General features: G+C 61.9%; 105 protein-coding genes, 1 tRNA gene and 1 pseudogene (1 of these 107 only partly in view). 64 read left to right on the top strand and 43 right to left on the bottom strand.

What is annotated here, in order from left to right; genetic code table 11:
• From HMPREF2678_RS08875 to HMPREF2678_RS08830, 10 genes are all read left to right on the top strand, one after another.
• On the top strand, positions 1-1,406 hold the 3' portion of the coding sequence (locus HMPREF2678_RS08875; RefSeq protein WP_070552016.1) for an acetyl/propionyl/methylcrotonyl-CoA carboxylase subunit alpha. The gene continues 703 nt to the left of window position 1, outside the view; the window shows 1,406 of its 2,109 coding nt (coding positions 704-2,109); its start codon lies beyond the left edge, outside the window; its stop codon occupies positions 1,404-1,406.
• Between the two features lie 62 nt (positions 1,407-1,468).
• Positions 1,469-2,638, top strand: a complete 1,170-nt coding sequence (locus tag HMPREF2678_RS08870) for an acyl-CoA dehydrogenase family protein (RefSeq protein ID WP_070552013.1) — start codon at positions 1,469-1,471, stop codon at positions 2,636-2,638.
• An 82-nt stretch (positions 2,639-2,720) separates the two neighbouring features.
• Positions 2,721-3,218 (top strand): MaoC family dehydratase, encoded by a 498-nt coding sequence (locus tag HMPREF2678_RS08865; protein ID WP_034967489.1) that lies wholly within the window; start codon positions 2,721-2,723, stop codon positions 3,216-3,218.
• Entirely contained in the window at positions 3,211-4,092 is an 882-nt protein-coding gene (locus HMPREF2678_RS08860; RefSeq protein ID WP_070552012.1) for an HpcH/HpaI aldolase/citrate lyase family protein, read from the top strand. The genes HMPREF2678_RS08865 and HMPREF2678_RS08860 overlap by 8 nt, the downstream gene beginning before the upstream one ends.
• Positions 4,093-4,192: 100 nt before the next feature.
• Positions 4,193-5,887 (top strand): AMP-binding protein, encoded by a 1,695-nt coding sequence (locus HMPREF2678_RS08855; protein ID WP_035008475.1) that lies wholly within the window; start codon positions 4,193-4,195, stop codon positions 5,885-5,887.
• Between the two features lie 58 nt (positions 5,888-5,945).
• Positions 5,946-6,722, top strand: coding sequence for a CoA transferase subunit A (locus HMPREF2678_RS08850; RefSeq protein ID WP_035008477.1), 777 nt, complete (start codon positions 5,946-5,948; stop codon positions 6,720-6,722).
• Positions 6,719-7,360, top strand: a complete 642-nt coding sequence (locus HMPREF2678_RS08845) for a CoA transferase subunit B (RefSeq protein WP_034967475.1) — start codon at positions 6,719-6,721, stop codon at positions 7,358-7,360. The genes HMPREF2678_RS08850 and HMPREF2678_RS08845 overlap by 4 nt, the downstream gene beginning before the upstream one ends.
• Positions 7,361-7,468: 108 nt before the next feature.
• Positions 7,469-8,662: an acetyl-CoA C-acetyltransferase gene (locus HMPREF2678_RS08840; RefSeq protein ID WP_034967471.1), complete on the top strand. Its 1,194-nt coding sequence runs from the start codon at positions 7,469-7,471 to the stop codon at positions 8,660-8,662.
• Positions 8,653-9,075, top strand: a complete 423-nt coding sequence (locus HMPREF2678_RS08835; protein ID WP_070552010.1) for a DUF2752 domain-containing protein — start codon at positions 8,653-8,655, stop codon at positions 9,073-9,075. The genes HMPREF2678_RS08840 and HMPREF2678_RS08835 overlap by 10 nt, the downstream gene beginning before the upstream one ends.
• A 103-nt stretch (positions 9,076-9,178) precedes the next feature.
• Positions 9,179-9,667: a CD225/dispanin family protein gene (locus HMPREF2678_RS08830; protein ID WP_034994284.1), complete on the top strand. Its 489-nt coding sequence runs from the start codon at positions 9,179-9,181 to the stop codon at positions 9,665-9,667.
• A gap of 11 nt (positions 9,668-9,678) precedes the next feature.
• Here HMPREF2678_RS08830 and HMPREF2678_RS08825 read toward each other — a convergent pair whose 3' ends face one another.
• From HMPREF2678_RS08825 to rpmB, 6 genes are all read right to left on the bottom strand, one after another.
• Positions 9,679-10,620, bottom strand: coding sequence for an AEC family transporter (locus HMPREF2678_RS08825; RefSeq protein WP_035001157.1), 942 nt, complete (start codon positions 10,618-10,620; stop codon positions 9,679-9,681).
• A 45-nt stretch (positions 10,621-10,665) separates the two neighbouring features.
• On the bottom strand, positions 10,666-11,442 hold the full coding sequence (locus HMPREF2678_RS08820) for an RDD family protein (RefSeq protein WP_051891420.1): 777 nt from the start codon (positions 11,440-11,442) through the stop codon (positions 10,666-10,668).
• 265 nt (positions 11,443-11,707) lie between these two features.
• Positions 11,708-11,956, bottom strand: coding sequence for a 30S ribosomal protein S18 (gene rpsR / locus HMPREF2678_RS08815; protein WP_005293672.1), 249 nt, complete (start codon positions 11,954-11,956; stop codon positions 11,708-11,710).
• Positions 11,957-11,971: 15 nt separating this feature from the next.
• Positions 11,972-12,277 carry a 30S ribosomal protein S14 gene (rpsN, locus tag HMPREF2678_RS08810; protein WP_034967453.1) on the bottom strand — a complete coding sequence of 102 codons (306 nt, stop codon included), beginning with the start codon at positions 12,275-12,277 and terminating at the stop codon, positions 11,972-11,974.
• 3 nt (positions 12,278-12,280) lie between these two features.
• A complete protein-coding gene (gene rpmG, locus HMPREF2678_RS08805) occupies positions 12,281-12,445 on the bottom strand; it encodes a 50S ribosomal protein L33 (protein ID WP_005279910.1) in 165 nt (54 codons plus the stop codon).
• Positions 12,446-12,447: 2 nt separating this feature from the next.
• Positions 12,448-12,684, bottom strand: a complete 237-nt coding sequence (gene rpmB, locus HMPREF2678_RS08800) for a 50S ribosomal protein L28 (RefSeq protein ID WP_034967450.1) — start codon at positions 12,682-12,684, stop codon at positions 12,448-12,450.
• Between the two features lie 449 nt (positions 12,685-13,133).
• Here rpmB and HMPREF2678_RS08795 point away from each other — a divergent pair, with 449 nt between their 5' ends.
• The 7 genes from HMPREF2678_RS08795 to HMPREF2678_RS10105 all read left to right on the top strand — a co-directional run bounded on the left by HMPREF2678_RS08795 (position 13,134) and on the right by HMPREF2678_RS10105 (position 18,538).
• Positions 13,134-13,397, top strand: coding sequence for a type B 50S ribosomal protein L31 (locus tag HMPREF2678_RS08795; protein ID WP_005293662.1), 264 nt, complete (start codon positions 13,134-13,136; stop codon positions 13,395-13,397).
• A gap of 67 nt (positions 13,398-13,464) precedes the next feature.
• On the top strand, positions 13,465-13,632 hold the full coding sequence (gene rpmF / locus HMPREF2678_RS08790) for a 50S ribosomal protein L32 (protein WP_011273951.1): 168 nt from the start codon (positions 13,465-13,467) through the stop codon (positions 13,630-13,632).
• Between the two features lie 141 nt (positions 13,633-13,773).
• On the top strand, positions 13,774-14,469 hold the full coding sequence (locus HMPREF2678_RS08785) for a response regulator transcription factor (RefSeq protein WP_034972554.1): 696 nt from the start codon (positions 13,774-13,776) through the stop codon (positions 14,467-14,469).
• A 110-nt stretch (positions 14,470-14,579) separates the two neighbouring features.
• Positions 14,580-16,025 (top strand): sensor histidine kinase, encoded by a 1,446-nt coding sequence (locus tag HMPREF2678_RS08780; protein ID WP_237744375.1) that lies wholly within the window; start codon positions 14,580-14,582, stop codon positions 16,023-16,025.
• 112 nt (positions 16,026-16,137) lie between these two features.
• Complete coding sequence (locus HMPREF2678_RS08775) at positions 16,138-17,619, top strand: S1C family serine protease (RefSeq protein ID WP_080716138.1); 1,482 nt, start codon at positions 16,138-16,140, stop codon at positions 17,617-17,619.
• Positions 17,620-17,754: 135 nt separating this feature from the next.
• On the top strand, positions 17,755-18,342 hold the full coding sequence (locus tag HMPREF2678_RS08770; protein WP_051879643.1) for a MogA/MoaB family molybdenum cofactor biosynthesis protein: 588 nt from the start codon (positions 17,755-17,757) through the stop codon (positions 18,340-18,342).
• A 1-nt stretch (position 18,343) separates the two neighbouring features.
• Positions 18,344-18,538, top strand: a complete 195-nt coding sequence (locus HMPREF2678_RS10105; protein WP_034972293.1) for a hypothetical protein — start codon at positions 18,344-18,346, stop codon at positions 18,536-18,538.
• Between the two features lie 8 nt (positions 18,539-18,546).
• Here the strand turns inward: HMPREF2678_RS10105 and mscL are convergent, their stop codons facing one another.
• Positions 18,547-18,978 carry a large conductance mechanosensitive channel protein MscL gene (gene mscL / locus HMPREF2678_RS08765; protein WP_034967429.1) on the bottom strand — a complete coding sequence of 144 codons (432 nt, stop codon included), beginning with the start codon at positions 18,976-18,978 and terminating at the stop codon, positions 18,547-18,549.
• Between the two features lie 51 nt (positions 18,979-19,029).
• Positions 19,030-19,635 carry a 5-formyltetrahydrofolate cyclo-ligase gene (locus tag HMPREF2678_RS08760; RefSeq protein ID WP_070552007.1) on the bottom strand — a complete coding sequence of 202 codons (606 nt, stop codon included), beginning with the start codon at positions 19,633-19,635 and terminating at the stop codon, positions 19,030-19,032.
• 108 nt (positions 19,636-19,743) lie between these two features.
• Between HMPREF2678_RS08760 and HMPREF2678_RS08755 the strand changes: the two genes are divergently transcribed.
• From HMPREF2678_RS08755 to HMPREF2678_RS08730, 6 genes are all read left to right on the top strand, one after another.
• Positions 19,744-20,661: a UTP--glucose-1-phosphate uridylyltransferase gene (locus HMPREF2678_RS08755; protein WP_070552215.1), complete on the top strand. Its 918-nt coding sequence runs from the start codon at positions 19,744-19,746 to the stop codon at positions 20,659-20,661.
• A 30-nt stretch (positions 20,662-20,691) separates the two neighbouring features.
• Positions 20,692-22,005: a molybdotransferase-like divisome protein Glp gene (glp, locus tag HMPREF2678_RS08750; RefSeq protein WP_034979444.1), complete on the top strand. Its 1,314-nt coding sequence runs from the start codon at positions 20,692-20,694 to the stop codon at positions 22,003-22,005.
• A 7-nt stretch (positions 22,006-22,012) separates the two neighbouring features.
• Positions 22,013-22,735: a GNAT family N-acetyltransferase gene (locus tag HMPREF2678_RS08745; RefSeq protein WP_083303455.1), complete on the top strand. Its 723-nt coding sequence runs from the start codon at positions 22,013-22,015 to the stop codon at positions 22,733-22,735.
• Between the two features lie 98 nt (positions 22,736-22,833).
• Positions 22,834-24,225 (top strand): divisome protein SepX/GlpR, encoded by a 1,392-nt coding sequence (gene glpR, locus HMPREF2678_RS08740; protein WP_070552003.1) that lies wholly within the window; start codon positions 22,834-22,836, stop codon positions 24,223-24,225.
• A 15-nt stretch (positions 24,226-24,240) separates the two neighbouring features.
• A complete protein-coding gene (locus tag HMPREF2678_RS08735) occupies positions 24,241-24,663 on the top strand; it encodes a DoxX family protein (RefSeq protein WP_080716134.1) in 423 nt (140 codons plus the stop codon).
• A 31-nt stretch (positions 24,664-24,694) separates the two neighbouring features.
• Positions 24,695-25,483 (top strand): zf-HC2 domain-containing protein, encoded by a 789-nt coding sequence (locus HMPREF2678_RS08730; protein ID WP_034967413.1) that lies wholly within the window; start codon positions 24,695-24,697, stop codon positions 25,481-25,483.
• A 31-nt stretch (positions 25,484-25,514) separates the two neighbouring features.
• Here HMPREF2678_RS08730 and HMPREF2678_RS08725 read toward each other — a convergent pair whose 3' ends face one another.
• A complete protein-coding gene (locus HMPREF2678_RS08725) occupies positions 25,515-27,098 on the bottom strand; it encodes a dolichyl-phosphate-mannose--protein mannosyltransferase (RefSeq protein WP_080721224.1) in 1,584 nt (527 codons plus the stop codon).
• Between the two features lie 72 nt (positions 27,099-27,170).
• Between HMPREF2678_RS08725 and rsmI the strand changes: the two genes are divergently transcribed.
• The 3 genes from rsmI (at position 27,171) to metG (ending at position 31,797) form a co-directional block, all read left to right on the top strand.
• Positions 27,171-28,094: a 16S rRNA (cytidine(1402)-2'-O)-methyltransferase gene (rsmI, locus tag HMPREF2678_RS08720; protein WP_070552213.1), complete on the top strand. Its 924-nt coding sequence runs from the start codon at positions 27,171-27,173 to the stop codon at positions 28,092-28,094.
• A gap of 48 nt (positions 28,095-28,142) precedes the next feature.
• Positions 28,143-29,879 carry a BCCT family transporter gene (locus tag HMPREF2678_RS08715; protein ID WP_083303454.1) on the top strand — a complete coding sequence of 579 codons (1,737 nt, stop codon included), beginning with the start codon at positions 28,143-28,145 and terminating at the stop codon, positions 29,877-29,879.
• A 79-nt stretch (positions 29,880-29,958) separates the two neighbouring features.
• Entirely contained in the window at positions 29,959-31,797 is a 1,839-nt protein-coding gene (gene metG / locus HMPREF2678_RS08710) for a methionine--tRNA ligase (protein WP_034967409.1), read from the top strand.
• 6 nt (positions 31,798-31,803) lie between these two features.
• Here metG and HMPREF2678_RS08705 read toward each other — a convergent pair whose 3' ends face one another.
• Complete coding sequence (locus HMPREF2678_RS08705) at positions 31,804-32,484, bottom strand: HAD family hydrolase (RefSeq protein ID WP_034967404.1); 681 nt, start codon at positions 32,482-32,484, stop codon at positions 31,804-31,806.
• 129 nt (positions 32,485-32,613) lie between these two features.
• Here HMPREF2678_RS08705 and HMPREF2678_RS08700 point away from each other — a divergent pair, with 129 nt between their 5' ends.
• The 9 genes from HMPREF2678_RS08700 to HMPREF2678_RS08660 all read left to right on the top strand — a co-directional run bounded on the left by HMPREF2678_RS08700 (position 32,614) and on the right by HMPREF2678_RS08660 (position 43,957).
• A complete protein-coding gene (locus HMPREF2678_RS08700; protein ID WP_034975542.1) occupies positions 32,614-33,888 on the top strand; it encodes an MFS transporter in 1,275 nt (424 codons plus the stop codon).
• Positions 33,889-33,908: 20 nt separating this feature from the next.
• Positions 33,909-34,808: a TatD family hydrolase gene (locus tag HMPREF2678_RS08695; protein WP_070552001.1), complete on the top strand. Its 900-nt coding sequence runs from the start codon at positions 33,909-33,911 to the stop codon at positions 34,806-34,808.
• Positions 34,809-35,077: 269 nt separating this feature from the next.
• Positions 35,078-36,256 carry a resuscitation-promoting factor gene (locus HMPREF2678_RS08690; RefSeq protein WP_034967398.1) on the top strand — a complete coding sequence of 393 codons (1,179 nt, stop codon included), beginning with the start codon at positions 35,078-35,080 and terminating at the stop codon, positions 36,254-36,256.
• Between the two features lie 90 nt (positions 36,257-36,346).
• The gene (gene rsmA / locus HMPREF2678_RS08685) at positions 36,347-37,279 is read left to right on the top strand and encodes a 16S rRNA (adenine(1518)-N(6)/adenine(1519)-N(6))-dimethyltransferase RsmA (protein ID WP_035001140.1); all 933 of its coding nucleotides are present in this window, start codon (positions 36,347-36,349) and stop codon (positions 37,277-37,279) included.
• Complete coding sequence (locus tag HMPREF2678_RS08680; protein WP_051891417.1) at positions 37,276-38,316, top strand: 4-(cytidine 5'-diphospho)-2-C-methyl-D-erythritol kinase; 1,041 nt, start codon at positions 37,276-37,278, stop codon at positions 38,314-38,316. The genes rsmA and HMPREF2678_RS08680 overlap by 4 nt, the downstream gene beginning before the upstream one ends.
• Entirely contained in the window at positions 38,309-40,132 is a 1,824-nt protein-coding gene (locus HMPREF2678_RS08675; protein ID WP_070551999.1) for an ABC-F family ATP-binding cassette domain-containing protein, read from the top strand. Before HMPREF2678_RS08680 ends, HMPREF2678_RS08675 begins: the two co-directional genes overlap by 8 nt.
• The gene (locus tag HMPREF2678_RS08670) at positions 40,119-41,984 is read left to right on the top strand and encodes an alpha/beta hydrolase (protein ID WP_070551997.1); all 1,866 of its coding nucleotides are present in this window, start codon (positions 40,119-40,121) and stop codon (positions 41,982-41,984) included. Before HMPREF2678_RS08675 ends, HMPREF2678_RS08670 begins: the two co-directional genes overlap by 14 nt.
• A 95-nt stretch (positions 41,985-42,079) precedes the next feature.
• Positions 42,080-42,409, top strand: a complete 330-nt coding sequence (locus tag HMPREF2678_RS08665) for a putative quinol monooxygenase (protein WP_034979426.1) — start codon at positions 42,080-42,082, stop codon at positions 42,407-42,409.
• A 42-nt stretch (positions 42,410-42,451) separates the two neighbouring features.
• Positions 42,452-43,957 carry an L-serine ammonia-lyase gene (locus tag HMPREF2678_RS08660; protein WP_070551995.1) on the top strand — a complete coding sequence of 502 codons (1,506 nt, stop codon included), beginning with the start codon at positions 42,452-42,454 and terminating at the stop codon, positions 43,955-43,957.
• Here HMPREF2678_RS08660 and HMPREF2678_RS08655 read toward each other — a convergent pair.
• Positions 43,954-45,195 (bottom strand): glycosyltransferase 87 family protein, encoded by a 1,242-nt coding sequence (locus tag HMPREF2678_RS08655; RefSeq protein ID WP_246817926.1) that lies wholly within the window; start codon positions 45,193-45,195, stop codon positions 43,954-43,956. The genes HMPREF2678_RS08660 and HMPREF2678_RS08655 overlap by 4 nt on opposite strands.
• A gap of 139 nt (positions 45,196-45,334) precedes the next feature.
• Here HMPREF2678_RS08655 and ppk2 point away from each other — a divergent pair, with 139 nt between their 5' ends.
• Together ppk2 and HMPREF2678_RS08645 are read left to right on the top strand one after the other, a co-directional pair.
• Positions 45,335-46,342, top strand: coding sequence for a polyphosphate kinase 2 (gene ppk2, locus HMPREF2678_RS08650; RefSeq protein ID WP_034975430.1), 1,008 nt, complete (start codon positions 45,335-45,337; stop codon positions 46,340-46,342).
• 66 nt (positions 46,343-46,408) lie between these two features.
• Positions 46,409-47,497: a 3-hydroxyisobutyryl-CoA hydrolase gene (locus tag HMPREF2678_RS08645; protein WP_083303453.1), complete on the top strand. Its 1,089-nt coding sequence runs from the start codon at positions 46,409-46,411 to the stop codon at positions 47,495-47,497.
• On the opposite strand, the gene HMPREF2678_RS08640 is transcribed toward HMPREF2678_RS08645, so the two are convergent.
• From HMPREF2678_RS08640 to HMPREF2678_RS08590, 11 genes are all read right to left on the bottom strand, one after another.
• Positions 47,494-48,228: a nicotinamide mononucleotide transporter family protein gene (locus tag HMPREF2678_RS08640; RefSeq protein ID WP_034967365.1), complete on the bottom strand. Its 735-nt coding sequence runs from the start codon at positions 48,226-48,228 to the stop codon at positions 47,494-47,496. The two genes, HMPREF2678_RS08645 and HMPREF2678_RS08640, sit on opposite strands and share 4 nt — an antisense overlap.
• An 80-nt stretch (positions 48,229-48,308) precedes the next feature.
• Positions 48,309-48,974 carry a TetR/AcrR family transcriptional regulator gene (locus HMPREF2678_RS08635; protein ID WP_070551991.1) on the bottom strand — a complete coding sequence of 222 codons (666 nt, stop codon included), beginning with the start codon at positions 48,972-48,974 and terminating at the stop codon, positions 48,309-48,311.
• Between the two features lie 32 nt (positions 48,975-49,006).
• On the bottom strand, positions 49,007-49,639 hold the full coding sequence (locus HMPREF2678_RS08630) for a TetR/AcrR family transcriptional regulator (RefSeq protein ID WP_246817925.1): 633 nt from the start codon (positions 49,637-49,639) through the stop codon (positions 49,007-49,009).
• Positions 49,640-49,658: 19 nt separating this feature from the next.
• Complete coding sequence (locus tag HMPREF2678_RS08625) at positions 49,659-52,079, bottom strand: MMPL family transporter (protein ID WP_070551987.1); 2,421 nt, start codon at positions 52,077-52,079, stop codon at positions 49,659-49,661.
• A gap of 119 nt (positions 52,080-52,198) precedes the next feature.
• Positions 52,199-53,845, bottom strand: a complete 1,647-nt coding sequence (locus HMPREF2678_RS08620) for a peptide chain release factor 3 (RefSeq protein WP_034972273.1) — start codon at positions 53,843-53,845, stop codon at positions 52,199-52,201.
• 26 nt (positions 53,846-53,871) lie between these two features.
• Entirely contained in the window at positions 53,872-54,555 is a 684-nt protein-coding gene (gene pth / locus HMPREF2678_RS08615; RefSeq protein WP_034972272.1) for an aminoacyl-tRNA hydrolase, read from the bottom strand.
• A 65-nt stretch (positions 54,556-54,620) separates the two neighbouring features.
• On the bottom strand, positions 54,621-55,247 hold the full coding sequence (gene pth, locus HMPREF2678_RS08610) for an aminoacyl-tRNA hydrolase (protein WP_034967346.1): 627 nt from the start codon (positions 55,245-55,247) through the stop codon (positions 54,621-54,623).
• 100 nt (positions 55,248-55,347) lie between these two features.
• The gene (locus tag HMPREF2678_RS08605; protein ID WP_034972270.1) at positions 55,348-55,992 is read right to left on the bottom strand and encodes a 50S ribosomal protein L25/general stress protein Ctc; all 645 of its coding nucleotides are present in this window, start codon (positions 55,990-55,992) and stop codon (positions 55,348-55,350) included.
• Between the two features lie 278 nt (positions 55,993-56,270).
• Positions 56,271-57,242 (bottom strand): ribose-phosphate diphosphokinase, encoded by a 972-nt coding sequence (locus HMPREF2678_RS08600; protein ID WP_034967339.1) that lies wholly within the window; start codon positions 57,240-57,242, stop codon positions 56,271-56,273.
• A gap of 110 nt (positions 57,243-57,352) precedes the next feature.
• A complete protein-coding gene (gene glmU / locus HMPREF2678_RS08595; protein ID WP_034979399.1) occupies positions 57,353-58,870 on the bottom strand; it encodes a bifunctional UDP-N-acetylglucosamine diphosphorylase/glucosamine-1-phosphate N-acetyltransferase GlmU in 1,518 nt (505 codons plus the stop codon).
• Positions 58,871-58,957: 87 nt separating this feature from the next.
• Positions 58,958-60,340, bottom strand: a complete 1,383-nt coding sequence (locus tag HMPREF2678_RS08590; RefSeq protein ID WP_070551985.1) for an MFS transporter — start codon at positions 60,338-60,340, stop codon at positions 58,958-58,960.
• Positions 60,341-60,531: 191 nt separating this feature from the next.
• Between HMPREF2678_RS08590 and mfd the strand changes: the two genes are divergently transcribed.
• On the top strand, positions 60,532-64,251 hold the full coding sequence (gene mfd, locus HMPREF2678_RS08580; RefSeq protein WP_070551982.1) for a transcription-repair coupling factor: 3,720 nt from the start codon (positions 60,532-60,534) through the stop codon (positions 64,249-64,251).
• Between the two features lie 25 nt (positions 64,252-64,276).
• On the top strand, positions 64,277-65,569 hold the full coding sequence (locus HMPREF2678_RS08575; protein ID WP_034967324.1) for a MazG nucleotide pyrophosphohydrolase domain-containing protein: 1,293 nt from the start codon (positions 64,277-64,279) through the stop codon (positions 65,567-65,569).
• On the opposite strand, the gene HMPREF2678_RS08570 is transcribed toward HMPREF2678_RS08575, so the two are convergent.
• Genes HMPREF2678_RS08570 through HMPREF2678_RS08560 form a run of 3 tightly spaced genes read right to left on the bottom strand, consistent with a single transcriptional unit; the run spans position 65,566 to position 68,195 of the window.
• The gene (locus HMPREF2678_RS08570) at positions 65,566-66,423 is read right to left on the bottom strand and encodes a metal ABC transporter permease (RefSeq protein WP_034967321.1); all 858 of its coding nucleotides are present in this window, start codon (positions 66,421-66,423) and stop codon (positions 65,566-65,568) included. The genes HMPREF2678_RS08575 and HMPREF2678_RS08570 overlap by 4 nt on opposite strands.
• Positions 66,423-67,274, bottom strand: coding sequence for a metal ABC transporter ATP-binding protein (locus HMPREF2678_RS08565; protein WP_070551980.1), 852 nt, complete (start codon positions 67,272-67,274; stop codon positions 66,423-66,425). The genes HMPREF2678_RS08570 and HMPREF2678_RS08565 overlap by 1 nt, the downstream gene beginning before the upstream one ends.
• Positions 67,275-68,195 (bottom strand): metal ABC transporter solute-binding protein, Zn/Mn family, encoded by a 921-nt coding sequence (locus HMPREF2678_RS08560; RefSeq protein ID WP_070551978.1) that lies wholly within the window; start codon positions 68,193-68,195, stop codon positions 67,275-67,277. It abuts the gene before it with no gap.
• Between the two features lie 117 nt (positions 68,196-68,312).
• Between HMPREF2678_RS08560 and HMPREF2678_RS08555 the strand changes: the two genes are divergently transcribed.
• From HMPREF2678_RS08555 to HMPREF2678_RS08520, 8 genes are all read left to right on the top strand, one after another.
• On the top strand, positions 68,313-68,993 hold the full coding sequence (locus HMPREF2678_RS08555) for a metal-dependent transcriptional regulator (RefSeq protein ID WP_034967317.1): 681 nt from the start codon (positions 68,313-68,315) through the stop codon (positions 68,991-68,993).
• Between the two features lie 60 nt (positions 68,994-69,053).
• Entirely contained in the window at positions 69,054-69,929 is an 876-nt protein-coding gene (locus HMPREF2678_RS08550; RefSeq protein WP_070551976.1) for a lytic transglycosylase domain-containing protein, read from the top strand.
• 181 nt (positions 69,930-70,110) lie between these two features.
• Positions 70,111-71,388 (top strand): phosphopyruvate hydratase, encoded by a 1,278-nt coding sequence (gene eno, locus HMPREF2678_RS08545; protein WP_034967311.1) that lies wholly within the window; start codon positions 70,111-70,113, stop codon positions 71,386-71,388.
• Positions 71,389-71,485: 97 nt separating this feature from the next.
• A complete protein-coding gene (locus HMPREF2678_RS08540; protein WP_070551974.1) occupies positions 71,486-72,217 on the top strand; it encodes an FtsB family cell division protein in 732 nt (243 codons plus the stop codon).
• A 65-nt stretch (positions 72,218-72,282) separates the two neighbouring features.
• A complete protein-coding gene (locus tag HMPREF2678_RS08535; protein WP_035001114.1) occupies positions 72,283-72,849 on the top strand; it encodes a DUF501 domain-containing protein in 567 nt (188 codons plus the stop codon).
• A gap of 62 nt (positions 72,850-72,911) precedes the next feature.
• Positions 72,912-73,895 (top strand): Ppx/GppA phosphatase family protein, encoded by a 984-nt coding sequence (locus HMPREF2678_RS08530; protein WP_070551972.1) that lies wholly within the window; start codon positions 72,912-72,914, stop codon positions 73,893-73,895.
• Positions 73,886-73,959, top strand: a tRNA-Leu gene (locus HMPREF2678_RS08525). The genes HMPREF2678_RS08530 and HMPREF2678_RS08525 overlap by 10 nt, the downstream gene beginning before the upstream one ends.
• Before the next feature lie 162 nt (positions 73,960-74,121).
• Positions 74,122-75,285, top strand: a complete 1,164-nt coding sequence (locus HMPREF2678_RS08520) for an acyl-CoA dehydrogenase family protein (RefSeq protein ID WP_034975483.1) — start codon at positions 74,122-74,124, stop codon at positions 75,283-75,285.
• 112 nt (positions 75,286-75,397) lie between these two features.
• Here HMPREF2678_RS08520 and HMPREF2678_RS08515 read toward each other — a convergent pair whose 3' ends face one another.
• Positions 75,398-77,497: an acyltransferase family protein gene (locus HMPREF2678_RS08515; RefSeq protein WP_034975500.1), complete on the bottom strand. Its 2,100-nt coding sequence runs from the start codon at positions 77,495-77,497 to the stop codon at positions 75,398-75,400.
• Positions 77,498-77,651: 154 nt separating this feature from the next.
• Here HMPREF2678_RS08515 and HMPREF2678_RS10660 point away from each other — a divergent pair, with 154 nt between their 5' ends.
• The 3 genes from HMPREF2678_RS10660 to HMPREF2678_RS08505 all read left to right on the top strand — a co-directional run bounded on the left by HMPREF2678_RS10660 (position 77,652) and on the right by HMPREF2678_RS08505 (position 80,393).
• The gene (locus HMPREF2678_RS10660) at positions 77,652-77,981 is read left to right on the top strand and encodes a deoxyribodipyrimidine photo-lyase (RefSeq protein ID WP_083303452.1); all 330 of its coding nucleotides are present in this window, start codon (positions 77,652-77,654) and stop codon (positions 77,979-77,981) included.
• Positions 77,890-79,575, top strand: a complete 1,686-nt coding sequence (locus tag HMPREF2678_RS08510) for a bifunctional ADP-dependent NAD(P)H-hydrate dehydratase/NAD(P)H-hydrate epimerase (protein WP_371325844.1) — start codon at positions 77,890-77,892, stop codon at positions 79,573-79,575. Before HMPREF2678_RS10660 ends, HMPREF2678_RS08510 begins: the two co-directional genes overlap by 92 nt.
• A 119-nt stretch (positions 79,576-79,694) precedes the next feature.
• A complete protein-coding gene (locus HMPREF2678_RS08505; RefSeq protein ID WP_070551968.1) occupies positions 79,695-80,393 on the top strand; it encodes an SDR family oxidoreductase in 699 nt (232 codons plus the stop codon).
• On the opposite strand, the gene HMPREF2678_RS08500 is transcribed toward HMPREF2678_RS08505, so the two are convergent.
• Complete coding sequence (locus HMPREF2678_RS08500) at positions 80,390-81,991, bottom strand: succinic semialdehyde dehydrogenase (RefSeq protein WP_034994231.1); 1,602 nt, start codon at positions 81,989-81,991, stop codon at positions 80,390-80,392. The genes HMPREF2678_RS08505 and HMPREF2678_RS08500 overlap by 4 nt on opposite strands.
• A 218-nt stretch (positions 81,992-82,209) precedes the next feature.
• On the opposite strand from HMPREF2678_RS08500, the gene HMPREF2678_RS08495 reads away from it, so the two are divergent.
• Positions 82,210-83,115 carry a Bax inhibitor-1/YccA family protein gene (locus HMPREF2678_RS08495; protein WP_043014692.1) on the top strand — a complete coding sequence of 302 codons (906 nt, stop codon included), beginning with the start codon at positions 82,210-82,212 and terminating at the stop codon, positions 83,113-83,115.
• A gap of 776 nt (positions 83,116-83,891) precedes the next feature.
• On the opposite strand, the gene greA is transcribed toward HMPREF2678_RS08495, so the two are convergent.
• Positions 83,892-84,413 carry a transcription elongation factor GreA gene (greA, locus tag HMPREF2678_RS08490; RefSeq protein ID WP_034967277.1) on the bottom strand — a complete coding sequence of 174 codons (522 nt, stop codon included), beginning with the start codon at positions 84,411-84,413 and terminating at the stop codon, positions 83,892-83,894.
• A 130-nt stretch (positions 84,414-84,543) separates the two neighbouring features.
• On the bottom strand, positions 84,544-84,981 hold the full coding sequence (locus HMPREF2678_RS08485; protein ID WP_034967274.1) for a DUF4307 domain-containing protein: 438 nt from the start codon (positions 84,979-84,981) through the stop codon (positions 84,544-84,546).
• Between the two features lie 110 nt (positions 84,982-85,091).
• On the opposite strand from HMPREF2678_RS08485, the gene mca reads away from it, so the two are divergent.
• From mca to HMPREF2678_RS08470, 3 genes are all read left to right on the top strand, one after another.
• A complete protein-coding gene (mca, locus tag HMPREF2678_RS08480) occupies positions 85,092-86,021 on the top strand; it encodes a mycothiol conjugate amidase Mca (RefSeq protein ID WP_083303451.1) in 930 nt (309 codons plus the stop codon).
• 63 nt (positions 86,022-86,084) lie between these two features.
• On the top strand, positions 86,085-86,531 hold the full coding sequence (locus HMPREF2678_RS08475; RefSeq protein ID WP_051894035.1) for a hypothetical protein: 447 nt from the start codon (positions 86,085-86,087) through the stop codon (positions 86,529-86,531).
• A gap of 10 nt (positions 86,532-86,541) precedes the next feature.
• The gene (locus tag HMPREF2678_RS08470) at positions 86,542-87,312 is read left to right on the top strand and encodes an isoprenyl transferase (protein ID WP_034967266.1); all 771 of its coding nucleotides are present in this window, start codon (positions 86,542-86,544) and stop codon (positions 87,310-87,312) included.
• A gap of 45 nt (positions 87,313-87,357) precedes the next feature.
• Here HMPREF2678_RS08470 and coaA read toward each other — a convergent pair whose 3' ends face one another.
• Positions 87,358-88,275: a type I pantothenate kinase gene (gene coaA, locus HMPREF2678_RS08465; protein WP_034967261.1), complete on the bottom strand. Its 918-nt coding sequence runs from the start codon at positions 88,273-88,275 to the stop codon at positions 87,358-87,360.
• Positions 88,276-88,447: 172 nt separating this feature from the next.
• Here coaA and glyA point away from each other — a divergent pair, with 172 nt between their 5' ends.
• The 3 genes from glyA to HMPREF2678_RS08450 all read left to right on the top strand — a co-directional run bounded on the left by glyA (position 88,448) and on the right by HMPREF2678_RS08450 (position 91,388).
• Positions 88,448-89,758, top strand: coding sequence for a serine hydroxymethyltransferase (glyA, locus tag HMPREF2678_RS08460; RefSeq protein WP_034967575.1), 1,311 nt, complete (start codon positions 88,448-88,450; stop codon positions 89,756-89,758).
• Between the two features lie 92 nt (positions 89,759-89,850).
• Entirely contained in the window at positions 89,851-90,474 is a 624-nt protein-coding gene (locus HMPREF2678_RS08455) for an isochorismatase family protein (protein WP_034967257.1), read from the top strand.
• Positions 90,475-90,587: 113 nt separating this feature from the next.
• The gene (locus HMPREF2678_RS08450) at positions 90,588-91,388 is read left to right on the top strand and encodes an enoyl-CoA hydratase/isomerase family protein (protein WP_051891432.1); all 801 of its coding nucleotides are present in this window, start codon (positions 90,588-90,590) and stop codon (positions 91,386-91,388) included.
• A gap of 19 nt (positions 91,389-91,407) precedes the next feature.
• On the opposite strand, the gene HMPREF2678_RS08445 is transcribed toward HMPREF2678_RS08450, so the two are convergent.
• Both HMPREF2678_RS08445 and HMPREF2678_RS08440 read right to left on the bottom strand, forming a co-directional pair.
• Positions 91,408-92,583, bottom strand: coding sequence for an acyl-CoA dehydrogenase family protein (locus tag HMPREF2678_RS08445; RefSeq protein WP_034967254.1), 1,176 nt, complete (start codon positions 92,581-92,583; stop codon positions 91,408-91,410).
• Between the two features lie 713 nt (positions 92,584-93,296).
• Positions 93,297-93,665 carry a DUF5997 family protein gene (locus HMPREF2678_RS08440; protein ID WP_034967250.1) on the bottom strand — a complete coding sequence of 123 codons (369 nt, stop codon included), beginning with the start codon at positions 93,663-93,665 and terminating at the stop codon, positions 93,297-93,299.
• Positions 93,666-93,702: 37 nt separating this feature from the next.
• On the opposite strand from HMPREF2678_RS08440, the gene HMPREF2678_RS08435 reads away from it, so the two are divergent.
• The 4 genes from HMPREF2678_RS08435 (at position 93,703) to HMPREF2678_RS08420 (ending at position 97,691) form a co-directional block, all read left to right on the top strand.
• Positions 93,703-94,467, top strand: coding sequence for a substrate-binding domain-containing protein (locus HMPREF2678_RS08435; protein WP_141747088.1), 765 nt, complete (start codon positions 93,703-93,705; stop codon positions 94,465-94,467).
• Between the two features lie 122 nt (positions 94,468-94,589).
• A complete protein-coding gene (locus tag HMPREF2678_RS08430) occupies positions 94,590-95,255 on the top strand; it encodes a hypothetical protein (protein ID WP_034975524.1) in 666 nt (221 codons plus the stop codon).
• Between the two features lie 280 nt (positions 95,256-95,535).
• A complete protein-coding gene (locus HMPREF2678_RS08425) occupies positions 95,536-96,927 on the top strand; it encodes a PhoH family protein (protein ID WP_034994221.1) in 1,392 nt (463 codons plus the stop codon).
• Between the two features lie 83 nt (positions 96,928-97,010).
• Positions 97,011-97,691, top strand: a complete 681-nt coding sequence (locus tag HMPREF2678_RS08420; protein WP_051879631.1) for a GNAT family N-acetyltransferase — start codon at positions 97,011-97,013, stop codon at positions 97,689-97,691.
• A gap of 40 nt (positions 97,692-97,731) precedes the next feature.
• Here the strand turns inward: HMPREF2678_RS08420 and HMPREF2678_RS08415 are convergent, their stop codons facing one another.
• The 4 genes from HMPREF2678_RS08415 to glpX all read right to left on the bottom strand — a co-directional run bounded on the left by HMPREF2678_RS08415 (position 97,732) and on the right by glpX (position 103,555).
• Positions 97,732-99,321 carry an MDR family MFS transporter gene (locus tag HMPREF2678_RS08415; protein WP_034994219.1) on the bottom strand — a complete coding sequence of 530 codons (1,590 nt, stop codon included), beginning with the start codon at positions 99,319-99,321 and terminating at the stop codon, positions 97,732-97,734.
• Positions 99,318-100,130 carry a TetR/AcrR family transcriptional regulator gene (locus tag HMPREF2678_RS08410; protein WP_246817939.1) on the bottom strand — a complete coding sequence of 271 codons (813 nt, stop codon included), beginning with the start codon at positions 100,128-100,130 and terminating at the stop codon, positions 99,318-99,320. The genes HMPREF2678_RS08415 and HMPREF2678_RS08410 overlap by 4 nt, the downstream gene beginning before the upstream one ends.
• 813 nt (positions 100,131-100,943) lie before the next feature.
• Positions 100,944-102,347: a class II fumarate hydratase gene (locus tag HMPREF2678_RS08405; protein WP_034994218.1), complete on the bottom strand. Its 1,404-nt coding sequence runs from the start codon at positions 102,345-102,347 to the stop codon at positions 100,944-100,946.
• A gap of 173 nt (positions 102,348-102,520) precedes the next feature.
• The gene (gene glpX / locus HMPREF2678_RS08400) at positions 102,521-103,555 is read right to left on the bottom strand and encodes a class II fructose-bisphosphatase (RefSeq protein ID WP_034970944.1); all 1,035 of its coding nucleotides are present in this window, start codon (positions 103,553-103,555) and stop codon (positions 102,521-102,523) included.
• A gap of 158 nt (positions 103,556-103,713) precedes the next feature.
• On the opposite strand from glpX, the gene HMPREF2678_RS08395 reads away from it, so the two are divergent.
• On the top strand, positions 103,714-104,325 hold the full coding sequence (locus HMPREF2678_RS08395; RefSeq protein ID WP_034970943.1) for a DUF4245 domain-containing protein: 612 nt from the start codon (positions 103,714-103,716) through the stop codon (positions 104,323-104,325).
• A 24-nt stretch (positions 104,326-104,349) separates the two neighbouring features.
• Here the strand turns inward: HMPREF2678_RS08395 and HMPREF2678_RS08390 are convergent, their stop codons facing one another.
• Together HMPREF2678_RS08390 and xseA are read right to left on the bottom strand one after the other, a co-directional pair.
• Positions 104,350-104,625 carry an exodeoxyribonuclease VII small subunit gene (locus tag HMPREF2678_RS08390; protein ID WP_034970942.1) on the bottom strand — a complete coding sequence of 92 codons (276 nt, stop codon included), beginning with the start codon at positions 104,623-104,625 and terminating at the stop codon, positions 104,350-104,352.
• 4 nt (positions 104,626-104,629) lie between these two features.
• Positions 104,630-105,937: an exodeoxyribonuclease VII large subunit gene (gene xseA / locus HMPREF2678_RS08385; protein ID WP_034994215.1), complete on the bottom strand. Its 1,308-nt coding sequence runs from the start codon at positions 105,935-105,937 to the stop codon at positions 104,630-104,632.
• Between the two features lie 64 nt (positions 105,938-106,001).
• Here xseA and HMPREF2678_RS08380 point away from each other — a divergent pair, with 64 nt between their 5' ends.
• Complete coding sequence (locus HMPREF2678_RS08380) at positions 106,002-107,039, top strand: 4-hydroxy-3-methylbut-2-enyl diphosphate reductase (protein ID WP_080716128.1); 1,038 nt, start codon at positions 106,002-106,004, stop codon at positions 107,037-107,039.
• A gap of 80 nt (positions 107,040-107,119) precedes the next feature.
• On the opposite strand, the gene HMPREF2678_RS08375 is transcribed toward HMPREF2678_RS08380, so the two are convergent.
• The 4 genes from HMPREF2678_RS08375 to HMPREF2678_RS08360 form a co-directional block, all read right to left on the bottom strand.
• Positions 107,120-108,034 (bottom strand): DUF6542 domain-containing protein, encoded by a 915-nt coding sequence (locus HMPREF2678_RS08375; RefSeq protein WP_083303450.1) that lies wholly within the window; start codon positions 108,032-108,034, stop codon positions 107,120-107,122.
• A gap of 27 nt (positions 108,035-108,061) precedes the next feature.
• Positions 108,062-109,882 carry an AI-2E family transporter gene (locus tag HMPREF2678_RS08370; protein ID WP_246817923.1) on the bottom strand — a complete coding sequence of 607 codons (1,821 nt, stop codon included), beginning with the start codon at positions 109,880-109,882 and terminating at the stop codon, positions 108,062-108,064.
• Between the two features lie 61 nt (positions 109,883-109,943).
• Positions 109,944-110,123, bottom strand: a complete 180-nt coding sequence (gene metS, locus HMPREF2678_RS08365) for a methionine/alanine import NSS transporter subunit MetS (RefSeq protein ID WP_034970938.1) — start codon at positions 110,121-110,123, stop codon at positions 109,944-109,946.
• Positions 110,120-111,745: a sodium-dependent transporter gene (locus HMPREF2678_RS08360; protein ID WP_070551964.1), complete on the bottom strand. Its 1,626-nt coding sequence runs from the start codon at positions 111,743-111,745 to the stop codon at positions 110,120-110,122. The genes metS and HMPREF2678_RS08360 overlap by 4 nt, the downstream gene beginning before the upstream one ends.
• A 336-nt stretch (positions 111,746-112,081) precedes the next feature.
• Between HMPREF2678_RS08360 and ychF the strand changes: the two genes are divergently transcribed.
• A complete protein-coding gene (ychF, locus tag HMPREF2678_RS08355; RefSeq protein ID WP_035009760.1) occupies positions 112,082-113,167 on the top strand; it encodes a redox-regulated ATPase YchF in 1,086 nt (361 codons plus the stop codon).
• Between the two features lie 3 nt (positions 113,168-113,170).
• Here ychF and HMPREF2678_RS10655 read toward each other — a convergent pair.
• Positions 113,171-113,560, bottom strand: a pseudogene (locus HMPREF2678_RS10655) (peptide chain release factor I).
• Positions 113,561-113,716 lie beyond the last annotated feature (156 nt).

Here is a 113,716-nt window from a genome sequence, read left to right as displayed (position 1 = left end):
AGCGCGAATGTTCGCTGCAGCGCCGCCACCAAAAGGTCATCGAGGAAGCTCCGTCCGCTCTGTTGGACGAGCAGACTAGGCAGGAGATCGGCGAGGCCGCCTGCGACGCAGCTCGCGCCTGCGGCTACTGCGGTGCGGGCACCGTGGAGTTCATCGTCTCCGCGAAGCAGCCCGAGCGCTTCTTCTTTATGGAGATGAACACCCGACTGCAGGTCGAGCACCCAGTCACCGAGATGGTTACCGGCCGCGACCTGGTGGAGTGGCAAATCCGCGTGGCTCGCGGTGAGGCCCTGCCGATCGCGCAGGACGACGTGCAGCTCAACGGACACTCAGTGGAGGCGCGCGTCTACGCCGAAGATGCCGCCGCCGGATTCCTGCCCACCGGTGGTCTGATCACGGGTCTTTCCTGGCCGCGCGGGGAAGGGATTCGTGTGGACGCCGGCGTGGTGGAGGGCCAAGAGGTCAGCTCCGACTACGACCCCATGCTGGCGAAGATCATCGCCCACGCCGACACGCGCGAGGAGGCCTTACAGCGCCTGGATCAGGCGCTGTCCCACACGCGCATCGAGGGACTGACCACCAACATCGACTTCAACCGCTTCCTGGTCACCCGCCCGGAGGTTATCGCAGGGGATCTACACACCGGTCTGCTCGACTCCATCGTCGAAGAATTCCAGCCCCGCGAGATCCCCGCGGATACCTTCGCCGTCGCAGTGCTGTACCTGGCTGGGGCGCTGGGTGGCGGGGACGAAGGGGCGTCCCTAGTAAAGACCCCAACGACCCCGCTGGGCAGCACGTGGACCGCCCGCGACGGTTGGCGCGGCGCGGGGCAGCGCGCACCCCTGCGACTGGTGCTGGCCGACCCGGGTGGCGTGACTGCGCCGGTGGAGGCTCGTGCGGAGTATCAGGATGGTGCGTGGAATGTGCAGCTCACGCCGCTGACCAGTGGCGATGGTGAGGGCACTGCAGTGGATACCGAAACCCGACGCATCCAGATGGTCGCGAACCCACAGGCAAGCGCCACCGAATGGCGACTCTCCATCGACGGCGCCCCGGCTGAAAAGTGGAGCGCCACTGCCAGCGGTAGCATCACCGGCCCGCACGGCACGCATGTGGTGGAGGTGTTCTCCGGCACTGCGAACGACGCGGAGGCCAGTGCGGAGGACTCGCCGGACATTCTGAGCCCCATGCCGGGCACCGTCATTGCAGTGGAAGTTGCCGACGGCGACCAGGTCACCGAGGGCCAGCCCGTGATCGTCATCGAGGCCATGAAGATGGAACACACCCTGGTGGCCACCCGCGACGGGCAGGCCAAGATCAGCGTTTCCATCGGCCAGAAAGTCGGCACCGGAGAAGTCCTGGCGGAGGTCATCGCGGCCGACAGTGCAGATACAGCTGACAGCTAAACCCTTCACTTCACACTTATCTCCCTAACCCAGAAACCTAACCCAGAAAGAGAACCCAAACCATGAGTCAGAGCACCAAGAACCGCAACCCCTACCTGTCCGACGAGCTGCACGAGCTGCGCGCCAGCGTTGAGGACTTCGCCAACACCGTCGTCGACCCCGTCGCCGCCCAGCACGACCGCGAGCACACCTTCCCCTACGACGTGGTCCGTCAGATGGGAGAGATGGGGCTGTTCGGCCTGCCGATCTCCGAGGAATACGGCGGCATGGGCGGCGACTACATGGCCCTCGGCGTGGCCCTGGAAGAGCTTGCCCGCGTGGACCAGTCCGTCGCCATCACCCTGGAAGCTGGAGTCTCGCTGGGCATCATGCCGATTTACCGCTTCGGCAGCGATGAACAGAAGCAGACCTACCTACCCAACCTGGTGGCGGGCAAGAACCTGGCGGGCTTCGGCCTGACGGAGCCCGAGGCCGGTTCCGACGCAGGTGGCACCAAGACCACCGCCAAGCTCGACGGCGGCGAGTGGGTGATCAACGGCTCCAAGCAGTTCATCACCAACTCCGGCACGGACATCACCTCCCTGGTCACCGCCACCGCCGTCACCGGCCAGCGGGAAAACGGGAAGAAGGAAATCTCCGCCATCATTGTGCCCACCGGCACGCCCGGCTTCACGGCCGAGCCCTCCTACAACAAGGTCGGCTGGAACGCCTCCGACACCCACCCGCTGACCTTCGACAACGTCCGCGTGCCCGAGGAGAACCTGGTCGGCGAGCGTGGCCGCGGCTTCGCCTACTTCCTGTCCATCCTCGAAGAAGGCCGCATCGCCATCGCCGCGCTGGCTACGGGTGCCGCCCAGGGCTGCGTCGACGAGTGCGTGCGCTACGCCAAGGAGCGCACCAGCTTCGGCAAGCCGATCTCGGAATACCAGGCCATCAGCTTCAAGATCGCCCGTATGGAGGCGCGCGCCTGGACTGCCCGCCAAGCCTGGTATGCCGCCGCGGCGAAGATGGCCGCGGGGCTGAACTTCAGCAAGGAAGCCTCTATCGCCAAGATGGTCGCCTCCGAGGCGGCTATGGATAACGCCCGCGATGCCACGCAGATCCACGGCGGCTACGGCTTTATGAACGAATACCGAGTCGCCCGTCACTACCGCGATTCCAAGATCCTGGAGATCGGCGAGGGCACCACTGAGGTGCAGCAGATGCTCATCGCCCGCGCCCTCGGCGTGTAGGTCGGGCGGAGCACCTCAGCGCGTGGATACCGACGAGGCGTCACAAAGAAAAAGGGCATAAGGAAAAAGGAGACCAGCGACAATGAGCGCAGAAAAAGAAGTTGTGCAGCGCGGCCTGTGGTTCGAGGAGTTCACGGAGGGCGTGGTGTACCGGCACCAGCCCGGGCGCACCGTCACCGAGGCGGACAACACGCTGTTCACGACCATGACCATGAACACCCAGCCGTTGCACATCGATGCGGCCTGGGCTGCCACTCAGGATGGCTTCCGCGGCGAGCGACTGGTGAACTCCATGTTCACGCTGTCGACGGTGGTGGGGCTGTCCGTGAGCCAGCTTTCCCTCGGCACCATCGTGGCCAACCTGGGGTTCAGCGAGATTTCCTTCCCCGCGCCCATGTTCCACGGCGATACCCTCTACGCCGAAACGCGCTGCGTGGGCAAGCGGCTGTCGAAGTCGCGGCCGGGGCAGGGCATCGTGGAGTTGGAGCACATCGGGCGTAACCAAGACGGCACCATCGTGTGCAAGGCCACGCGCAAGACGCTGATGCAGTGCGCGCCGGAAGGGGGCGGCGATGTCTAACACCCCTTGGCTGCCGAAAGGTCCCGCGCTGCTGTTCGCCCCCGCCGATCGCCCCGAGCGCTTCTCCAAGGCCGCCGAACGTTCCGACATGGTCATCCTTGACCTGGAGGACGGCTGCCGCGCCGAGAATCGCGCCGAGGCCAGGCAGAACGTCATCAACGCGGACCTGGATCCGGAGCGGACGATCGTGCGCATTAACGCAGTCGATTCCTCCGATTTCGCCGCGGATATCGCCGCCGTCGTGGACTCGCCGTTGAGGACCGTCATGGTGCCGAAGGTCGAAAGCGCTGTCTCTTTTACTGACGCCTATTCCAACCGCCCGGCACTTCCAGCTGACTTCCGCGCTATCGCCTTGATCGAAACTCCCCGGGGAGTGGTGAACCTTGCCGAGATCGCCGCAGACCCGCAGGTCGTGGCTCTGTTCTGGGGAGCAGAAGACCTCACCGCTGCGGTTGGGGGAACCAGCTCGCGCTATCGCGCGGACGAGGTTCCCACACCAGGCGGTGGCCCTTCTGGTCACCCGGGCGGTTACCGCGAAGTGCCTCGGCTGACCCGCGCGATGGTGCTGATGCACGCTGCAGCTGCGGGCATCGTGGCGCTGGATTCGATCCATGCGGACACGAAGGATATCGAGGGTGCCAGGGCGGAGGCGGTCGACGCCGCGGCCAGTGGTTTCGCCGCCACTGTGTCCATTCACCCGGGGCTGGTGCCCGCCATTCGGGAGGCCTATGCGCCCACAGAGGAGCAAGCCACCTGGGCGCGCCGGGTGATCGAAGGCGCTGCCGAGAACTCCGGGGCTTTCGCCTTGGATGGCCAGATGATCGACGCACCACTGCTGCGCCAGGCCGAAGTGATTGCCGCCAGAATCCGCTAACTACCTCGCTTTACCTGCTCGCTTCTTCCCTCACCGTCCCTTAACCCCTTAAGCACAGTTCTTCACAGGACACAGTCCTTCAAACAAAGGTTGATGCCCAATGACTACCCCGACTCGTAACGACCGCCCGATCGTGCTCTCCGACCCGGCGGACCTTGACCCCACTTTGTCCCACCAGGTCGGTCGCACCGACGTGGAACTGCTGGACGAGACCATCGGCCAGTGTCTCGCCCGCATTGTGGCCGAATATCCGGAGCATGACGCGGTCATCGACTTCTATGGCGATGTCCACCTGACGTACACGGAGTTCTACCGCAAGGTGCAGCGCCTGGCCTCTGGGCTGCACGCTGCCGGCTACCGAAAGGGCGACCGTATCGGAATCTGGGCGCCGAACCGCTGGGAGTGGACTCTGGTGCAGTTTGCCACTGCCGAGATCGGTGCGATCCTGGTCTGCATCAACCCCTCCTACCGGCACAAAGAGCTTGTCTACGCCATGGGGCAGTCGGGCGTGAAGGGGCTGTTTTCCGCGGGCCGCTTCAAGGAGTCTAATTACCGCGCGATGATCGATGCGGCGGAAAGCCAGTTCAGCCGCCACAATTACAAGGAGACGATCTTCTTCGGCTCCGAGCGCTGGGATGAGCTAGCCAACCATGCCATCCTCGACCTGAATCCGGTGCGCGAGCAGCTGCACCCGGACGATCCCATCAACATCCAGTACACCTCCGGCACCACGGGCATGGCGAAGGGCGCGACGCTGACCCACCGCAACATCCTGAACAACGGCTACCTGGTGGGGGAGACCCTGCAATACACCGACCAGGACAAGGTCGTGATCCCCGTTCCCTTCTTCCACTGCTTCGGCATGGTGATGGGCAATCTGGGCGCCATCACCCACGGCGCAACGACCATCATCGCGGCCCCCGTGTTCAACCCGCAATCCGTGCTGGAAGCGGTGGAGCACGGCAAGGCCACCAGCCTGTTCGGTGTGCCGACGATGTTCATGGCGGAACTGGATGAGATCGAGCATGCCAAGGCCAAGGGTAAGACCTATGACCTGTCCAGCCTGCGCACTGGCATTATGTCCGGCACTGCCTGCCCCACCCGCACGATGCGGCAGGTGATGGACATTATGAACATCAACGAGATCACCATTGCCTACGGCATGACGGAGACCTCGCCGGTGAACCACCAGACCCTGGTGGACGATCCGATCGAGAAGCGAGTGGGCACCGTCGGCCGCCCGAACCCACACATTGAGGTGAAGATCGTCGACCCGGAGACCGGCGAGACGGTTAAGCGTGGCGAGCAGGGCGAGATCCTGATCCGCGGATTCCTGGTGATGCAGGGCTACTGGGATATGCCGGGTAAGACCGCGGACGCCATCGACGAGGACGGCTGGATGCACTCCGGCGACCTGGGAACGATGGACGAGGAAGGCTATGCCCGCATTACCGGCCGCGCCAAGGACATGGTGATCCGCGGAGGGGAGAACCTCTACCCGCGCGAGATCGAAGAGTTCCTCATGACGCACCCCGATATCTCCGACGTGCAGGTCGTGGGTGTGCCGGACGAGAAGTACGGCGAGGAGCTGATGGCCTTCATCATCATGCGTGAGGACAAAGCCCCATTGGATCAGCCGGCAGTCCGGGAATTCTGCAACGGGGAGCTGACCCGCCACAAGATCCCGAAGTACGTCCAGTGTGTGGATTCCTTCCCCATGACGCTGTCGGGCAAGGTGCGCAAGGTTGAACTGCGCGAACAGGCCGTGGAGCTGCTCGGGATCTACCAAAAGTAGGCAACCACCCACCCCCCCAAACAGAGCTCAAACAGATTCAGATAGAAAGGAAGCAACCGTGAGTACTACAGCACCACATCATTCAAAACTGCGCACTGCCGCGGAGGCAATCGCTGACATTAAAGACGGCGCCACCCTGGCCGTCGGCGGATTCGGGGTGTGTGGCATCCCGCAGGTTCTGCTCGAGGAGCTCAGCCGTACGCAGATCAAAGACCTAGAAGCCGTTAGCAACAACGCAGGCCTGGATGGCCGGGGTCTGGGCCTGCTACTGGCCAATCACCAGCTTCGCCGCATCGTGGCCAGCTATGTGGGGGAGAACAAGGAGTTCGCCCGCCAGTATCTAGACGGTGAGCTCGAGGTGGAGCTCACCCCGCAGGGCACCCTGGCGGAGCGGCTGCGTGCTGGCGGCTCCGGTATCGGTGCCTTCTTCACCCGTACCGGCGTGGGCACGCTCGTCGTCGAGGGCGGCATGCCGTGGAAGTACGACCAGGCAGACAAGACCAAGGTAGAAGTCGCCTCCCCGGCGAAGGAAACCCGCACCATCGACGGCGAGGACTATGTCCTGGAAACCGCCATCCGAGCCGACTTTGGCCTGGTGCGCGCCGCCATCGCCGATAAGGATGGCAACCTGCGCTTCGCCAAGACCGCCCGCAACTTCAACCCCCTGGCTGCCATGAGCGGCAAGATCTGCATCGTGGAGGCCGAGAAGGTCGTGGAGGTCGGCCAGCTGGACCCGGACGATATTCACCTGCCGGGTGTTTTCGTCCACCGCATTGTGGAACTGACCCCGGAACAGGCTGCCGACAAGATGATCGAAAAGGAGACCGTGCGATGACCGGCTGGACCCGACAAGAAATGGCTGCTCGCGCCGCGCAGGAACTCGAAGACGGCCAGTACGTCAACCTCGGTATTGGCATGCCCACCCTCGTGCCGAACTACGTGCCGGAGGGCGTGACCGTGTCCCTGCAATCGGAAAACGGCATGCTTGGTATCGGCCCTTACCCGGAGGCGGGCCACGCTGACCCAGACCTCATCAACGCGGGCAAGGAAACCGTCACGGCACTTCCCGGCACCAGTTACTTCGATTCCGCCGTTAGCTTCGGCATGATCCGCGCGGGAAAGATCGACGTCGCCATCCTCGGCGCCATGGAGGTCAACGCCCGCGGCGACATTGCCAACTGGATGGTGCCCGGCAAGATGGTTAAGGGCATGGGTGGTGCCATGGATCTGGTTGTCGGCGCGCGCCGCGTTATCGTCCTCATGGATCACACCACCAAAACCGGGGAGCCGAAGCTCATCGAGGAGCTCACCCTCCCCACAACCGGGCTCGGCGTGGTCGATCGGATCATCACGGATCTTGCCGTTTTCGACCGTGACGAGGATGGGTTGAAGTTGGTGGAGCTGGCACCGGGCGTCACCACAGAAGAGGTAGAAGAAAAGACCGCGGTACCCTACACAACGGCGCTGGGGTAAGAGCATTCAATCGGCTTCGCTGAAACATCGTTCGTGCCATACTTGAGGGCACGACGCAGGCTTTTTTAAGCGATGACGCCACTAGTTTCGAAAGTTAGGAATAATCAGATGACCTTGCAGGAAGACCCGAAGGACATTGTTGTTGTAGGCGCAGCACGCACCCCGCAGGGGCGTATGCTCGGCGCGCTGGCGAAGAAGAGCGCGGTAGATCTGGGCGCAGAGACCATCAAGGCCGTGCTGGAGCGCGCGGGTGTGGCGGCGAACGAGGTGGATTACGTACTGATGGGTCAGGTCGTGCAGGCGGGCTCCGGGCAGAACCCCGCGAAGCAGTCCGCTGTAGCCGCAGGCATCCCGATGAACGTGCCCGCCATGACCGTGAACAAGGTGTGCCTATCCGGCCTGGATGCCGTGATTAACGCCTCTCGCCTGATCCACCTGGGCGATGCCAGCATCGTTGTCGCCGGTGGTCAGGAGTCCATGACGAACGCCCCGCACATCGCGGCGGGCGTGCGCGCGGGCAAGGGCTACGGCTCCCTGGCGCTGCAGGATTCCCTGGAGCGCGACGGCCTGTCCGATCCGAACGAGGGCACCGCCATGGGCCTGGAGACTGACGAGGGTAACGCCGAGCGCGGCATTACCCGCGAAGAGCAGGACGAGATCGCAGCCCGTTCCCACCAGCTGGCTGAGGCCGCGACCAACGAGGGCATCTTCAACGACGAGATCGTGTCGATCGAGGTCAAGGGCCGCAAGGAGACCGTGACCGTCTCCGCTGACGAGGGCATCCGCCCCGGCACCACCACCGAGGGGCTGGCTAAGCTGCGTCCGGCCTTCGTGAAGGACGGCACCATCACCGCCGCCTCTTCCTCCCAGATCTCCGACGGTGCGGCAGCGGTGGTGCTGACCACCCGCGAGAACGCTGAGGCCAAGGGCCTGGAGATTCTGGCCACTCTGGGCGAGTACGGTCAGACTGCCGGCCCGGATACCAAGCTGCACTCTCAGCCATCGCAGGCCACCGCCGCGGCGCTGAAGAAGGCAGGCTGGGAGGCTGGCGACCTGGACTTCCTGGAGATCAACGAGGCTTTCGCCTCCGTCGTCGCACAGTCCATCAAGGACCTGGACTACCCGCTGGAGAAGACCAACATCCACGGCGGCGGCATTTCCCTGGGCCACCCGATTGGAGCCTCCGGCGCCCGCCTGGTGGTACACGCGGCACACGAGCTGAAGCGCCGCGGTTCCGGCAAGGCCGCCGTTTCCCTGTGTGGCGGCGGCGGTCAGGGTGACGCGCTGCTGCTGTGGCGCTAAGTCTCCGCACAGGGGCTTGTGCCAAGCTGCTGCCGCTTGCCGTCGGCGCGGCAGCGGTGTGCACGTGCTGCGCCATCGCCGCAGCCGATCCGCAGTCCCCGGACGGGGTAATCCCGGTATGCCCCACGAAGGCACTGCTTGGCATTAACTGCCCCGGCTGCGGATCGATGCGCATGATCCAAGCTCTGGTCCAGGGGGACTTCGGCGCAGCACTGCACTACAACGCGGTTGGGATCCTCGGGCTCGTACTGCTGGCCTGGAGTTGGCTGGTGTGGACCGCGCGATCGTGGGGGAAGCGAATCCCTAACTGGGAACACTTCCGACATGCGCCGCTGGTGGTGGGAATAGTGATCGGCCTGTGGTTCGTTGCGCGCATCCTGCCGTTCCCGCCGTTTCTGGAACTACGCGTATAGATTCCCCTTTGCAGTCGACCTTGCAATCGGCGTTGCAACACTTTCTTGCATTCCTCTGATACTTTTGGGGCGTATTCGCAGCACGGCCTCGCAAAGGATCCACATGACCAATCCCTATGACCAGACCCCCTCCAATGAGGATCCCTTCGGGTTGCAGGGAGGCCAGGGCTATCCCTACAACAGCGGCTACAGCCAAAACTCTAATCTTGGAAACAACCAGCATCCAAAGCCAACGCAGCCTCCGAGTTATGGCAGCTACCAGAACCACTATCCGAACCAATCCGCCGGTTACGGCGCCCAACTAGGTCAGGAATACCAGCCAGGTGTGGGGCGCACTGCACCGGACAACTGGCTTTGGGCCACTATTGTGATCACGATCATGTGCTGCTCACCCGTGGCAGCCGTGGGTATCTACTTCTCCTCCCAGGTGGAGGGGCGCTGGCAACAGGGGGACTATGCCGGGGCGAAAAGCGCTTCCGATACGGCGAGGAACCTAGCTCTAGCTGGCGCCGTAGTTACCTGTTTAATGTTTATAACGTACGTCGTAGTGATGGTTGTCTTTGTTGGCAAGACCCTCGATGAGGTTCTCTGAGAGGTAGAGTTCTAGCTGACCAACACCATAATCGCAGCCATCACTGGTAGCGCGAGCCCCGTGGAAACCACCGCGGTGTCTCGCGCTAAGACTTTATTCACACCGAAACGCTGGGCATAGGTGAAAACGTTCTGGCCAGTCGGGAGGGCGGCCAGGAGCACCATGGCTAAGAGCAACTGAGATGAGGCGTCACAAAGAAATACGCCGTAGAACGCGGCGATGGCGGGGTGCACGACAGTTTTGACCAGCGACGCCGCCCACACAGAACGACGGGGCGATAGACCTGGCTGGAGTACGCGAACCTCCGCCATCGACATGCCAAAGGCAATGAGGGCACAGCCGACAGTCGCGTCTGCAATGATTCCCAGTGGGTCGGCGATGATGCCGGGCAGAATGAAGCCCGTGTTGTGCTGCAGCAGCGAGATGACGATTCCGATAGTTGCGCCGATGATGAGCGGGTTCTTCAGGATCGTCAGCACAGTGGAGCGGACGAAGCTGGTGGTCTGCTTGCCGGTGCGCATGTCCAGCGCAAGTACGCTCAGCGGGCCGTAGAATCCGACCTGGAAGAGGATGACGGGGAGGGTAAGGGTGGGATCGTCCATCAAGTGTGCGGCCAGGGGGATGCCGAGGTTTGAGCCGTTGCAGTAGGTGCAGGCCAGCATCGCGATGATGGAATCCTCGGTGGATCGCCGCGTAATCCAGCGATAGCCGAGGAATGCCAAGAAGCCCGTGGTGAGCGTAGACAGCGCCACGACCAGAAGGTTCGGGCCGAAAAGCTGGGCAATGTCCGTTTTAGACATGAACGTGATCAGCGTGCAGGGCAGCGCGATCCAGAACACGAACATGTTCAGGGTATAGACCGCATTGGGGCCTAAAAGCCGAAGACGCCCTACTCCGAAGCCGATCGCTATGACGAAGATGACGACGGCAAAGCCGGAGAGGACATTCAACATGAGGCTATGTTAAGTATTTGCGCCTTAAGCGCAGTAATCGCGACCTTAGTTAACCCCGTAGTACGCGGACTTGTCCACCACGTAGGCGTTGGCGAACTTATCGGTGAAGGACTGATTTTCGGGGCTCTGGCCAATGGTCACACCCACTGCGATGTACAGCGCGACCTGTACCAAGCCACCTACCATTGGGATGAGTCCCAGTACGGCGCCGAGGATGTACCAGCTGTTGCGCTTCAACGAGTCAACGGCGGACAGGTTCTGTCCATTCACGGAAATAACTCGAGCGCCGATGGCCATCTTGCCGATAGTGGCGCCCTTCTTGGTCTCCATGATGACGCGGTAGGCCAGCCACACGATCAGCATGATCAGGCTAGAGATTGCAACCTTGCCGGTGGGGTAGGGGACGTCTACCGCATCGGGCGACTCTGCGTTCATGGTTGCCCGGAACCAATCCATCAGTTCCGCGCCGCAAATGGCGTACATCACGATGCCGTTCAAGACAACATGCACCAACAGGCTGTCGATGATGAGCGCCAGAAGGCGCTTCCAAGCGCCCGGGCGGTTGCTGCCGAACATGGCACCGTTGTTGGCCGCAGCATTCGGGAATGCGGGCGCGCCATAAGCATTGGGATCGCCGGCGCCGTAGCCACCCTGCTCAGCGCCGTAACCGGCCTGCTTGGCGCCGTAGCTGTTCTGTTCCGCGCCGTAACCGGTCTGCTCGTAGGGGTTGGAGTCGCCGGAGTTTCCGCCGGTGTAGGCGTTGTAGTCCGGCAAGTCATTGGAACCGAAGTCTCCATTGGGATAGTTGTTGTTATTACTCAACTGCGGGCTTCCTAACTGTTGTTCGACTTGCGTCCGAATGTGTCTGCGCCCCTCTAATCCCGATAGGCGTAGGGGAGCGCTTAAGAGTTTTACTGTGCAAGCTTAGCGAAGAAAGCCGCCAGGCCGCCGGGCGGGTGGCTAAAAAGGTACGAAAAAGACCCGCCGCCTAGCTCGCGCTTTCGCACGGGGCGGTGGGTCTTGATCGTGTCTGTTAAACGTCTCCAGGCCGCAGCCTTTTGCTGCTAGCCCGAAAGGGCACAGCGGTTTAGCGGCTGTGGAAGGGCAGGAGTGCCATCTCGCGCGCGTTCTTCACGGCGGTGGCAACCTGGCGCTGCTGCTGCGGGGTCAGGCCTGTCACGCGGCGAGAACGAATCTTGCCACGCTCAGAGATGAACTTACGCAGCAGGTCGTAGTTCTTGTAGTCAACCGTCTCAATGCCCTCGGCCTTGAGCGGGTTCTTCTTCGGGCGGCGGGACTGTTCCATCCGCGCCTTCTTCATGTTGGTGCGCTTCATTTTTAAAGCTCCCCCTTACCAGCTGGACTTGCGTACGCCCGGCAGCTCACCGCGGTGAGCCATTTCGCGGACACGTACACGGGACAGGCCGAACTTACGCAGGTAGCCGCGCGGGCGGCCATCGGCTGCATCGCGGTTACGGACGCGAACTGGGGAAGCGTCGCGGGGCTGACGGTTCAGCTCCCACTGTGCATCTAGACGCTCTTCGTCGGTGCTGTTCGGGTTCTTGATGATCTTCTTGAGCTCAGCGCGACGCTCCGCGTAGCGGGCGACGATTTCCTTGCGCTGCTCGTTCTTCGCGATCATGGACTTCTTAGCCATAGATTATCGCTCCTCGCGGAATTCGACGTGCTTGCGGGCAATCGGATCGAACTTCTTCAGAGTGATGCGATCCGGGTTGTTGCGCTTGTTCTTACGGGTGACGTAGGTGTAACCGGTGCCAGCCGTAGACTTCAGCTTGATGATTGGGCGGATATCGTTACGTGCCATAGTTAGATCTTCTCCCCACGGGCTCGGATCTTGGCAACGACAGACTCGATGCCGTCACGGTCGATGGTCTTCAGGCCCTTGGTGGACACGTTCAGCGTGATGGAACGGCCCTCAGAGGGCAGGTAGAACGTACGACGCTGGATGTTCGGGTTCCAGCGACGGTTCGTGCGGCGGTGCGAGTGGGACACAGACTTGCCGAAACCCGGCTTGCGTCCCGTGACCTGGCAATATGCCGACATGGGTTTTCTCCTTCCACCGGAGAGTACAGATAGCAGCGCCGCGCACAGCTAAAACCCATGGTTAGACAGGCCATGTATTTTACGTGGTGGGACGCTGTTTTTAGTCTGCTTCCGTCCGGCGATGACGTTTACATAGACAACAGCGGGAGCTAACGTTACCGCACCGTGGCGCCATAACCTAATCGCTGTTTATGACGCCCCTTGGTCCCCACTGCACCCCGTTCCAGCATGGGAAACGCGATTTTAATAATGGCCTGTTCCTTCGCTATCATAGTTCCTCGTCGTGCGACCAACTTTGTCGCGCCCTTGTGGGGCTCGGTAGACGAGTGGCCTAAGGGGCGTCAATAAAGAAGGCGCGCTGCTTTTTATGACCCGACTCAGGCACGACCCGCGCAAGGGATGCGCAGGACCGACCTGTTGTACACACTCCTAGGGAATAGAAGGAAACCATGAAGAAGGATATCCACCCTGACTACCACCCCGTAGTCTTCAAGGATGCGAGCACTGGCCACCAGTTCATCACTCGCTCCACCGCTACCTCCGACCGCACCGTTGAATGGGAAGACGGCAACGAGTACCCGCTCATCGTCGTTGACGTGACCAGCGAGTCCCACCCCTTCTGGACCGGCGCTCAGCGCGTCATGGATACCGCCGGCCGCGTGGAGAAGTTCCAGCGCCGCTACGGCAACATGACCCGCCGCAAGAAGAAGTAAGACCTCTTCACACCACAGCAGATCACAAGAAACCAATTTCATACCTTTAATAAGGAGGTAGACGACAATGGCAGTTCCGAAGCGCCGTATGTCCCGTGCAAACACGCACTCCCGCCGTTCCCAGTGGAAGGCCGATAACGTTGCTCTGCAGCACGTTAAGGTTCAGGGCCAGGATGTTCAGATTCCTCGCCGACTGGTGAAGGCCGCCCAGCTGGGCCTCATCGACCTGGACTAGTTCCAACTGATTGCGCTATCCCCGTCGCACATCGTGTGGCGGGGATTTTGCATGCACAGAAAAGGTCTGAAAACCTGTGCTTTCTTTAAAAAAGTCGTTGCGCACGGGCATTGAGAGGAATTCGTAGGCACAATGGAGCGCATGAAGATTCTTGTTGTAGATGACGATCAGGCTGTGCGCGAATCGCTGCGCCGCTCCCTGATCTTCAATGGCTACACCGTCGTGCTGGCAACCGATGGTGAAGAAGCCCTGAAACTCATCGCAGAGGAAAGGCCTGACCTGGCCATCCTGGACGTCATGATGCCGAAGAAGGACGGGCTGGACGTGTGCCGCGAGCTGCGCAGCCACGGTGATGACCTGCCCATCCTGCTGCTTACCGCCCGCGATTCGGTCTCCGAGCGCGTCGCCGGCCTCGATGCGGGCGCGGATGACTACCTGCCGAAGCCCTTCGCCCTGGAGGAGCTGCTGGCGCGAACCCGATCGCTGTTCCGCCGCGCCGCCCGCCCGGCAATCCAAGAGGGCGAAGCTAGCGAGCCGCTGCGCTTCGAGGACCTGACTCTGAACCAGGAAACTCGCGACGTCTATCGCGGAGACCGCCAGATCAGCCTGACCCGCACCGAGTTCGCGCTGCTGGAGTTGTTGATGAACAACCCGCGCAAGGTGCTTTCCCGCAATAGCATTCTGGAAGAAGTCTGGGGCTATGATTTCCCGACCTCCGGCAATGCCCTGGAAGTCTACATTGGCTACCTGCGCCGCAAGACCGAGGCCAACGGTGAGACTCGTCTGATTCACACAGTCCGGGGAGTGGGATACGCGCTGCGTGAGACCGCCCCGTGATCCTTCGTAGACTCCCGGAGGACATAGGTGCGGTCGCGGTTGAACCCGCACTAGCGTCCCCCGCCTCTGACGAGGGCGATCACCCAAGCGAAAGCAGGGGAGATCGCCTCATGCAGTCCGTGCAGTTTTCCCTGCGCGGGCTGTCTCTGCGTGTACGCCTGGCAGGATTAACTGCCATTGTGGTGATGCTCTGTATTGCGATCATTACCCTGTCCTCCTACACCACCGTGAAGCAGGTGCTGTCGCAGGAGATGGACAAGACGCTGCAGACGCAAGCTCAGGCTTACATCGATTCCGGCTTCGAATTCCCCTCCAGCCAAACCGGCGAAGGGGAAAACTATCGCCCCCGTTTCTTCGACGCAGACAACAACATGAGCGTGTTGATTGTCCCCGCCGAACAAGCAGGGCGCCGCGCTGATGTGCAGAAGTTCGAAGGCATCCTCAGCCCTGACGAAATCAGTGTGCTGGTCGGCGACGATCCCTACGTGTTCCAGACGGATGGCGACCATCGCTCGTTCACCATTGCCGCCCTCGACGGGCGCGTGATTGTGCTCCGCCTGGACATCTCCTTCACCAACCAGACGCTGGAGTCGTTGTGGTTGGTGTTGATTCTGATTGCGGTCACCGGCATCGTGGCCTCCATCATCGCGGGTATTGCGGTGGCGAACTCGGGTATCCAGCCGATCACTCGACTCCGCCGCGCTGCCGATGAGGTCTCGCGCACCGGCGAGCTGCGCCAGATCCCTGTGTATTCCCACGACGAGTTGGGCTCCCTCACCGAGTCCTTCAACAACATGATGAACGCGCTGCAGGACGCGCAGATTAAACAGAAGAACCTCGTCGCGGATGCTTCCCACGAGCTCAAAACGCCGTTGACCTCGCTGCGAACCAACATCGAGTTGCTGATGTTGGCGTCCCAAAGAAAGGGCGAAGGTGGCCCCGGCATCAGCGACGAAGACCGCAAAGACCTCGAAAGAGACGTGATCGCGCAGATCGAAGAGATGAGCTCGCTGATCGGCGACCTTGTCGACCTTGCGCGCGAGGACTCCACCCCTGAGGTCATGAGCACCGTGGAGATCTCCGAGCTCATCTCGCAGGGCATCGAGCGCGTGCAGCGACGGCGCCCCGACGTCACCTTCACCACGCACCTGATCGATTGGCAGCTGCGGGGTGATTCTTTCGCCCTGTCGCGCGCCTTGCTGAACCTTCTGGATAACGCGGCGAAATGGTCGCCCGAGGGAGGCGTGGTGCGCGTCTGGATGCAGCCCATTGCAGGTGAGGGTAGTGACGCCGCAGCCTCCGGCGCCGAGGACTTCAACGAAAGCGAGGTGGAGATCCGAGTGGCGGACTCTGGACCTGGTATCCCCAAGGAGGACAGAGAGAAAGTGTTTGACCGCTTCTACCGGTCCATCAAGGCGCGGGCGATGCCCGGATCCGGGCTTGGCCTGGCCATCGTGAAGCAGGTTATCGAGCGGCACCACGGAGTTATCGTGGCCGACGAGTCCGACGACGGTGGTGCGTTGATGCGAGTAGTGCTGCCCGGACAACCGGGTTAGCGATGTGGCAGAGAAAAATTTCCTTAAACTAGCAGAGAACCATCAGCGTTCGTACCGCGGAACTACACACAGAGCAGGCATACTGGTGGCCATGAACGAAAAGGACAACCAAATGGGTAATAACAATCCAGGGGACGGGCAGCGGATGCCCGGCGAGCCCAACTTCTCTGGTGGGGGAGAAGACGGCTACCGAGGCTCTGGATGGTCAGTACCCAATGGGAAGGTCGGCCCTGACGGACAGGCCGGACCGCAACCAGGGCGGAATATGCACTGGAATGGTGAGCAAGGTACGCCGCAGAACCCGGCGACGCACGTGGGGCCGGCGGTTCGGCAGCCAGGACAGGCGGGCCAGCCGGCCCAGCCGAGCAACCTGTACACGGGGCAGCAGTCGGCAGTGCAGCAGCCAGCGCAGCCGAATGACCTGCTAGCGGCGCCGAACGATCCACTCGCACAGCCCGAGAATCAGTTTGTCCCCCAGCCCCGAGAGAAGAAGCGTTGGTCCACCCCCGCCGTGGCAGCATTGCTGTTGGTTGGCGCGGTAGTCGCCTCCGCCGTCACTTATGTGGGTATGGACTCGGTCTACAGCAAGAGGTCTAGCAATAATGCGACGTCTTCCTTCGACAATGCCAACAACACCAATGCCTCCTCGAAGGAGGGCAAGGCCTCTAACCCAGTGAAGCCGGGCAGTACTACCGATACGGCGAACAAGGTTCTGCCCTCGGTCGTGTCCATCAGGGTCGCCACGGAGCGCGGTGGTGAAGAGGGCTCCGGCTCGATCATCTCCTCCGATGGGCTGATTCTGACGAATAACCACGTCGTCGATGCCGCCAGGGACGGGCGCGCAAAGGTAGAGGTCTCCCTGAACGATGGCCGCACCCTCGACGCGGAGGTTGTGGCAACCGACCCGCCGACGGATATTGCCGTGATCAAGGCGAAGGATGTCACCGACCTCAAGCCAATCGAATTCGGCGATTCGGACGCGGTGAACGTTGGCGAGGACGTTATGGCAATCGGTTCCCCGCTGGGGCTTTCGGCCACCGTCACCACCGGTATCGTGTCGGCAAAGAACCGTCCTGTGCAAGCTTCCGGTGAGCGTGGCGGCGAGGCCTCCCTCATCGACGCTATCCAGACAGATGCCTCCATCAACCCCGGTAATTCCGGTGGTGCGCTGGTGGACATGAATGGCAAGCTCATCGGCATCCCATCCGTCATTGCCACCACTGGTGGTGGCGAGGCCGCTGGCTCCATCGGCCTGGGCTTTGCCATCCCGATCAACCAGGCCGAGCGCATCTCGAAGCAGCTGATCGAAAAGGGTAAGGCAGAGCACCCCATCATCGGTGCGCAGGTCAACACCCGCTCCTCGGAGACTGGTGCAGTCATCATGGACGTCAACAAGGACAGCCCAGCGGACAAGGCCGGTCTGAAGAAGGGGGACGTTGTTACTCATGTCGACGAGCGTCGCGTGGATTCCGGCGTGGCCCTCATTGCCGCCATCCGCTCGCACGCGGTGGGGGACAAGGTCAAGCTCAAGGTCAAGGATGGTCCGGACGGTAAGGAACGCGAGGTCGAGCTGACCCTGACGAAGGCGGAGTAAAACTGCATTCCCGTTCGTCTGTACAGCCGTTGCCGAACGGGATATCTTATTTATGTTCGCTTATTTTTCAGGAGGATCGAAGTGGTCGCTCGAAAGACAGAAGTCGTGTCCACGGACTTTAATGAGGTTGCGGCCATGAAGTCCGTAGACCACGCCGAGGTAGAACGGCTGGCCGAAGTGATCCCGGAGCCCGATGATGCGCTGTTCCATTCCCTAGACGCAGAACAGCGCACCCGCGCGAATCTTTCCGACGAGGCACCCGTGCACGCGATGGTTGTACTGGTCACCGACTTCCCCGAAGAGAAGGCCAAGAACGGTGAGCTGGTAGCCGAGCTGCTGGACGAAGAAGGCTTCATCGTTGACGCTGTGCTGAGCGTCGAGTCCCGCAAGTCTGCCATCCGCAAAGCGATTCAGACCGCCGTTGTCGGTGGCGCAGACTTGGTTGTGACCATCGGCGGCACCGGCACTGGACCGCGCGATAAGACCCCGGAGGCCACCCGCGCAGAGCTGGATCGCAAGGTGCCGGGTATCGCCGAGGCTCTGCGGGCTTCCGGCCTGGCAGCCAATTCCCTCGACGCGGGCCTGTCCCGCGGCGTAGCTGGTGTTTCCGGATCCACCGTGGTCGTCAACATCGCTGGTTCCCGCGGTGCTATCCGCGATGGCATGGCCACCCTGGGGCCGCTGGTTCGCCACGTTGTTGGCGATATGAATAACCGAGCCTAAAATGCGCGCACGCCGTAGGTTCTTCGGCAAGGTCGGCCAGGGTGGGGATTCGGGCTCTTCTTTTATTGACGCCATCGCCTCCGGAAACACGAAACCCCACTCACACCTTGTGCAGGATGAGTGGGGTGACGATTGCCCTTCCGCAGAGGGGGAACGCCGCTACCTAGAGGAGCAGCGCCCACCCCACTGGGGTTAGAAAAGCGACTAGTGGGCGTGCTTTCCGGTCGGCTCCGCGTTGCCGCCGCGCTGTTCTGCCAGCAGGTCGCGGATCTCGGCCAGCAGCTCAGTCTCGGTAGCTGCAGCCTCTTCCGGCTCGATGCCCTTGCGGCGAGCGTTCATCTCGGCCAGCTTGTTCATCGGCATGATCATCAGGAAGTAGATAACGGCAGCGATGATCAGGAAGTTGACGATTGCGGTCAGGATGCTACCGAGGTTAACGAAGGTAGCCGGGTTGCCCTCGCGCAGGTGGAAGCCCAGGCCGAACTCGGGGGAACCGCCGAACAGGGCCAGAACCGGCTCGACAATGCCTTTGGTGAATGCGGTAACGATGGCAGTGAAAGCACCGCCGATGATGACGGCTACGGCAAGCTCCATGACATTGCCGCGCATGATGAACTTCTTAAAACCTTCAAGCATGATGCTAAAGACCTTTCTTGTCCGCGCCCCATGCGCGGCCACTAAAAGCGACTACATGATGGGAAAGAAACCGAGGTCGTTGAGCACTGCGTCGACGACCAGATCGTGATCCTGGCTGGGTACTGTGCGTGTGAATTCTTCGTGGTCTACCACAGCCCACACTTTCACATTCGATGGGCGGTTGGCCAGAGTCCGGTCATAGAAGCCACCGCCCTGTCCGAGCCGTGTCCCATGATAATCAATCGAGAGAGCAGGAGTAACTATTACATCTGCGCATGTCGGAAAAGTGTGAATTACATTACCTACGGGCTCAGAGATTCCCCACGTTCCTGTGACCAGGTTCGGTTTCTCCGGTTGGAATTCGATCCATTCGAGGCTGGGGGCTTCGAGGCTGGGGGCGTCACTACGAACAACGCGGGGGAGCAACACCTGCGCACCGGTGCGCGCAAGAACAGTTGGTAGGTCGGCGCCACCCGGCTCTCCGGGCAGGGGGACATAGGCGCCGATGGTGGTCGGCGGCGAGGGGAGGTCGGCGAGTGCGGCGAGGAGATGGGACTGGATGCGTCGGTCGCGTGTGGGGCGTTCGGCAACGCGGCGAGCGCGGGCAGCGCGAACCTCAGCGCGGGCACGTTTCTTTACGTCGGAAGGGTCGGTCATCGCTTAAGAGCCTACTGGAGCGGGCAAAATGGTTGATCTGCGAAAGAAAACTGTGCATAGGCGGTGTGTGGAGCACAAAATGGGGATCATAAGCGCTACTATTCCGGCATGACTTCTAGCCCTACGATCTCCACGTCCGAGCAAGCCGACCTGCGCACCGTGGTAGTGCCGGCCGCCGGGCTTGGAACCCGCTTCCTACCCGCCACCAAAACTGTTCCCAAGGAGCTGCTTCCCGTTGTCGATACCCCGGGCATTGAGCTGATCGCCAAGGAAGCCGCCGATGCCGGCGCAGGTCGATTGGCTATCGTGACTGCCCCGAAGAAGGGTGGAGTGCTGGGCCACTTCGATACCGACGCGGAGCTGGAAGCCACCCTGGAGCAGCGCAACAAGACCGAACAGCTGGATAAGGTGCGCGCTACCGACGGGCTGATCGACGTTGTGGCCGTGGAGCAGGAAAAGCCTCTGGGGCTGGGGCACGCCATCAGCCTGGCTGAAGAGGTGCTCGACGAGGACGAGGACTGCTTCGCCGTCATGCTGCCGGACGATCTGGTGCTGCCGATGGGCGTGATGGAGAAGATGCTGGCAGTGCGGAAGCAGTACGGCGGTTCCGTGCTCTGCGCCTTCGAGGTGCCGCGCGAGGAGACCAGCAACTACGGAGTCTTTGAGATTGACGAGGCGGACCACGCCGACGTGAAGATCGTCAAGGGCATGGTGGAGAAGCCCGCTGTCGAGGACGCACCGTCGAACTTTGTGGCGACGGGGCGCTACTTGCTGGATCGTCAGGTTTTTGACGCGCTGCGCCGCACCAAGCCGGGCAAGGGCGGGGAAATCCAGATCACCGACGCCATCGAGCTAATGATCACCGAAGGCCACCCCGTGCACATCATCGTCCACCACGGCCTGCGCCACGATCTGGGCAACCCAGGCGGGTACATTCGTGCCTGCGTCGACTTTGCATTGCAGAATGAGACCTATGGCCCCAGCCTCAAGAGCTGGCTGCGTGAGCGCCTAGAGCAAGAGAACTAAAAGGCTTTACCAAGCTGAAGGGAACCCCTCATGCGATCGGTTGAAGAACAACTGGCAATCATTACCTCCGCGGCGGTGACCCCGGAGCCTGTGCGCATTGCCATCACCGAGACCCTGGGGCTGCGCTGCGCGGAACGGGTCGAAGGTACCCAACCGCTGCCCGGTTTCGACCAGGCCGCCATCGACGGATACGCGGTGCGAAGCGTGGATATTCGCCAAGCATTGGCTGTATCGCGGGGTGGGGATGTAGCCGATCCGCGGGAGCTGGAAGACGCGGACGCGGAAACCTCGGCACAGAACAGTGGCGTGCGGGAGACCCTGCCGATCGTCGGTGACGTCACCGCGGGTTCCCTGCGCCCGATTCGCCTGCAGCCCCGCCAGGCGGTGCGGGTGGAGATGGGTGCGCCCCTGCCGACCCTGGCCGATGCCGTCCTGCCACTCGACTGGGTGGAAAAGGAAGGGCGCAAGATCCGCCCGCTGGAAGCGATCGCCTCGGGGGAGTTCGTCCACCGCAAGGGTTCGGATGTACAGCCGGGCGACGTGGTCGTAGAGGAAGGCGCAGTTATCGGCGCTGCCCAGGTGGGGCTGCTGGCCGCCGTGGGACGTTCCAAGGTGCTGGTTTACCCTCGTCCGCGCATGTCAGTGCTTTCCTTCGGTCGCGAGCTGCTGGATATCGACCGCGATCCGGCAGTGGGCCAGGTCTACGACGTGAACTCTTATGCGCTGGCAGCCGCGGGGCGCGAGGCCGGTGCCGACGTACACCGCGTAGGCATTCTGGCTGGCGAGCCGCGCAAGATGCGGGAGGTTATCGAAAGCCAGGTGCTGCGCTCCGAGATCGTCGTGATTTCCGGTGCTGTCGGTGGCGCGGCCAGTGATGAGCTGCGCGAGATCCTCTCCGAGATGGGGGAGATGGACATTCAGCGCGTCGCCATGCACCCCGGCTCTGTGATGGGCTTTGGCACGCTCGGCCAGGATAAAGTGCCGACATTCCTCCTGCCCGCTAACCCGTCTGCTGCCTTGGTGGCGTTCGAGGTTATGGTTCGGCCGCTGGTGCAGCTGATCCGCGGTCGCCGTCAGGCGACCCGTCGAGTGGTGCCCGCCCGCACTATCGCCGGTTTGGCGTCCGCACCGGGGCGCCGTGGCTTCATCCGTGGCCAGCTGATGCGCGACCGCGAGACCCGCGAGTTCCTGGTCGACCCACTCGGCGCAGCGAACGGCGGGGAGCCGACTCACCTACTGGGTAGCCATGGCCAGGCGAACTGCCTGATCGTGGTGCCGGCCGACGTGACCGACGTCGCGCCGGGACAGGTTGTGGATGTGCTGTTCTTGAGCAACAAGGACTAGCGCCGCCGTGCTCAGCCGACTGCGCGCCGCACTGGCTTCTTCCACACTGTCTCCTGCTACCGCCGAGGTGCGGACTCAAACCGTTCTGAGCCGCGGGCATCTTCTTTCTTCTAGTGACGCCCCTACGGCCGCCCTGCCGGTGGCCTTGCGTCCCGTGTGCGCCACCGACGGGCCGCAGTGGACCGCCGCGCGCATCAAGGATCAGGAATTGCTGCAGCCCTTCGAGCCGACAGTGGAAGGGGATTGGGCACAGGCGCACAGCCCGCAGGCGTGGCGCCGGAACTTTCACAACCTGCAGGCTCTGGCGGCTGACCGGATTGTGGTGCCGATGGTGATCGACGTCGAAGGACAGTTCGCAGGGCAGCTCACCCTTGGCAACATCCAGTACGGAACCGTCTCCAATGCCTGGATCGGCTACTGGGTGCATTCGAAGTTCCAGGGCTGCGGGGTGGCAACCGCAGCTGTCGCGCTGGGCGTGGACTTGGGGATGCGAGTCGTTGGACTGCACAGGATAGAGGCGACGGTGATGCCTGACAACGTGGCGTCCAGAAGAGTTCTAGAGAAAACCGGCTTCCGCGTCGAAGGGCAGCTGCGCCGTAACCTGCACATCAACGGCGAATGGCGAGACCATTTGCTGGTGGCGCAGACTCAGGAGGAATCACTGCCCGACGGGGTTGTGCGCAGGCTCATCAACAGCGGAGTATTGGGGCTGGCTGTGAACCGAAACTAGCCTCGGCGTGGCACCACAGATAACGGTCGCGCAAGGGTAGCGTTGCAAACACTTGAACTTCTCACGTCGCCCGCAAAACTCCAGGAGAACTGATACTCGTGTCCGGCTCCCTTCTGCTCATCGCCGCCGTTTGGCTGGTGCTGTTGGCGCCGCTTTTGCTGCGCAACCAAAGACCCGTACGACGGACCGCACAGGCACTGGGCGAGACGCGGGTGCTGCACCGCGGTGGAAGTGCCCTCAAGGCAAAGCGCAAGCTCAAGCCCGCAGAGGGGCTGTACATGGCCTCCGATGATGACGAGCTGGAGCTGGTCGAGGCAGAGCCGGAATACGTGCTGCTAGAGGACGAGGATTCCGCTGCGAAGGCTGGCAAGTCCCGCGGCCTGCGTGCGTTTATGGCGAACAAGGGTAGCTCGTCTGCGGATGACGCTGCGGACGTCGTGGACGCTGACGATGCGGCGGACGCTGCAGAGGTCGTGGACGGGGAAGTTGTTGACGCTGCTGACTTTGCCGACACTGCCGACTCCGCCGACGATGTTGATGGGGACGCAGAGGAAAACTCCGAGGGTGAGGGCAAGGTTGTAGCCGCCGAAGCGAACGCTACGAAGAGCAAAGCAGTGCGTTACACCACGCAGGATGAGATAGATACCGGCGAGTTCGAGCCCATCCGCGATGTCGCTGAAGCTGCAGAGGTTGCAGAGGCTGCCGAGTCCGCTGACACTGCCGAGGCAGCAGACGCCGCAGACAGTGAATACGCAGCCGCAGCCGCAGACTCAGATACAGACTCAGACACAGACAAGGATGCCCGACAGCGCGCATACGCCTCCGTTCCTGCTGAGTACGTACGTGGTGGGGACGTGAAGGCGTCACCAGATCTGGTCGACGACGTCGACGAGGCACCGCGGGACAAGAGCATCGACATCCTCATGGATTCCGACGAGCTGAGCGAGGATGACCTGAAGTACCTGGCGGCCCGTCGTGGACGTGGCGTGTACGACCCGGTCGCATCGGCTGCGCTGGCGCGGCAGCGGCAGAACCGCCGCAAGAAGGTGCTCTTTGTCCTGCTCGCGCTGTCCGCGCTGACCTTCGGCATGAGCATGTACCTGGGCGGAACCGTCTGGCTGAGCTTCGTGGCCATGATCGCCTTCACCGCGTTCTACCTGGTCATGCTGCGTCGCCAGGCTATCGAAGAACGCGAGCTGCGGCACCGCCGACTGGTGCGCATGCGCCGTGCCCGCCTGGGCGTGCGCAACACCGAAGACAACGAGCTGGGCGTGCCGGACCGCCTGGTTCGCCCCGGTGCGGTGATCCTGGAAACCGATGAGGTCGACCCGGCCTTCAGCAACCTCGAGTACGCCGACGGCAGCGACTTCTTTGACCTGCACGAGGGAACCCACGGTACCGGTGCTGCCCCCGCAGCCGGAACACGCTCGACCGTGGTCGACGGCGACGAAGAGTTCATCGATTCCCGCTCGGGCATCCGTGCCGTTTAAGCGTGATCGCCGCGTATGCTGAACCACCCTGCTGCCCGTGACACGGCACTGCTCTTCGTGCGCCTAGTCACCGGCGTGATTTTCATTGCCCACGGCTGGAAGAAAGTTTTTATCGACGGCATGAACGGAGTGACGGGCACTGTCGCTACCTTCGAGCGCCTGCACATTCCGCAGCCGAAAATCAGCGCCTGGGCGGCTGCAATCCTGGAGATGCTCGGTGGGGCAATGCTGATCGTCGGACTGCTGACTACCGCTGTTGCTGGGCTGTTCGTGATCTACAGCGCGCTTATCCTGTACTTCGTTCACTGGTCCAACGGGTTTTTCGTGGCTGACGGGGGCATGGAGTTTGTCATGCTGCTGGTGGTCTCCCTTATGATGATTGTTGTTTTCGGCGCGGGGCGAGCAAGCCTAGATAAGGCTCTGTCCCGCTTCGGCTGAGGTCTGAACACGTAAACGGACGGGAAAGCGAATGGACTGTCAAGAGGTTAGAACCTCTATGTCCGCACGCCTGGATGGCGAGTCCGCTGCGCTGTCCGACGACCTCGTCGATGCGCACCTAGCCGGGTGCGAGGACTGCCAGCGCTGGTATGCAACCATCACCGCGCTTGGACGCAACCTGAACCTGGCCGCGGCGCCGTCCAATGGGGAACAGGTGCGCTCCGCGGAAGATAGCGACGACCGCAAAGCCGCGCTGGTCGAACAGGTCTTGGCGCAGGCCGATCAGGATCCCCAGATCAACGTAGGCCTTCGCCGCCGCCAACTGCCCTTCGTGCTCGGCCGCGCAGCTTTAGTGGCCGTTGCGGTGCTTTATGTTTTGTGGGGCGTGTCGCTGCTGTTTGGGGTGCCTATTGAGGATGACGCCACCTCGTCCCAGCTACACCTGGTCTCAGACGCAGCGGCGATGCGTTTCGCCCTGGCTGGAGGTCTGCTGTGGGCTGCCTGGCGCCCCAAGGTGGCCTCTGCGATTTTGCCCATCTACTTGGCTATCTGGGCTTTCGGAGTCGGCTTCGCAACCCGTGAGATCGTGCTGGGCCTGATCAGCGAAGCAGGGGATTTGAGCGCCCTTTGGCTGCTGCTGGTTCACTTGGCGGCGGTGTTGGCATTGGTCGTGGTTTGGGCTGGCCGGCAGAACGTGTTCATGCCATTACGCCAGTCGCTGCGAGCGCTGATGGCACAACCGATCAATTTCAGCCCCAGCGATGCGCGGCGCAACTCTACGTATGCGGTAGGGGAGCCCCGCCCGCGCGACTGGGAATAGCCCGACAGACCCCGACAGCCAAGTCAGGGGGCTAGCGCCAGGACGGCAGCCACATGCGCATGTCGAAGGCGGAATCAGACAGTGGCGCGCCGATGTACAGCGGCAGGAAGTACAGGAAGTTCCAGACCACCAGCATGAGGTACACGACGACCAGCAGCTGCCCGGGGCGGGCCTTCACAAAGGTCTTCGGCGAGGAATAGGGGTTGGGAACCTCCGGCTTTTCCCAGCGCAGGAGTTGTCCCAGCGCCATCGCAATAGCGATGGCCAAAAACGGCACCAGGTTCGCCGCGTAGAACAGGTACATCTGGCGATCCAGGTTGACGAGCCAGGGAAGGAAGCCGGCGGCGAAACCGATGGTGGGAATGACCCAGCGGCGATCCTTATGCACGATCAGGCACCACAGACCCCACAGAATCGCCGGTACGCAGAACCACCAAATTGCAGGGGTGCCGACCAGCAGGATGACCTTGCGTACTCCCTCGTCACTGGAGGGGTTGTAGTACAGCAGCGAACGGCTAGACACCAGCCAGGACCAGGGCTTGGATTCCCAGTTGTGGTGGTGGCCGTTGGAGTTCGTCAGCTCCGTGTGAAAGCGCATGACGGACACGTGGTAGTAGATGAAGTTCTGCACTACGTCGGGCAGGAAGGACCAGAACCAGTCGCCGGTCGTCTTCGTATACTGCTCCGATTCCACCGCGTGGCGGAACACGCCCGTCTCCGAGGCAAACCATGCGCGCCAGCTGATCACGTAGAGGATCACGGGGACGATGACTACGGAGAAGAAGGAAGGCAGTGCATCGAAAATCGCGGTGCCAGCAAGGGGGCGCTGGACGCCGAAACGGCGGCGTCGAAAATAATCAACCGCAACGATCGTCAGCCCGAAAAAGGCCATGTAATAAAGACCATTCCACTTCACAGCCAACGCGAGGCCCAGACCCACACCCGCGGCGAAGCGCCACCAGCGGTAACCCATGCGGGGGCCAAAGTCGGATTCGTGGATGCGGTCGGTGGCCCATACGTGCTGGAAGCGCTGCTCCATCTGCTCGGCATCGCGCACCGCGCAATACGCGACCAGGCACAGCAGGAAGACCTGGAAGTGGTCAAGCATTCCCGAGCGCCCGGTGACGAACAATATGCCGTCGCACAGGGCGATAACGCCCGCGAAAAGCCCGACCAGATCCGACCTCGTGATCCGGCGCGCCGTGGCGGCGATCAGCAGGATTGCAGCCACACCGAGGAGTGCGGCCATGATGCGCCAACCCCACGGCGTGTAGCCGAACAGAATCATGCCGATGGCCTCGATCTGCTTGCCGAGGGGCGGGTGAACGACCAGGCCATAACCCGGGTTGTCCTCGATACCACCGATGAATGGGTTGTCCCAGCTTTGCATTACCTGCCACGCCTGTGGCACATAGTGCTTCTCGTCAAAGATAGGCGTGCCCGCATCCGTCGGACGGTGCAGCATCAATAGGCGACTGAGAGCACCCAGGATGCCCAAGGAGACCAGAATGCCCTTCCACCGCGTAAAAGCGAAAGTCCGCGAGTGACCGGAGCCCGTCGAATCGCTGACGGCGGGCGCGTCACTTCCATGGATGGCTTGCTGGTCAGTAGTCATTGTCGAGGGCACGGAGCTAACTGTAGTAGAAGCGGCGGACAAGCGGGTGCAGTGCCGGGCATACTGGCGGTTATGAGTGATTCTGTAGATGCCTCCGTAGATGCCAATGCGCTGCTTAGTCGGGCAGCCGAACGTCGCCCGTTGCCGTCGGGCGGGATCATCTTGGCGGCCACGCCGTTGGGGAACCCGCTGGATGCGTCGCTGCGGCTGATCGATGCGCTGGCCAGTGCGGACATCATCGCAGCAGAGGATACCCGCCGCACCCGCGCATTGGCGGACACGTTGGGGGTAACGATCGCCGGCCGGATCTACTCCAACTTTGACCACAACGAGGCCGAGCGCGCGGAGTTCTTCGTAGAGCAGGCCGAACAGGGCCGCCGCGTGTTGGTTGTTACGGACGCCGGCATGCCCTCTGTCTCTGACCCAGGCTTTCCCTTGGTCGTCGCCGCCCGCCGCGCCGGTGTCCCGGTGACGTGCCTGCCGGGGCCTTCCGCCGTGCCGACCGCCTTGGCGCTGTCGGGCCTGGGGGTGGGGCACTTCGCCTTTCTGGGCTTCGCCCCGCGCAAGGATGGCGCTCGGCGGTCGTTCTTCCGTTCTTTTATTGACGCCCCCTACGCCGGTTGCTTCTTCGAATCCCCGCACAGGCTGGCAAAGACCCTGCAGGCTGCGGCCGAAGAGCTAGGCGATGGGCGACAGGCCGCGGTATGCCGGGAGCTGACAAAGACCTTTGAGGAAGTGAAGGTCGGCGGGCTGGCGGAGCTGGCCACGTGGGCAGCGGACGGCGTGAAGGGGGAGATCTGTGTGGTCATCGATTCGGCGGCGGAATCCGGGGATGGCGATGCGGAACTGGATGTGGAGGCCCTGGTGGAACTGGTAGAGCTGAAGGTCGCAGAGGGGGAGCGGTTAAAGACGGCCGCTGGGGACGTGGCGAAGCTCCACGGTGCCAGCAAGCGCGAGCTTTACGAGGCTGTTTTGCGTGAGCGGAACCAGGAATAGGGGCTGGAAAGGTTGAAAAGACACGGCAATGCCCCCAACATGTAAAGAATGACCGCATCAAGTGAAGAAGTGACCGCGAGAGAAATAGCAGAGTCGAGAGAGATAGCAGAGACGCGAGAGACTGACGAGGCTGAACAGAATCAGTCGATCGACTGGGTGGTGACGGGCAGCGCGGCTGCACTCATCCTGTCAGTCGTATTGTGGGGAATTTTCGGCGGAGATAGCTTCGCCGAGTTTGCCTCCACCGCCCTGGGGTACATCGTCGGCGACTGGGGATGGCTGTACGTGCTGGCCGGAACCGTGTTTGTCGCATTTATCCTGTTCATCGCATTCAGCAAATTCGGGCACATTCGGTTGGGCAAGGATAACGAATCGCCCGAGTTCAACAGTGTGTCCTGGGTTGCGATGATGTTCGCTGCAGGCATGGGCATCGGCCTGATGTTCTACGGGGTGACCGAGCCCCTGACGTACTACCGAAATGGCGTGCCTGGCGCAGAGGACCACGATGTTGCCAGCTCCTTTGCCTCCACGCTGTTCCACTGGGGACTGCACCCGTGGTCGCTGTATGCGATCGTCGCACTGGCCATTGCGTACAGCACGTTCCGGCTCGGACGCAAGCAGTTGCTTTCCTCGGCCTTCATTCCCCTGATCGGCAAGAAACGCGCCGAGGGGGCCGCGGGCAAGATCATCGACATCGCGGCTATCTTCGCCACCGTGTTCGGTACGGCGGCCTCCCTGGGCCTGGGTGCCGTGCAGATTCAGTCCGGCCTGAAGGCAACGGATCTGATCTCGAACCCAGGGACCTCCGTGATCGTCGGCACCATCGTGATTTTGAGCCTGTGCTTCCTGGCCTCCGCAGCGTCCGGTGTGGGCAAGGGAATCCAGTACTTGTCGAACACCAACATGGTTCTGGCTGGCCTGCTTGCCCTTTTCGTGTTGATCGTTGGCCCGACCGTTGTGATCCTGAATATGATCCCGACCTCCCTGGGTAACTACTTCTCCCAGTTTTTCGAGATGGCCGCGCGCACCGCGGATTCCAGTGAGGACGCAAGTGAGTGGCTGGGTTCGTGGACCATTTTCTACTGGGCCTGGTGGGTCTCTTGGTCCCCGTTCGTCGGCATGTTCCTTGCCCGCATTTCCCGCGGACGTACCATCCGCGAATTCGTATGTGTTGTGCTGATGGTGCCGACCGTGGTGACCATCATCTGGTTCTCCATCTTCGGCGGTTCCGCCATCCACGCCGAGGACAGCGGCAACTCCATCTGGGGCGACGGTGAGGCCACCAGCCAGCTGTTTAACCTGCTGGAGACCCTGCCGGCGGGACACGTGGCAAGCATCGTGGCGATGCTGCTGCTGGGCACGTTCTTCATTACGTCGGCCGATTCGGCCTCTACCGTCATGGGATCCATGTCCCAGCGTGGCCAGCTGGTAGCTAACCGTGGTGTGACCGTCCTGTGGGGTGCGCTGACTACAGTGATTGCCTTGATGCTGTTGCTGACGGGCGGCGACGAAGCTCTGACGAACCTGCAGAACGTCACGATCATCGCCGCCAGCCCCTTCGTGCTGGTGATCATCGCGCTGATGTTCTCCATCTACAAGGCGCTGTCTGACGACCCGCGCTACTTGGATGAGAAAGCCCACCGCGAGTACGCACTGCGCATGGCTCGGGAGCGCCGCATCACCCAACAGCGGGAGAACGCGGCTAAGAGGAAGCGTCGCGCCCGTGCCGCGAATGCGGTGCAGAGCCACGGCGAACAATTAGGCGAACAGTTAGAGGAAAGCTAACTGAGTAAACTATGTGAGCAGCTCTGCATAAGCAGGGCTGCTTTCGCATAGCTATGGTGTATCCCCTAATCTAAAGGCTATGTCGAAACGAGTTCTCACCTCAGTTGCATGGCCTTATGCCAATGGCCCCCGCCACATCGGACACGTCGCCGGATTCGGCGTTCCTTCGGACGTTTTCGCACGTTATCAGCGGATGGCCGGCAACGAGGTGCTCATGGTTTCGGGCACGGACGAGCACGGAACTCCGCTGCTGGTGCAGGCAGAGAAGGAAGGCACGACCGTCCAGGAGCTGGCCGACCGCTACAACCGCATCATCGTCGAAGACCTGGCGGGGCTAGGCCTTTCTTATGATCTCTTTACCCGCACGACGACCCGCAACCACTACGCGGTCGTGCAGGAGCTCTTCACTGGGCTGTACAACAATGGCTACATGGTGACTCAAACCACCCGCGGTGCCATTAGCCCGTCGACCGGCCGCACACTGCCGGACCGCTACATTGAGGGCACCTGTCCCATTTGTGGGGCGCACGACGCCCGCGGCGACCAGTGTGACAACTGCGGTAACCAGCTGGATCCCGAGGATCTGATCGATCCGCGCTCCAAGATCAACGGTGAGACCCCGGAGTTCGTGGATACCGAGCACTTCATGCTCGACCTCCCCGCCCTAGCAGAAGCGCTGACCACCTGGTTGAACAACCGTAAGGGCTGGCGGCCCAACGTGTTGAAGTTCTCCCTGAACCTGCTTGAGAACATTCGTCCGCGTGCCATGTCCCGCGACATCGACTGGGGCGTGCCGATCCCCGTCGAAGGCTGGCAGGATAACAACACCAAGAAGCTCTATGTTTGGTTCGACGCGGTGGTCGGATACCTTTCCGCATCCATCGAATGGGCGTGGCGCACCGGCGACCCGGAGGCCTGGCGTAAGTGGTGGAACGACCCAGAGGCGCTGTCCTACTACTTCATGGGCAAGGACAACATCACTTTCCACTCCCAGATTTGGCCCGCTGAGCTGCTGGGCTACGGCGGCGAGGGTTCCAAGGGCGGGGAGGCCGGCGAGCTGGCCGAACCTGCGCTGAACCTGCCCACGGAGGTTGTGTCCTCCGAGTTCCTGACCATGTCGGGATCCAAGTTCTCCTCTTCCAAGGGAGTCGTGATCTACGTCCGCGACTTCCTCAAGGAGTTTGGCCCGGACGCGCTGCGTTACTTCATCGCCACCGCCGGTCCGGAAACGACTGACACGGACTTCACTTGGGATGAGTTCGTGCGCCGCATCAACTCCGAACTCGCCAACGAGTGGGGCAACCTGGTTAACCGTACGGTTTCCATGGCCTACAAGAACTTCGGTGAGGTTCCCACCCCGGGGCCGCTCTCCGCTGAGGACGAGGCGCTGCTCGCAGAGTCCGCGAAGGCCTTCGACGTGGTTGGCGATAACCTCAACCGCTCCCGTTTCAAGGCCGGCATCAACGAAGCAATGCGTATTGCCGGACGGGCGAACCAGTACATCGCGGCCATGGAACCGTGGAAGCTAGCTAAGGACGAATCCCAGCGCGAGCGTCTGGCCACGGTCTTGCACACCGCCCTGCAGGTGGTCTCGGACGTCAACACACTGCTGACCCCGTACCTGCCGTTCTCTGCACAGAAGATCTTTGAAACTCTGGGTGGCGAGGGCATTTGGGCAGCCCAGCCGCAGGTTGTCGAGGTTAAGGACGAGTCTCCGCGAGAGCCGGTGGGCGTCGGGCTGCCCGAAGCAGGACGCACCTACCCCGTCATCATGGGCAACTACAGCGAGCAGAAGGCAACGTGGGCTCGCCAGGAGATTCAGCCTGGTACGACGCTGCACAAGCCCAAGCCGTTGTTCCCGAAGCTCGACCCCGAGCTGGCAGAGACCGGCCCGGAATGGGCGCCGGTTCAGAAGTAAAAGCCCCTAGTCCGCGAGGCGCAGGCTGGTGATCGGCGCCAGCACCTGGTGGACGGATTCCACGCCGCGCCAGGGGAAAGCCTCCCAGCCACGGCGCTCCGCGGCTTCCAGATTCGCCTGACGGTCGTCGAAGTAGATCAGCGTGGCGTACTCGTGACCAGCAGCGGCCGCGGCCTGCTCGAAGCGGCGGAACGCGCCCTGGTGGGGCTTGGTAAAGCGCAGGTCGGGGGAGAAGCAGGTGACGGCCGCGCCGTCAACCCAATCCTGGCGAAGCACTGCCTCCATCACCGGGCGCGGCGCGTTGCTGAAAACGCCCCACGGCTGGTCGATGGCGTTGAGGTGGTTCAGCAGGTTCCGCACGGAATCGGAGATCGTGGAGCACAGGCGAGTATCCGTTTCCTCCAGCTCCGCGATGAGCTCCGGGGTCGGCTGCACGCCGGCCGCGCGGCAGAGGGTGGTGAAGTAGTCGTTCGGCCCCATCGACAGGCTGTAGCTTTCGCGGTAGCGGCCGTAGGCAGCCTCGAAGCTGAACGGATCGGTGATGATGGTGGGAACGGTGGTCTGGGTGCCCTGGTTCGAACGGGACTGGATGTTGGCGTGGCGGATCATCACGGTGGTGAGTTCGCGCAGGGTGTGGCGGCGTGGCACCAAAACGCCACCGAGGTCGAAGACAATCAAATGTTCCATGTTCGGTTCTTGCCTTTGCAGTGGTGTGGAATGTGTTGGTGACTAGTAGAGTCTGTGGCTAGTGTGCCGGGTCTGCATGACCGGAAGGTGGCGCTAACACGAATCCAAAACGAACCGGGGGTGAACAACATGGCGAAGGCTGCGGGCAGCACATCCCGTCGAATTCCCTCCGCGATCGCCCTGCTGGCCGCTGTGGCCGTGTTGCTGACCAGCTCCAACCTGCGCAGCCCCGTCAGCGCTTTCCCGCCGATTGCCGACCAGGTTAGCTCTGACCTCAGCGCCTCCGAATTGTTCATCGGCCTGGTCGGCATGGCTCCCACGGCAATGTTTGCCCTGGCCGCCGTGCTTTCCGGCCCCATGGCCAGGGCCCTGTCGTTCCGTGCTGTGATCAGTACCGCCATGGTGCTGGCGACTTTCGGTTTTAGCCTGCGCACGGTGGCCCCGAACGGCTTGCTCTTCCTGGCTGGCACCATGATCGGCCTGGTCGGGGTGGGGATCACGAATACGTTGCTGCCCGCGGTGATCAAGGACTACTTCCCGTTCAAGCTGACGGTGATGTCGGTGGCATACATGGCGGTGGGGCAGGTGAGCATGGCCACCGCCTCCGTCGTGTCGGTGCCGTTGGCGCAGTTGGGCGGCTGGCGCGCGGCCATCGGCGTGTGGGCAATCCCGCCGCTGCTGGCGCTGCTGTGCTGGGGGATCCTGGTCTTCGCTGTCACCCCGGGCACTGCTGCTCAACGCGGCGGCGAGATGTTGCGACAGGCGCACCCGCGGAAACTTATGGGCGTCATAAACAACAAAAACAACGAGTCCCGCGGTGCGTTCCGGCACATGTGGCGCAACCCCGTGAGCTGGGGGATCGTGGTGATGTTCGCTATGACTTCTTCCATCTCCTACTGCTTTATCACCTGGGCGCCGAAGATCATCGTGGAATCTGGTGGCTCGGCGCAGTTGGGTGGCATTATCGGCGGGGTGTTCGCGATCGTGGGCACGGCCTCGTCGTTCTTCGTTCCGTGGATGACTTCGCGTTTCGAACGCGGCGCGGCGTGGGTGACGATCCTGTCCTGCAGCTGCATGTTTAGCGCGCTGCTGATGGTGATTACCGATCCGATGCGCCTGCCGGTGGTGTGGATCTCGCTGGTGTCGCTGGGGTGCTCGACCTTCCCGCTCGGGCTGATGCTGATCGCCACCCGCACCCGCGAATCCAAGGCCGCCGCCGTTTTGTCGTCGGGCGCGCAGGGTATCGGGTACACCGTTGCCTGTGTCGGGCCTTTTGGTTTTGGTGCTCTTTATGACGCCACCGCCTCCTGGACCGCCGGGCTGCTTGTCCTTGTGGGATTCAACTTCGTTTTGTTGGCGGCGGGCCTGGTGGCCAGCCGCAGGGTGTTCGTGGATGATCACTGACGATCGTTAGAGTGGGGAGTATGGCGAAAAAGAAGCGACCCACCCCCGTGCCTCCCGAGCCGATCGTCCCGCTCTTCGACTCGCACACCCACCTGTGGTCCACGGTGCTGAAGAACCAGCGCCGCGAGGAAGCAGTGGGCCGGGAATGCGGGGAGGAAGATCACCGCAGGTTGGTGGGGGAGTTTATGGATCGCGCCCTTGCCGTCGGAGTGCGCGGCGTATGCACCGTGGGCGATGGGATTGAGGAGACAGAAAAGGCGCTGCAAGCAGCCGAGTTCCACGACCGTGTGTGGGCAGCCTGCGCGGTGCACCCGACCCAGGCACAGACGGTGACGGGTGAGGTGCGCGAGCGGCTGCGGGAAATGGCCTTCCATCCACGCTGCGTGGCGATCGGGGAGACCGGCCTGGACGCGTACTGGATCGGCAAGGACATGGGGGATGGGGAGGAAACCCCTGGTATTGAGGTGCAGGAGGAAGCGCTGCGCTTTCACATTGACTTGGCCTGCGAATCCGGCAAGGCGCTGATGATCCACAACCGCGAGGCCGATGCGGACCTGCTGCGGGTGCTTGCGGACGCGCCGCGGCCGAAGGACATTATCCTGCACTGCTTTTCCTCGCCACTGGACGTGGCTAAGGAGGCGCTGGACAGGGGATACGTGCTTTCCTTCGCGGGGAACGTGACATTTAAGCGCAATGAGGAGCTGCGCGAGGCGGCGCGGATCGCACCGCCGGAGCAGATCCTGGTGGAAACCGATGCGCCGTACATGACCCCCGAGCCTTTCCGGGGTGCCCGAAACGAACCGGCTTTTGTGGGATACACGGCGGCGTGCGTGGCGGAGCAGCGGGGCATGTCCCCTGGCGAGCTCGGGGAGCTGGTCACGGCCAATGCGTGCCGACTATATGGGATTGACCTCCACTAGTGAGGTCCGTGTTTCTGGTGTTACGTAATATAACGAAATCGTATAGGAATTAACGCCTGTTGGGGGCTGTGTCTGCTGTTGTTGCAGATGCACCCCCATATTTGTGATTTATGGAACAAATCGCGCGAGAGTTTTGTCCGTTAACGATCGTTATCGTATTGTGACAAAAGTTGAGAAAATCGGCGTTCCCGGCGCCCGTGTTCTACGGCTAAAGATCTTTAAGACCGATGGGACCAGAGGGCGTCAGTAACAAGAGAGGCAACGATCTAGTGTCACCGAAGAAGAAGTCCCACCTGCACCGCATCAACAACACCAACTCCACCCCGCTGCGCATCGCCACGGGCGGCATGCTCGCCACCCTGGTTGTCGGCGGCGGCGTTGCGGTCGCAGGTCAGAAGTCGGTCACCCTCGACGTTAACGGCGACATCATCCAGGCCAACACCATGTCCGGAGATGTCGAAGGCGCGCTCAAGTCCGCTGGTGTAGAGGTCGACAACCGTGCCATGGTCACCCCGGCGCTGAACGAATCCATCAGCAACAACGCCAAGATTACCGTCCGCAGCGCACGCACCGTGGCGCTGACCATCGACGGCAAGCAGGAGAAGATCGACACCACGGCACTGACCGTCGGCTCCCTGCTGGATCAGCTCGGCCGCAGCGACGACATCAGCGCGATGTCCATGACCCGCAACCAGGAGATCCCGCTCGACGGCATGGAGCTGGAGATCGTCACCCCTAAGAAGTTCACGCTGAACGACGGTGGCCAAGACGGTCGCATGAGCCTGCCGGCCCGCACCGTGGGTGAGATCTTCGAGATGCGTGGCACCCCACTGGGTAAGGATGACAAGGTCACCCCATCTGCGGATACCCCGCTGAAGGAGGGTATGCACGTCGAGGTCACCCGCATCGCCAACCGCGACGAGACCAAGATCGAGGACATTCCGGCTCCGGAGCGCGTGAAGGAAGACCCGAACCTGCCTGAGGGCGAGGAGAAGGTCGTGAAGAAGGGCGCGCCGGGCAAGGCTCGCGTGGTTGCCACTGTCCGCACCGTTAACGGCAAGGAAGTAGACCGCAAGGAGAAGTCCAGCCAGGAGATCACCGCGCCGAAGGAGCGCGTGATCATCCGCGGCACCAAGAAGACTCCGGGCTCCGGGGACTCCAAGGGTTCCAACACCGGCGCTTCCGCTCCGTCCGTGGCCGATGGTTCCGTATGGGATCAGCTGGCGATGTGTGAGTCCACCGGCAACTGGTCGATCAACACCGGCAACGGATTCTCCGGTGGTCTGCAGTTCACCCCGTCCACCTGGGCCGGCTTCGGCGGTACCCAGTACGCGCCGGCTGCCCACATGGCTACCCGTGAACAGCAGATCGACATCGCCAAGCGCGTGCAGGCTGCACAGGGCTGGGGCGCATGGCCGGCCTGCACCGCCAAGATGGGTCTGCGCTAAAGCACCCCTTTGAGTTCTCCGGGTACGCACACCCGGAGTGCTTGGGAACCCTGGTTTCTATCGAGGATTAGCTCGACTACCCTGTATTAGGTGAGTGAACGGAAGATTCAGCTGCTAGGGCCCATTGAGATCCGGCAGCTCGCCGAGGAATTGGACTTAAACCCCACCAAGAAGCTGGGGCAGAACTTCGTCCATGACCCGAATACGGTCCGCAAGATTGTGAAGGCTGCGGACGTCACGGCCTCGGATACCGTGGTGGAGATCGGCCCGGGCCTGGGGTCGCTGACCCTCGCGCTTCTGGAGACCGGCGCGAGCGTGACCGCGGTGGAGATCGACCCGCGGTTGGCGGAAAGGTTGCCGGCGACTTTGGTCGAGCAGGGGGCGGATGATGCGGATGTCGCCGTGATCCTGAAGGACGCGATGACGGTGACGGTCCAGGATTTTGTTGATTCGGGACGCCCACTTCCCACCGCGCTGGTAGCGAACCTTCCCTACAACGTCTCCGTGCCCGTGCTGTTGCACATGCTGGAGGAATTCCCCACCATCGACCGCGTTTTGGTCATGGTGCAGTTGGAAGTGGCCGACCGTTTGGCCGCGGTGCCTGGCTCCAAGATCTACGGTGTGCCCAGCGTGAAGGCCGGATTCTACGGCTCGGTATCCCGCGCGGCGACCATCGGTAAGAACGTATTCTGGCCTGCCCCGAAGATCGACTCTGGCCTGGTTCGCATTGATCGCTACGCCGACGGGGAGCAGCCGTGGGCGGCAGAGCTACTGGACCGGGAGCAACTGGACCAGGAGCAGCTGCGCCGCGAGGTCTTTGCCCTGGCAGATGCCGCTTTCCTGCAGCGCCGCAAGACCCTGCGCGCGGCTCTTTCCGGCCACTTCGGCGGTGGACAAGCCGCGGAGCAGGCACTGCGAGACTCCGGAATTGATCCGACGTTGCGCGGGGAGAAGCTGTCCACAGAACAGTTTGTGCAGCTGGCTGTGACTTCGCTGCGGAACGACCCACGGGGTGCCCAATGAGCGTTTCCCATATCTTTGGACCGCCAGAACCCAAGTACCGCTCCGTGACCGCGAGCGCGCACGGGAAGGTGAACCTGCACCTCGGGGTAGGTCCGGCCAGGGAGGACGGGTACCACGAGCTGGATACTATCTTCCAGGCCGTATCGCTGAAAGAGGAAGTCACGGTCGCCCTGCGGGAAGCACAGGGAGCGCAGGATACTGCCGATCCAACACCGTGCACCTGGAGCGTTTCCGGTTTCGACTCGCACCTGGTGCCCCAGGATCCCAGCAACCTGGCGTGGAAGGCCGTCGCCGCCATCCAAGACCTGGCGCGCGACGCGCACGTTGCCTGGGCCGATGCGGGCGTGCACATTCACATTGACAAGGGCATTCCCGTCGCCGGCGGGATGGCCGGGGGGTCGGCGGATGCCGCCGCCGCGCTGATCGCAGCCACGGAGCTTTACTTCCCGGACCCGCGTTCGCCCCGGCGCCCGGACCGTGCGCAGCTGTCGGAGATCGCGGCCGACCTGGGCGCGGACGTTCCCTTCTGCCTGTTGGGCGGCACCGCGCGGGGGACGGGTAAAGGGGAGAACCTGATGCCCGTCATCACCCAGGGCACCTACCACTGGGCCATCGCCACGGATAAGCGCGGCCTGTCCACCCCACAGGTGTTTAAGCAACTAGACCAACAACGTGCCGCCGCCCCAGAGGCCAGCCCCAAGGGCGCCCGGGCGGGAAGCCCGGAGGCGCTCATTACGGCTCTGCGGGCGGGTAACCCGGCGGAAGTAGGGAAGCTGCTGGTCAACGACCTACAAGCCCCGGCGATTAGCCTGCTGCCTAGTCTGCGCGAGACGCTGAAGGCTGCAGAGGAAGCCGGCGCAATCGCCGCGATCGTCTCCGGCTCCGGGCCCACCATCGCCATGCTGTGCGCATCCGCTGACGATGCAGTGGAGGTAGCGACAGCCGTGAGCGTGGCCGGGAAAGCCAGCTCCACGATGACGACGAGTTCCCCGGCTGCGGCTGCGGGCGTCATAAAAAGGGAAGAAGTACGTGAGTAACCTCATCAACCTAGAAAAAGTCTCGAAGAGCTACGGGCTCAAAACCCTGCTCGACGACGTGAGCATCGGTGTGTCCAGCAACGACCGCATCGGCGTGGTCGGGCTGAACGGCGGCGGCAAGTCCACGTTGCTGAACATCCTGAGCCAGCGGGACGAGCCGGATTCCGGGCGCGTGAGCCACAACAACGACCTGCGCATGGCCATGGTCACCCAGGACGTACTGCGCGACGCGCCGGAGGGCATGACCGTCGCCGGGGCGGTGCTGGAACCGCTGGGGCTGCAGGAATACGAGTGGGCGGGCGACCCGAAGGTACGCAGCGTGCTGAACGGGCTGGACATCGCCCGCCTGGGGCTGGATACGCCGGTGCACTCGCTGTCCGGTGGCGAACGCCGCCGAACTGGTCTGGCCGCCGCGCTGGTGCAGGACCTGGACCTGCTGATCCTCGACGAGCCGACCAACCACCTGGACGTCGAGGGCGTGCAGTGGCTGGCCGAACACCTGCTGGGACGCAACACCGCACTGGTTGTGGTCACCCACGACCGCTGGTTCCTAGATACCGTCGCCAACCACACCTGGGAAGTGCACGACGGGGCGGTGGACATCTACGAAGGCGGCTACAACGACTGGACCTTCGCCCGCGCAGAGCGTGCCCGGCAGGCGGACGCGGCTGAGCAGCGCCGACAGAACCTCGCGCGCAAAGAACTGGCATGGCTGCGCCGCGGCGCACCCGCACGAACCTCGAAGCCGCGCTACCGCATCGAGGCCGCCGAGTCCCTGATCGCCGACGTGCCGCCCATGCGCAACAAGGTGGAGCTAATGAACTTCTCCGCCCGCCGCCAGGGCAAGAAGGTCATCGAGCTGGAAGATGCCCGCATCGCCACTCCGGATGGTCGCACGCTGGTGGAGGACCTGACCTGGCGCCTGGGCCCCGGCGAACGCATCGGCCTGGTGGGCGTGAACGGCTCCGGCAAGACCACCCTGCTGCGCACCCTGGCGGGCGAGGCACCGCTGGAGCAGGGGCGCAGGATCGAAGGCAAGACCGTGCGCCTGGGCTGGCTGCGCCAGGAGCTGGACGACCTGGACCCCACGAAGCGCCTGATCGAATCGGTGGAGGACGTCGCCAGCTACGTGACCTTCGGCGACAAGGAAATCAGCGCCTCCCAGCTAGCAGAGCGACTGGGCTTTAGCGCGAAGCGCCAGCGCACACCCATCGGGGACCTGTCGGGTGGTGAGAAGCGCCGCCTGCAGCTGACCCGCGTGCTGATGGCCGAGCCGAACGTGCTGCTGCTAGATGAGCCCACCAACGACCTGGATATCGACACTTTGCAGGAGCTTGAAAGCCTGCTTGACGAATGGCCCGGCACGCTGGTGGTGATCTCCCACGACCGCTACCTGATCGAGCGCATCTGCGATTCCACGTGGGCGCTGTTCGGCGACGGTCAGCTGACCAATCTGCCCGGCGGCATCGAGCAGTACCTCGAGCGCCGAAAGCGGGAGGCCAGCGACGAGGGGCGCAAGAACACTCTGTCCTTCGAAACTGGCACTGTTTCTTCTGGACGCCCCAGCCTCGGCGCCAAGGAAGTCCACGCACTCACCAAGGAAATGAGCGCGCTGGAAAGGAAGATGGCCAAGGTCGAGGCGAAGATCAACTCCATCCACGAGAAGATGAACAAGGTGGCGGAGAAAGCCGCGACCGGCGAGCCCGTCACCGACGAATTGGCCGCGCTGGATAAGGATCTAAAGGCCGCCCAGGAGGAGCACGGCGAGCTGGAGATGAAGTGGCTGGAAATCGGGGAGAAGCTTGAAGATAGCTGATGTCGCCTCGACCGCTGAGGAAGAGATCGCAGAGAGGCTGAGCACCGCCAGGGATCAGTGGGAAGCCCACGTGGACCCCGGTGGCGTTCTTGTCGGCGCGCTGCTGTTCGCGGCTTCGCTGACCCCCTCGTTGCTGCCACGCGATTGGTTGTTCCAGGGCGTGGTCGCGGGCATCTCCGGTGGCACTGGCTATACCGTCGGTGTGTTCCTGCATTGGCTGTGGGAGGCATTCCTACAGGAGTTCTTCGCTGAACCCCTGTGGAAGTGGCGCCGTAAGACAAGGGACTTGGTCGGGCGCGTGCAGGCCAGGGCGGGGCTCGGCGACCGTGGCATGCGGAGGCTAAGCAACGGCCTGGAAGTGGCCTTCGTGGTTATTGTGATTCTGGCGCTCCTGGTGTGGATTTCCTTCGCCGTGCGCTGGCAGCAGGAACTCGCCGGCCTGATGGGCGCGGAGGCCTACACGGCGGGAGAGTTCCTGCTGGTGCTGCCAGTTGGCCTAGGCCTGTGGGCGCTGATCGTGCTGGCGGGCAAGGGGCTGCTCTGGTTGATTGAGGCTCTGGAAGAAGGGCCGGTAGGGCGACGGCTCGGCGGGGTGACCCGCCCCGTATTCGCCTGGTTGGCCGTCGGAATGGCGCTGATTTTCCTGGTGGATACGGTCGTACCGGGCACCGTCGTGCGTGGTGCCGAACGGGTGTTTTCGGTTCGGGACCAGGAGATTCGGCCGGATCTTAAACAACCTCATGTCCCGGAGCGTTCCGGCAGCCCGCAGTCGCCCAACAAGTGGGAGGACCTGGGGGCGTTTGGCACTAGGTTCGTCGGCCTCGGCCTGTACAAGGACGAACTTGAAGCGCTGACCGGTCGCCCCAGCAAAGAGCCCATCCGCGTCTACGCCAGCCTGGAAAACGGAGCGGAGGATACAGATACCGCCCGTGCGGAAAGCGTGGTCGAAGAATTGAAGCGGACGGGCGCGAAGGATCGCAAGGCGTTGCTCGTGGTGCCCGCGACCGGTACCGGGTGGGTGAACCCCACGGCAGCCCAGGCCTTTGAGCTGATGTTCGACGGCGATTCCGCCATCGCCTCGGCACAGTACTCGTACTTGCCCAGTGGCGTGCAGTTCATCGCCGACCAGCAGTGCGTGGAAGACGCAGGAGAGGCACTTGTCTCCACGGTTGTGGACTGGTGGCACACCCTGCCGAAGAACCATCGCCCGAAGCTCTACGTCTACGGCGAATCGCTGGGCACTAACGCAGGTAGCGGTGCTTTCTCCGGTGTGCGCGACATCGTCTCTAGTGTGGACGGCTTGTTGTGGGTAGGACCACCGAATTCCAATAAGCTGTGGCACGATCTGGTGGATCGGCGTGACCCTGGCTCGCCGGAGGTATCCGCGGAGTACGCGGGTGGGCTGAACGTTCGCTTCGCGGAGAACACCGATGAGATCTGGCGCTGGCGCCGCGAGGAGGATCTTTCCTCCCGCGCCGGATGGCACAACCCGCGCATCCTGTTCTTGCAGCACCCCTCGGATCCGGTGGTGTGGTGGTCGCCGTCGCTGATCGCCAGGGAACCGGATTGGCTGAAGGAACCGGCGGGCTTCGACCGCTCGCCGTCGATGTCTTGGATTCCTTTCGTCACTTTCTGGCAGGTCACGATGGACCTTCCGGTTGCAGCTAACGTGCCGAATGGCCACGGGCACAACTACGGCAACGGCGTGCTGGACGCGATGCTGGCGATGGTCGGTGGGGCGGACTTTAACCCGCGCCGCGCCGCGGAGCTCCGAGGGCAGTTGGATGAGGCGATGTTGACCCAGGGACCGGAGAAGGAAGTCGGCGTGGACAACAGCAAGAACAGCGGCTAGGTCGCGCCCTCACCAGGGACAAGTGGTGCAGCCTGACCAGGGGAGAAGGGGCGCTGGCTGCTAACGCGCCGGTGGGGCGCGTACTGTGGAGAATCATGATTTTGATCAACGTAAAGTACAAGGTTCGCCCCGAGTTCGCCGACACCTTCCTGCAGGAGGTCTCCTGGTTCACGGAAGGCACCCGTGCGGAGGAAGGCAACATCTTCTTCGACTGGTTCCGCGATCCCGAGAACTTCAACGAGTTCCTGTTGATCGAAGCTTTCCAGGACGATGCCGATGTCGCACACGTCGAGTCCGAGCACTTCAAGCGCGCCTGCGACGAGATGCCGAAGTACCTGCTGGAGACCCCGGAGATCATCAACACGAAGATCCCGGGCAAGACCGAGTGGGATCGCATGGCCGAGTTCCGCGTCGAGGACAACTAGAAACTAACCACTAACAACGAACCCAGTACCCAAGTAACCAGCATGACCGTCAGCGTCTTCGACCTCTTTCAGATCGGCGTAGGCCCGTCGTCCTCGCATACCGTCGGGCCGATGCGCGCGGGACTGTCCTTCGCGCAGCGGGTCAAGGCTCTTGTGGGTGTGGACGCCACGTCTCCCCGCGCCGCCGACTCAGCCCAAGGCGAGCGGCTGCACCCGCTGGGATCCGACAAGCTGGCAGACGTGGTGAGCCTGCCCGATGAGGGGGAACATGGGCTGAGTATCAGCATTATCCTTTATGGCTCGCTGGCAGCTACCGGCGCTGGTCACGGCACTCTGGGGGCTTGCCTGCTGGGCTTGGACGGTGCCGACCCGGCGCAGGTGGATCCGGACTACATGCAGTTCCGGCTGGAAGAGATTCGCCAGACCCGCACCATTTATCTGGCGGGGGATAAGAACCTGCCCGTCACCTGTGGTTTCGAGGACATCGTGCTGCGCCCGACGGTGCGCCGCTCGATTCACACGAATGCCTTGACATTCGTGGTTAGTGGCCTGTCCAGCCCCGAACAGCCCGCCACGGTTGAGCCACTGAAACAGACCTACTATTCCATCGGCGGTGGCTTCATCCGCACCGAGGAGGAAGTCCCGACCCTGGACGAGCTCAGCGGGGCGTGGCTGTTCGAGTCCGGCGATAAGCTGATCTCCCTAGCCGAGCACGCGGGCATCAGCCTGGGGGAGGTGCAGCGACGCTGCGAACAATCGCTGCGCACCGATGAACAGATTGATGCAAACCTGGACGCCATTGCCCAGGCTATGCAGGATTGCGCCAAGCGTGGCGTGACCTTTGCTGGAGTGCTGCCGGGTTCTCTGATGGTTCGCCGCCGCGCCAAACGCTGGTACGACCAGTTGATGGACGAAGATCCGCACCGCACCGCGGAGTTTTCCGAGGATTGGGTGAACCTGGTCGCCCTGGCGGTGAACGAGGAAAACGCGGCCGGTGGGCGAGTGGTCACCGCGCCGACGAACGGTGCCGCGGGCATCATCCCCGCCGTGATGTTCTATGCGCGCGAGTTCACGCCCGCGGGCAAGGAGGACCCCTTCCAGGTGAACCGGCGCTTCCTACTGGCCGCGGGTGCGATTGGCTCGCTGTACAAGGAGCGCGCCAGCATCTCCGGAGCGGAGGTCGGGTGCCAGGGAGAGGTCGGCTCGGCAGCCTCCATGGCTGCGGCCGGGCTGGCGGAGATCCTCGGTGGTTCGCCACGTCAGGTGGCCAATGCCGCGGAGATTGCAATGGAGCATTCTTTGGGGCTTACCTGCGACCCCATCGGCGGGCTGGTGCAGATCCCTTGTATCGAAAGAAATGCCATCAGTGCAGGTAAAGCTATCAACGCGGCCAAGATGGCTATGCGCGGTGACGGGGATCATCACGTCACCCTCGACGAGGTTATCGAGACGATGCGCCAGACCGGCAAGGATATGTCAGAGAAGTACAAGGAAACGGCCGGTGGAGGACTGGCCACGAACGTTTCCGTGAATATTCCCGAATGCTAAGCCGCCTCCGTGGCCGTCGGCGCTTCGCCTTTGTCGCGATATAGCGCCAGGTGAATCGCCATCACCGCCAGGGCGAGGAGGGTCCACCACAGGTAGGCGTTGCCCAGGATTACCTGCCAGGCGTTCCACTCCAACTCGCGCTGCTCCTGGAAAGGAACAAAAGCGGAGGGCTCGAAGGCGAAGGCGGCGAAGCCCAGCACTACCAGTCCCGTCCACAGCCAACGCGGCGTGGCCAGCGGGGACGTGGGGTTGGCTACCGCATAGCTGGCCAACGCCACCAGCAGCACTGGGGCCCACGACCAGTGGTGGTTCCAGGAAATCGGGCTGGCCAGCAGGGCGAAGAGTGAATTGACGCACAACGCGACGATGGGAGCCTGTGCCTGCAGTAGCTTGAACATGACGAACGCGACGATCACCAGCGAGGCGCACACTAGCAGCACCCACAGCAGGCTGGAGGAGTCCGCCGTTCGCAGTCCGAAACGGTAGAGCAGACCGTTGAGGCTCTGGTTCAGGGCGTATTCATGGTTGCCGATGCGGCTGGAATCGCGCAGTGTGTGGGTCCAATATTCCAGAGAATCCCGCGGCAGGATCAGCCACGCCAGAGCTGTAGTGCCCAGTGTGCCCGCGCCCATGCGCAGGATGGAACCCCAGTCCTTGCGCAGAAGGAACCACAGGCCGAACACTGCGGGCGTCAATTTGATAGCAACCGCAGCACCCGTCAACAGGCCGCGATAACGGCGAGGAACGACCAGCGCATCTGCGAAGACCATGCCCATCAGCAACACGTTGATCTGCCCATAAGCCAGGCTGGTGTGGATTGGGCTCAGGTGGATCAGCACGACGGCCAGCGCCACCGCGATCCACCCGGCAGATGTGCGATCCAGGCGCGCCGCCACGTGCAGGGTGTGGGCGAAAACCCACCAGGTAATTGCGACCGTGGCGGCAATCAAAAGGATCGCCGAAAGGTCGTAGGGCAGAACCGCCAGAGGCGTGAAGAGAAGCGCCGAAATCGGGGGATAGGTAAACGGCAGGTACGTATCGCCGATGATGTGGAAGTGGCCGCTGTAGAGCTCCTGGCCGTCCAGGACGCGTTGGGCTCCCACCCGATAGACATCCAGATCCAGGTGGTAGTGGAAGCCGCGGGTGTTGATCACCTTCGGCAAGACGGACAGCACCGCGAGCACGCTAAGCATGATCTTAACCGGAAGGCTGATCGACAGGTGCCTAAAGTTCTCCATCCGCGTTGAAGCGGCTCCCTTTGTCTGCATAAAGGCTAATTATTGCACCTTTCGTGGCGCGAGTTGCGCCTAGGTTCGGCAACGTGGGGAGGGGAAAACACATTAGGCGTTTGGCCTGCGAAGAACTAAAGTAAGAAAGATGAACAACGCACTACCCAAGCTGGACAAAAAGGCCTACGAAAAGGAGCTTAAGCGGCTCCAGGCGGAACTCGTCGAAATGCAGCAGTGGGTGGTGGAAACAGGTGCGCGTATCGTCATCGTGATGGAGGGGCGCGATGCTGCTGGTAAGGGTTCCGCCATCAAGCGCATCACCCAGTACCTCAGCCCGCGCGTGTGCCGGATCGAGGCACTGCCGGCACCGAGCTCGCGCGAGCAGGGCCAGTGGTATTTCCAGCGTTACATTGAGAAGCTGCCGACGGCCGGAGAGATCGTCATTTTCGACCGCTCCTGGTACAACCGTGCCGGTGTGGAGCGCGTGATGGGCTTCTGCACCACCCAGGAATACCGCCGCTTCCTGCACCAGGCACCGATCTTCGAGCGCCTGCTGGTGGAGGACGGCATTATCCTGCGCAAGTACTGGTTCTCCGTTTCTGACGAAGAGCAGATCCGCCGCTTCCAGTCCCGCCAGTCCGATCCGCTGCGCCAGTGGAAGTTGTCCCCGATGGACTTGCAGTCCATCACGCGCTGGGAGGACTACTCGCGCGCGAAGGACGAAATGTTTGTGCACACCGACATTCCTTCCGCACCGTGGTACACGGTGGAGTCCGAGGACAAGAAGCGTTCCCGCATCAATGTGATCAACCACCTGCTGAACACGATCCCGTGGGAATACGTGGAAAAGAGCGTGCCGAAGATCCCGGAGCGCCCGGAATCCGAATCGACCTACGAGCGCCCGCCGCGCACCCAGTTCCGCTACGTGCCTGACGTGGCCAAGGCTTTGGAGAAGGCGGCTGTGAAGCAGGCCGAGGACTCTGACTCTCAGAAAGCAGAGAAGGCTGAGAAGTCCGACAAGGCTGACAAGGCCGAAAAGTCTGAGAAGGACAAGAAGTCTGGGAACAAGAAGGCTGGAGACAAGAAGTCCGCAAAGGATAAGTCCAAGAAAAAGAAGGACAAGAAGGCCAAGAAGTCCTCGAAAAAGTCGAAGTAAACCCAAAGGGGCAGCGAAAACTGCTGTCCGGCTGCGGTGGGTCGGGGTTCCTGCAATTATGGTTGCATGGCCGACAAGAGAAGGAAGCACCCGACCTACGACCCGGACGCCGAGGTAACCACCGTCGTCGCCGGTCATATCGGAGTGATTGAGCTAAACCGCCCGAAAGCTCTGAATTCCTTAAGCGTAGAGATGATTCGCCTTATCCGCGAAGCCATCGATAAGTGGGCGGATGACGATTGGATTCAGTTCATCGTCATTAAGTCCTCCTCTGAAAAGGCTTTTTGCGCGGGCGGCGACGTTCGCTATGTGCGAATGCGCGACAAGAAGCGCATGTACCGCTTCGGGGATTCCTTCTTCGAGGAAGAGTACGACCTCAACGAGCGACTCTCCCAGGTAAACAAACCCGTCATCGCGCTGCTGGAAGGCATCGTCATGGGCGGCGGCATGGGTATTTCAATGCACGGTTCGCACCGCGTTGTTACCCCGCGGACGCTCGGTGCGATGCCGGAGGCCGCCATTGGCTTCGTGCCCGATGTCGGAATGTCTTATCGTCTGACCCACCTGGATGTATCGCCTGCGGTGGGGCTTTTTATTGCCACGACGGGCTGGCGGCTTAGCCCCGCCGACATGCTGTACACGGGGCTCGGCACGAACTTGGTTGCGGACGTGAATAAGTTCGAATCCGACTTGCACTCCGGTGATCTGCCGGAAGCCCTGCGTAGTAATGCGCTAGATCCGCAAGCGCTGCAGGAACCAACCTCCATCCTGCAGAAGCACCACGAATGGATTGAACAGACCTTTGCCGACGGCGATTGGGGCGCGATCGAGGCCCGGATCGTTGAGGCTGTAGATGCTAGTTCTTCTATTGGGGACGCCGAGCTGACCCAGTTTATAACCAAGGTGGCCGAATCCCTGCAGGGAGCCAGCCCGGAGAGCCTGGTGGCGACGGTTGAACTGTTCCGACGCGCGGAACACGCGACCCTTCGCGAGGCTCTGGACATGGAATACAAGGTCGGATCTGAGCTGCGACGCGGCAAGAACTTCATCGAAGGCGTGCGCGCGGTGCTGGAGCACAAGGACCACAACGCGCAATTTGATCCCGCAACCACCGACCAGGTTGATCTGCAGAAGTGGCAGGAGCTGCTGGCTTAGCCGGTCGCAGTGTTCCCCTCGCGGCGCTGCACGCGTAGCCAGACGATGAATCCCCACATGACGAACGCGCCGTAAATGAGGTAAAGCGCGGCGGAGGGGTAGTAGCCAGCTGTGAGCAGTAGCGGTACGCCGACGATGTCCACCCCGATCCAGATCAGCCAGAACTCTGTCCAGCCGCGAGCCATGCCGAAGGTCGCCAGGATGGAACCGGTGAAGATCCAGGCATCTGCCCACGGTCCCCACGAACCGAGTGCGTCGAAGATGAGCGCGAAAACGACGGTGCCGGCGATCGCGAAGGCCAGCATTCCTAGGCGCGCCTTGGCGCTGGCCCAGCTGGGCTGAACGGCGGCGCTATCGGCCGCGGGTTCGCTGACGATGGAGCGCGAAGGGTCGGTGTTGTCAGGTTCGCGCATGCCGGCGGTGCGCGCGCGGTTCCACTTGTACCAGCCGTACAGCGAAACGATGAGGAACATCACCTGGCGACCGGCCTGGCCGTAGAGGTCCAGATCCTGCGGGGTGTGGAACAGGCCGCCCATGAATACGGTGAACAGCAGCATGTTGCCGACGATGCCCACGGGCCATGCCCAGACAACGCGCTTCATACCGCCGACGGCGGATGCTAGACCGAATGCGTTGCCGACGATTTCTCGCCACAGGATCGGGTAGCCGCCGATGATCAGCGTTGCATTTAGAAGCGTTGAGAAAATTCCTTCGGATTCCACACCGACCATCTTTCCCCATCAATCCACGGGGCGGAAAACCGGGGTGTCAGAGCGTCTGTGGGCACCAGCGCCCTAGGGGATGGGGCAGTCTAGCCGCGGTCCACGCTGGCCAGCATGTCGAAGGCGCGGTCGTAGAGTTCCCGCGGGGTGGAGCCAGCAGATAGCCTATCGTCCACGGCCGCCTCCATGGCACGCAGTGCAATGCTGAAGGATACGTCCAGCAGTAGGAAGGCATCGAAGGGGGTGAGGGCAGGGTCGATTTCGCAGATCGCGGTTGTGCCCGGTTCAGTGAGGGAGGGCAGGTCTACCTCGAGGCTCTCCCCACTACTGTTCTTCTGCGGGTGCTCCAGCATGATGAGCAGCGGCTTGAACTTGCGGATGTCCGGCACTGTTGGGTCGAGGATCTCCCCTTCAGGGCTCTGTGGTGGGTAGCAGTAGATCCACATCGTGTCGCGGAGGATGTCCGCAGTCCGCCCCGTAGGGTGGTCAGCGGCGATGTCGTGTAGGTGCTGCGCGAAGTTCTCAAAGACATCGTGCAGGTAGTAGGCGAAGACGTCATCCCGGCGTTCGAAGTAGTTGTGAAAGGTACGGGGCGACACGCCTGCTCGCTTGGTGATGGCATGTACCGTCGCTGCTTCCGGCCCGTCGTTGATGAAGAGATCGACGGCAGCATCGATCAGGCTTCGCTTGGTGAGGGCCTTCTTTTCTTCGCGCCGCGATGCAGAGGGTTCGGGGATAGTCGAACTCGAGGGCATGGGGGACCTTTCGGTAATTTTTGTACGTTACACTAACCTAGCCCTGAAAGGCCGTTTGCTAATAAGTGAAAAGTGTTCCTCACATCACTATCTGTAGACGGGGAACCGTCCTGTTCGAGTGCGGTGAAAATGCCGGGGACGAGCAGGATTGTTTGAACGACAAGGAGCGCATTCGCGGTGCTCAGTTCCTTCCCCTCTCGATGGCTATAGTCCTGTAATGCCTGCACAAGAGGGGAGAAAAACTCTAGACCGCTGTGAAACCTGCGATCGATATCTCCGAGCAATTCCGCCCGCAAATGGGGTGGAGTGCCGTGTAGGTGATCGGCAATGCGCGACAGTGATTCGATGCTAGTGGGGCTTGCGGCTGGTCGATTATAAAAGCTGATTGCAATATCTTCGGCGATCGATATCAACTTTTTGCCAGGTTCTGCAAGATTTACCATGTCAACCATTTCGTCAAGGAACTGGTTGAGCATATGCAACAATGCCGCCTCACGATGTGGGAAGTAATTGTGAAATGTGCGCGTTGATATATTCGCCTTTTCTGCGATCCGGGCGATTGTTGTGCCTTCTGCCCCCTCATTTACCAATAGGTCGACGGTGGCGTAGGCAATGCGCGTACGCGTCTCGGCCTTCTTGCAGTCCCGTAGACCGGGGGTGCTCATGCCTTGCATTGTGACGCCCCTACTTCCCATCCACTAGCGCCTCCGCAGGGCGCCCATCGTCCTCTTGGTTGGCGTGATCGTTCTTCGCTCCTGCTTCCAGGCCGACCAGGCTTTCGCCTTCGACATCGACAGCGGGGATGATCTTGCCCAGCCAAGTGGGGAACTTCCACGCGTGCTCGTCGAGAAGGAACATCGTCGCTGGAATAAAGGTCATGCGGACGACGAAGGCGTCAAAAAATACGGCGGTGGCCAAGGCAAAGCCCATAACCTTAATGAACGGCTCGTCGGCCATGATGAACGCGGCGAAGACAGAGATCATGATTAGCGCGGCTGCCGTGACCACACGTGCGCCGTGCTTAAAGCCGTTGGCGGTGGCATTGCCGGCGGTCTTGCCGTGCGCCCAGCCTTCGCGCATGCGGGTGACTAGGAAGACTTGGTAGTCCATGGCCAGGCCGAAAACGATACCGATCAGCATGATGGGGAGGAAGGAAATGATCGGCTGCGGATCATCGATGATTCCGCCGAAGCTCTCTTGCCACAGTGCAACGGTGACGCCGAACGTGGCGGCGACGGACAGGCCGAAGCCGAGCGCGGCGATCAGTGGCACCCAGATGGAACGGAACACCACCATGAGCAGGATGAACGCCAAGACCAGGACAATGGCGATGTAGGGGATGAGGACGTCCGACAGGCGCTGGGAGATGTCCTCGTACATGGGCGTTACACCGGTGATGGCGTAGCTGGCGCCGGTCTTGTCGGTGTAACCGGCTTCCTCGGCGCGCATCTGCTCTAGCACGTCGGCCGCGCGGGCATCCGTTGCTCCGTAGGACGGGGTGATCAGCACCTGGGCTGCGGTGCCCAAGTCGGCGGGATTGTGCGGATCTCCGTTGGTCTGAACAATCTGCGCGTTGTCCACGCCGTCGGTGCCCTGGAGCGTGGCCACTGCCTCTTGTGCGGCGGCGGCCTTCTGCTTGTCGTTAAGGCTGCCGTATTCGACGAGGGCGACCATTGGTGCATTGCGGCCGGCGCCGAAGCCCTCCTCGGTCATCTCGTACGCCACTCGGTTCGGTGTGCCCTTAGCCATGGATCCATCGGAAGGCATGGCCAGGCGCAGGTTCATGGCGGGGATGGCTAAAAGAACTAGCAGAACCGCAGAGGCGACCAGCCACAGCGCGGGCTTCTTGCGGATCACGCGCACCCATTTCAGGCCCATGGTCGGCTTGTCGTTCTCCGGGTCCGGTGCCTTGACGATCGGGGCGCGGCCAGCGAAGACCTTCGTGCCGATCAGACCCATGATGGCGGGAAGCAGGGTGATTGCGACGATAACGGCGATGGCCACTGTCAGCGCGGCGGCCAGCGCCATGGCGGTAAGGAAAGGAATGTTGATGATCGACAGCGCGGCCAGTGCGATCAGCACCGTAAGGCCAGCGAATACCACGGCGGAACCGGCCTTGCCGACGGCCAGCCCGGCTAGATGCGCCCGCTCCTTGGCGGGAATGGTCTTGAACTTCTGCTGCAGCTCCTTCGGCTCCAGATCTTGCCCGTTCACATGGGCGATCAGCTCGCTGCGGAAGCGGGAGAGGATGAACAGCGCGTAGTCGATGCCCACGGCCAGGCCGATCATGGAGGCCAGGGTCGGGGTCATGGAGTTAATGCTGTCGGTGATGGAGGTCGCGGCCATGACGATACCGATGCCGGTACCCACTCCGATCACCGCGGAGAGTAGCGGAAGACCGGCGGCGACGAGGCTGCCGAAGGTGACGATCAGCACGATGGCAGCGACGGCAAGGCCGATGATTTCGGAAGCCATACCCATCTCCGGCTGCTGGAATGCGTTACCGGACCAGCCGACCTGGAGGTTGCCCTCGTTGTCCTTGACCACTTCCTCGAACTTCTTTACATCCTCTGCGGGGACGTCGGCAGCGGTCTCTGCGTCGAAGGAGACCTCGATGATGCCGGTGCGCTTGTCTGGGCTGAGGGGGCTTAAGGCTGCAATGTCGGAGGAAACCTGTTCCTTCGGCATGCCTTGCTTCTGCTTCATCGGAGCCATCTGCTGGTGCATGTTTTCGCTGGCTAGGACAGGGGAGACTAGCTTTTCCTTGTCCTGCAGGAAGTCCAGCTTTTGCAGCGCCTGCAGAATGTCCTCGGTCGACTGAGCTGCCTCGCCCTCTGCGAGGTTCTGCCCCTCGGGGGCTTGGATGACTAGCTTGCCCTTGGCGGCCTCTAGCGCATCGGCATCCCCCCCATTGGGAAAGAGCTCCTTGATTCTTTCTTGGGTCTCGATGGATTCCAGCCCAGGGATCGTGAAGGACTGGGAGGTTGGTTTCGTTAGTAGTGCAGAGGCGGTGCCCACGCCGACCAGCACGATGAGCCAGACGGCGAGGAAACGCCACTTGTGAAAGTACGCGGAACGACCGACGCGATACAGAAATTTAGCCATGCACAAAATATTGCACAGATGGTGAATTATTGCCAACCCTGTGCAATATTTTTTCCAGCTGGGCCGGAAGCCTGGCCCAGAAGTCGCCCCCAGAAGTCTGCCCCAGAAATCAGGCCGGACTAGTCGGCGACCAGCGGCTCCATCGTCAGCTCCGGATGCTCCTTCTCCACGAAAGCCAGCTTCCATTTGTCGCCGAACAGGGCGATCAGTTCCCCATCGGAGCGGGTGAAGATCTCCACGCCTCGCTGCTTGGCCAGCACCGGCGCGGATTCGGCGTCGGTACGACGGGCGACAGAGTAGGGTACAGGGTCGGCCACGGTCTCCACGTTGTACTCAACGTCCATGCGCGCCTGCATAACCTCGAACTGCATGGGGCCAACGGCGGCCATGACCGGGTTAGCGTCACCGCGCGCATCGTTGCGCAGGATCTGCACAACGCCCTCGGAATCCAGCTGCTCGAGGGCCTTGCGGAACTGCTTGTACTTGCCCAGAGACTTGGCGCGCAGCGTGCGGAAGTGCTCCGGCGCGAACTGCGGCATGGGCGGGAACTGCACCTTTTTGCCGCTGTAGATCGTGTCGCCGGGCGCTAGCGAGCCCGCGTTCACCAGGCCCACGATATCGCCGGGGTACGCGGCCTCCACGGTCGAACGAGTACGGCCGAACACGGTCAGGGCATACTTCGTAGAGAAAGACCGGCCCGACTGGGCGTGCGTGACCTGCATGCCACGTTCGAACACGCCGGAGACCACGCGCATGAAGGCCAGCGAGTCGCGGTGATTGCGGTCCATGCCCGCCTGTACCTTAAACACCACGCCGGAAAACTCGTCACTCGGATCGCGGTGTTCGTCCACGGCGACGGAGTTGCCACCCGCGGCGGCCTCCACGACCTTCGGATCTGAATCGCGTCCAGCCGGTGCGGGGGCAAGCGCGCACAGCGTATCCAGGATCTGGTGTACGCCGAAGTTCAGCATCGCGGAGGCGAAGATCAGAGGGGAAGTGGTGCATTCCAGGAAGAGATCCTGGTCGTGCAAAGCGCCATCCGCGGCCAGCAGCTCGACTTCTTCCGCGGCCGTGTCCCAGACATCGGCTTCCCGCTCGGCGGCCTGCTCCGGGGTGTAGTGCTCCTCCGGCGCGATGGTCGAGCCACCGGCGGTGCGCAGGAAGTGAATGTACTCCTCAGCTTCGCCATCGTCGTTAATGCGCGCCAGACCGCGGAAGTCGCCAGCCTCACCGACGGGCCAGAAAAGGGGAGTGGGCTGCAGCTGGATCTCGTTGACGATCTCATCCACCAGCTCCAGCGGGCTGCGCCCCGGACGGTCCCACTTGTTCACCACCGTCACGATCGGCAGGCCGCGGGCCTTACACACTCGGAACAGCTTCAGCGTCTGAGGCTCCAGGCCCTTCGCCCCGTCAATCAGCATCACCGCGGCGTCCACAGCAGAAAGAACTCGGTAGGTATCCTCCGAGAAATCGGCGTGACCCGGGGTGTCTACCAGGTTGATCATGTACGGCTCGCCCTCGTGGCCCTCCGGGGCGTATTCGAACTGCAGGGCGGAGGAGGCGATGGAGATGCCGCGGTCCTTCTCCATATCCATCCAGTCAGAGACGGTGGACTTACGCCCCGCCTTTCCGTGGACCGCACCGGCTTCCTTAATCATGTGGGCGTGCAGGGCAAGAGCCTCGGTGAGGGTGGACTTACCAGCGTCCGGGTGGGCGATAACGGCGAATGTGCGGCGGCGGTTGGCCTCAGTAGCAGTAGAGCTCATAATGCATCAAGCCTAGCTGGTAGCCCCTAGCGGGTGTGAATGTCATTGCGGGCGATGTCGTTGCCCTTGGTCACGATCAGCTCTACCGCGTCCGCGGCCGTGTCGATCGCTGTGCTCAGCCAAGTCTGCTCCCCGTCAGCTTCGAATACGGATAGCACGAAATCGATCACACTAGTGCCCTGCGGCGGGCGCCCAATGCCCATGCGCACGCGGGTGTACTGGTTAGTGCCCAGGTGACGGGTGGCGGACTTCAAACCGTTGTGGCCGCCCTCCCCGCCATGATCCTTGATGCGGATGCGTCCGGGCGCGATGTCCAACTCATCGTGGAGAACGATGACCTTCTGGCTGGGAATGCCATATCGCTCCGCCAGTGGGCCGATGGCCGCGCCGGATTCGTTCATGTACGTCGTGGAACGCACCAGCGCCACGGGTACTTCAGCAATCTCCACCAGCGCTACCTGCGCCGGCGCGCCCGCGACGGGCTGCAACTGTCCCGAATGCCTTTCTAGCAGCTCATCGACAGCCATGTACCCGATGTTGTGCCTGGTCCCGGCGTACTTCGCGCCGGGGTTGCCCAGGCCGACAACCAGGAACTCGGGCTTGATATCCGGGGTGGTCGCAGTCGCGCGCTCGGCCGAGCCGGAGCTATCTGCACCGCCGTCGCGGTGACGGCCAAACAAGGTCGCGAAAATCTTCTTCAAGGAACTCACGCGCTCTAGTCTCTCACATCTCTGTCACATCACCGGCGCCGCTTATCCCGCCGGGGAAGGTGCCTCTAGCCCTGCGCCAGCAGCCGCTCGACCTCATCCGCCGCGTCGGCACACATTATCGCCACGTCGGCGGCCTCGCTCTTCGGGAAGGGCTTCAGCACATAGGCCGCCGGATCCATACGACCGGGTGGCCGCCCGATACCGCACGACAGGCGCCAATAGTCCTTCGTGCCCAGCGACTTTGTGATGGATTTCAGCCCGTTGTGCCCCTTGTCGCCACCGGACTGTCGCAGCTTCACTGCCCCCGGATCGCCTTCCAGGTCGTCGTAGGCCACGATGATGTTCTCCGCCGGGATTTTAAAGAACGCCGCCAGCTGCTGTACCGGCCCACCGGAGACGTTCATGTATGTCCGTGGTTGCGCCAGCACTACCTTGCGCCCTGCGATGTTCACTTCGGCGATGTCGGTGTTGGTCTTCTTGTGGGTACTCAGCCGTGCGGCTGGAACTTGTCGATCGAGCACCTCGCCAATCACCATGCGCCCGACGTTGTGCCTTGTCGTAGCGTATTTATCGCCGGGGTTGCCCAAGCCGACGAGCAGCCACGTGTCGCTGTTGGTGTGTTGCTTTTTGTTTTGGGACGCCACCTTCTCCAGCCCTCTCTCTAGCTCACTGACGGTCATTGTACTGTCCACCCCGGACAGCCCCCGCAGCCGTGGGGTGGCGTCAATAAAAAAGGGCCACACCGTGCGTAGGTTGCACGTGTGTGGCCCCAGTGGGTGAAGGGGGAGTGGTTTACTCCTCGGACTCGCCCTCTGCGGACTCGCCCTCGGCTGCCTCGGCAGCCTCGCCCTCGGCAGCTTCGCCCTCTGCGTCCGGCTCCGGCAGTTCCTCTTCCACCGGCTCCACAACGTTGATGATCAGGGTGTCCTCTTCGGAAACCAGGGAAGCGTTGCCCGGCATCTGCAGGTCGCTAGCCAGGATCTGGTCGCCGATTTCCTTGCCCTCAACATCGACGGTGATCTCTTCCGGAATGTTCAGAACGTCAGCCAGGATGGTGATGACGTCTGCTTCCTGGGTGACCAGGGCGCCCGGAGCTGCCTCACCAGTGAAGACAACCGGAACGTCAACCTCAACCTTTTCGCCGCGCTTAACGTTCAGCAGGTCAGCGTGGTCAACGTCCAGGGTCAGCACGTTCTGGTCAACAGCCTTGATCATGACCAGGTGGTCCTGGCCCTCGACCTCCAGCTCCAGAACGGCGTTGACGCCCTCGTTACGCAGGATTGCCTGGAACTCCAGGATGTCAACGTGGACGTGCATCGGCTCCAGCTTGTTGCCGTAGACAACAGCCGGAACGCGGAAGTCGCGACGCAGGCGGCGGGAAGCGCCCTTGCCGAACTCGGTACGCAGCTCGCCCTTCAGACGGGTGATATCAGCCATGAATTTCTCCTTCTAGTTTTACGCTTCAGATGGACTCTGATCGCTTTGTGCGTTTCAACCGCGGGCATAAAAAATGCCGCGATATCTCGCGGCGTGTATACATCCCACAGTTTTATTGGTCACGCACCCGCACGCGAGCGGTCTCGCTTAAAGGTTACGTCAAACAAAAAGAAGGGGGAATGTGCTTTTCGCGCCGATAACGGCCAAATCCTGTAGAAGAATTCAGCCCTCGCCGAGATTCGAAAGTATGTTAGCACACCCCCAACCGGGGAATAAAACTACTCAAACAGAGTGGTCACGGAGCCATTCTCGAAGATCTCGTGAATGGTCTTAGCCACCAGCGGGGCGATCGACAGCACCGTCAGGTTGTCCCAGCCCTCAGTGGACTGCGGCAGCGTGTCGGTGGTGATGATCTCGCGGGCGCCACAGTTGCTCAGGCGCTCGCGTGCCGGGCCGCTGAACACACCGTGGGTGGTAGCGATGATCACGTCGCCCGCGCCGGCTTCGCGCAGCACGCCGACGGCGCCGGCGATGGTTCCACCGGTATCGATCATGTCGTCCAGCAGCACGCAGGTGCGGCCCTTCACGTCACCGACCACGCGGTTGGCGGTGACCTTGTTGGCCACGTCTACGTCGCGGGTCTTGTGGATGAAGGCCAGCGGGGCATCGCCCAGCACGTTGGCCCACTTCTCGGCTACCTTCACGCGGCCGGCATCGGGGGAGACCACGCAGATGTTGTCCAGGTTGTAGTTGGACTTCACGTGGTCGGTCAGGATCGGCATGGCGTGCATGTGGTCCACCGGGCCATCGAAGAAGCCCTGGATCTGATCCGTGTGCAGGTCGACGGAGACGATGCGGTCCGCGCCGGCGGACTTCAACAGGTCGGCAACCAGGCGGGCGGAGATCGGCTCGCGGCCGCGGTGCTTCTTGTCCTGGCGGGCGTAGGGGTAGAACGGCAAGATCGCGGTGATGCGCTTGGCGGAGCCGCGCTTCAGAGCGTCGATCATGATCAACTGTTCCATCAGCCAGTTATTCAACGGCTGCGGGTGGGACTGGAGCACGAAGGCATCGGAACCGCGGACGGACTCTTCGAAGCGAACGAAGATCTCGCCATTGGCGAAGTCGCGGGCGGTGGTCGGAGTGACCTCGATGCCCAGTTCGCGGGCAACAGCCTCCCCCAATTCCGGATGAGCCCTGCCGCTAAACAGCATCAGGTTCTTTTGATTGTCGATCCAGTGGGTGGTGGACACTTGTGCTTTAACCTTCCGGTCGAAGAGCTGGACTATTCACCTTTTAATAGGGCGCTCCCCATTTTAGGTCGCGCCCAAAGATATCAACAAAACCAGAGCGGCGGAGTGCGCTACTGCTGGTCAGCTTGTGGCGTGGAGGCTGGCGAACCACCCTCGGCCACGCGCTTGGCGGCGGCTTCCCCGGCTTCAGCTGCCGGGGTGCCGGGGCGCTTCTTGGCGACCCAGCCCTCGACGTTGCGCTGCTTTCCACCGGAGACCACCAGTGCTCCCGGAGGTACATCCTCCTTGATCACGGTGCCGGCACCAGAGTACGCGCCATCGCCCACGACGACCGGGGCGATAAACATCGAATCCGAGCCGGTGCGCACGTGGGAGCCCACGGTGGTGTGGTGCTTGTTCACGCCGTCGTAGTTCACGAACACGCTGGAGGCGCCGATGTTGGAGTATTCGCCGATCGTTGCATCGCCGACGTACGTCAGGTGCGGAACCTTGGAGCCCCGCCCGATGTTCGCCTTCTTGGCCTCGACGAAGCCGCCGAGCTTGCCCTCTTCGCCCAGCACCGTGCCGGGGCGGATGTAGGTGTAGGGGCCGACCTCGGCACGCGGGCCGATGGTGGAATCAAAGCCGTGGGTGCGCACTACGTGTGCGCCCTCGCCGACCGTGACATTCTCCAGCGTGGTATCCGGTCCGATCTGCGCATTGTCGGCGATGGTCGTGGTGCCCAGCAGCTGGGTGCCCGGCAGGATGGTCACGTCCTGGCCGACCTTTACATCCACGTCGATCCAGGTCGTCGCCGGATCCACGATGGTCGCCCCGCCACGCATTGCGGCGGTTACGGTGCGGCGGTTGAGCTCGGCGCCTGCGGCGGCTAGCTGTACGCGGTCGTTGACGCCCGCCAGTTCCGCCGCATCGGCGGCGATGTGGGCACGCACGGGGTGGCCCGCTCGACGGGCGATGCTCAGAACGTCGGTCAGGTACAGCTCGCCCTGGGCGTTATCGGTATTCAACTGCGCCAAGCCGTCGCGCAGAATTGCAGCATCGAAGGCGAACACGCCAGAGTTGACCTCGGTAATTGCCTTCTGCTTCTCCGTCGCGTCCTTTTCCTCGACGATGGCGGTGACCATGCCGTCGTTGGTGCGCAAGATGCGGCCGTACCCGGTGGGGTTGTCCTGGTGGACGGACAGCACGGTTACGCTCGCGCCATTATGGGTGGCGGTGAGTTCCCGCAGGGTATCGGGTGAAAGTAGTGGAACGTCCGCGTTGGTGACCACGACGGTGCCCTCGAAGCCCTCCAGTGCCTCCATCGCGCACTGCACGGCGTGGCCGGTGCCGTTCTGCTGTTCCTGGACAGCCGTATCGATCTCACGCCCCAGCTGCTTGGATACCTCGGCTACAGCCGGGCCGACCTGGTCGCGCCCATGGCCGATAACAGCAACGATGCGGGCCGGGTCGATGCCGGCGGCGGCGTGCAGGCTGTGGGAAAGGAGGGTGCGACCGCCGATGGAGTGCAGGGTCTTTTGGGTTGCGGACTTCATCCGCGTACCCGCCCCAGCGGCCAGCACGATCACTGCCACAGGCTTGTCTTGGGCCTTCGGGTGAGCTTCGGGGTTCTGTGCAGCATCAGTCACGTTGTTGGCATTCCTTACTTTCGGTTAAAGCGAATTCCAGCATAGCGTCGCTTCGCCGCCGCGTCGGTGAGGGTCGCCCGCGAGCGTTTAAGAAATCTCGCTTTTGCCCACCGATACCTCCGGCAAGCTCTTGGACAGGGCTGCGCCCAGCAGGCCGAAAAGAGCCAGCGCGGCCAGCGCGACCTCCGGGGAAAGCAGAGCCAGCACACTGGTCAGCGCACCCACGATCAGCAGCAACACGCCCATTAGTGTGTTGGCTACCGACACATAGCGGGTGCGCTGCGTGCCCTCTGCCATGTCGACGATATAGGTGGAGCGGGCGACCCTAATCGCAGCGTGGGCAAGCGAAATGATGAAGAACGCGATGGGGAGCCACCACACCAGGGCAGTGGTCCACGCGTGGGCGTCACTAAGAGAAGAAACATAACCCAGCACCACAGTGACGATCAGGACGATCGTGGCCAACAGCGCGGCGCCGGACAGGGTGTTACGGGAGCTCACATCCGACAGCCAGCCCGAGACCCTGCCCGCGAGCAACGAGGCCACGCCAGCGGCGATAACGAAGGTGCCCAGGCCCGTGAAAATGGTGCTGGCCAGCGAGGATTTCTCCGCGGCGCTGTGCTGGTTCGCCATTGTGACCAGGAACGTCGGCGATAGCGCGGAGGCCAGTAGTAGCGAACGGACCAGCACGAAGCGCCTAAAGTTGCGGTCAGAACGTACGAGGTCCACGATGTCGTCGACCACATCGCGTACGTAGTTCGTGCCCTGTGGCAGGTCTTTTTCTTCTTGTTTAGTGACGCCCTCCCGGATCCCCTTAAACAGCCATGCGCTGGCCAACCAGGAGACAGTGGCGATGGCGAAAAGGATTGCGAAGAGGGAGGGGGTGAGCTCCCCACGGGCGGCCTGAATGGCCACACCCACCAGGATCGCCACCGCACCAGACAGGGTGGTGGCAAAACCGGTCAGGCGCCCGCGGAAGCCCTTCGGCACGGTGCGCCCGGCGATATCTTTACTGGTCAGCGAAACCAAAGAGCGGCAGGTGGACAGCAGAGCGAGGGCGAGCAGGATGATTAACCCGGCCAGCAATCCATCGGTCAGAAGTGCTGCGGCGACCATGATCGCGCACGCCAGCGCCTGGCCAAGCGTGCCGATCAGCATGAAACCCAACCGCGAGGTCTTCGTCTGCAGCCACGGGCGGAAAAGGGCCTGGGGCAGCATCGAGCCGGACTCGCGGATCGGCACCAGTAGCGGAATGACCCACGCCGGGGCGGCGACGACCGACAGGAACCACGGCAGAACCGTCTTCGCGGAAACGATCTGATCGCCGATGTTCTGCGTGCCGAAGCCCAGGGAATAGCGACCCGCGTTTTCCTCGACGTGCTTCAGGTCGCTCTCGGGTGGCGTGCCGATGAATTTCGTGGTGAATGTGTGCCAGAACCTACTGGAATCTGTGCTGGACTTGCCGGACATGTATCGCCCCACCCTTCCAAATAAAAAAGCTCTCCCCCCAGGACTCGAACCTAGAATGACGGTACCAAAAACCGTAGTGTTGCCAATTACACCATGGGAGAAGCGCACATATTGATGTGCAGCGAACACTTTACAGCACACCTAACCGGGCGCATAAACCGCAGGGTGGTGCGGAAGATAGACTGTTGGCCATGAGTCAGACAGCCACGTCGCAAGCCAACGCCAACCGCTCTTCAAACCCGGCGCCCAGCCTGGCGGGGCTGCTGAAAGCCGCCGCGCAGGACGGGAAACTGCGCGGGATGATGACGCACCTGGGGGAGGGTTCCCTGCACATGCAGGCCCCCGAGGGCGCGTGGCCTTTCGTTGTCGGCACACTGGCGCAGCGTACCCCGCTGCTGGTGGTCACGGCCACGGGGCGCCAGGCCCAGGACCTGACCACGGTGCTGCGCTACATGCTGGGGGATCGCGTGGAACTGTTCCCGTCGTGGGAGACCCTGCCGCACGAGAAGCTGTCCCCGGCTGTGGAGACGGTCTCCACCCGCATGCGAGTACTGCGCCGACTGCACGAGGGCGACGAGAACCTGCAGGTCGTGGTGGCTCCGACGCGCGCGGCGGTGCAGCCCGTGCAGTCGAACCTGGGCGAGGTCACCCCCGTGCGGCTGAAGGTAGGGGAGGAGATAGACTTCGATTCCCTGACCCACCGACTGCAAGAGCTCGGCTACACCCACGTCGATGTGGTGGGCAAACGCGGCCACTTCGCCATCCGCGGCGGCATTGTGGATATCTTCCCCGCGACTGAGGAGATGCCCGTCCGCGTGGACTTCTGGGGTGACGAGATCACGGAGGTTCGCGCCTTTAGCGTCGGCGACCAGCGGACCATCCCTGGGGTAGAGCCCAACGAGGTGATGGTTTACGCGTGCCGGGAATTGATTGTGACGGACGAGGTGGCGTCCAAAGCAAAGAACCTTGCCCAAGAGCATGCCGGCAACGCGGAGCTGGCCGAGATCCTCGACAAGATCAGCCAGAAAATCCAGGTGCAGGGGATGGAATCCCTGATCCCGGCGCTGCACACGGCCGAGCTGGTGGCGCTGCCGGAGCTCATGCCGGAAGGTACGCACACGCTGGTGATGGCGCCCGCGGCCGTCGAACGCCGCGCCCACGACCTGCGCGAAACCGGTCAGCAGTTCCTGGAGGCCGGCTGGGATGTCGCCGCCATGGGCGGCTCGGCGCCGATGGAGGGCGTGGCTTATCTTTCGATCGACGCGGTACAGAAGGTGCAGCAGAAGCTGGGGCGGCCCTGGTGGACGCTGTCTACGCTCGGGATGGCGGATTTTGACGCCGACACTTCCGACGTTTTAGAACTCAACTACGACTCGGCGCCCCGACCGCACGGCGAGATGGAGGCCATCGGCGCGCTGATGAGCTCCATCCGCAAGCGCGTGGAATCCGGCGGAAGGGTGGCCTTCGCGGCCCCAACCCCGGCCGTGGCGGCTCGCATGCTGCGGCGCTTCCAGGAGGCCGGCATTGCGGCCGAGGCGATCGGAGTGGACCTCAGTGGTAGCCGTGGCCTGGGGCGGATCAAGAAGTCCAAGCACACCACCGCCGACGAGCCCGCACCCCGACAGGTGAGCATCTATCACGCTGTGGCCTTTGAGGGGCTGGTGTTCCCCTTCGCCGGGGATGACAAGCGCCCCAGCCTGCTGTTTTTCACGGAAACGGATCTGACGGGCAACCGCGTGGACGCGAAGGCCACGGGCAAGCGCAAGCCCGCCAAGAAGCGCAATCGCGTGGACCCGCTGGCGCTGGAGCCGGGCGATCTGGTGGTGCACGATTCCCATGGCATTGGCAAGTTCGTGAAGATGACGGAACGCACGGTGGGCAAGGGGCCGGATGCCTCCCGCCGCGAATACCTGGTGCTGGAGTACGCCCCCAGCAAGCGGGGTGGGCCGGGCGATCAGCTGTACGTGCCGATGGATCAGCTGGATATGTTGTCGCGCTACGTCGGTGGGGAGAAGCCCTCGCTGTCGAAGATGGGTGGCGCGGATTGGAAGAGCACCAAGCGCAAGGCCCGCGGTGCGGTGCGGGAGATCGCGGGCGAGTTGGTGCAGCTTTACGCCAGCCGCCAGGCCGCGCCGGGCTACGCCTTTGCACCAGATACGCCCTGGCAGCGGGAGATGGAAGATGCCTTCCCGTTCACCGAAACCGAGGATCAGTGCAACGCCATCGAGGCCGTGAAGGCCGACATGGAAAAGCCGGTGCCGATGGACCGCGTGATCGTCGGCGACGTGGGCTACGGCAAGACCGAGGTGGCGGTGCGCGCGGCGTTTAAGGCCGTGCAGTCGGGCAAGCAGGTGGCGGTGCTGGTGCCGACGACCCTGTTGGCGCAGCAGCACTACAACACGTTCAGCGAGCGCATGCAGGACTTTCCCACAACCATAAAGGAGCTGTCCCGCTTTACCACCCCGGCGGAGTCCAAGAAGGTCATCGCTGGCATGGCCGACGGCACCGTGGACATCGTGATCGGCACCCACCGCCTGTTGCAGACGGGTGTGCACTGGAAGAACCTGGGGCTGATCATCGTGGACGAGGAGCAGCGCTTCGGTGTGGAGCACAAGGAGCACATCAAATCACTGCGTACCCACGTGGACGTGCTGACGATGTCCGCGACCCCGATTCCCCGCACGTTGGAGATGTCGATGGCGGGTATTCGCGAGATGTCGACGATCCTCACCCCGCCAGAGGACCGCCACCCGGTGCTGACCTACGTCGGCGCGCAGGAGGATAAGCACGTGGCTGCGGCTATCCGCCGCGAGCTGCTGCGTGACGGCCAGGTGTTCTACGTGCACAACAAGGTTCGCAGCATTGAGCAAACCGCCGCAGACATTCGCCGCCTGGTGCCGGAGGCCCGCGTGGTTGTCGCCCATGGCCAGATGAGCGAGGAGCAGCTGGAGACCACGGTGAAGGGTTTCTGGGATCGCGAGTTCGATGTGCTGGTGTGCACCACTATCGTGGAGACCGGCCTGGACATCGCAAATGCCAACACCCTGATCGTGGAAAACGCCCACCACATGGGTCTTTCCCAGCTACACCAGCTACGCGGCCGCGTGGGGCGTTCCCGAGAACGCGGTTACGCCTACTTTCTGTACCCGCGCGGTGAGGTGCTGACCGAGACCTCCTATGACCGCCTGACCACCATCGCCCAGAACAACGACCTGGGCGCGGGCATGGCCGTGGCCATGAAGGACCTGGAGATGCGCGGTGCCGGCAACGTGCTGGGCGCCGAGCAGTCCGGCCACATCGCGGGCGTGGGCTTCGACCTTTACGTTCGCCTGGTCGGCGAGGCAGTGGAGGCCTTCCGCGCCATGGCCGACGGCAAGCCCGTCGACGGCCGGGAGGAGGAGAAGAAGGAGATCCGCATCGACCTGCCCATCGACGCGCACATCCCGGCCGAGTACGTCGCCTCCGAGCGCCTCCGCCTGGAGGCCTACCGCAAGTTCGCGGAGGTGCAGGACGAGGAGCAGATAGAGAAGGTCCTTGAGGAGCTGCGCGACCGCTACGGCGAGCCACCGGAGCAGATTCAGATGCTCGCGGTACTTTCGCGCCTGCGCCTTCTGTGCCGCGACCTGCAGGTCACGGAGGTGGTGACCACGGGTTCGAAGATCAGCTTCAGCCCCATCGAGCTGCAAGATTCCACCCAAGTGCGCCTGAAGCGTCTGTTCCCGGCGGCAAACTATCGGGCGACGACGAAGATCGTGCTGATCCCGGCGCCGAAGCGCGGTCAGGGAATGCGGGCCGTCCCGCTGCGTGATACCGAGCTGGTGCAGTGGTGCGCCGATGCGTTGACCCAGCTGGCGGGCATCCCGATTCGCAACATGTCGGGTGGCTCAGGCAAGGATAAGGGCACGTCCTAAACACCGACGCGCTAGAATAACCGCCATGTCAGTCGTATTACTAGATCCCCGTTTCCCCGCGATGATTCCCGTGGAGGCCGTCGATCTGCTCCGTGGAGATGTTTGCTACACGGAGGAGGTGCCCATCCGCGTCCGCTGGGTTATTGCGGATCTGGGCGGCCACACGGTCGATGAGTCCGACATCATCGTCACGACGGATCTGGAAAACGAGGCAGTCGTTACCCGCATCGAGGCTGGTGAGGACCTCATCACTGCGCCGAGCCTAAAGGTGCACATGGAGCCCGCCCGCGAGCTGGAGGCCGGTAGCTCTTCTGTTAGTGACGCCACCGACGGGGAAGACGCAGCCGAGATCACCCACTCGGGCGATGGCGTGGTGGACGGTGAGATCGTCGGGACCGACGAGCACACGGCGGCTGTGGCCGGCCTGCGCCGCACGACGCGCACCGAGGTTCCGGCTTCCGTGATGGATGAGATCGAGGATGCGGTGGCGCTGATGGCGCGTGCCCTGCGCCAGGGGGAGTGGGAGCAGTCCATGACCCACACCAGCCTGGTGAAGTTCCTGCGGGAGGAAACAGAGGAGCTGGCTCGCACCATCGACCTGATGGAGAGCTGGAAGCCCGAGGGCGAGGGTGAGGCTGCTGCGCGCCCGGAGTGGATCGAGCAGGATCTGTGCTCCGAGCTGTCGGACGTGTTGCTGCAGGTGCTTTTCCACGCAGAAATCGCCAACCGCCGTGGTGCCTTCGACATTGGCCACGTGGCCGGGGCGTTTTCTGCGAAGCTGCGCGCCCGCGCCCCCTACCTGTTTGAGGAGGTCGAGCGTCAGGTTCCGCGCCAGGAGCAGGATCGCCTATGGGAGGGGGGCAAGAAGGAAGAGGAAGCTCAGCGAATTCGCAGTTTCGGTGAGGAGTACCTGCGCTACAGCGAGGCCAAGAAGGAAGCTGAGCGGAAGGCGGCCGAGAAGCAGGCTGAGCCTGCACAGCCTGCACAGTCTGCACAGCCCCGCCAGGAGCCGCACGCGGAACAGTTCCCGGCCGTCCAAGCGCCCGCTGAAACGGCAGGTCCGGCAGTCCCCGCCAGCTCTGTTGGCACAGCTGTCGGCTCGACTGGCACCAGCGCCCTGACCGCAGCGGAGGCCGTCATCGCTGAGGCGCGGGAGCGGGGAATCCCGGATAAGGACATCCCGACCGACATCCGCTACCCGATGGTTGGCCTGGAGCTAGATAGCCCCGGTGAGGCAGAGCGTCGCCTCCACGACGCTGTTGTGGCGTTCCGCGAGAAGCTGCGCACCCAACATAACCCCCAGCAGCAGGGCAACTAGCGGCGCGCCAGCAGCGCCCGCACCAGCCCCTCGCGCGGGGCGAAGAGGTACGTCAGGCAGAAGATCCCTGACTGCACCAGCACAATCGTGCCGCCGGTGGAGACATTCAGGTTGAAGCTCAGCAGGATGCCCGCCACGCAGCTCACCCACGCCACCAGCGGCGCGATCAGCAGCATGCGGCGGAAGCGCCTCGTCCACAGATAAGCCGTCGCGCCGGGGGTAATCAGCATTGCTACCACCAGGATCACGCCGACGGCCTGTGCGCTGGCCACCACCACGCACGCCAGGCACGCCAGCAGCGCCCACCGTATGGCCTTCGTGTTGAAGCCCATGGTTCTGGAGTGTTCGGCGTCAAAGGCCCACAGGGTAAACGTGCGTGCATTCGCCAGCAGCACCACAAACGCGATGCCGCCAATGGCCAGGATCTGCCACAGCGCGGACTGCGTAATGCCCAGCAGGTTGCCGAACAGGATCTCCTGCAGGTGTGTGCCGCTGGGAGTTACGGAGAGCAACACCAGGCCGAGGGCGAAGAAGGTGGTGAAGATGATGCCGATGGAGGTGTCTTCCCGCAGCGTGGTTCTTTCCTTGACCGAGCCCACCAGGCCCACGGCAATGAGGGCGGCGATCATCGCGCCGACGGCGAAGGGCGCTCCGAAGATGTAGGCCAGCACCACGCCTGGCAGTACGGCGTGCGAGACCGCATCGCCGAGCAGCGACCAGCCCACCAGAATTAGCCAGCAGCTCAGCAGTCCCGCCACCACGGCCATCACGCTGGCGGCGAGCACCGCCCGCTGGACGAAGCTGTAGCTCAAGGGGAACAGGATCGGGTCGAAAACGCTTGCGAGCGTGCTCATTACTGTGCCTCCTTTCCCATAGTTACCGTGGTTCCTTCGGCCCCTGCGATTGCGGCCGTCGCGTCGGTGCTAAACGTGCGGGTGAGGTTCTCCGCCGTCAGCACTTCATCCAGCGCGCCCTCGGCGATGATCCGACGATTGAGCATCGCCACGTTGTCGCAGAGCTCCGGCAGGCGATCCAGGTCGTGGGTGGAAATCAGTAGCGCCGTGCCCGATTCCGCCAGCTGGTGCAACAGCGTGGTGATCTGCGCCTGCGATTGCGTATCCACCCCGGCGAAAGGCTCGTCCAGCAGCATAATCTTGGCCTCTTGGGCAATTCCGCGCGCGACGAAAACGCGCTTGCGCTGCCCGCCGGACAGGGCGCCGACGGGCCGATCCTGCAGCTCGGTCAGGCCGGTTTGCCGCAGCGCCTCATCGACGATGCGGTCGTTGTTCTTTTTTTCTTGACGCCACTTCTTCAACCCCAGCAGCGCCGACCCCTGGGGCAGGAGCCCCACCTTGGAGCGTGCTTTGCGCCGCCCACTGGAAACGATTTCCCGGACACTGATGGGGAAGTTCCAGTCGACGTGATCGTGCTGAGGGACGTAGGCAACCGCCCCGTTTTTCCCGGCCGCGGTGCTTTCACCGTCAGTGGCGGAATTGATGGAAATCCGTCCGTGGGTGGGCGATACCAGCCCCATGATGGCTTTGAAGAGCGTGGACTTTCCCGCGCCATTCATGCCAATCAAAGCTGTGATCTGCCCGTACTCAAGGTTAAGGGTCACGCCATTGAGCGCCTCGACGGAGCCGTACTTGACGTGCACGTCGTCGACGGCCAGTGCCGGGGGAGCTGAAGATTGTGGCGGGTTCATCTATTTTTTCGTGTCCTTTCCGGTGAGTCCGCTGACGATGGTTTTGGCGTCATAGGAAAGAAGGTCCAGATAGGTCGGCACGGGGCCATCGGCTGCAGAGAGCGAGTCTACGTACAGCGTCCCGCCGTCGCGAGCGCCGGTATCGCGCATGACCTGCTCCTTCGGTCCGGGCTCAACGGTGGATTCGCAGAACACGGCGGGGACGTGGTTGTCGCGCACGAACTGGGCGGCCTGGGTGATCTGCTGAGAGGTGATCTCGCCCTCGTTGTTCACCGGCCAGATATAGCCCTCCTTCATGCCCGCATCGTGGGTGAGGTAGCTGAAGGCGCCCTCGCACGACATGAGCGCGCGCTGGTTGTGCGGTAGGGAGGCCAGGCCTTCGCGCAGTTCGGACTGCACGCCGTCGAGCTTGGACTTGTATTTCTTGCCGTTGTCCTCGTAGGTCTTCGCGTTGTCCGGGCGTAGTTCGCTGAGGGCCTTAACGATGTTGTCTACGTAGGTCTTCGCGATGGTTGGGCTCATCCAGGCGTGCGGGTTCGGATCGTCGGTGCCCTTGATCTTGATGGGGTTGACGCCGTCGCTGGCGGTGGCGCGCTTCGCCTTGCTGTTTTCGGTGAGCTTGTTCAGCCAGTGCTCCAGGCCTAGGCCGTTGTTGATGATGAGCTCGGCATCGGAGGCTGCGGCGATGTCGCTGGGGGAGGGATCGTATCCGTGAACTTCCGCGCCGGGCTTGGTCAGCGAGCGAACCTTGAGCGTATCGCCGGCGATGTTGGCGGTGATGTCCTCCAGGATGGTGAAGGTCGTGAGAACCTCGGCTTTGTCGTCCTTGGAGTCGTTGGCGCCGCAGGCGCTGAGGCCTGCCGCTGTGAGGACGGTGGCGCACAGTGCTGCGACCATTCTCTTCGCGGACTTCGTTTCCATGTTTCTAAGCTTTCCTTCTGTGAAGAGTTTCAATGTTCAATAGAGTGAACAATATAGTGCAGTGTAAACCACAAGCACGAGTTCTTTAAAGCCCTTCACCCCCGTACACTGGGCTGCATGCATGTCAACGACCTGCCCGAGCGATCCCAGGACTACCTGAAGAAAATTTTCGACCTGCAGGAGTGGTCTGGTAGTGGGGTATCCCTTTCCGTTTTGGCCTCTCACATGGAACAGCGTCCGTCGACGGCTTCCGAAGCTATCAAGCGTTTGTCCGCTCAAGGTCTTGTCGAGCACGCCCCCTACGGCGACATTGCGCTGAGCGAGACCGGGCGCAAAATCGCCCTCGCGATGGTTCGCCGCCACCGGTTGATCGAAACGTTTCTGTGCAATCACCTGGGCTACGACCTCGATGAGGTGCATGCCGAAGCCGAAGTGCTGGAACACGCGGTCTCCGATACCTTCGTCGCGCGCATCGCTTCGCTGCTGAATAACCCCACCCGCGACCCGCACGGTGACCCGATCCCTGATGAGGGGGGCGATGTGCCGGAAAGTTCGGCTTTCCTTCTTTCTGACGCCCACACGGGCCAACATCTGGTCGTGGATCGCATTAGTGACAGGGATGATGCGCTGGTGCGTTACCTAACCCAGAACGGTGTACTGCCAGGGGCACAGTTCACGGTCGGCGAAAGGGTGTTTGCAGATATGGCAGAGCTAGTTTTGGCCGAGTCGGAGAAACGAGTTCAGCTGCCGGCCAGTAGTCTAAGCGCAGTATTGGTCAGGGAAGCTGCGCAGGGCTAACGGCGCAACCAGAGCAGTAGCAAATGCGCAGTGTACGAAACAGGCTAGGTAAGGACATTTATGGCGTCTAACCGCTATCGTCGCCCCCAAAGAATCGAACCGAATGAATCTTTGTGGGAGGCCAGCGAAGCAGCCGACAGCGGCCGCCCGAACCGAGGGCTGCTCGGCGGGTGTGGCTTCTTCGTAGTGGTCGTTGCCCTTTTGGCGATTATTGCTCTGGTGGGCTACCTTGTCGCCGGTTTCGTCTCCGGCAAAAACAACGCGGAATCCGACCGCCTGCCGGTGCCCACTGATGTGCCGCCGAAGGCTGCGGCTCCCGCTCCGACTGTGGATCTGGAAGACGCAGACGCTAGCTATCAGAAGCTCCTGGACTGGGCTAAACCGAAGTCGGAGGAGCTGAACATCCCCTTGCAAGCATTGATGGCCTATGGAAAAGCGGAGGTTTTCGTCCGCGCGAAGACCCCCGAGTGCAGTCTTTCCTGGAATACCCTCGCAGGGCTGGGTTACGTGGAGACTCGCCACGGAACCTACGACGGAGAGACCTTTGGGGCTGCCAAGCTTAACGACCAGGGCATTGCCGAGCCCGACATCATCGGTCCGCAGCTGAATGGCGAAGGTTTTGCGAAGGTGGACGATACCGACGACGGACGGCTTGATGGCGACCGGAAGTACGACCGTGCGCTGGGACCCATGCAGTTCATCCCCGAATCCTGGAAGATCTACGGAGTTGATGCCGATAACGACGGCGAAAAGAACCCGCAGAGCGTTTATGATGCGGCGGCTTCCGCGGCAGTACTGCTGTGCAGCAAGGGGCGCGATCTAAGCACTGAAGGTGGCTGGACAAGTGCCATTAAGGGGTACAACCTGTCCGACAGGTACGTCGCGGATGTGCGGGACGCGGCGGCGAACTACGCACTGGGCCAGTCGCCGCAATAGGGGGAGTTCCCCCTTTAGGGAGGGCTAAATTTCTGAGGGTGACGGCGAAAAATCTGTGACGGTGCCACAATGGAGGCGTACTGCTGCGCCAGCGTCGTAGCGGAGACCCTTGTTAGCTGTTAATGCAGAACAGATAATCAACAGTTTGGCACACGATGCCACATGCCAAGGAGGCAGACACATGGCCCTGATCCTCAACATTGATGCCCGTGAAATCATCGATTCCCGCGGTAACCCGACCGTGGAGGTTGACGTAATGCTGGACGACGGCTCCTTCGGCCGCGCAGCCGTTCCCTCTGGCGCCTCCACCGGCGTGCATGAGGCCCACGAGCTGCGTGACGGTGGAGACCGTTACCAGGGCAAGGGCGTACTCAATGCCGTCAAGAACGTTATTGAAGACATCGACGAAGAGCTGATGGGCGTAGAGGCAGACGATCAGCGCCTGATCGACCAGCTGATGCGTGACCTGGATGGCACGGAGAACAAGTCCAAGCTGGGTGCTAACGCCATCCTGGGCGTTTCCATGGCCGTCGCCCGCGCCGCTGCAGAGTCCGCCGAACTGCCGCTGTTCCGCTACGTCGGTGGCCCGAACGCTCACGTTCTGCCGGTGCCGATGATGAACATCCTCAACGGTGGCGCACACGCTGACTCCGGTGTGGACGTCCAGGAGTTCATGATCGCCCCCATCGGCGCCGAGAGCTTCTCTGAGGCACTGCGCGTCGGCGCCGAGGTGTACCACACCCTGAAGAAGGTCATCAAGGACAAGGGTCTGTCCACCGGTCTGGGTGACGAGGGCGGCTTCGCTCCGTCCGTGGACTCCACCAAGGCTGCCCTGGATCTGATCGTCGAGGCTATCGAGAAGGCCGGCTTCAAGGTTGGCGAGGACGTTGCCCTGGCACTGGACGTTGCTTCCTCTGAGTTCTTTAAGGACGGCAAGTACCACTTCGAGGGCGGCGAGCACACCGCTGAGGAGATGGCCAAGGTGTACGAGGATCTGATCGAGGAATACCCGATCGTTTCCATCGAGGACCCGCTGCAGGAGGACGACTGGGAGGGTTACACCGCCCTGACCGCCAAGATCGGCGATAAGGTTCAGCTGGTGGGCGACGACTTCTTCGTTACCAACCCGCAGCGCCTGGCCAAGGGTATCGAGGAGAAGGCAGCCAACGCACTGCTGGTGAAGGTCAACCAGATCGGTACCCTCACCGAGACCTTCGACGCTGTCGAGCTGGCACACCGCAACGGCTACCGCACCATGATGTCCCACCGCTCCGGTGAGACCGAGGACACCACCATTGCCGACCTGGCCGTCGCACTGAACTGTGGCCAGATCAAGACCGGTGCACCGGCCCGCTCCGAGCGCGTTGCCAAGTACAACCAGCTGCTGCGTATCGAGGAGATCCTGGGCGACGCAGCTGTTTACGCTGGTCGCTCCGCATTCCCACGCTTCACCAAGTAATCCCGCGCGGATTAGCCTCGCAGTAGCCCACGCCCACCCACGTTGGTGGCCGTGGGCTACTCACATTTCGGCCTCGCTTCGCTAGACTCTGTAGACCATGAGCGAATCGACCAAGGGCGAACCGGGAAAGGAACCGGAGGACCTGGCGCGCGCAGATGTGGCGTCAGAAAGAAAGGGGCAGGAAAGCGACCGCCCCGAGTCCGCCCGACTGCCCCGCGCACGGTCGATCGAAAGGCGCGAGAGGCGCCGCGAGCGCGCACAAACAGCGCCGAAGCGAATGGCGCGAACCTTTGTGGCAGTGCCGAAAAACATGAGCCCAGCGACGTGGCTCGTAGCTCTGATGCTGGCGATCTTCCTGGCACTGTCGATCGCAAACCCGCTGCGTAACTACTTCGAGCAACGCGCGGAGCTGGCACAGATTAATGCGAAGATCGAGGGGCAAGAGAAAGAAAAAGCGGAGCTGACCAACGAGCTCAACCGCTACCGCGATCAGGATTACATCAAGGAGCAAGCGCGTACCCGGCTGGGGCTGATTGAACCTGGCGAGTCGGCCTATCGCATTATCTCCCCGAAGATTCACGCCGATAAGCTGGGAACCGAACAGGGCGAGGATGCTACCGGCGACGAGGCCAGCCGGGATTGGTATGCGCGGCTATGGGATTCCATCTCTACCCCAGAGGAAGCGAAGGACGAGAGCAGCGACCCGGCGAAGGAAAACCACAAGCTGCCGACAGTGCCAGAGCAGAACCCTGAACAGGCTCCCGAACAGAACCCGGGAGCGCCGGAGGGAGCTCCACAACCCGCACCGGAACAAGCACCAGCTAACTAGCGCCGAGACCAAAAGACGTCGCGAATACAAGAAGCCGCGAATACAAGAAACGAGAAAGCACCGCAATGACTAACTTCCGCCAGCCCGGCCCACCGACCGACGATGACCTTGAGGTAATGCGCAAGCAGCTAGGCCGACCACTGCGCGGTGTGGTGGAAGTCAGCTACTACACGCCCGACGGCGTTCCGGCCGTGGTGAAGACCCAGCCGAAATTGCCCGATGGCACCCCTTTCCCCACGCTGTACTACCTCACCGATCCGCGCCTGACCGCCGAGGCTTCCCGCCTGGAAGTCGCTGGTGTGATGAAGACGATGCAGGATCGACTGGGCGAAGACGAAGAGCTGGCGGCCGACTACCGCGCGGCGCACGAGCATTACCTAGCCGAGCGCAACAAGATGGAGGATCTGGGCACGGATTTCTCTGGCGGAGGCATGCCTGACCGCGTGAAATGCCTGCACGTCTTGATCGCCTACGCCCTGGCGGAGGGGCCAGAGCGGGTGCGCCTGGGTACCGAAGCGGTGGCGCTGGCGATTGAAAACAACCCCAAGCTGGAAGGCGCCGCGCTGCCTGCGGACTGGCCGACGTCCGCCTCGCTGGGAACGTCGATGGAAAGCGCTAGCGTCGCTGAATAAGCGGCGTGAATAGCGGGCACTGAAACCCGGTGGTTCTGGGGTACTCCGGTAGCCTGGGAACCATGAGTGCTGCCCCAAACGAATCCGCCAATCCTCGCTTTGCCGCCATCGACTGCGGTACCAATTCCATCCGCTTGCTGATCAGTGAAGGTACGTCGGATGGCCAGGTCAAAGAGCTAAATAGGGATAACATCATTGTCCGACTTGGGCAGGGGGTAGACGCGACGGGTCGTTTCGCCGATGAAGCCCTGGAGCGTGTAGACAAGGCTCTGCAGATTTACGCCGACCGGATGGTGGAATACGGGGTGGTCGACGTGATGATGGGCGCGACCTCCGCCACCCGCGATGCCACGAACCGCGAAGAGTTCTTCGAGATCACCCGCCGCCACCTCGGCCGCGTGCGCGAGGGGGCGGTCGCACAGGTGATCTCCGGGGAGCAGGAGGCAGAGCTGAGCTTCCGTGGTGCCGTCACCGACCTGCCCGATGCCGAGGAACGCACCATCTGCGTGATCGACCTTGGCGGCGGTTCCACGGAGTTCGTGGTACACGGTCCGGGGCGCGAACCGCAGGCCTTTTCTGCGGATATGGGCTGCGTCCGGCTGACGGAACGCTTCCTGGTGGACCAGCCGCCCACCCCACAGCAGGTCGCGGAAGCCCGCGCCTTTGTGGAGGAGCTGCTGGGCAAGGTTCGGGAGCATGTGGAGTTGCGCGCTGTCGACCAGATCGTTGGTGTGGCTGGCACGATGACGACCCTTGCCGCCCTTACCCTGGGGCTTTCGTCCTATGACCCGGAGCGCATCCACATGGCCACCCTGTCGCTGGAAGACTTCCGGTCTACGGCGCGTTCGCTGGTGGAATTGACGCCACCGCAGCGGTGCGAATACGGGCCGATGCACCCGGGCCGTGCGGATGTGATCGGTGGCGGTGCGATTGTGGTGGATGCCTTCACAAGTCAGTTTCTAGACTGGGGGCTTAGTGAGATCACAATTAGTGAGAAAGATATATTGGACGGAGTGCTGGCAGAGGTCATGGCACGCCCCCTATAGCCCAATTGGCAGAGGCAGCGGACTTAAAATCCGTTCAGTGTCGGTTCGAGTCCGACTGGGGGGACTTTTCATTTCCAATAGCGGAAAATAAGCCCGAGTTTTTGGAATGTGGGGGAAGGGCAAGGGTGTGCTGTTGTACCGTTGCTCCCAACAAAGTATTTCGCCAGCAAAATTAAGCGCTGGTGTTTCGATACTGACGAGCGAGACTCACGAGGGAGCCACTGCAATGATTCTGGATAACTACCGCGCCACCTGGGAAACCGAAGAAACGGACGCCCTACGCCAGCACGCCCGCGAGTTTATCGCCAGGGAAGTCACCCCCAACGAGCTGAAGTGGGAAGAAAACCACCAGGTGGAGCGGGAGTTCTGGAACAAGGCCGGCGAGGCTGGCCTGCTGTGCGCCTCCATCCCCGAGGAATACGGCGGAGGTGGTGGCACCTTTGCCCACGAGGCAGTGATCCAGCAGGAGCTCGGCCTGGCTGGCGATTCCGCGTGGCACAACGGTGTGCACTCCGTCATCGTTGCTCACTACATTTACCAGCTCGGCACCGAGGAGCAGCGCAAGCGCTGGCTGCCGGGAATGGCCAGCGGTGAGCTTGTTGGAGCCATTGCCATGACCGAGCCCGGCACCGGCTCGGACCTGCAGGCCATCAAGACCCGGGCAGAGCTGGACGGCGACGAGTGGGTGATCAACGGCTCCAAGACCTTCATCACCAACGGCACGCACTGCGACGTTGTCGTGATCGTCGCCCGCACGAACGAGCAGCCGGGTGGTAAGGGACTGTCGCTCATCGTTGCAGAGACCAAGGATCTGGAGGGTTTCGAGCGCGGTCGGGTGCTGGACAAGATCGGCCAGCGGGGCCAGGACACCCGCGAACTGTTTTTCACTGACATGCGCGTCCCCGCCGACAACCTGCTCGGCGGGGTGGAGGGCAAGGGCTTCATCCAATTGATGCAGCAGCTACCTCAGGAGCGTTTGATCCTGGCCATCGCCGGGGCGTCCGCATGCGAAGGCGCCGTGCGCGAGACCATCCGTTACGTCAATGAGCGCGAGGCGTTCGGCCGACCGCTGCTCGGATTCCAGAACACGCAGTTCGTGCTGGCAGAGTGCGCGAGTGAGACGCTGGCGGCGAAGACCCTTACCGATCACTGCACGGGGCTCCATATCGAGGGCAAGCTAACCACAGCGCAGGCTTCGGCGGCGAAGTACCTGGCCTCCGATCTGCAGAGTTCCGTAGCGGATCGCTGCCTGCAGTTGTTTGGTGGTTACGGCTTTATGCGCGAGTACCCGATCTCCCGCATGTACACCGACGCGCGTGTGCAGCGCATTTATGGCGGGACGAACGAGATCATGAAGCTGCTGATCGCCCGCGAGTTCAAGCTGGACTAGAGGAAGGCCGGCGGCGCGGCTGGTTCAAGTCACAGCCAGCTCGAAGCCCGTGCCGCCGTTATTGATCCGGGATGAGAAGCTCCGAGTTGCAGCCCAGAATTACGGCCCAGAATTACAGCCCGGAGTTGACGATCAGTTCGTCGGATGGCTGACCATCCTTGTCCTTCGGGTAGGCCTTGGCTAGGGCGGCTGCGAAGCGCTGGGCGCGCTGCGTGTTTCCATTCGCGCCGTAGTGCGCGTAATCATCCAGGGCGAACCACTCGGGCTTGGCCTCGCTGGCCCAGTCGTAAATGCGCAGGTTGGGGTAGTCCTTCTGTGCATCCCGCAGAGCCTGGTTAAAGGTCTCCATGTTGGACTTGGCGTAGTAACCCTCGTTGGTATTGGTCGTAGCCGTCGGCCACAGAACCTTCTGGTCGCGCAGTAGATCCATCATGGTGCGGATGCGCTCTGGCGATTCCATCGTCGCTCCGGCGGCGATGTTCGCAGCGTCGTTCACACCGGTTGCAATCACCCAGCACGTATCGGGGCCACTGGCGCTCGGCAGCAGCTCCTTCACGGAATCCACGGCGGAGGGGTAGTTCTGTGAACCGTCCGGGGATTGCCAGCCTTCCGTGGTCGCGCGGGCACCGAAGACGCTGTCCACGACCTCGCTGGCTCCATACTTCACATACGTTTCAAACGCTGTGTTCTTGGGATCCTCTACCTGGTCGGTAGAGAACATGCCGATAGAGGTGGAGTCGCCCACGTGCACAACCTTTTTGCAGCTCGTCAGCGAGGACGCAGAAGCCTTGGCCTTGCCCTTGTCCTGCCCCTGAGCCTGCGGGTTGGCGTCAGGCTTTTTCGCCCCACCAGCTGCCCCAGCCGCTCCGGCGTTGGCGGGGCGTTCGGCTGGGTTCAGCTCCATGGCACGATGACCGCCCTGACCCGTGCCAGCGCCCTGCTGAGCGTTGCTGGGGGTGACACTAATGGGCGTCGCACCAATAGCAACCACGGCGGCCAAGATGACGGTGGCGCCGGAAGCGATGTAGGCGGGGAAGGGGTGGCGGATAATGCCTCGGGAAGCAGCCCCGGACGTGTCGCCGACCTCGCGGTCCGCCTTGCGGCTGCGCAGCCACGCCTTGATCGGTGGGATCACACCGTTTCGGCGGATCGGATCCTCCACCAAGGTCCAGCTGAGGGCAGCCAGGGCTACGCTCACACCGATGGTGATGGCGCTGCCCAGCAGCTTGTGCTGCTCCAGCCAAGTCTGCGGCATGAAGGCGATAACCGGCATGTGCCAGAGGTAGATGCCGTACGAGCGCTCGCCGAGCCAGCGTATGGGGCCGAAGCCCAACACGGCGCTCCAGATGCTTGCCGGGTGTAGCACGGCGAAGATCGCCAGAGCTGTTGCCACGGTCAGCAGAATCAACCCGCCGTGGTACAGGAACATCGACTCCTGCTCGACGAAAAACACCAGCGCAGCGATGCCTGCCAAGCCGATAAAGCCGAAAAGGTTCGCAATCTTCACGGCCGGCTGCGTGGACTTTCCGGCTGCACGGCGCGAGGAAAGCCAGATCGCCAAGCAGGCTCCCAGCAGAAGGCCACCCGCGCGCGTATCCGTGCCCTCGTACGCCCGGGTGTTATCCATCCCGGGGGAGGCGACGATCCACATCCAGGCAAAAGAGGCAAGGGTCAGCAGGAAGGATCCAGCCAGCGCACCGGTGCGCGAACGCGTGACGAGCAGCAGACCAAGCAGAAGCAGAGGCCAGATCAGGTAGAACTGCTCTTCGACCGATAGTGACCACATGTGGCTCAGCGGGCTGGGCCCACCGAAGTTATCCCAGTAGGACTTTTCTTGGAAGATGGTGTGCCAGTTGTTGACGTAGAACAGGCTGGACAGTGCCTCCCAGAAGCGGTCGGTGAGCTTGTCGCGGGTCAGCGCCGCCGCCAGAATCAGGGTGGCGATCAGCGTGATGATCACAGCGGGCATGAGGCGCCGGAAGCGGCGCAACCAGAAGGTGCCCAGACTCAGGTGACCCTTTGTGTCCCAGGAGCGCATGAGGTTGCCGGTGATGAGGTAACCCGACAAAGTGAAGAACACGCCGACTCCCAAGAGCCCGCCAACGAAACCGGGAATATGCAGGTGATAGAGGACTACTACGGCGACTGCGATTGTCCGCAGCCCGTCGAGGCCAGATACGTATTGCTGGTTCTTACTAATCGGGCGTGGCATGTATCGAAGGGGAACCTTTATCCAAATGGGGGTTGTTCGTGCGCCACTCGGCGCATCGGTTCAGACTTCGGAGTCTATCCCCTCGGGTAGTCTTTAGGAAACAAACTCGCAGGAATGCTACGCAACTTCTAAGGAGCTTTTGCGGAGGTAGCCAGTGGCGCTGGAAACGATCATCTGGTTCCGCGATGACCTGCGGTTGATTGATAATGACGCCCTCACGTGGGCTGTCGAAGAGGCCTCACGTAGGGGTGCTACGCTTCTACCGGTTTTTATCCGCGAGGCAACTTCCGGGCTGGATCGCGCCGCGGAATGTAGCACCGCGGATCCCTATCATGGGAGTCATGCGCACTCTCTACACAGTCGAGGACATCCGTGCCGCCGAGTCTGCCCTGTTGGCCCGCCAGCAGCACGAGGACGAATTGATGCAGTCCGCCGCGCATGCAGTGGCAACGGTGGCGGAAAAACTCCTGGCGGACACGAGTGACCCCGTGATGTTGCTGGTCGGCCCCGGTGGCAACGGAGGCGACGCTCTCTACGCCGGCGCTGTTCTGGGGATGCAGGGGACAAGCGTGGTCGCTTATGCACTCGATGGAATCGACAACGTACACCAGCGCGCCGCCCGGGCGTTTACGTCTGCCGGTGGGCGCTTCGTTGATCTGCCCGCCGAGCCCCATGCCGCCGCCACAGAGCACTACGGCGTGATCATCGATGGGATGTTTGGCCTCGGCGGGCGCGGGGAGATCCCCGCAGACGTTGACGATTTCCTCCGCTTAGCGCAGCGCAGCAGGGTCCGACACGGCATGGCCCGAAACGGCACGACTCGACACAGCACGATCCGACACAGCACAGCTGAGCACGCTTCATCCGAACACGGCTCCGGGGCGCGCGTTCTGGCCATCGATATCCCCAGCGGCGTGGTCGCGGATACGGGTAAGGCACCTGGGCGCCACGTTCACGCCGACGCGACCATTACTTTCGGTGGGTTGCGCCGTGCCCACGGCCTGAACGCGTCCTGCGGAGTCGTGATCTGCGAGGACATTGGCTTGGACAATGGTTCGCGCTCGTTGCTTTCCGCCGAACTCGCAGCTAGGGAAGACACCCGCCCCGAGCCTTCCGCGCGCCTCTGGCACACTCCGGTGGAACTCCTCGACTCGGAGCGGTCGGTGCTTCCCTTCGCCTCCCCGGAGCCGCTGCCGGGCACCTTGCCGGAGGAGCCAGGCGCGACCGACGACAAGTACTCCGGTGGAGTGGTAGGTATTTGCGCAGGTAGTAAGGACTATCTAGGGGCGGGAGTGCTGGCCACCCTGGCAGCGGTGAACACCACCAGCTCTATGGTGCGCTATATCGGCGAACACCCTGAGTACGTCCTCGCCACCACACCCGAGGTCATCGTGCACCCCACGGTTCGAGCAGCAGGTCAGGTGCAGGCACGCATGGTCGGCTCTGGTCGCGGTACGGATCGCGACGCTCGGCAGGAATTGCTCGCCGTTCTCGAGATGGTGCAGCCCCTTGTTTTGGACGCCGACGCGATCACCGTCTTAGCCAAGAACCCAGACGTTCTGGAGGCTTTGCGTGCGCGCAACGCCCCCGTACTGCTCACCCCGCACGACGGGGAGTTCGACAGGCTTGCCAAGGCCGCGGGGCTGCCAGAGGAATCGCCGGATCGCATTACCTCCACCGAGCGTCTGGCCCGCGAGCTGAACTGCACTGTGCTGCTTAAGGGGCGCTTCACCATCATCGCTAACCCGCAGCGCACGGTGGTTGTCGATACTGCCTCTTCGTGGGCGGCGACCCCGGGATCCGGCGATGTGCTGGCGGGGATCCTGGGTGCTCTGGTGGCGCGGGATGCGGGCAAGCGCGCCCGCGATGGTGGCTACGCCGAGGCAGGGCAGTCCGAATTTGAAACTAGCGAGGCAGACTACGTGGTAGATACAGCTGCGGTCGGTGTCGCGCTGCACGCTGCGGCGTCATATATAGCTTCCCTAACCCCGTACGGCCCCGCACCGACCTCGGCGCTGAAGATTGCGCAACACATCCCGCATGCGACGGCTTGGTTGGGGTCGGTTGCTGGGCGCTAGAAGCTACAGCGTTAAAAGTCGCAGCGCTAGGCTCTCGGACGCGAGCAAGAACAACAAGAAAGACAAGAACAGTAAGAGAAAGCCCCAACGAGGAAGGGAAGAGGAAAGGAAATGGAGCAATGGATCGCAAGATTGCACTGATTACCGGCGGCACTCGAGGCATTGGCCTGGCGATTGCGCGAGAGCTGCAGGACGACTACCACCTGATCATCGGCGGTAGCTCGGAGTCCGCCCACGACGTGGCTGCGCAGTTCCCGAGCGCGCAAGGCTTCGTGGCGGACCTGGCCGATACGGATGGCATTGCGGCGGCGGTGGTTGAGTTGGGGCTGGAAAGTCTGGATGTCCTGGTGCATTCCGCGGGAGTGGTGGCGCACGATCCGGTCACGGAAACCACGCCTGAACAGTGGAAACACGCCTTCGGGATCAATTTGTTCGCGGTCGCGGAGCTCACCCGGCACTTGCTGGGCGCCCTGCAAGCGGCCCATGGCACCGTGGTGACAATCAACTCCGGCGCAGGCTACCGCTCCAGCGTGGGTTTCGGCCCCTACGCCACGACGAAGTTTGCGCTGCGGGCATACACGGATGCCCTGCGGGAGGAACAGCGCGGCAAGATCCGCGTGAGCTCCATCCACCCCGGCAAGGTTGATTCGGATATGCAGCGCGAGATCCAGACGCACCGCGGGGTAGCTGAGGCCGACTACGACGAAACGCAATTCCTGCGCCCAGAGTCCGTGGCGAAAGCCGTGCGCCTAGCGATCGACGCGACAGACGATGCCATGGTCGAGGCGCTGACTATCCGCCCCGTCAACGGGCGCTAGGGCAGCAGGCGGAAAGTCTTGCCGCTCTTCAACAGGGCGAGCATGATCTTCGAGAAAGTCTTCCGGCTGATGGACTCCGGTCCGCGGAAGTACATAAAGCGCTGCGAGGTTACGTTCTGCGTAGCCGTGTACTTCTGCAAGCCCTCCGCGCCGTGGCGGTGGGAGACACCGGATTCCTTCATGCCACCCATCGGGTTATCGATGGCCGCCCAGCTAGAGGTGTAGCCATCGTTCAGGGCAACGGAACCGGATTCGATCTTCGGCCCGATCTGCCATGCAGTGTCATCCGCTGCGAAGACAGAGGCGTTTAGGCCATAGTCCGTGTCGTTGGCCAGCTCGATCGCGTCGTAAAGGTCATCGACCGGCTCGATGTAGACCACAGGACCAAAGACCTCTTCCGTGCGCAGCAGCGCGTCCTGCGGGACGTCTGTAAGCACCGTCGGCTCGTAGAAGTACGGGCCTAGGTCCGGGCGCTTCTTACCACCGCAGATGATGTTGGCGCCCTTCTCGCGGGCGTCCTCCACGTACTTCTCCACGGTTGCCAGCTGGTCGGCAGAAGCCAGGGAACCCATCTGGATCTCCCAATCGAACCCGGATCCCAGGCTCATGGCCTGCACGCGGGAACTAAAGGTGCCAACAAAATCCTCGTAGGAAGCGCGCTCGACGTAGATACGTTCGATGGAAACACACAGCTGGCCGGAGTTGGAGAAGCAGGCATCCACCGCGCCACGGGCGGCGTAACTTATGTCCGCATCGTTTGCGATGATCAGCGGGTTCTTGCCACCCAGCTCGGCAGAGTAGCCCACCAGGCGACGGCCAACCTGCTCACCCAGAACCTTGCCGGTTGCCGTCGAGCCGGTGAACATCAAAAAGTCGCACTGATCCGCGATGGCACTACCAACCACGCGGCCTGAACCCGTAACTAATTGCACCAGGTCGCGGGGCAATCCGGCGTCAAAAAGAAGCTTAAAGATCAAAAGCGACGTGAAAGGGGTAGCAGAGTCGGGCTTAGCGACCACGGCGTTGCCCGCGATCAGTGCGGGGATGGCATCGCCGATACCCAGGGAAAGCGGGTAGTTCCACGGGCTGATCTGGCCGACAACACCCAACGGATGGCGGTACTCGATGGATTTCGCCATGATCGACATCGCCGAAGCGCGCTTGCGGGGCTTCATGAACTTCTCGACGTTGTTGGAGTAGTAGCGCGCGTTGTTGGCGACGTCCATGACCTCGTCGAAGGAGCTGGCGCGGTTCTTGCCGGTCTCTAGCTGCACCATGTCGCACAGCAGGTCGGAGTTTTTGAGGACTAGGTCGTGGAAGCGGCGGAAGATGCGCTTGCGCTCGGCGAAGGGGACGTGGACCCAGGACTGCTGGGCGCGGCGGGCAAAGCGGAAAGCCTCGGTCACGTCCTCGGCGGAACCGCTGGCGACCCAGCCGATGGTCTCGCCCAGGAACGGGGCTTCGATATCCAGGCGCTTGCCGTCGTAGTCGTCGTTGAGGTTGTGCAGGCGGGCGTTTGTGGTGAGGTCGCGCAGCTCCGTTTCCAGATCGGCAGGCAGAGCGGCGACAGAAAGGCGCTTGTAGTTGGTTCGTTTCATGTTTGGGAGACTACCTAAAAGACCGCAAACAAGTGTTCGTTCTAGAACATTTCTAAGCAAACGGATATGCGGGAGGGGTGCGTCGGGAACATTTGAGAAGCCTTAGACGTTGGTAGGATGTACGCGACAGCAGCGGAAGTTCACTTTTCGGCCATACGCGGGTCGACCGGTAGCTTCCGGCTTTCAAAAATGACCAGCAAAACAATGGAGTGCAAAGAATGAAAAGCTCGAACCCGTTCATGGGGTCGCTGGCCAAGAATCAGGGCCAGCACCCATTCGCACAGCAAGGCAACCAGGGTGGCTACGCCCAGCAGGGCGGTTATGGACAGCCGGGGATGAACCCCTACGCGACCTCCGCTCACGGCGGCGTGCAGACCGCCGCAATGGGCTACGGCATGCAGGATGCTGCCAACTACGGCCAGGCAGGTGCCGCCGACCGTCCGATGACTGTTGACGATGTTGTCACCAAGACCGGTATCACCCTGGCCGTGATTGTCGCCCTGGCAGTCGTGAACTTCATCATCGGTCTGAATGACGACAAGCTGGCGATGGGGTTGACCTTCGTCGGCATGATCGGTGGCCTGATCGCTGTTCTGGTTTCGGCTTTCGGTAAGAAGTACGACTCTGCCCCTGTCACTCTGACCTACGCGGCCTTCGAGGGCCTCTTTGTTGGTGGCTTTACGTTCCTGATTTCTGGCGCTGCGGTTGGTGATACGGACGCCGGCATGCTCATCGCCCAGGCAGTTCTCGGCACAATTGGCGTGTTCATCGGCATGCTGTTTGTTTACAAGACCGGTGCTATCCGTGTAACTCCGAAGTTCACCCGCTTCCTGGTGGGCGCCATGATCGGTGTTCTGGTTCTGGCTCTGGGCAACCTGGTGTTCGCGCTGGTTACCGGCTCCGCTGGCATCCTGCGCGACGGTGGTCCGATCGCCATCATCTTCTCCCTGGTCTGCATTGGTATCGCTGCAATGAGCTTCCTGCTGGACTTTGATCAGGCTGACCGTCTGGTCCGCGCAGGCGCGCCGTCCAAGATGGCCTGGGGTGTTGCGATGGGGCTGGCCGTTACCCTGGTCTGGCTGTACACCGAGATCCTGCGCCTGCTGTCCTACTTCAGGGACTAGCGCTTTTAGAGGCTAAGGCTTCATGGGGCTAGCGCTGAAGCGCTGTCAGTTGAGGGGCTTCCGGTTAACTGGAAGCCCCTTTTTTCTGCCGGTTTGCAGGGGATTTCGCTCCTAGGGCGGGGAAATGTCGCTAGAACGGGAATGCGTGAGCGCGGCCAGACAGCCTAATAAAAGTGCAACACCCTGACCTGCACGTTCTTGTAGTGGTTAATGGTTTGCAATAACGTATTCCCGTTCTAACGACATTCACTCCGCTGTAGCTCTGTTTTGGCGAGGTTCACCCTGGCGCGGTCTGGAATTGGCGACATCTTGAGGAAATCTTGAGGAACGAAACCCTTGAGGATTGGGTTAAGGGAAGGGAGTAGGGGGAAGAACGGGTCAAGAAACGGAAGCGGGGTGGGAAATGTCGGAAAAGTTGCAAAACCAGAATCTCCGCCAACGACGTGTGAGCAACAAAACGTTCTGACCTGTAGGTTTAGGTAAGTGAGAATGCTCCCCAATAACAAATTGCAACTTTTCCGACATCTAACCCCTCCGAGAGGGGCAATGGGGCCTGCCGGGAGGTCTCAAAGGCAGAGAAAATGAGGCCTGAAAGGCAGAGAAAAGCAAGAAGGGCGCCCGAAGGCGCCCTTCTTGCTTACCGCCGGTCGCAACCAGCTAAAGCCGGCAGCAAATGACGGCCAGCCAGCGCAATTGGAGCCAGCCGCAGCCGACTAAAGCCGCAGCCAGCTAAAGCCGCCAGCCACCCAGTGCCGGCCAAGTAGTAACTGTAGTAACTACTGCTCCGCGCGCGGAACGTCCAGGTCAGGGTCGTAAGGCTCAGCGGCGACGATCGTCACAGAGACGGTGTCGCCAGCCGGGGTCTGGTACTCGCGGGTCTCGCCAACCTTGGCGCCCACAATGGCCGCACCCAGCGGCGCATCGGTGGAGTAGGTCTCCAGGTCCGGGTTGGAAGACTCCAGGCCACGGGTACCGATCAGGAATGTCTCCTTATCATCTTCGTCACCGTCGTAGTACACGTGGATCACGGAACCGACCAGTGCCACGCCGGACTCCTGCGGAGCCTCACCGATGGTGGCGCTATCCAGCAGCTCCTCCAGGTAGGTGATGCGTGCTTCCTCCTGGCCCTGCTGCTCGCGGGCTGCGTGGTAGCCACCGTTCTCCTTCAGGTCACCCTCTTCACGGCGCTCGTTGATCTCGGCAGCCAGCACCGGGCGGTTTTCCTTCAGAGCGGTCAGCTCTGCATTCAGTCGGTCGTAGGATTCCTGGGTAAGCCAGCGGGTCTGGTTGTCAGCCATTGGGTTCTCCCGTCTTTGTTGAGGGTTCACGCGGTGATCCACGTGGGCGTCAAAAGATTAATCAGTAGGCGAGCAAAGTCTAGCACCTAGACGTGCGGCGCCGAGGTGCCAGGGCGCTAACTATGGCGCTTTAGCTACCGTCCGCGTTGAGGTGCGGCGGCAGAGTGCTGGAGCAGCCATAGGCAGTGGCGGCATAGCCACGCTCGCGGGTGGGGATGTCGACACTGAAGCGCGTGACTTCCTCGCCCCCGGCGGGAATCACAAATTCGCGGCGGCCGACCTCGTTCTTGTCGTAGTCCAGCGCGGTGACGATGCAGTACGCGGCTTTCGCGGGGTCTTTGCGGGTGACATCGATGCTCATGGTCATGCGGTTATCCGACACGATCTTGCCGCCAGATTCCTGCGCCGTCACGTCGGCATCGGATGTGCGCATGAACTGCGTCACCGCGTAGCTAAGCGTCCCGGCCAGGATGAGCGCCAGAATCACCACGACGATCTTTCCGGAGAACTTCTGGTTGCGCGTTGTGCCGTAGCGCTCTTCTTGGGTGCTGTTTCTTGCCGCCTTCATGATGCCTCTAGTCTAGCCCACCCTATTCTTTATGACGCCTTCGTCCCCGGCCCGTTTTGCGCTGGTGGCTCTATTGGGAAGGGCGAGGTTGGCTAGTAGATTGTATTGACGTGAGTGAAAAGACATCTTCCGCAGACACCCCGCGTTATCGCTTGTTGGCGATCCACGCGCACCCGGACGACGAGTCCAGTAAGGGTGCGGCCACCATGGCTCGCTATGTTGACGAGGGCCACCGGGTCAAGGTGCTGACCTGCACGGGCGGGGAGCGCGGGGACATTCTGAACCCGGAGATGCAGCAGCTGGCTGAACAGGGGATCGGCGAGATGATTGAGGTTCGCCGCGAGGAGATGGCGCAGGCGGCCTCCATTCTGGGCGTGGAACACGAATGGCTGGGCTATGTCGACTCCGGCTTGCCGGAGGGGGATCCGAAGCCGCCGTTGCCGGAGGGCTGCTTCGCGCTGGAGGATACGGAAGAAGTCACGCAGAACGTCGTGCGGGTAGTGCGGGAGTTCCGCCCGCACGTGATTATCACCTACGACGAGTATGGTGGCTACCCGCACCCGGATCACATCAAGGTGCATGCTGTATCCATGCGTGCCTGGGAGGCTGCCGGCGACCTCGATTACCACCCCGAGCTGGGGGAATCGTGGGAAGTGAAGAAGCTGTATTACACCCACGGCTTCATCCGTCAACGCTTCGAGGACCTGGCCACCGCCATGTATGAGCGGGGAGTACACCTACCAGAGCACGTTCTGCAGCACCTGGAGATGTGGAAGCAGCTGCCGGACATCTTCTCCCGCGTAACTACCAGGGTCAATGTCGGCGAGTGGTTCCCCCGCCGCGACGATGCGCTGCGCGCGCACCGCACCCAGATCGACCCCAATGGAGCGTTCTTCCTGGCGGACACGGATCTGCAGCAGATGATCTGGCCGACCGAGGAGTTCGAGCTCGCGCAGTCGCGGGTGCACAGCGAGCTGCCGGAAACGGATTTGTTCGCAGGTCTTGATGCCGAGTCGTGCACAGGCCACAGCGATGTCTAAGTTTCCCCGCTGACGGCGAACAAACTACAGTTAATGGGCAAAGAATAGAAGGAGTTTTCCGCGATGAACACCGCCACCTGGATCCTGGCGCAGGCCGAGCGCACCGGCCCGAAGGGCGCCGAGTTCGGCAAGGCCGCACCCATCGGCCTGTTCGTGATCGTCATTCTGCTGCTGGTTGTGTTGCTTATTGGCTTCGCCATGAACAAGCGCATTCGTCGGCTAGAGCGCCGCCGGGCCTTCGCAGATGCCCGGGGAATTGACCTCTTCGATACGGAAAAGCTCGAGGCGGCGATGAAGGCCGAGGGATTCGACGACACTGCGGGCAAGCGATCCATGTTTGCTCGCACCGAGGTTCCCCAGACCGACGAGCGTTTCCTTCCCGCCTCCGGCACGCTGACTGGCCCCGCCGCTATTGACGCTGAGCGGGCGCGGGCTGAGGGCGTCGATAAGAAGGGCGCCGAGAAGAACACCACGCCGGACGCAAACAGCGAAGAACCGCCGAAGCAGTAGGATCAATACTGTGAACCGCATCCCCCAACTGCTCTACCCGGCATATGAGGCGAGCCTGGCGCGCTCGCTGCGCGATAAACCGCGGCCGAAGCACATTGCCATCATGGCCGACGGTAACCGGCGCTGGGCACGCGAAAACGGGTTCACGGATGTGTCGCACGGCCACCGCGTAGGTGCGAAGAAGATCGCGGAAATGTGCGGTTGGTGCGATGAGCTGGGGATTGAGACCGTCACGGTCTATCTGCTCAGTACAGAAAACTTGAAGCGCTCCAAAGAGGAGCTGTCGTTGCTGTGCAGCATTATTGGCGATGTTGCTGAGGAATTGGCAGATTCGGACGCCGGGTTCCAGCTACGCACCGTTGGCCACTTAGAACTATTGCCGGAGCAGCTACGCGTTCGCCTGGAAGAAAACCAGGCCAAGACGGATGACCACACGGGCGTGCGGGTGAACGTTGCCGTGGGCTACGGAGGGCGCCAGGAGATCGTGGATGCGGTGCAGACCCTCGTGGCGGAGCTGGCAGAACAGGGCATCGCGCCCGAGGACATGGCGGAGGCCATCACCGCAGAGGCGCTGGGAGATCACATGTACACTTCCGGCCAGCCGGATCCGGATCTGGTGATTCGCACGTCGGGGGAGCAGCGACTGTCCGGGTTCCTGTTGTGGCAGTCGGCGTATTCGGAGATCTGGTTTACGGATACCTATTGGCCGGCGTTCCGTCGCGTTGACTTCCTGCGCGCCCTGCGTGACTATTCGCAGCGACACCGGCGCTTCGGCCTGTAAGGCTAAAGGCTAAGGGCTTAGGGTGTGTGGGCGTAGGTGCGCGCGCTAGATCTTGCGCATCCGCACTTTTTGCACCAGGTGATCCGGCCCCTTGCGTAGCACGAGGGAAGCGCGTACCCGGGTGGGGAGGATATTTTCCATCAAGTTCGGCAGGTTCACGGTCTGCCAGATTTCCCGTGCCACCAGCGTGGCTTCTTCATCACTGAAATTAGCGAAGTGGTGGAAGTGCGCCTTCGGATCCTTGAATGCGGTGTTCTTGAGCCGCAGGAAGCGGTCGATGTACCAGTCCTCGATGTCCTCGCGGCGAGCATCGACGTAGACGGAAAAGTCGAAGAGGTCCGAGACCATGAGGGTCGGGCCAGTCTGCAGGACATTGAGACCCTCGACGATGAGGATATCTGGCCGGTCGACGGTGATGGATTCCCCGGGGATGCGGTCGTAGGCCTCGTGGGAGTACACGGGAGCCTGAACCTTTTGGGTGCCGGACTTCACCTTTGTGACGAAGCTGAGCAGTGCGGCTTGGTCGTAGGATTCCGGGAAACCCTTGCGGTGCATCAATCGGCGGCGTTCCAGCTCTGCGGTGGGCAGCAGGAAGCCGTCCGTGGTGACTAGATCCACGCGCGGGTTTGTCTCCCAGCGCTGCAGTAGAACCTGGAGCACACGGGCGGTGGTGGACTTGCCGACGGCGACGGAGCCGCACACGCCGATGATGTAGGGGATCTGCGGCATTGGCTCACCGAGGAAGGTCTCCGTCGCTGCATTAAGGCGCCTGTGCGCTTCGACGCGCAGGAAGATCAGGCGAGACAGTGGAAGATAGACTTCGGAGACTTCTTCCAGGTCAATCTCGTCGCCGATGCCGCGCAGCTGTTCCAGTTCGTCTTCGGTGAGGACCTGGGGCATCGATTTTCTAAGTGTGCGCCACTGAGTACGGTCCAGCTCAATGTAAGGGCTGGGGGAAGTCATAGCACCTATTGTGCCCCGAAAATGGGGCGAGGTGAAATTGAATGGGGGAAATATCGAGCGTTGCCATTACCAGTGGATTAGCTTGTCTGGGGGACTCGCTATGATGGTGAGGCAGATAAGCAACTACAGATAAGCAACTAACTTTCATCCCCAACGGAAGGCCTTGGTCGACGTGACTTCTCCGCAGAATTCGTCTACTCAGAACTCGCTACAGCACAACACTCCTCTGGCGGAACTCGATCCGCAGGTCGCCGAGGCCATTGCGGGCGAGCTGCGCCGCCAACGTACGACTCTGGAAATGATCGCTTCGGAGAACTTTGTTCCCCGCGCAGTGCTGCAGGCTCAGGGTTCGGTGCTGACCAACAAGTACGCCGAAGGCTACCCGGGGCGCCGTTACTACGGTGGCTGCGAGCACGTGGATGTGATTGAGGATCTGGCGCGCGACCGCGCTAAGCAGGTCTTCGGTGCGGAGTTTGCCAACGTGCAGCCGCACGCGGGTGCACAGGCCAACGCTGCGGTGCTGATGGCTCTGGCTAACCCGGGCGACAAGATCATGGGCCTGTCCCTGGCACACGGTGGCCACCTGACCCACGGTATGCACCTGAACTTCTCCGGCAAGCTCTACGAGGTTGCTGCCTACGAGGTGGATCCGGAGACCTTCCGCCTGGATATGGATAAGATCCGCGAGCAGGCCATTGCCGAAAAGCCGCAGGTGCTGATTGCCGGCTGGTCCGCGTACCCGCGTCACCAGGACTTTGCTGCCTTCAAGTCCATTGCCGACGAGGTTGGGGCGAAGCTCTGGGTGGACATGGCTCACTTCGCTGGCCTGGTTGCCGCTGACCTGCACCCGTCGCCAGTTCCGCACGCCGATGTTGTCTCTACCACCGTTCACAAGACGCTGGGTGGCCCGCGCTCCGGCATGATCCTGGCCAAGCAGGAGTACGCCAAGAAGCTGAACTCCTCCGTATTCCCGGGGCAGCAGGGCGGACCGCTGATGCACGCCGTGGCCGCGAAGGCAGTGGCCATGAAGGTGGCCCAGACTGACGAGTTCCGCGACCGTCAGCAGCGCACCCTGGAAGGCGCCAAGATCCTCGCTGAGCGTCTGAATGCACAGGATACGAAGGACGCTGGCGTACAGGTCCTCACCGGCGGCACCGACGTCCACCTGGTACTGGTCGACCTGCGTAACTCCCAGCTGGACGGCCAGCAGGGTGAGGATCTGCTGCACGAGGTTGGCATCACCGTCAACCGCAATGCTGTGCCGTTCGACCCGCGCCCGCCGATGGTTACCTCCGGCCTGCGCATCGGTACCTCCGCGCTGGCTTCCCGTGGCCTGGATTCCGCGGCCTTCACCGAGGTTGCGGACATCATCGGTACGGCTCTGGCCGGTAACGCCGACGTTTCCGCCCTGCGCGCCCGCGTGGACAAGATCGCTGCGGACTTCCCGCTGTACGACGGCCTGGAAGACTGGAAGCTGGTTTAATTCCCGTTGGGTTAATTCCCGTTGGGTTAGTCCCCGCTGGGCTAGTCCTTGCCGGGGTGAACCCTATTGGGGAAGTAGGAGAGATTCGAGAAATGGTCAGCACCCACTCGCGCGAAGCAATCATCGTCGTTGATGTTCAAAACGATTTCGTCGACGGTTCTTTGGGCACCGCCCGCGGTGTTGAGGTCGCGCGGGGGATTAATGCCTGGTTGCGCGAGGTATTGGGCGCCGACGCGGAAGAGGGCGCAGAGATCAACTCCCGCCCTCTGATCGCCGGCACAATGGATTGGCACATCAACCCCCAGGGGCATTTCGCACCCGAAGGGGAGGAACCGGACTACGAAAACACCTGGCCGGTGCACTGCGTGGCCGATACCCACGGTGCGCAGGTCTGTGGCGAACTCAACCCCGAGCTCGTGGACGTCTGGTTCCACAAGGGTGAATACACCGCTGCCTACTCCGGCTTTGAAGGCCACCTGGCGCGGGAAGAGCAAACGCTGAAGCAGTGGCTGAATTCGTTAGAAATCGAGCATGTCACCATCGTCGGCATCGCCACCGACTTCTGTGTGCGCGCCACCGCCGAAGATGCCCTGAAGGCTGGCTTCGGCGTGACTGTGGTGGAAGAGCTCTGCTCTGCCGTCAGCGAGGATGGTGCAGCTAAGGCTTTGGACGCCCTCAGGGCAGCTGGCGCTGAGGTCATCGCCCAACCACGCTAGTCATCCCCCGCTTCGGCGGGGCATGAGGGGGAGCGGGGGCGCGAGGGGGCGTCCATAGAGAAAACCGCCAGAAAAGACGACGCTCTGCGGCCACGCCACGTAGCGTGAAGAACATGAGCGAAAACAACAATCTTGTGCTGGTCGAAGACAAGGCCGGCGTACGTTACATCACCATCAACCGGCCAGAGGCATACAACTCCCTGGACAAGGCGCTGCGCCTGGCGTTGATCGACGCGTTCCGGAATGCACAGAAAGACTCGCAGGAACTCGGCTCCGCAGTGCGCGCTGTCGTCCTGCGTGCGGCTGGCAAGGCATTCTGCTCTGGGCAGGACCTCAAGGAACAGCTGCAGGATACACAGAACCGCACCGGCATGGAAAAGGTGGTGGAGGAGTACAACCCGATGGTTGAGTTGCTCGCCGGCATCAGCGTGCCAACGATCGCCGCGCTGCAGGGGCCGGCAGCGGGCGCTGGCTGGGGTTTGGCGATGGCGTGCGACTTCCGCGTGATGTCCACGGCTGCGTCCTTTAAGGGCGCATTCACCGGCGTGGGGCTGGCGGCAGATTCCGGGCTGTCGAAGACTCTGGTGGATTGCGTGGGGCGTGCGAAGGCGCTGCAGTTGCTGCTGATGGATCGCAAGGTGCCCGCCGAGGAAGCATTGGAACTGGGGCTGGTGGAGAACCTGGTGGAGCCCACAGAGCTGGAGGCGGCGACAGAGAAGCTAGCCGCGTCTTTTGCCGGTGGCCCGACTGCGGCATACAAGGAAATGAAGGCGCTGGTGAAGAACGCTGCAGCCATCAACGAGGCCGCAGCGGCGGAGGCAGAGGCACAGCTGCGTCTGTTTAACACCGCCGACCATAGCGAAGCGGTGGCCGCTTTCGTAGGAAAGCGACCACCGCAGTTTAAGGGGGAGTAGGGGCTTAAGGGGCTAAACCTTACTTCTCGCCCTTGGCCAGGCGACGAGAGATGATCTCGATCATGATCTCGTTCGGGCCACCGTAGATCGGCTGCACGCGGGAATCCAGGTAGTGCGTGGAGATCGGGTACTCCAGCATGAAGCCGTAGCCGCCGTGCAGCTGCAGAGCCTCGTTAACAACCTCGATCTGCAGCTCGGTGGTCTGGTACTTAGCCATCGCGCCGGTGACCTCGTCCAGGGTGCCGTTTACCTTCTCCATGATGCAGGCATCAACGAAGGACTGGGAGGTCTGGATGTTGGTAGCCATCTTGGCCAGCTCCCAGCGGTAAGCCTGGTGGTCGATCAGGCGCTGACCGAAGGTCTTGCGGTCCTGAGAGTGCTTGTAAACCAGGTCGAATGCGCGGCGGGAGGTAGCGATGGAGCCCACGGCGATGGACAGACGCTCCTGAGCCAGGTTGGTGCGCAGGTAGCCGAAGGCAGCGCCCTCTTCGCCCAGCAGGTTCTCCTTCGGGACGCGGGTGTCCTCGAAGGACAGCTCGGCGGTGTCCTGGGACTTCAGGCCGACCTTCTTCAGCGGGCCGGTCTTGGTGTAGCCCTCCATGCCGTCCTCGACGATCAACATGGAAACGCCAGCGCGACCCTTCTCCGGGTTGGTCACGACGACCAGCAGGGTGAAGTCAGCCTGAACACCGTTGGAGATGAAGGTCTTCGCACCGTTGACGATGTAGTCGCCGTTCTCGTCCTTCTTGGCGAAGGTGCGGATGCCAGCCAGGTCAGCACCTGCGCCCGGCTCGGTCATTGCCAGTGCGGCGATCTTCTCACCAGCACACAGCGGCTTCAGGAAACGCTCCTTCTGCTCGTCGTTGCCGAAGCGCTGCAGGTAGGGGATGACCAGGTCGTTGATGGTCTGGATGCCCACGATCACGGAACCGGAGTCAGCCTTTGCCAGCTCCTCGGTCAGCACAGCGTTGAAGCGGTAGTCGTTCTCCATTCCGCCGCCGCCGAACTGCTCCGGAGCCATCATGCCCAGCAGGCCCTGCTGGCCGGCCTTCTGGTACATCTCACGGTCGCAGTAGCCCTGCTCGTGCCAGCGGTCAACGTTCGGGGCGATCTCGGCCTTCACGAAGTCCGCGCAGGCCTCGCGGAACATGTTGTGCTCTTCTTCGAAAATGTTGCGTGGCAGGAAGTTCTTCATGGGTTCCTTTCAAACCAAGACGGTGGTGATTCGTGCGCTGGCCAGCACGAAGGCCTTGTAACCCCGCGTGTAAACCTAGCCAGTTCTCGAAGTACCAATGTCGGCTATTGAGATTTCTTGTGTCGCAGTTCGATTTTACGCCAGCAGTGTGACGTGCATCTCTGCATTGCTTATGAGAATAGCATCTTTTAGGTGTAGAAGTGCAAGAAATCCCCCAGATCGCGGGCGAATATACACCGATTCTTTAGCACTGTCGTCTTGCTTTGTGGCGCTAACTACCCCCACCTGGATTGGGGTACCTCAAAGTTCTGCAAAAACCCTGGTCATTTATTTAAACAACAAAGATGTTGCAAAAGTATTGACAACTCAGGTGAGGCTTGGCTAACCTCGCAGATGTGTCGCAGGCTAGTCACCTGAGGCGCACTGCAGTTGTGGAATATGTTGCAATGCTCGCGAAGGAGTTCAAAGCTGCCGGCGCAGACACTTACGCGTTAAGGGTTTTCTCTCTTCTCCCCGAAGTGCGTAGGTGCCGGTAGGGGCTTCTTCACCCCGAGTGTTGTGGTTGTTTCGTCCGGCCAACGTATGGCGCCAGACTCGTCACCTGGTCGCTGTATCGGGCGAAGGGTTTTTGATGGCTCGTCACCATTGGAAACTACATAAAGTTGAAAGGCGGGGAAGGGTCCGATGTATCGGGCTCATCCCCGCCTTTCTCTTTATGACGCTGGCGTCTCCGTCCGCTCGGTCGCCAGCTTATTCCGAGCCTCTCGCAGCCACTCGGGCTGCTTTTCCAGTAGCTCCTTGATTTCCGCCGTGGTGAGCGGCTTATCCATATCGTTAGCCTTCAAAGACGTGATGCTAATGCCCAACTTCCGCGCCACCTCCGGGCGTGGGTGTGGCCCTTCGCGCCGCAGAGTCTGCAGCCACTCGGGCGGGTTCTTCTGCAGCTCCACGAACTGCTCGTGGCTCAGGGGTGTGTCTTGAAACTCCTGCGGAGTAGCGGGAAGGTAGATCCCCAGCTTCTTGGCTGCCGTGGCGGGCTTCATGGGTGGCCCGGACTTGGTACTCGGATTAGCGTCAGTCATGACCATCATTCTAATGAAGCGCCTTATTATTGGTTCCATGCCCGAAGCTTCCGCCTCGCAGAATCAGCAGCGAACCCAAAAACCAACCCAGCACCAGCAGCCCCGTCAGCGCCAGCGCGTGAACCAGCAGCGGCATCTGAAGGTTGTGTTTAGCACGGGAGTGCAACCGGATAAATGGTTCCGGCGCTTCGACGAGAGGACACCGGGGTGGAAGGTTGCCAGCGCAGGTACCGATGATCCGCTGGCTTATGTCCGCGCGGGGCAGGCGGATGTGGCTCTAGTGCGGTTGCCAGCCGAGGGGTATGAGCGCCCGGCGGACATGCATGAGGTCGCCCTCTATGAAGAGCAGACCGGGGTCGCCGCCCCGAAGGACCACCCGGCCAAGGTGATGGAGGCCATTGACTACAGTGAGCTCGTCGATGAGAAGCTGATGTATGTCACTCCGGCTAACGGCTGGGACGATATCGCCGCATTGCGCGAAGCTCTTCAGGTTGTCGCTGCCAATGTTGGTATCGCTATCGCGCCGCGCCCACTGCTGCGCGGAATTAACCAAGGCGGGGTAGTGCACCGGGATCTTTTTGGTATTGACGCCACCACGTGCCCGCGCACTCGCGTAGCCCTAATGTGGCGAGTCGAATCTGACAATGACGTCATTCAGGACTTCGTTGGGATATGTAAAGGACGCACAGCGGGCAGTTCGCGACAGGCGGCTAGTCGGGGGCGCGGTGGCGTCAATAAAAAGGCAGGTCGAGTGCAGAAAACGGCGAAGAAAAAGGCTGTGCGGACAGCTAAGCGTAGATAAAGAAACGATTGCAATTGAGTTAAAGATCATGCACGGCACGTGCATTTCCTCAAGGCCGTGATTAGGAATGGGTGGGTAGTGCTTTCGCGCAATGCGAAGTGCAAAGAGAAAGGTTTAAATTAATGAACTCCAACAAGCGTTTCCGTCGTTCCGCAGTAGCACTGGCCGCTGGTGCATCCCTGGTATTCGGCGTTTCTGCATGCTCCGACGATGCTAAGGACAAGGCTGGCGACGCTGCCAACTCCGCTTCCGAAAAGGCTGGCGATGCAGCAGCTTCTGCTTCCGAGAAGGCCGGCGAGGCTAAGGACTCCATGACTGGCGAAAAGGGCTCCGAGTCTGAGGGTGCTGACGCTAAGGGCTCCGAGGGTGCCGACGCTGAGGGCGCAGGTTCCGAGGGTGGCGCTGAAGGTGAGGGCGAGAAGGTCAAGACCGCCAATGGTGAAGAGGTTGAACTGCCAAAGGACGTAAAGACCGCCTGGGATAACGAGGGCGGCGAGTCCGGCGCTTTCGGCAAGCTGACCGAGTACACCGAGGGCAAGAACGGCTCCCTGGCTACCTTCGAGAAGGGCTGGATCGCCAACTCTAAGGGCCACGGTGCAGTTCCGGTTATCGGCAAGATTGGCGAGACCTGGGTCAACGGTGGTGGCCTGGATAACGAGATCGGCCTGCCGACCGGCCCGGAGAAGGGCGACGCAGCCAACGGCTGGACCCAGTCCTTCGAGAACGGCACCATCAAGTGGGCTAAGGATGAGTCCGGCAAGTTCACCGACACGATCGAGAAGCGCTAAGAAAAAGCGCGGCGAACGCCGGAAGTTCTAACCTTCAAGTAGAACTTGACAACCCCAGGTGAGGGGCAGTAAATGCCTCCGATCCTGGGGCTTTTTCATGTTTACCCAGAGTTCATCTAACAACAATGTAATTTCCATGCAGCGCCCCTAGCGTCGAGGGTGTCCGAAGCAAGTCACACCTACCCACCTCATCCGCATTCCCCGGATGTAAAGCGTAGCTTTTGCGGCGTGGAACGTCCGGGTTAACTAACTCTTAATCCCTACAAGGAGCACCACCTCCATGACTTCCGCTGCGCCCACCGATCAGGCACATCAGAACTTCCAGGCTGAAGAGGCAATGAACGCTCATTCCGACGCAGAGCTTGGCCTACGCACTTACGTCCTCGACACCTCGGTGTTGCTGTCCGATCCCTGGGCATTGATCAAGTTTGCGGAACACCGCATCATCCTCCCCGTCGTCGTTATCAGTGAGCTGGAGGGCAAGCGCCACCACCCGGAACTAGGATGGTTCGCCCGTCAGGCTCTGCGCATGCTCGAGGACTTCCGCCAGGAGCACGGCCGGCTGGACATGCCCAGCATCGTCAACGACATGGGTGGCACCGTCCAGGTAGAACTGAACCACGTTGACCAATCCGTACTGCCCACGGGGCTGCGGGGCGAACAAAACGATCACCGCATCCTGGCGTGTGCGCTGAACCTGCGCGCGGAAGGGCACAACGTCACCCTGGTGACGAAGGATGTGCCGCTGCGCGTGAAGGCTGGTGCGGTTGGTCTGGACGCCGACGAGTACCACGCGCAGGACGTGGTGCTGACCGGTTACAACGGTATGGCGCGGGCGGAGGTGCCCTCCGGCATTATCGACGAGCTCTACGACGTGGGAGAGGCCGATATCTCGGGCGCCCTGACCGTCGACGGGGAAGAAGTCGACGAACTGCCGATCCACTGCGGCTTGCAGCTCACTGCAGGCAGCCAATCCGTGCTGGCACGCTCCATGGGAGACGGCATGGTGCGCCAGGTTCCCACTGACCTGGAGGCCTTTGGAATCCGCGGCCGCAGCGCCCAGCAGCGAATTGCCCTGGATCTGCTTCTAGATAACGAGGTGGGCATTGTGAGCCTCGGCGGTTCGGCCGGCACGGGTAAGTCCGCCCTGGCGCTGTGCGCGGGTCTGGAAGCTGTGCTGGAGCGCGGAGAACACAAGCGCATTGTCGTTTTCCGCCCCCTCTATGCAGTTGGTGGCCAAGACCTGGGCTACCTGCCGGGCAGCGAGTCCGAGAAGATGAACCCCTGGGCGCAGGCGGTGTACGACACCCTGGAGGGCGTGGTAAGCGACAACGTTCTGGAGGAGATCGACGCGCGAGGACTGCTGGAAGTGCTTCCGCTGACGCACATTCGCGGCCGCAGCCTGAACGACAGCTTTGTGATCGTGGACGAGGCACAGTCGCTGGAGCGCAACGTACTGCTGACCGTGCTGTCCCGCCTGGGGCGCAATTCCCGGGTGGTGTTGACCCACGACGTAGCGCAGCGCGACAACCTGCGCGTTGGCCGTCACGACGGCATCCAGGCGGTGATTGAGAAGCTCAAGAACAACCCTCTGTTCGCGCATATCACTCTGACCCGTTCCGAGCGTTCGGCGATCGCGGAGCTGGTTACGAACCTGCTGGAAAAGGGCTAGAAAGGTCTAGAAAGGGCTAGTTCGCTGAGAGCTACCACCGGTCAGGTGGCGCAAACCGTAGCTTGTGAGGCACAATTTCTTCCATGACTTCCGCGAATACCGCAGGCAACTCTGCGCAGGATAGCGCCGGTAATGGCACGGACAAAGGTGCCAAGCAAGCAATCTCCATCCGACTGATGGAGGAAAAGGACTACCCACAGGTGCAGGCCATTCTGCAGACCGGAATGGATACTGGTGAGGCGACTTTTGAAGAAAACGCGCCGGAAGCGTGGGAAGACTTCATGCGCCACCGCCTGCCCGAACTCTCCTTCGTTGCCATCGACACTGACCCCGCAGCGGCTCAGGCAGCGGGGCTGGGTGACGACGGGGAGAAGATCCTGGGGTGGATCACCGCCACTTCCGCCAGTCACCGCGACGTCTTCGACGGAGTGTTGGAAGACTCGATCTACGTCCACAAGGACGCTGCCGGAAAGGGCGTAGCGGGGAACCTTCTAGATCGCTTGCTCAAGGATGCCGCCGACCAGGGCCACTGGGCGATGCACTCCAGCATCTTCCCGGAGAACGAAGGCTCCGTGCGATTGCACCTGTCCCGTGGCTTCGAGCAGGTGGGAATCTTCCACTGCATGTCCCACATGAACTACGGCCCGAAGAAGGGCAAGTGGCGCCACAACATGGTTATGGAGAAGATCCTGGAAGGCGGCCCCGCCTGGGAGTACTACCAGCAGAACCTGGAGCACTCCAAGGACGATGCCGCTGGCGAGTAAGTAGCCCCGGATAAGTAGCCACCGAATAGGTAGCTCGGGGCTACTCGACGGTCTCCTTAAGGTTGTCCTGGCGGACCAAGGTCAGGATCAGCGCGGCCAACACAGCCACCGGCGCCATCGCGCCAAGCACCGGAACCAATGCATCGTTGTACGAGGTCGTAATGGCCTCGTGCAGCGGGACAGGAAGCGTGTCTACGATCTCCGGGGTCAGGCGGGCGCTGCCTCCACCCTGGAGCTTCTCCGCAAGCGGCGCCCCCTGTGGACCCAATTCCTGCAACGCGCCGGGCACTCGCTGGCCCATGAGATCCGCCACGCGGTGGGTGAACAGCGAACCGATAATCGCAGAGCCCGCCGTGCCACCAATCTGGCGGAAGAAGTTATTCGAAGCCGTCGCAGTTCCCACCATCGAAATCGGGAAAGAGTTCTGCACAATAAGCACCAGGATCTGCATCGAAAGCCCCAGGCCAACACCCATAAGAGCCAAGACGAGGCCGAGGTGCAGTAGGGAATCGTGGGCGTCAAAAAGCCCCATTAGAGCAACCGCAGCGGCGGCGACGAGCAGACCCGCGACGGGGAACCACTTGTAACGGCCGGTGCGGGAGACGTACTGGCCAGACGCGGTGGCCGTGACGATCATGCCCGCCATCATCGGGATCATCATCAGACCAGCCTTGGTGGGGGTCATGCCGTGAACCATCTGGATGTACGTTGGCATATACGCCAGTACGCCGAACATCACCACACCCGTGATCGTGCCCGCTACCGTCGTGACCACGAAGTTGCGGACGGTGAACAGCTGCATCGGGATCAGCGGTTCCTTGGCCTTGCGCTCGACCAGAACAAACAGGGTGGCCAGCGTGACAGCGGCGATGCCCAGGCCGATGATGACAGGGCTGGACCAGGCGTAATCGCGGCCGCCCCATGTAAGTAGTAGGATCAGTGAGCTCGTAGCGCCGGCCATCAACACGGTGCCGGGAACATCCAGGTTCGCGCCCTTCCCGCGCTTCGGCAGTTGGAGGTTGAAGCCGACCATCAGCAGCGTAATGACAGCCAGCGGCACATTGAACCACAAGGCCCAACGCCAACCCGGGCCGTCGGTGAAGAAGCCACCCAGCAGCGGACCTAGCACGGAACTTAAGCCGAACACGCCGCCCATGATGCCCATGTAGCGTCCGCGGTCGCGGGCGGGGACGACGTCGGCGATGATGGCCTGCGCGCCGATCATTAGGCCACCGGCGCCGAAGCCCTGCACGCCACGGGCGACGATCATCATGTTCATGCTCTGGGCGAGGGCACCGATCACCGAACCCGCAAGGAACAGAGTGACCGCGACCAGGTACAGAGGCTTGCGACCCATCTGGTCGCCCAGCTTGCCGTACACAGGCATGGCGATAGTCATAGTCAACAGGAAGCTGGTGATGACCCAGCTCATCTTGTTCGCGCCGCCGAGTTCACCGACGAGGGTAGGCAGGGCGGTGGAGAAAATCATCTGCCCCAGCGAAGACATCAGCATGCCGAGCATTAGGCAGCCGAAGACTAGTGGGACGTTGTTGTGGTTTTCCTGGCGTTGCTTTTCCGCCGCTTCAAGACGTGCCTTGGCCGCTGCGGCTTGGGTGCGAGTGTCGCTCACTGACGGTCCTCCTGGTTCTGATTCTGCGATGTTATATCTGCGATGTGTTCGTTGGTTGGCTCTATGGCCGTGAAGATCTGCTGCAGTCCTGCAAGAGCAATGTCGAAGTCCTTTGTGCTGGTCAGGATTCTGCCGCTGCGTGTTGCCGATGTTGCCGCGGCCCACTGCACCGTCGTTGCCGCGGTGACAATGAGGTGTGCTTCCTCCATCACTTCGAGCTGGGTGCAGCGGTTGCCGGGGTGGTTTTCTAGGTTCCGGCACACTGCTTCGGCGAGGTCGCTGCGCAGCTTTTCGTAGCTAGCGAGCTTCGCCAGTGCCAGGCTGGGGAATCGCTTTATTATTTGGGATCGACGCCACCGTATCGACTCCGCCAATTCCGGATCAAGGTTGGCATTGTCCGACTTCCGAGCTTCCTCGAGACGCTTCTTGGTCAACATGTCGTAGAGGTACTGCGGCAGGCTGCCTTGGGTGGGGGAGAAGTTCTCGAGCTTGTCGAAGTCGTCCTCGGTGAGCAGGGGAGGTTGCTTACCGACCGCAACGTGTTCCTTCGAGGAGAAGTAGTTGAAGAAGGTGCGACGGCTGATGTCGGCTGATTCGCAGATTTCCTCCAGTGTGACTCCATCAAAGGAACGATCGAGGAAGAGGCGGGTGGCCTCGTCCTCGATTCGCAGCCTGGTTTCCAGGCGTTTGCGCTCGCGCAGCCCCATGGTTGCGGGCTCCGTGGGCTCCGTGGGCTCCGTGGGATTCGTGGGTTCCGTGGGTTCCGTGGAAACCGAGGGCTCCGTGGGATCAGAACAGATTGATTGCATCACTTGGTCAAACTTACACTCAGTGCAAAGTTTTAACCAGTGCAATGTTTGTGTAGTTTTTCATACAGGATTTCTGGGTGTGTTGTGGCTAACTATTGGGCCGGCGGGGGCGTTGTTGCGAGTGTGCTAAGACTCGCGTGGCGGCGAGACGCCGGAAAATGGCACTCCGGCAGGCCAAATGTCGGAAATGCTGCAAAGTCTTGTTGGGGCACGTTTCCAATAATGTAAAAGCGCAGGTCACAGGGTTTCTACCAAAGGTGTCGAATTAGGTGAGGGGGAGTTTTGCAACTTTTCCGACATTTATGAAATGTGTGGTGCTGATGTGGTTGGCAGCGGCCCGCGATTTGGGTGCAGAGGGACTGAATGTCGTTAGAACGAGAATGGGTTAATGGAAGCGAATGCTATTAATGTAAAATGCCAGGTCAGAGCGTTTTGATTCTTCGGTTCCAGGCGCACGCGTTTCCATATTCCCGTTCTAGCGACATTTCGGTGTCGCGGAAGGTTAGCGAGGGGTGCGGAGGGCTAGCGAGGGGTGCGGCAGGCTAGCGAGGGTGGCGGAAGGCTGCAGAAGGCAAGGTCAAGGCGGGGAGGGTGTGAAATCCTCGATCTGGGCATAGAAAAACCGCTGGTGTTCCCAGGGAGACAGAAGCCCGATCTAGCGGGAAGCCAGTCTCAACAGGAAAACATCAACGGTGAAGTTAGCAAGCGGGGCTGCTGGACCACGGTGATGGGCGTCAGTTGCGCCAGCCGCCAGCAGCGCCAGCTGGACCACGGTGATGGGCGCCAGCCGCCAGCCGCCAGCCGTGCCAGCGCCTACTTGTCGCGGTCGGTGTTGGCCATAGCCAGGACGTCGAGGCGCTTGTCCAGCTCCTCTTCCGTCAGCTTCTCGCCGTCGACAAAGCCCAGGTCAATGACCGTCTGGCGGATGGTCTTGCCTTCCTTCAGCGCAGTCTTAGCAACCTTAGCCGCATTCTCGTAGCCAATGGCAGAGTTCAGCGGGGTCACGATGGACGGGGAGGACTCAGCCAGAGTGCGCATGCGCTCCTCGTTCGGCTCGATGCCGTCGACCAGCTTCTCTGCGAACACGCGGGCGGTGTTGGCCAGCAGCTTCGCAGACTCCAGTACGTTGCGGGCCATCATCGGGATGAACACGTTCAGCTCGAACGCGCCCTGGGAACCGCCGAAGGCAACGGCAGCGTCGTTACCGATGACCTGCGCAGCAACCTGGGTTGCGGTCTCACACAGAACCGGGTTGACCTTGCCCGGCATGATGGAGGAGCCCGGCTGCAGGTCCGGCAGGTGGATCTCGCCCAGACCAGTCAGCGGGCCGGAGCCCATCCAGCGGATATCGTTGGCGATCTTGTTCAGGGAGATCGCGATGGTGCGCATAGCGCCGGAGAACTCCACCAGGCCATCGCGGTTAGCCTGTGCCTCGAAGTGGTTCTCGGCCTCGCGCAGCTGCTCCACGCCGGTCAGCTTCACCAGCTCGGCGGTAACGTTTGCGCCGAAGTCAGCCGGGGTGTTCAGGCCGGTGCCGACTGCAGTGCCACCGATCGGCAGCTCGCCCAGGCGGGGCAGGGTGGCCTCAACGCGCTCGATGCCTGCGGCGATCTGGCGGGTGTAGCCGGAGAACTCCTGGCCCAGGGTCACCGGAACGGCATCCATCAGGTGGGTGCGGCCGGACTTCACAACGGTCTCCCACTCCTTGGCCTTCTTAGCCAGGGAGTCGTGCAGCACCTTCAGACCCGGGATCAGGTCGTTCACAGCAGCCTCGGTAGCGGCCACATGGGTTGCGGTCGGGAAGGTGTCGTTGGAGGACTGGCCCATGTTCACGTGGTCGTTCGGGTGGATCTCCACGCCGTTCTGCTTGGCGATGGAGGCGATGACCTCGTTGGTGTTCATGTTGGAGGAAGTACCAGAGCCGGTCTGGAAGACGTCGATCGGGAACTCAGCGTCGTGCTTGCCCTCACCGATCTCCTTTGCAGCGGCGATGATCGCGTCCGCCTGCTCGTCGGTCAGCAGGCCACGGTCCTTGTTCACCTGCGCGCAGGCCGCCTTCAGCAGGCCCATCGCGCGGATCTGTGCGGACTCCAGCGGACGGTCGGAGATCGGGAAGTTCTCCACGGCACGCTGCGTCTGTGCACGCCACAGAGCCTTGGCGGGAACCTTAACCTCGCCCATCGTGTCGTGTTCAATGCGGAATTCTTGCTCGGTCATTCTTTCATCACCTTTATCTTGATTGCTTTTTGACGCCTCCCGCATCGAACCCGTCCAGGCTCAACAGCGGAAACGCACAGAAGCGGATTGGTCTTCGTGCCCCGCACGGACACCGCCCAATCTACCTAAAAGGCCTGCTGCGCGGTGGGGGCGTGGGGGCGTCCATAAAAGAGCTAGTTACGGGTGTAATCCAGCACGGAGTAGGACTGCAGCTTCGCCAGCTGGTGCTGCGACTCGATGAAGCGGATCGTGCCGGAGCGAGAGCGCATGACCAGGGAGCGGGTGGTAGCGGAGTTCTGGTGGTAGGACACACCACGCACCATGTCGCCGTTGGTCACGCCGGTGGCGACGAAGTAGCAGTGCTCGGAGTTCACCAGATCGTTGGTGGTCAGCACACGGTCCAGGTCGTGGCCAGCGTCCAGAGCTTTCTGGCGCTCGGCCTCGTCCTTCGGCCACAGCTTGCCCTGGATTTCGCCGCCCATGCACTTCATGGCGGCGGCGGCGATAACGCCCTCCGGAGTGCCACCGATGCCCATCATGATGTCCACGGAGTTGGTGGCGTTATCCTGCGCGGTGGCCACTGCGCCGGCCACGTCGCCGTCGCCGATCAGGCGGACCTTCGCGCCGGCCTCGCGGATCTCGCGGATCAGGTCTTCGTGGCGCGGACGGTCCAGCACGACTACGGTGATGTCGCCCGGCACGGTGCCCTTGGCCTTGGCTACGGCCTTGATGTTGTCGGCGACAGGAGCGTCGATATCGACCTTGCCCACGGCCTCCGGGCCAACTGCGATCTTCTTCATGTAGAACACGGCGGACGGATCGTACATGGATCCGCGCTCGGCCGCGGCGATGACGGAGATCGCGTTCGGACGACCCTCTGCCATCAGGGTGGTGCCGTCCACCGGGTCGACGGCGATGTCCACAGCCGGGCCGTTGCCCGTGCCGACGTGCTCACCGTTGAACAGCATGGGGGCTTCGTCCTTTTCGCCCTCGCCGATCACAACAACGCCGTCCATCTCCACGGAGTTGATCATCTGGCGCATTGCATCCACAGCGGCGCCGTCGCCGGACTCCTTCTGGCCACGTCCGACCCACTTTCCGGAGGCCAGTGCGGCGGCTTCGGTCACGCGAACCAGTTCCATGGCCAGGTTGCGGTCTGGGGCATCCGGATTGGGGGAAACAGCAGGGGTGTGCGCTTCAGTCGACATGATCTTCCAGCTCTTTTCTATTGCTGATAGGTAATCGTTTCTATTCCTCTTCTATTGTGCCCTATTTCCTCCGAGCGTTGCTTTAGCCTGCGCTTTGTGTGGTGTTGGCTAGCCCTACCCAGGGTTAATTTGGCCGTGTAAGCGGGGGCAATGCGATAATGGCGGGCGTGCAGATTCAAAAGCCCCGCGCGTTTCAATCCACCAAGGACATCGTGTTGTCCTTGGTGGTGTTGTTGTTTGCTACGTTCCTGACGGTTGGGTTCACGGGACTGTGCTCTTTTAAACCGGGTGAGGCGGATCGCTCCGGCCCGGTGCAGGAGGTCGATGCGGACTCGGTGCTGCAGATGGACGCCCGCAGCCTCAGCTTCCCCATCCGCAACCCAGACATGCCGGATAACTGGGTAGCGAACTCCGTCCGTCGTGTGTCGGTCGGCAAGGAGCCGTCGAGCCTGGTCGGCTGGGTGATCGACGGGGAGAACTACATTTCCCTAACTCAGACGGGCGCGGACTACAAGGCCGCGACCCAGCCCGATGATGAGGTGCGAGAGGAAACGGGAACCGAAACCACCGGGGACGTCGAGTGGCACGTCTTCACCGGCGACGATGCCCGCCCTCTGTGGGTGGCCGATCTGGGTGACGTGCGCCTGATCCTCGAGGCGATGGCCACGCCTGAGCAGACTCGCACGGCTGCGGAGAGGGTCGCCCAGACCGACCCGATCGATGTTGGCGCGACGGCTAGCCAGGCCGCAGACGGTGGCGTCAAGAAATAGGCGAACAACTGGCTCGACGGTGAACTAGCCCTCGCCGTCGGTTTCAGCGTTACGCGCCTCGCGCTGCTGTAGCGCCTGCTCGATGCGCTTGGATGCGCCGTTGAGATAGTCCTCGCAGTACGCGGCCAGTTCCTCACCGCGTTCCCAGTAGTTCAGCGACTCGTCGAGGCTCATCTGACCGAGCTCGAGGATCTTCACCACTTCGATGAGCTCGTCCCGTGCCTGCTCGTAGCTGAGCTGCTCTAGCGGGCGGAACTTCTGCTGTTCTGTGCCGTTTGCTGCGGTGCCGTTCTGTGCCATTGTTCTATGCCTTTTCTGTATCTGTATTGCTGTTGTTTGTGTTGTTGTCTGTGCCGTTTTTATTCATGACGCCCCCAGGCGCAGCCTGCACACCCATCGCCGCGGCCGTGATGGACCCGTCGGGGACACGGATCCGCAGCTGCGAACCGGGATTGACTTGATCCACGGTTGTCACCACCTGCGCCCCGGACTTATCCCGCGGAATTACCTGCACGATAGAGTATCCGCGGGCAAGCGTCTGCGAAGGCCCCAGGGCGTTGACCTGAGCTTTCAGGGATTCAATGGAGGAGCGCAGCGAGCGCACGTGAACCCCTAGTGCACGATCCTTGCGCTGCAATGCCTCCGCAATGATGTCTTTCTGGTGCGTGACCGGCAGACTCGGATCAGCCATGACGGGGCGGGTGCGGAGCTGAGCGAGCCCTTTGCGCTCGTGAGCCACCCAGTTGCGCAGCGCGCCGGCACTTCGCTGGCGAGCCTCGCTGACTATCCGCAGCTCTTGCACGACATCCGGCACCACCGTCTTCGCCGCGTCGGTGGGGGTGGCTGCGCGCACATCGGCCACGTAATCCAGCAGCGGATTGTCCGGCTCGTGGCCGATAGCGGAGACCACAGGTGTGCGCATGCGGGAGACCTCGCGCACCAGAGATTCCTCGGAGAACGGCAGTAGGTCCTCCACCGAACCGCCACCACGGGCAACGATGATGACGTCCACCGTGGGGTCATTCTCCAACTCCTGCAACGCGGCAACCACTTGTGGCACGGTTTTCGGCCCCTGCACTGCCGTGTTGATGGTGCGGAAGCGCACCGCGGGCCAGCGCCGCTTGGCAACCTCCATGACGTCGCGCTCAGCTGCCGACGCGCGCCCCGTAATCAGCCCGACGGTAGTCGGAAGGAACGGCAGCGGGGTTTTCAGCCGTGGATCGAAGATGCCCTCGGCGAACATTGCCTTTTTCAGCTGCTCAATCTGGGCCAGCAACTGCCCGATGCCCACCTGGCGAATCTCGGTGACCCACAGGGAAAAGCTGCCCCGCTTGGAATAGAACGACGGCTTGCCGTGGACAACGATCCGATCGCCGTCCTTGACCGGGGAGGGCAGGTTCGTGAGCGCACTGGTTTCCACTGTCAGGGAGACCGACGCCTCAATGTTCACATCCCGCAGCGTGATGTAGGAAAACCGCCAGGAACTTTTCATATTGACCTGGGTGACCTGACCTTCGACCCAAATGAACCCCAGTTTCTGGATCCAGTTTTTAACCTGGTCGTTCAGCTGCCCGACCGCCCAAGGGGCCTCTGCAGAATTAGCAACGCTCATAGTTCTGCATTCTAAAAGACGGCTCGGACACCGGGGATGGGAAGTGCAAGGTACTTCCATTACGATGGGGCACATGACTGCCTCTACTACTGAGACAACCGTTCAGCCAGCCACCGACGCACATTCCGGTGCTGATGCCACCGCAATCGCCAGCGCAGCAAAAAAGGTCTACCTTGCTGCTCCGCGTGGTTATTGCGCGGGTGTCGACCGCGCCGTCGAAACGGTCGAGAAGGCTCTAGAGAAGCACGGTGCGCCGCTGTACGTGCGCAAGGAGATCGTGCACAACAAGCACGTGGTGAAGACTTTCGAGGATCGCGGTGTGATCTTCGTCGACGAGACCACGGAGATCCCTCACGGTTCCAACGTTGTGTTCTCTGCTCACGGTGTATCGCCCGCTGTGCACGAGGAAGCTCGCCAACTGGAGCTGAAGACTTTCGACGCCACGTGTCCGCTGGTCACCAAGGTTCACCACGAGGTGAAGCGTTTCGCCAAGCAGGGGTACCAGATCGTTTTGATCGGCCACCACGGCCACGAAGAGGTCGAAGGCACCGCCGGCGAAGCTCCGGATATTGTCCACCTGGTCGATGGCGAGGCAGATGTAAACGCGCTGGAGTTCCCAGAGGACACGAAGCTTGTCTGGCTATCCCAGACCACGCTGAGCGTTGATGAGACGATGTCGACCGTCAAGCTGCTGCGCGAGAAGTTCCCCCACATCCAGGATCCGCCGTCTGACGATATTTGCTACGCCACCCAGAATCGCCAGGTAGCGGTGAAGGCGATTGCGCCGAAGGTGGAGCAGATGATCGTGGTGGGTTCCCAGAACTCCTCTAACTCCAAGCGGTTGGTCGAGGTTGCTTTGCAGCACGGCGCGCAGGATGCTCACCTGGTTGATTATGCCGAGCAGGTCGACCCTGCCTGGCTCGAGGGCGTGAACAGCGTCGGTGTGACCTCGGGCGCTTCTGTGCCGGAGATCCTCGTCCGCGGTGTTCTGGAGCTACTGGCGGAAAAGGGATTCGGCGAGGTCGAGGAAGTCACCACGGCGACGGAAGACCTGATCTTCTCCCTGCCGCGTGAGCTGCGCCCGGCGCGCACGCAGAAATAACCGCACGCAGAAATAACGCAGAAAATACATCCCAAAAAGCTGCATTTAATTTGTAGTAAGCAGCGTGGAGGGATGTTTCGCTAGTCCCGCTCGTCGTCGAGGAAGTGCCTGGGGGATACCCGACGCTCAGGGAAAGGCACGCGGCGCCGCTGCGCACTGTTGCGAAGCTGCTCGGAGCTTCGCGTCACGGGGCTCCGAGATTCAGTGCTCCGAGGCTCAGTGCTCCGAGGCTCAGTGCGGCGAGTGTCAGTGCGGCGAGTTTCAGCGCCACGGCTTTCACTATGGCGCGCCGTATCGCCACGGGACTCAGAAGCACGGCTTGTTGAACCGCGGGACGGTTCACCGCGGTAGGCGTCAGTATCATCGCGAGAATCCCTGTACACCTGGCTGCGCGCCTGCGAACGCTGCTTCGCACGACCATAAGCCTCCACGTTGCTGCGGTCGGATTCGCTACGGCGGCGGCGCTGCATCTCCAGTCGCACGGCCTGGCGCGTGAGGGATTCGCGGTAATTCCACCAGCGGAACACAGCAATGATCACCGCAATGAGGAAGGGGAACAGCAGCCACAAAAAGTGTTCGATGGCGGGGTAGATCGAGGTAATGACCTTCGTTTTCCGGCTCGCTATTGTTGCAGCACCGGAGCTGAACCAGCCAATGAGCAGCGATCCAAACAGGAAGTACAGCGGGTAAGAAGCTACCGAAAGGAACAATCCGCGCGGCTCCACGAAGATCGTCGAGACAATCATCGCCACCGCGAACAGCGCAAAGAAACTGGTGGGGATAGTCGTATCGCCCTTCGCCAAAACCAGGCCGGTGAAAATCACCGCGAGCATGACAAGCACGGGCGCCCAGACGGGGAACCAATGGGATGGAGTTTCGCCGGAGATCAGATCGGCGCCCCCACGGCTCCCGCCGACACGTCGCGCGGAGCGACTATCGCCCCGCAGCGAGGCTCTGGTGCGGCTACTGCTTCTCGTTCGACTGCTTTCGGTCACGGGGTAATGCTACTTCGTTGCTGTGAGTTACTCGTTATTGCCACGGAAGGACTTGAGGATCGACTGCATCTTACCGCGGATGTTCGTCGCCGCTTCGCGGGGGAATGACGCCCCTTCGTCCCCGTCGGCAACCTCTTCAGCGGGGGCGCTGGACGTGGCCTTGGTGGTGTTTTCTTTCGCTCCCTCGGCGGTATGGCTTTCCGACTGGGAGTTGTTTAGCATCATGGCCTTGCGCAGTTCCTGCCAACGCTGAGCTGCACGTTCCGACTGCTCGCCGGTTAGGGAACCGGCTGTGGTGGCGAATTCGATATCTCGCGACGTCTTTTCGCCAGTGGCCAGATCCGTCAGATCGCCCATGTAGCGCAGGATAACTGCGATCATCGCTGCGCAAGGCACAGCAAGGAAGGCGCCGATGATGCCGAACAGGGTGGAACCCAGGGTGACGGATAGCAGGATGATGACCGGGTGGACGTTCATGGCGCGGGACTGCAGCACCGGCTGCAGAATATTGCCTTCCAACTGCTGGACAGCGATGACCAGCAGCAGCGCCATGACGGCGGTGTTGAAGTCCACTGCCACCAGTGCGATCAAGACGGACAGGGCGCCCGCGACGAACGCGCCGACCATGGGGATGAATCCGCCGAAGAAGGTCAGGATGGCCAGAGGGCCGGCCAGGGGCACGTTTAGCAGTACCAGGCCAAGGCCGATGAAGACGGCATCGATGGCGGAGACGATGGCCTGGGTGCGGATGAAGCCGCCCAGGGTGTTCCAGCAGCGGGTCAGAACCTCAGTGAGGTGCCAGCCGACACGGCGACCGGTGACGCGGCGCAGCATCGGCAGGAAGTTCTCGCCGTCCTTCAGGAAGAAGAAGGTCAGCACCAACATGACGAACATGGTGACCAGCAGGGAAGCGGTCTCTGTACCGAAGGCAGCGATGCTTGTCGCAATATCGCCGGACTTATTCTGCAGCCAATCGGTGATCTGCTGAACTCCGTCGTTGAACTGGCTTTCCTGCAAGTTCACAGGTGGGCCCTGCAGCCAGTCCTGGATACGGCCGATACCGTCGCTGGCCTGGTTGACGATCGTCTTGCCCTGATCCACGGCGCTCGGCGCGATAGCGGCAAAGGTGCCGATGATGAGGGCGAAGAAGCCCAAAATTGTGATGAGCACTGCCAGGCTGTTGGGAACCTTTGCCTTGCGGAGCAGGCGAACGACCGGCCACAGAACGGTACACACAATCACCGACAGGCAGACCGGCAGGATGCCCGCCCACAGCTTGCCGAACACCTGGAATCCCAGGTAGAGCGCGGCGGCAATGATGATGAAGCGCAGGCACCAGCCCGCAAGCCAGCGACCTGTGGTGCCAATAACCTCGGCGCGGTCACGCAACTCGGGGTTCAGTTCCTCGTCGATGGCCGACTTTTTGGAGGATTTATTGGCCTTCTTCTTGGCCTTCGCCGCGCGAGAGCTCAGACCCGGGTAATCGTCGGTTTCAGTCTCGCCGTCCGGTTCGTGATCCTTTGCGAGGGGCTTTTCCATGCCGGTCGTCGCGCGGGCGCTGTTGCGATCCTGGACGAAGGAATCGCCCTTTTCCTCCACAGTAGGTGCGGTCTCTGCCCGCTTGGCTTCGACCAGCTTGGCTTCGGGAGAATCGGGGCTGACCGTCGGATGCCTGGCAGCTTCGGGCTCGTTGGCGAACTGGCCATGACCTAGTCGCTCTTCATCTTTATCGTCACCCGGGATAGGGATGTTTTCGGTATCCATACGGTGGGAACCCGCGATAAAGTCTGCGAAATCACGGCCATCCTTGTCAGGAAAGGACCTGTCGTGGGGGTTCTGGGAGTTCATTCTCCCCATTCTGCCTCACGCAGGTCCAAAACGGGAGTTAATTATGCCCTCCCGGGGCATGTTATCGGGCGATGGTGGACGCGCTTTCCGCCAATAGCGATTCGTTGTCCGTGCCGGGTGCAGAACCCAACTCGCCAGTGGTGTTGTCATCAGTTTTAGCGAGCATGAGGACCGCGGCTACAAGCCCGCCCCAGATCACAAGAATGAACAAAGCCATCAGGAGGATAGCGGGGCCGGTCATGACAGTTCCTTTCCTTCGTCAGCGGTGGGGGCTGAGGTGGGCGTCGATAAAGGGTTTGGCACACCACTCGGGCGGCCCTTCGGAGGTACGCCGTAGTCCGAGCTCGGCAGACCATCGAGGATCTGGTTACCGCGGAAGGGCAGGAGGCTCCACAGAACTGCGCCGACACCGATGATGATCAGCACCAACCAGCCGAAGGCGAAGATCGTTCCTGATTCATAGCCCTCGTAGCCTTCGCTGATGAGGGTGCGGACCTCCTCGACCAGGAAGTAGAGCAGCACCGCAGGGGTGATTGCGAACACGCAAGCCTGCCAGACGATACCCAGACGCAGCTCCGATACGGCGTTGATGTGCTGCGCGATCTCGTTGCGGCGCCCCTGGATCCAGCCAATGGTCAGCACCGCGGCGATCGCACAGATAACGATGCCCAGGTTGTTGGTGAACTTATCCATGATGTCCAGGGTGATCATTCCGGACGTGGTGGAAAAGAGCAGGCAGGACACGACAGCCATGAGGCCGCCGACGCTGATGGAGGCAACCTCGCGAGAAAGGTTCAACTTATCGCGTACCGCAGAGATCACAACCTCCATGATGGAGATCAGAGAGGTGATACCTGCCAGGAACAAGGAGCCGAAGAAGAGCACACCGAACAGGGACCCCATCGGCATTTCGTTGATGATGGTCGGGAAAGCGATGAACGCCAAGCCAATGCCGCCGGAGACCGATTCTTCGACGGAGGTGCCGGACTGGGCAGCCATGAATCCCAGGGTGGCGAACACGCCGATGCCGGCCAGCACCTCGAAAGAAGAGTTAGCGAAGGCAGTAACCATACCGGTGCCGGTCAGGTTGGTGCGTGGCTTCAGGTAGGAGGCGTAGGTGATCATGATGCCGAAGCCGATGGACAGGGAGAAGAAGATCTGGCCATAAGCGGCGATCCACACCGAGGTATCGGTCAAAACGCTCCAGTCCGGAGTGAAGAACGCGTTGAGACCATCCGCGGAGCCTTCGAGGAACAGTGCGCGCACTACCATCACTAGGAACAACACGATGAGTACAGGGACGAAGAACATCGTGATTCGCCCGATGCCTTCGTTAATGCCGCGGGCGAGGATGAAGATGCATGCCACCCACACGGCGATCATGACCAGTAGAATCGGGAGGACGACGTCGCCGGTCCAGGCGGAGGAGGAATCAACCTTGAGGAACTCCTCCAGGAAATATGTTTCCGCGTTGTCGCCCCAGGTCTTGGGGATGGAGTTCCAGGTGTAGATGCCGGCCCAGGCGATGATGGCGGCGTAATACCCCGCGATGAAGAAGTTGACGCCACCCTTGAGCCAGCCGATAGACTCAGCAAACTTGCCAGTGCGGCGGAAGGTTAGGGGAGTGGAGCCACGGAAGCGGTGCCCCATAGCTAGGTCGAACCAGAGCAGCGGAATACCCGCGCTGAGAAGAGCGACCATGTAGGGAATCAGGAAGGCGCCGCCACCGTTATCGTATGCGGCATAGGGGAAACGCCAGATATTGCCCAAGCCGACCGCAGAACCAATCGCGGCCATCAGGAATACAAGGCGGGTATTGAAAGTTTCCCGTCTCTGACGGGGATTAGCTTCGGAGGTAGTCATAAGAGGTGCATCTTTCTCGCAGGCAACCCGCGGGCAGCTCAAGAGGGCGAAGAGGATGGGGTTTCAAGGCTTCGGGGGTGGTGAAACCTCAAGGTTTTCTAAGGTGCAATTACTATACGACTCAGCGGGGGTGCTAATAGTGGGTTTTCACAATTTTTCGTTCAGATTTACTACCCGGAGTGAGGGAAATGGGTAGGGGACTAGGCGGGAGTGCTGGAATGGGCGGCGGTGGGCAGCGGTGGGCGTCCATAAAAAGATCAATAAAAAGGCATAAATAGAGCAACAACGATAAGGGCGCGTTGGAGGGCGAGACGGCCGGGCGATAGGATGGGGCACGTGACTCTTACTCTTGGAATCGTCGGCCTGCCCAACGTGGGCAAGTCCACGCTGTTTAACGCCCTGACCCGCAACGATGTTCTGGCTGCGAACTACCCGTTCGCGACCATCGAGCCCAACGTGGGGCTGGTGGAGCTGCCGGACCCACGCCTGACGCGCCTGGCCGAGATCTTTGAATCCGAGCGCATCCTGCCTGCGACTGTCTCCTTCGTAGACATCGCCGGCATCGTGAAGGGTGCTTCCGACGGTGAGGGCATGGGTAATGCCTTCCTGGCGAACATCCGTGAGGCGGACGCGATCTGCCAGGTGGTGCGTGCGTTCTCCGACGACAATGTGATCCACGTTGACGGTCGAGTGGACCCCGCCAGCGACATTTCCGTCATTGAGACGGAGCTGATCCTGGCCGACCTGCAGACGGTGGAGAAGGCCCTGCCGCGCCTGGAAAAGGAAGCGCGCAAGAACAAGGATCTAGCCGAGCAGGTCGAGGGGGCGAAGAAGGCGCAGGAAATTCTGGAGGATAGCCGCACTCTGTCGAGCGCCGCAGCGCAGGGGGAGATCGACCTGGCTACGGTGCGCGATCTGCACTTCCTGACGGCCAAGCCGTTCCTGTACGTGTTTAACTCCGACGAGTCTGTGCTGACCGACGAGGATAAGAAGGCGGAGCTGCGCGAGCTGGTAGCCCCGGCAGATTGTGTGTTCCTGGACGCCGCGACGGAGGCGGATCTGCTGGAGCTGGACGACGAGGAGGCGGCTGAGCTGCTGGAATCCGTTGGTCAGACCGAGCCGGGGCTGCAGACGCTGGCTAAGGCTGGTTTCGCAACGCTGGGCCTGCAGACCTATCTGACTGCTGGGCCGAAGGAAGCCCGCGCATGGACGATTCACCAGGGTGATACCGCCCCGCAGGCGGCCGGCGTGATCCACACGGACTTCGAGAAGGGCTTCATTAAGGCCGAGATCGTGGCCTTTGAGGACCTGGACGAGCTCGGTTCCATGGCGGAGGCTCGCGCCCACGGCAAGGTGCGCCAGGAAGGCAAAGACTATGTGATGGTCGACGGCGACGTGGTGGAATTCAAGTTCAACGTGTAGTGCTTAACCTCTGCGATGAACTCTTTGATCCCGGGACGTGATGAGGACTGGGGCTATTGTGCTCCCCCGAACGCTACGGCCCGGGGGCACGAGGCTGTGTCGCAGGTGCAAGCGAGAGGACCACTAGCGAAACACAGACCGCTGAGTCGACGCAGTCACGGTAAAGACGGAGCCGTCTAGGCGGTGCTCGAGGTTGCGCGAGATACGGTGACGCTGGGCGTCGGTAAGCGATGCGCATTCGGCGACATCGATGGAAAGCTGGACTTTGCCGTCCGTCGTGTTGACGCCCTGGCCGCCCGGAGTCGACGATCTCGCGAAACGCTCCGCGAGATCGGCGGCGATGACCGCACCGTCGGGGATCCCCGGGCCGGGCGCTATGGTCATGTCGTTCATGCCGCCCAGCCTAGGTGCCCACACCCCTTTCTCGTCTCGGCGGAAGCGGAGACCGCGTCGCGACGGCCGGGATCCAGCCTCAGTATTATCCTCGTCACCGGTTGATTCGAACGCTTTTTGCTCCTCCTTCTCCCGTCGGGCTTCGATTTCAGCGGC

Source organism: Corynebacterium sp. HMSC058E07, from assembly GCF_001809885.1.
GTDB classification, from domain to species: domain Bacteria; phylum Actinomycetota; class Actinomycetes; order Mycobacteriales; family Mycobacteriaceae; genus Corynebacterium; species Corynebacterium macclintockiae.
Note: the sequence above shows the minus strand (reverse complement) of the source record. Positions and strands in the feature narration are given on the sequence as shown.

Coding starts and splice junctions, on each gene's coding strand:
- HMPREF2678_RS08755 (WP_070552215.1), top strand. CDS start 19,744: ATGACTTCTAGCCCTACGATCTCCACGTCCGAGCAAGCCGACCTGCGC.
- HMPREF2678_RS08530 (WP_070551972.1), top strand. CDS start 72,912: ATGAGTGCTGCCCCAAACGAATCCGCCAATCCTCGCTTTGCCGCCATC.
- HMPREF2678_RS08500 (WP_034994231.1), bottom strand. CDS start 81,991: ATGAAACGAACCAACTACAAGCGCCTTTCTGTCGCCGCTCTGCCTGCC.
- HMPREF2678_RS08795 (WP_005293662.1), top strand. CDS start 13,134: ATGAAGAAGGATATCCACCCTGACTACCACCCCGTAGTCTTCAAGGAT.
- HMPREF2678_RS08780 (WP_237744375.1), top strand. CDS start 14,580: ATGCAGTCCGTGCAGTTTTCCCTGCGCGGGCTGTCTCTGCGTGTACGC.
- HMPREF2678_RS08575 (WP_034967324.1), top strand. CDS start 64,277: ATGTCAGTCGTATTACTAGATCCCCGTTTCCCCGCGATGATTCCCGTG.
- HMPREF2678_RS08370 (WP_246817923.1), bottom strand. CDS start 109,882: ATGAACTCCCAGAACCCCCACGACAGGTCCTTTCCTGACAAGGATGGC.
- HMPREF2678_RS08625 (WP_070551987.1), bottom strand. CDS start 52,079: ATGGCTAAATTTCTGTATCGCGTCGGTCGTTCCGCGTACTTTCACAAG.
- HMPREF2678_RS08770 (WP_051879643.1), top strand. CDS start 17,755: ATGAAGTCCGTAGACCACGCCGAGGTAGAACGGCTGGCCGAAGTGATC.
- HMPREF2678_RS08715 (WP_083303454.1), top strand. CDS start 28,143: ATGACCGCATCAAGTGAAGAAGTGACCGCGAGAGAAATAGCAGAGTCG.
- HMPREF2678_RS08590 (WP_070551985.1), bottom strand. CDS start 60,340: ATGTCCGGCAAGTCCAGCACAGATTCCAGTAGGTTCTGGCACACATTC.
- HMPREF2678_RS08410 (WP_246817939.1), bottom strand. CDS start 100,130: ATGCAATCAATCTGTTCTGATCCCACGGAGCCCTCGGTTTCCACGGAA.
- HMPREF2678_RS08760 (WP_070552007.1), bottom strand. CDS start 19,635: ATGACCGACCCTTCCGACGTAAAGAAACGTGCCCGCGCTGAGGTTCGC.
- HMPREF2678_RS08505 (WP_070551968.1), top strand. CDS start 79,695: ATGGATCGCAAGATTGCACTGATTACCGGCGGCACTCGAGGCATTGGC.
- HMPREF2678_RS08435 (WP_141747088.1), top strand. CDS start 93,703: ATGCCCGAAGCTTCCGCCTCGCAGAATCAGCAGCGAACCCAAAAACCA.
- HMPREF2678_RS08445 (WP_034967254.1), bottom strand. CDS start 92,583: ATGAAGAACTTCCTGCCACGCAACATTTTCGAAGAAGAGCACAACATG.
- HMPREF2678_RS08475 (WP_051894035.1), top strand. CDS start 86,085: ATGAACACCGCCACCTGGATCCTGGCGCAGGCCGAGCGCACCGGCCCG.
- rpmB (WP_034967450.1), bottom strand. CDS start 12,684: ATGTCGGCATATTGCCAGGTCACGGGACGCAAGCCGGGTTTCGGCAAG.
- HMPREF2678_RS10105 (WP_034972293.1), top strand. CDS start 18,344: ATGCGCGCACGCCGTAGGTTCTTCGGCAAGGTCGGCCAGGGTGGGGAT.
- HMPREF2678_RS08540 (WP_070551974.1), top strand. CDS start 71,486: ATGAGCGAATCGACCAAGGGCGAACCGGGAAAGGAACCGGAGGACCTG.
- HMPREF2678_RS08390 (WP_034970942.1), bottom strand. CDS start 104,625: ATGGCACAGAACGGCACCGCAGCAAACGGCACAGAACAGCAGAAGTTC.
- HMPREF2678_RS08420 (WP_051879631.1), top strand. CDS start 97,011: ATGACTTCCGCGAATACCGCAGGCAACTCTGCGCAGGATAGCGCCGGT.
- HMPREF2678_RS08430 (WP_034975524.1), top strand. CDS start 94,590: ATGAACTCCAACAAGCGTTTCCGTCGTTCCGCAGTAGCACTGGCCGCT.
- HMPREF2678_RS08785 (WP_034972554.1), top strand. CDS start 13,774: ATGAAGATTCTTGTTGTAGATGACGATCAGGCTGTGCGCGAATCGCTG.
- rpsN (WP_034967453.1), bottom strand. CDS start 12,277: ATGGCTAAGAAGTCCATGATCGCGAAGAACGAGCAGCGCAAGGAAATC.
- HMPREF2678_RS08655 (WP_246817926.1), bottom strand. CDS start 45,195: ATGGAGAACTTTAGGCACCTGTCGATCAGCCTTCCGGTTAAGATCATG.
- HMPREF2678_RS08700 (WP_034975542.1), top strand. CDS start 32,614: ATGGCGAAGGCTGCGGGCAGCACATCCCGTCGAATTCCCTCCGCGATC.
- HMPREF2678_RS08455 (WP_034967257.1), top strand. CDS start 89,851: ATGGTCAGCACCCACTCGCGCGAAGCAATCATCGTCGTTGATGTTCAA.
- eno (WP_034967311.1), top strand. CDS start 70,111: ATGGCCCTGATCCTCAACATTGATGCCCGTGAAATCATCGATTCCCGC.
- greA (WP_034967277.1), bottom strand. CDS start 84,413: ATGGCTGACAACCAGACCCGCTGGCTTACCCAGGAATCCTACGACCGA.
- HMPREF2678_RS08440 (WP_034967250.1), bottom strand. CDS start 93,665: ATGACTGACGCTAATCCGAGTACCAAGTCCGGGCCACCCATGAAGCCC.
- rpsR (WP_005293672.1), bottom strand. CDS start 11,956: ATGAAGCGCACCAACATGAAGAAGGCGCGGATGGAACAGTCCCGCCGC.
- glp (WP_034979444.1), top strand. CDS start 20,692: ATGCGATCGGTTGAAGAACAACTGGCAATCATTACCTCCGCGGCGGTG.
- HMPREF2678_RS08735 (WP_080716134.1), top strand. CDS start 24,241: ATGCTGAACCACCCTGCTGCCCGTGACACGGCACTGCTCTTCGTGCGC.
- HMPREF2678_RS08645 (WP_083303453.1), top strand. CDS start 46,409: ATGGCCGACAAGAGAAGGAAGCACCCGACCTACGACCCGGACGCCGAG.
- HMPREF2678_RS08865 (WP_034967489.1), top strand. CDS start 2,721: ATGAGCGCAGAAAAAGAAGTTGTGCAGCGCGGCCTGTGGTTCGAGGAG.
- HMPREF2678_RS08695 (WP_070552001.1), top strand. CDS start 33,909: ATGGCGAAAAAGAAGCGACCCACCCCCGTGCCTCCCGAGCCGATCGTC.
- HMPREF2678_RS08630 (WP_246817925.1), bottom strand. CDS start 49,639: ATGAGCACCCCCGGTCTACGGGACTGCAAGAAGGCCGAGACGCGTACG.
- HMPREF2678_RS08855 (WP_035008475.1), top strand. CDS start 4,193: ATGACTACCCCGACTCGTAACGACCGCCCGATCGTGCTCTCCGACCCG.
- HMPREF2678_RS08640 (WP_034967365.1), bottom strand. CDS start 48,228: ATGGTCGGTGTGGAATCCGAAGGAATTTTCTCAACGCTTCTAAATGCA.
- HMPREF2678_RS08825 (WP_035001157.1), bottom strand. CDS start 10,620: ATGTTGAATGTCCTCTCCGGCTTTGCCGTCGTCATCTTCGTCATAGCG.
- HMPREF2678_RS08665 (WP_034979426.1), top strand. CDS start 42,080: ATGATTTTGATCAACGTAAAGTACAAGGTTCGCCCCGAGTTCGCCGAC.
- HMPREF2678_RS08660 (WP_070551995.1), top strand. CDS start 42,452: ATGACCGTCAGCGTCTTCGACCTCTTTCAGATCGGCGTAGGCCCGTCG.
- HMPREF2678_RS08860 (WP_070552012.1), top strand. CDS start 3,211: ATGTCTAACACCCCTTGGCTGCCGAAAGGTCCCGCGCTGCTGTTCGCC.
- HMPREF2678_RS08515 (WP_034975500.1), bottom strand. CDS start 77,497: ATGCCACGCCCGATTAGTAAGAACCAGCAATACGTATCTGGCCTCGAC.
- HMPREF2678_RS08840 (WP_034967471.1), top strand. CDS start 7,469: ATGACCTTGCAGGAAGACCCGAAGGACATTGTTGTTGTAGGCGCAGCA.
- HMPREF2678_RS08565 (WP_070551980.1), bottom strand. CDS start 67,274: ATGAACCCGCCACAATCTTCAGCTCCCCCGGCACTGGCCGTCGACGAC.
- HMPREF2678_RS08605 (WP_034972270.1), bottom strand. CDS start 55,992: ATGGCTGATATCACCCGTCTGAAGGGCGAGCTGCGTACCGAGTTCGGC.
- HMPREF2678_RS08450 (WP_051891432.1), top strand. CDS start 90,588: ATGAGCGAAAACAACAATCTTGTGCTGGTCGAAGACAAGGCCGGCGTA.
- HMPREF2678_RS08485 (WP_034967274.1), bottom strand. CDS start 84,981: ATGAAGGCGGCAAGAAACAGCACCCAAGAAGAGCGCTACGGCACAACG.
- HMPREF2678_RS08560 (WP_070551978.1), bottom strand. CDS start 68,195: ATGGAAACGAAGTCCGCGAAGAGAATGGTCGCAGCACTGTGCGCCACC.
- HMPREF2678_RS08730 (WP_034967413.1), top strand. CDS start 24,695: ATGGACTGTCAAGAGGTTAGAACCTCTATGTCCGCACGCCTGGATGGC.
- HMPREF2678_RS08570 (WP_034967321.1), bottom strand. CDS start 66,423: ATGAGCACGCTCGCAAGCGTTTTCGACCCGATCCTGTTCCCCTTGAGC.
- HMPREF2678_RS08535 (WP_035001114.1), top strand. CDS start 72,283: ATGACTAACTTCCGCCAGCCCGGCCCACCGACCGACGATGACCTTGAG.
- mscL (WP_034967429.1), bottom strand. CDS start 18,978: ATGCTTGAAGGTTTTAAGAAGTTCATCATGCGCGGCAATGTCATGGAG.
- HMPREF2678_RS08845 (WP_034967475.1), top strand. CDS start 6,719: ATGACCGGCTGGACCCGACAAGAAATGGCTGCTCGCGCCGCGCAGGAA.
- metG (WP_034967409.1), top strand. CDS start 29,959: ATGTCGAAACGAGTTCTCACCTCAGTTGCATGGCCTTATGCCAATGGC.
- HMPREF2678_RS08725 (WP_080721224.1), bottom strand. CDS start 27,098: ATGACTACTGACCAGCAAGCCATCCATGGAAGTGACGCGCCCGCCGTC.
- HMPREF2678_RS08555 (WP_034967317.1), top strand. CDS start 68,313: ATGCATGTCAACGACCTGCCCGAGCGATCCCAGGACTACCTGAAGAAA.
- rsmI (WP_070552213.1), top strand. CDS start 27,171: ATGAGTGATTCTGTAGATGCCTCCGTAGATGCCAATGCGCTGCTTAGT.
- HMPREF2678_RS08495 (WP_043014692.1), top strand. CDS start 82,210: ATGAAAAGCTCGAACCCGTTCATGGGGTCGCTGGCCAAGAATCAGGGC.
- HMPREF2678_RS08620 (WP_034972273.1), bottom strand. CDS start 53,845: ATGAGCTCTACTGCTACTGAGGCCAACCGCCGCCGCACATTCGCCGTT.
- HMPREF2678_RS08775 (WP_080716138.1), top strand. CDS start 16,138: ATGGGTAATAACAATCCAGGGGACGGGCAGCGGATGCCCGGCGAGCCC.
- mfd (WP_070551982.1), top strand. CDS start 60,532: ATGAGTCAGACAGCCACGTCGCAAGCCAACGCCAACCGCTCTTCAAAC.
- HMPREF2678_RS08680 (WP_051891417.1), top strand. CDS start 37,276: ATGAGCGTTTCCCATATCTTTGGACCGCCAGAACCCAAGTACCGCTCC.
- HMPREF2678_RS08405 (WP_034994218.1), bottom strand. CDS start 102,347: ATGACCGAGCAAGAATTCCGCATTGAACACGACACGATGGGCGAGGTT.
- rpmF (WP_011273951.1), top strand. CDS start 13,465: ATGGCAGTTCCGAAGCGCCGTATGTCCCGTGCAAACACGCACTCCCGC.
- metS (WP_034970938.1), bottom strand. CDS start 110,123: ATGACCGGCCCCGCTATCCTCCTGATGGCTTTGTTCATTCTTGTGATC.
- HMPREF2678_RS08520 (WP_034975483.1), top strand. CDS start 74,122: ATGATTCTGGATAACTACCGCGCCACCTGGGAAACCGAAGAAACGGAC.
- HMPREF2678_RS08425 (WP_034994221.1), top strand. CDS start 95,536: ATGACTTCCGCTGCGCCCACCGATCAGGCACATCAGAACTTCCAGGCT.
- HMPREF2678_RS08830 (WP_034994284.1), top strand. CDS start 9,179: ATGACCAATCCCTATGACCAGACCCCCTCCAATGAGGATCCCTTCGGG.
- glpX (WP_034970944.1), bottom strand. CDS start 103,555: ATGTCGACTGAAGCGCACACCCCTGCTGTTTCCCCCAATCCGGATGCC.
- HMPREF2678_RS08360 (WP_070551964.1), bottom strand. CDS start 111,745: ATGACTACCTCCGAAGCTAATCCCCGTCAGAGACGGGAAACTTTCAAT.
- HMPREF2678_RS08395 (WP_034970943.1), top strand. CDS start 103,714: ATGGCGGGCGTGCAGATTCAAAAGCCCCGCGCGTTTCAATCCACCAAG.
- HMPREF2678_RS08870 (WP_070552013.1), top strand. CDS start 1,469: ATGAGTCAGAGCACCAAGAACCGCAACCCCTACCTGTCCGACGAGCTG.
- HMPREF2678_RS08550 (WP_070551976.1), top strand. CDS start 69,054: ATGGCGTCTAACCGCTATCGTCGCCCCCAAAGAATCGAACCGAATGAA.
- xseA (WP_034994215.1), bottom strand. CDS start 105,937: ATGAGCGTTGCTAATTCTGCAGAGGCCCCTTGGGCGGTCGGGCAGCTG.
- HMPREF2678_RS08380 (WP_080716128.1), top strand. CDS start 106,002: ATGGGGCACATGACTGCCTCTACTACTGAGACAACCGTTCAGCCAGCC.
- HMPREF2678_RS08705 (WP_034967404.1), bottom strand. CDS start 32,484: ATGGAACATTTGATTGTCTTCGACCTCGGTGGCGTTTTGGTGCCACGC.
- coaA (WP_034967261.1), bottom strand. CDS start 88,275: ATGACTTCCCCCAGCCCTTACATTGAGCTGGACCGTACTCAGTGGCGC.
- ppk2 (WP_034975430.1), top strand. CDS start 45,335: ATGAACAACGCACTACCCAAGCTGGACAAAAAGGCCTACGAAAAGGAG.
- HMPREF2678_RS08635 (WP_070551991.1), bottom strand. CDS start 48,974: ATGCCCTCGAGTTCGACTATCCCCGAACCCTCTGCATCGCGGCGCGAA.
- rpmG (WP_005279910.1), bottom strand. CDS start 12,445: ATGGCACGTAACGATATCCGCCCAATCATCAAGCTGAAGTCTACGGCT.